General features: G+C 67.8%; 96 protein-coding genes, 2 tRNA genes, 1 other RNA gene, 1 CRISPR repeat array and 1 riboswitch (1 of these 101 running past the window's edge). Of the genes, 56 read left to right on the top strand and 43 right to left on the bottom strand.

Going from position 1 to position 115,343, the window contains the following annotated elements:
• The 6 genes from lepA to recO all read left to right on the top strand — a co-directional run.
• Window positions 1–1,466 carry the 3' portion of a translation elongation factor 4 gene (gene lepA, locus WB794_RS03060; protein WP_337334374.1) on the top strand. Its footprint begins 328 nt before the window's first position, so 1,466 of the gene's 1,794 nt are visible here — the last part of the coding sequence; its start codon lies beyond the left edge, outside the window; it ends in the stop codon at window positions 1,464–1,466.
• An 18-nt stretch (window positions 1,467–1,484) separates the two neighbouring features.
• Window positions 1,485–2,273 (top strand): signal peptidase I, encoded by a 789-nt coding sequence (lepB, locus tag WB794_RS03055; protein ID WP_337334373.1) that lies wholly within the window; start codon window positions 1,485–1,487, stop codon window positions 2,271–2,273.
• Window positions 2,274–2,332: 59 nt separating this feature from the next.
• On the top strand, window positions 2,333–2,713 hold the full coding sequence (locus WB794_RS03050) for a DUF4845 domain-containing protein (RefSeq protein ID WP_337334372.1): 381 nt from the start codon (window positions 2,333–2,335) through the stop codon (window positions 2,711–2,713).
• Window positions 2,706–3,359, top strand: a complete 654-nt coding sequence (rnc, locus tag WB794_RS03045; RefSeq protein ID WP_337334371.1) for a ribonuclease III — start codon at window positions 2,706–2,708, stop codon at window positions 3,357–3,359. Before WB794_RS03050 ends, rnc begins: the two co-directional genes overlap by 8 nt.
• Window positions 3,356–4,249 (top strand): GTPase Era, encoded by an 894-nt coding sequence (era, locus tag WB794_RS03040; RefSeq protein ID WP_337334370.1) that lies wholly within the window; start codon window positions 3,356–3,358, stop codon window positions 4,247–4,249. Before rnc ends, era begins: the two co-directional genes overlap by 4 nt.
• Window positions 4,250–4,349: 100 nt before the next feature.
• Window positions 4,350–5,084, top strand: a complete 735-nt coding sequence (recO, locus tag WB794_RS03035; RefSeq protein ID WP_337334369.1) for a DNA repair protein RecO — start codon at window positions 4,350–4,352, stop codon at window positions 5,082–5,084.
• Window positions 5,085–5,105: 21 nt separating this feature from the next.
• On the opposite strand, the gene greB is transcribed toward recO, so the two are convergent.
• Complete coding sequence (greB, locus tag WB794_RS03030; RefSeq protein ID WP_337334368.1) at window positions 5,106–5,627, bottom strand: transcription elongation factor GreB; 522 nt, start codon at window positions 5,625–5,627, stop codon at window positions 5,106–5,108.
• 118 nt (window positions 5,628–5,745) lie between these two features.
• On the opposite strand from greB, the gene WB794_RS03025 reads away from it, so the two are divergent.
• A complete protein-coding gene (locus WB794_RS03025) occupies window positions 5,746–7,203 on the top strand; it encodes a rhomboid family intramembrane serine protease (protein ID WP_337334367.1) in 1,458 nt (485 codons plus the stop codon).
• Between the two features lie 67 nt (window positions 7,204–7,270).
• On the opposite strand, the gene pnuC is transcribed toward WB794_RS03025, so the two are convergent.
• The 6 genes from pnuC to typA all read right to left on the bottom strand — a co-directional run bounded on the left by pnuC (window position 7,271) and on the right by typA (window position 15,469).
• The gene (gene pnuC / locus WB794_RS03020) at window positions 7,271–7,849 is read right to left on the bottom strand and encodes a nicotinamide riboside transporter PnuC (RefSeq protein WP_337334366.1); all 579 of its coding nucleotides are present in this window, start codon (window positions 7,847–7,849) and stop codon (window positions 7,271–7,273) included.
• A 2-nt stretch (window positions 7,850–7,851) separates the two neighbouring features.
• Entirely contained in the window at window positions 7,852–10,011 is a 2,160-nt protein-coding gene (locus tag WB794_RS03015; RefSeq protein WP_337334365.1) for a TonB-dependent siderophore receptor, read from the bottom strand.
• A 62-nt stretch (window positions 10,012–10,073) separates the two neighbouring features.
• Window positions 10,074–10,170: riboswitch (TPP riboswitch) on the bottom strand.
• A gap of 61 nt (window positions 10,171–10,231) precedes the next feature.
• Complete coding sequence (locus WB794_RS03010) at window positions 10,232–11,362, bottom strand: phosphotransferase enzyme family protein (RefSeq protein WP_337334364.1); 1,131 nt, start codon at window positions 11,360–11,362, stop codon at window positions 10,232–10,234.
• Entirely contained in the window at window positions 11,359–12,591 is a 1,233-nt protein-coding gene (locus tag WB794_RS03005; RefSeq protein WP_337334363.1) for a hypothetical protein, read from the bottom strand. The genes WB794_RS03010 and WB794_RS03005 overlap by 4 nt, the downstream gene beginning before the upstream one ends.
• 72 nt (window positions 12,592–12,663) lie before the next feature.
• Window positions 12,664–13,635, bottom strand: coding sequence for a serine/threonine protein kinase (locus WB794_RS03000; RefSeq protein ID WP_337334362.1), 972 nt, complete (start codon window positions 13,633–13,635; stop codon window positions 12,664–12,666).
• Window positions 13,636–13,639: 4 nt separating this feature from the next.
• Window positions 13,640–15,469, bottom strand: coding sequence for a translational GTPase TypA (typA, locus tag WB794_RS02995; protein WP_337334361.1), 1,830 nt, complete (start codon window positions 15,467–15,469; stop codon window positions 13,640–13,642).
• Between the two features lie 331 nt (window positions 15,470–15,800).
• On the opposite strand from typA, the gene ahpC reads away from it, so the two are divergent.
• Both ahpC and ahpF read left to right on the top strand, forming a co-directional pair.
• A complete protein-coding gene (gene ahpC, locus WB794_RS02990; RefSeq protein WP_337334360.1) occupies window positions 15,801–16,364 on the top strand; it encodes an alkyl hydroperoxide reductase subunit C in 564 nt (187 codons plus the stop codon).
• A 160-nt stretch (window positions 16,365–16,524) separates the two neighbouring features.
• The gene (gene ahpF, locus WB794_RS02985; RefSeq protein WP_337334359.1) at window positions 16,525–18,087 is read left to right on the top strand and encodes an alkyl hydroperoxide reductase subunit F; all 1,563 of its coding nucleotides are present in this window, start codon (window positions 16,525–16,527) and stop codon (window positions 18,085–18,087) included.
• A gap of 65 nt (window positions 18,088–18,152) precedes the next feature.
• Here the strand turns inward: ahpF and WB794_RS02980 are convergent, their stop codons facing one another.
• From WB794_RS02980 to WB794_RS02935, 10 genes are all read right to left on the bottom strand, one after another.
• Window positions 18,153–19,295, bottom strand: a complete 1,143-nt coding sequence (locus WB794_RS02980) for an oxygen-independent coproporphyrinogen III oxidase (protein WP_337334358.1) — start codon at window positions 19,293–19,295, stop codon at window positions 18,153–18,155.
• Between the two features lie 420 nt (window positions 19,296–19,715).
• A complete protein-coding gene (locus WB794_RS02975; protein ID WP_337334357.1) occupies window positions 19,716–21,671 on the bottom strand; it encodes a pyridoxal phosphate-dependent decarboxylase family protein in 1,956 nt (651 codons plus the stop codon).
• A gap of 354 nt (window positions 21,672–22,025) precedes the next feature.
• Window positions 22,026–22,922 carry a hypothetical protein gene (locus WB794_RS02970; RefSeq protein ID WP_337334356.1) on the bottom strand — a complete coding sequence of 299 codons (897 nt, stop codon included), beginning with the start codon at window positions 22,920–22,922 and terminating at the stop codon, window positions 22,026–22,028.
• A gap of 130 nt (window positions 22,923–23,052) precedes the next feature.
• On the bottom strand, window positions 23,053–23,415 hold the full coding sequence (locus tag WB794_RS02965) for a hypothetical protein (protein ID WP_337334355.1): 363 nt from the start codon (window positions 23,413–23,415) through the stop codon (window positions 23,053–23,055).
• A complete protein-coding gene (locus WB794_RS02960) occupies window positions 23,399–25,459 on the bottom strand; it encodes a hypothetical protein (protein WP_337334354.1) in 2,061 nt (686 codons plus the stop codon). The genes WB794_RS02965 and WB794_RS02960 overlap by 17 nt, the downstream gene beginning before the upstream one ends.
• 187 nt (window positions 25,460–25,646) lie before the next feature.
• A complete protein-coding gene (locus WB794_RS02955) occupies window positions 25,647–25,982 on the bottom strand; it encodes a hypothetical protein (RefSeq protein ID WP_337334353.1) in 336 nt (111 codons plus the stop codon).
• Between the two features lie 70 nt (window positions 25,983–26,052).
• Window positions 26,053–26,664, bottom strand: coding sequence for a hypothetical protein (locus tag WB794_RS02950; protein ID WP_337334352.1), 612 nt, complete (start codon window positions 26,662–26,664; stop codon window positions 26,053–26,055).
• 100 nt (window positions 26,665–26,764) lie between these two features.
• Entirely contained in the window at window positions 26,765–27,877 is a 1,113-nt protein-coding gene (locus tag WB794_RS02945) for an alkene reductase (RefSeq protein ID WP_337334351.1), read from the bottom strand.
• Window positions 27,878–27,977: 100 nt separating this feature from the next.
• The gene (locus WB794_RS02940) at window positions 27,978–30,173 is read right to left on the bottom strand and encodes a hypothetical protein (protein WP_337334350.1); all 2,196 of its coding nucleotides are present in this window, start codon (window positions 30,171–30,173) and stop codon (window positions 27,978–27,980) included.
• A 181-nt stretch (window positions 30,174–30,354) separates the two neighbouring features.
• Window positions 30,355–31,209, bottom strand: a complete 855-nt coding sequence (locus WB794_RS02935; protein ID WP_337334349.1) for a tetratricopeptide repeat protein — start codon at window positions 31,207–31,209, stop codon at window positions 30,355–30,357.
• Between the two features lie 212 nt (window positions 31,210–31,421).
• Between WB794_RS02935 and WB794_RS02930 the strand changes: the two genes are divergently transcribed.
• A complete protein-coding gene (locus tag WB794_RS02930; protein WP_337334348.1) occupies window positions 31,422–31,886 on the top strand; it encodes a phasin family protein in 465 nt (154 codons plus the stop codon).
• 81 nt (window positions 31,887–31,967) lie between these two features.
• On the opposite strand, the gene WB794_RS02925 is transcribed toward WB794_RS02930, so the two are convergent.
• From WB794_RS02925 to WB794_RS02915, 3 genes are all read right to left on the bottom strand, one after another.
• Entirely contained in the window at window positions 31,968–32,207 is a 240-nt protein-coding gene (locus tag WB794_RS02925) for a hypothetical protein (protein ID WP_337334347.1), read from the bottom strand.
• An 80-nt stretch (window positions 32,208–32,287) separates the two neighbouring features.
• Window positions 32,288–32,923, bottom strand: a complete 636-nt coding sequence (locus WB794_RS02920) for a TetR/AcrR family transcriptional regulator (protein WP_337334346.1) — start codon at window positions 32,921–32,923, stop codon at window positions 32,288–32,290.
• Between the two features lie 3 nt (window positions 32,924–32,926).
• A complete protein-coding gene (locus WB794_RS02915; protein ID WP_415926632.1) occupies window positions 32,927–33,229 on the bottom strand; it encodes an acyl-CoA-binding protein in 303 nt (100 codons plus the stop codon).
• A gap of 153 nt (window positions 33,230–33,382) precedes the next feature.
• Between WB794_RS02915 and WB794_RS02910 the strand changes: the two genes are divergently transcribed.
• Entirely contained in the window at window positions 33,383–35,377 is a 1,995-nt protein-coding gene (locus WB794_RS02910; protein ID WP_337334345.1) for an SDR family oxidoreductase, read from the top strand.
• Between the two features lie 81 nt (window positions 35,378–35,458).
• Here WB794_RS02910 and WB794_RS02905 read toward each other — a convergent pair whose 3' ends face one another.
• Together WB794_RS02905 and WB794_RS02900 are read right to left on the bottom strand one after the other, a co-directional pair.
• The gene (locus tag WB794_RS02905; protein ID WP_337334344.1) at window positions 35,459–38,353 is read right to left on the bottom strand and encodes a hypothetical protein; all 2,895 of its coding nucleotides are present in this window, start codon (window positions 38,351–38,353) and stop codon (window positions 35,459–35,461) included.
• Window positions 38,354–38,441: 88 nt separating this feature from the next.
• Complete coding sequence (locus WB794_RS02900; protein ID WP_337334343.1) at window positions 38,442–40,313, bottom strand: hypothetical protein; 1,872 nt, start codon at window positions 40,311–40,313, stop codon at window positions 38,442–38,444.
• Between the two features lie 345 nt (window positions 40,314–40,658).
• On the opposite strand from WB794_RS02900, the gene WB794_RS02895 reads away from it, so the two are divergent.
• On the top strand, window positions 40,659–41,156 hold the full coding sequence (locus WB794_RS02895; RefSeq protein WP_337334342.1) for a disulfide bond formation protein B: 498 nt from the start codon (window positions 40,659–40,661) through the stop codon (window positions 41,154–41,156).
• Window positions 41,157–41,225: 69 nt separating this feature from the next.
• On the top strand, window positions 41,226–42,614 hold the full coding sequence (locus WB794_RS02890; protein ID WP_337334341.1) for a class II 3-deoxy-7-phosphoheptulonate synthase: 1,389 nt from the start codon (window positions 41,226–41,228) through the stop codon (window positions 42,612–42,614).
• Window positions 42,615–42,642: 28 nt separating this feature from the next.
• Here WB794_RS02890 and WB794_RS02885 read toward each other — a convergent pair whose 3' ends face one another.
• Window positions 42,643–43,056, bottom strand: coding sequence for an acyl-CoA thioesterase (locus tag WB794_RS02885; protein WP_337334340.1), 414 nt, complete (start codon window positions 43,054–43,056; stop codon window positions 42,643–42,645).
• Window positions 43,053–45,893 carry an excinuclease ABC subunit UvrA gene (gene uvrA / locus WB794_RS02880; protein WP_337334339.1) on the bottom strand — a complete coding sequence of 947 codons (2,841 nt, stop codon included), beginning with the start codon at window positions 45,891–45,893 and terminating at the stop codon, window positions 43,053–43,055. Before uvrA ends, WB794_RS02885 begins: the two co-directional genes overlap by 4 nt.
• A 245-nt stretch (window positions 45,894–46,138) precedes the next feature.
• On the opposite strand from uvrA, the gene rplU reads away from it, so the two are divergent.
• From rplU to cgtA, 3 genes are all read left to right on the top strand, one after another.
• Window positions 46,139–46,450 (top strand): 50S ribosomal protein L21, encoded by a 312-nt coding sequence (rplU, locus tag WB794_RS02875; RefSeq protein WP_337334338.1) that lies wholly within the window; start codon window positions 46,139–46,141, stop codon window positions 46,448–46,450.
• A gap of 24 nt (window positions 46,451–46,474) precedes the next feature.
• Window positions 46,475–46,732 (top strand): 50S ribosomal protein L27, encoded by a 258-nt coding sequence (rpmA, locus tag WB794_RS02870; protein ID WP_337334337.1) that lies wholly within the window; start codon window positions 46,475–46,477, stop codon window positions 46,730–46,732.
• 178 nt (window positions 46,733–46,910) lie between these two features.
• Window positions 46,911–48,023: an Obg family GTPase CgtA gene (cgtA, locus tag WB794_RS02865; protein ID WP_337334336.1), complete on the top strand. Its 1,113-nt coding sequence runs from the start codon at window positions 46,911–46,913 to the stop codon at window positions 48,021–48,023.
• Window positions 48,024–48,174: 151 nt separating this feature from the next.
• Here cgtA and rpsT read toward each other — a convergent pair whose 3' ends face one another.
• Window positions 48,175–48,444: a 30S ribosomal protein S20 gene (gene rpsT / locus WB794_RS02860; RefSeq protein ID WP_337334335.1), complete on the bottom strand. Its 270-nt coding sequence runs from the start codon at window positions 48,442–48,444 to the stop codon at window positions 48,175–48,177.
• Window positions 48,445–48,536: 92 nt separating this feature from the next.
• On the opposite strand from rpsT, the gene murJ reads away from it, so the two are divergent.
• The 3 genes from murJ (at window position 48,537) to WB794_RS02845 (ending at window position 52,271) form a co-directional block, all read left to right on the top strand.
• Window positions 48,537–50,102 carry a murein biosynthesis integral membrane protein MurJ gene (gene murJ / locus WB794_RS02855; RefSeq protein WP_337334334.1) on the top strand — a complete coding sequence of 522 codons (1,566 nt, stop codon included), beginning with the start codon at window positions 48,537–48,539 and terminating at the stop codon, window positions 50,100–50,102.
• A gap of 7 nt (window positions 50,103–50,109) precedes the next feature.
• Window positions 50,110–51,192, top strand: a complete 1,083-nt coding sequence (locus WB794_RS02850) for an acyltransferase family protein (protein ID WP_337334333.1) — start codon at window positions 50,110–50,112, stop codon at window positions 51,190–51,192.
• 98 nt (window positions 51,193–51,290) lie between these two features.
• Window positions 51,291–52,271, top strand: a complete 981-nt coding sequence (locus WB794_RS02845) for a bifunctional riboflavin kinase/FAD synthetase (protein WP_337334332.1) — start codon at window positions 51,291–51,293, stop codon at window positions 52,269–52,271.
• Window positions 52,272–52,450: 179 nt separating this feature from the next.
• On the opposite strand, the gene WB794_RS02840 is transcribed toward WB794_RS02845, so the two are convergent.
• Entirely contained in the window at window positions 52,451–52,963 is a 513-nt protein-coding gene (locus tag WB794_RS02840) for a hypothetical protein (protein ID WP_337334331.1), read from the bottom strand.
• Window positions 52,964–53,526: 563 nt separating this feature from the next.
• Between WB794_RS02840 and ileS the strand changes: the two genes are divergently transcribed.
• From ileS to cas2, 18 genes are all read left to right on the top strand, one after another.
• Window positions 53,527–56,385 (top strand): isoleucine--tRNA ligase, encoded by a 2,859-nt coding sequence (gene ileS / locus WB794_RS02835; RefSeq protein ID WP_337334330.1) that lies wholly within the window; start codon window positions 53,527–53,529, stop codon window positions 56,383–56,385.
• Window positions 56,348–56,899: a signal peptidase II gene (gene lspA, locus WB794_RS02830; protein ID WP_337334329.1), complete on the top strand. Its 552-nt coding sequence runs from the start codon at window positions 56,348–56,350 to the stop codon at window positions 56,897–56,899. Before ileS ends, lspA begins: the two co-directional genes overlap by 38 nt.
• Window positions 56,900–57,059: 160 nt before the next feature.
• Entirely contained in the window at window positions 57,060–58,055 is a 996-nt protein-coding gene (gene ispH / locus WB794_RS02825; protein WP_337334328.1) for a 4-hydroxy-3-methylbut-2-enyl diphosphate reductase, read from the top strand.
• A 31-nt stretch (window positions 58,056–58,086) separates the two neighbouring features.
• A complete protein-coding gene (locus WB794_RS02820) occupies window positions 58,087–59,553 on the top strand; it encodes a transglycosylase SLT domain-containing protein (RefSeq protein ID WP_337334327.1) in 1,467 nt (488 codons plus the stop codon).
• 75 nt (window positions 59,554–59,628) lie between these two features.
• Complete coding sequence (locus WB794_RS02815) at window positions 59,629–60,309, top strand: MotA/TolQ/ExbB proton channel family protein (protein WP_337334326.1); 681 nt, start codon at window positions 59,629–59,631, stop codon at window positions 60,307–60,309.
• Entirely contained in the window at window positions 60,306–60,743 is a 438-nt protein-coding gene (locus tag WB794_RS02810) for an ExbD/TolR family protein (RefSeq protein ID WP_337334325.1), read from the top strand. Before WB794_RS02815 ends, WB794_RS02810 begins: the two co-directional genes overlap by 4 nt.
• Window positions 60,740–62,497, top strand: a complete 1,758-nt coding sequence (gene msbA / locus WB794_RS02805) for a lipid A export permease/ATP-binding protein MsbA (protein WP_337334324.1) — start codon at window positions 60,740–60,742, stop codon at window positions 62,495–62,497. Before WB794_RS02810 ends, msbA begins: the two co-directional genes overlap by 4 nt.
• A gap of 15 nt (window positions 62,498–62,512) precedes the next feature.
• Window positions 62,513–63,514 (top strand): tetraacyldisaccharide 4'-kinase, encoded by a 1,002-nt coding sequence (lpxK, locus tag WB794_RS02800; protein ID WP_337334323.1) that lies wholly within the window; start codon window positions 62,513–62,515, stop codon window positions 63,512–63,514.
• Window positions 63,511–64,284: a 3-deoxy-manno-octulosonate cytidylyltransferase gene (kdsB, locus tag WB794_RS02795; RefSeq protein ID WP_337334322.1), complete on the top strand. Its 774-nt coding sequence runs from the start codon at window positions 63,511–63,513 to the stop codon at window positions 64,282–64,284. The genes lpxK and kdsB overlap by 4 nt, the downstream gene beginning before the upstream one ends.
• Window positions 64,285–64,541: 257 nt before the next feature.
• Window positions 64,542–66,830 (top strand): CRISPR-associated endonuclease Cas3'', encoded by a 2,289-nt coding sequence (locus tag WB794_RS02790; RefSeq protein ID WP_337334321.1) that lies wholly within the window; start codon window positions 64,542–64,544, stop codon window positions 66,828–66,830.
• A 76-nt stretch (window positions 66,831–66,906) separates the two neighbouring features.
• The gene (cas5c, locus tag WB794_RS02785) at window positions 66,907–67,587 is read left to right on the top strand and encodes a type I-C CRISPR-associated protein Cas5c (RefSeq protein WP_337334320.1); all 681 of its coding nucleotides are present in this window, start codon (window positions 66,907–66,909) and stop codon (window positions 67,585–67,587) included.
• Window positions 67,584–69,371 (top strand): type I-C CRISPR-associated protein Cas8c/Csd1, encoded by a 1,788-nt coding sequence (cas8c, locus tag WB794_RS02780; protein WP_337334319.1) that lies wholly within the window; start codon window positions 67,584–67,586, stop codon window positions 69,369–69,371. Before cas5c ends, cas8c begins: the two co-directional genes overlap by 4 nt.
• Window positions 69,372–69,374: 3 nt before the next feature.
• Window positions 69,375–70,259 (top strand): type I-C CRISPR-associated protein Cas7/Csd2, encoded by an 885-nt coding sequence (cas7c, locus tag WB794_RS02775; RefSeq protein WP_337334318.1) that lies wholly within the window; start codon window positions 69,375–69,377, stop codon window positions 70,257–70,259.
• Between the two features lie 29 nt (window positions 70,260–70,288).
• Window positions 70,289–70,498 (top strand): hypothetical protein, encoded by a 210-nt coding sequence (locus WB794_RS02770; protein WP_337334317.1) that lies wholly within the window; start codon window positions 70,289–70,291, stop codon window positions 70,496–70,498.
• A complete protein-coding gene (locus tag WB794_RS02765) occupies window positions 70,495–70,725 on the top strand; it encodes a type II toxin-antitoxin system HicA family toxin (RefSeq protein ID WP_337334316.1) in 231 nt (76 codons plus the stop codon). Before WB794_RS02770 ends, WB794_RS02765 begins: the two co-directional genes overlap by 4 nt.
• A gap of 16 nt (window positions 70,726–70,741) precedes the next feature.
• Entirely contained in the window at window positions 70,742–71,365 is a 624-nt protein-coding gene (gene cas4, locus WB794_RS02760) for a CRISPR-associated protein Cas4 (RefSeq protein ID WP_337334315.1), read from the top strand.
• Window positions 71,362–72,405, top strand: a complete 1,044-nt coding sequence (gene cas1c / locus WB794_RS02755) for a type I-C CRISPR-associated endonuclease Cas1c (protein ID WP_337334314.1) — start codon at window positions 71,362–71,364, stop codon at window positions 72,403–72,405. Before cas4 ends, cas1c begins: the two co-directional genes overlap by 4 nt.
• 4 nt (window positions 72,406–72,409) lie before the next feature.
• Window positions 72,410–72,700, top strand: coding sequence for a CRISPR-associated endonuclease Cas2 (cas2, locus tag WB794_RS02750; RefSeq protein WP_337334313.1), 291 nt, complete (start codon window positions 72,410–72,412; stop codon window positions 72,698–72,700).
• A gap of 186 nt (window positions 72,701–72,886) precedes the next feature.
• Window positions 72,887–76,419: direct repeats of the CRISPR family, unit length 37 nt; unit sequence GTCGCCCGGCCTGATCAGGCCGGGCGCGGATTGAAAC.
• 108 nt (window positions 76,420–76,527) lie between these two features.
• Here cas2 and WB794_RS02745 read toward each other — a convergent pair.
• Together WB794_RS02745 and WB794_RS02740 are read right to left on the bottom strand one after the other, a co-directional pair.
• On the bottom strand, window positions 76,528–77,310 hold the full coding sequence (locus WB794_RS02745; protein ID WP_337334312.1) for a TatD family hydrolase: 783 nt from the start codon (window positions 77,308–77,310) through the stop codon (window positions 76,528–76,530).
• A complete protein-coding gene (locus tag WB794_RS02740; protein WP_337334311.1) occupies window positions 77,307–77,534 on the bottom strand; it encodes a DUF6116 family protein in 228 nt (75 codons plus the stop codon). Before WB794_RS02740 ends, WB794_RS02745 begins: the two co-directional genes overlap by 4 nt.
• A gap of 179 nt (window positions 77,535–77,713) precedes the next feature.
• Here WB794_RS02740 and WB794_RS02735 point away from each other — a divergent pair, with 179 nt between their 5' ends.
• Both WB794_RS02735 and WB794_RS02730 read left to right on the top strand, forming a co-directional pair.
• Entirely contained in the window at window positions 77,714–78,877 is a 1,164-nt protein-coding gene (locus tag WB794_RS02735) for an acyl-CoA dehydrogenase family protein (RefSeq protein WP_337334310.1), read from the top strand.
• Window positions 78,878–78,890: 13 nt separating this feature from the next.
• On the top strand, window positions 78,891–79,433 hold the full coding sequence (locus tag WB794_RS02730; RefSeq protein ID WP_337334309.1) for a GNAT family N-acetyltransferase: 543 nt from the start codon (window positions 78,891–78,893) through the stop codon (window positions 79,431–79,433).
• Between the two features lie 18 nt (window positions 79,434–79,451).
• Here WB794_RS02730 and WB794_RS02725 read toward each other — a convergent pair whose 3' ends face one another.
• The 3 genes from WB794_RS02725 to WB794_RS02715 are packed head-to-tail and all read right to left on the bottom strand — an operon-like array spanning window position 79,452 to window position 81,155.
• Complete coding sequence (locus tag WB794_RS02725; protein ID WP_337334308.1) at window positions 79,452–80,204, bottom strand: PDZ domain-containing protein; 753 nt, start codon at window positions 80,202–80,204, stop codon at window positions 79,452–79,454.
• Window positions 80,201–80,587 carry a hypothetical protein gene (locus WB794_RS02720; protein WP_337334307.1) on the bottom strand — a complete coding sequence of 129 codons (387 nt, stop codon included), beginning with the start codon at window positions 80,585–80,587 and terminating at the stop codon, window positions 80,201–80,203. The genes WB794_RS02725 and WB794_RS02720 overlap by 4 nt, the downstream gene beginning before the upstream one ends.
• A complete protein-coding gene (locus WB794_RS02715) occupies window positions 80,577–81,155 on the bottom strand; it encodes an RNA polymerase sigma factor (protein ID WP_337334306.1) in 579 nt (192 codons plus the stop codon). Before WB794_RS02715 ends, WB794_RS02720 begins: the two co-directional genes overlap by 11 nt.
• A gap of 120 nt (window positions 81,156–81,275) precedes the next feature.
• On the opposite strand from WB794_RS02715, the gene WB794_RS02710 reads away from it, so the two are divergent.
• The 5 genes from WB794_RS02710 to WB794_RS02690 all read left to right on the top strand — a co-directional run bounded on the left by WB794_RS02710 (window position 81,276) and on the right by WB794_RS02690 (window position 88,262).
• Window positions 81,276–82,433: a hypothetical protein gene (locus WB794_RS02710; protein WP_337334305.1), complete on the top strand. Its 1,158-nt coding sequence runs from the start codon at window positions 81,276–81,278 to the stop codon at window positions 82,431–82,433.
• A 129-nt stretch (window positions 82,434–82,562) separates the two neighbouring features.
• Window positions 82,563–84,821 carry a thiamine pyrophosphate-dependent enzyme gene (locus WB794_RS02705; protein WP_337334304.1) on the top strand — a complete coding sequence of 753 codons (2,259 nt, stop codon included), beginning with the start codon at window positions 82,563–82,565 and terminating at the stop codon, window positions 84,819–84,821.
• Window positions 84,822–84,865: 44 nt separating this feature from the next.
• Window positions 84,866–85,762 (top strand): adenylate/guanylate cyclase domain-containing protein, encoded by an 897-nt coding sequence (locus WB794_RS02700; RefSeq protein ID WP_337334303.1) that lies wholly within the window; start codon window positions 84,866–84,868, stop codon window positions 85,760–85,762.
• A 31-nt stretch (window positions 85,763–85,793) separates the two neighbouring features.
• Window positions 85,794–87,368 carry a calcineurin-like phosphoesterase C-terminal domain-containing protein gene (locus WB794_RS02695; protein WP_337334302.1) on the top strand — a complete coding sequence of 525 codons (1,575 nt, stop codon included), beginning with the start codon at window positions 85,794–85,796 and terminating at the stop codon, window positions 87,366–87,368.
• Complete coding sequence (locus tag WB794_RS02690) at window positions 87,369–88,262, top strand: glycerophosphodiester phosphodiesterase family protein (protein ID WP_337334301.1); 894 nt, start codon at window positions 87,369–87,371, stop codon at window positions 88,260–88,262.
• A 12-nt stretch (window positions 88,263–88,274) separates the two neighbouring features.
• Here WB794_RS02690 and WB794_RS02685 read toward each other — a convergent pair whose 3' ends face one another.
• The 3 genes from WB794_RS02685 to WB794_RS02675 all read right to left on the bottom strand — a co-directional run bounded on the left by WB794_RS02685 (window position 88,275) and on the right by WB794_RS02675 (window position 92,295).
• The gene (locus WB794_RS02685; RefSeq protein ID WP_337334300.1) at window positions 88,275–89,690 is read right to left on the bottom strand and encodes a DUF1501 domain-containing protein; all 1,416 of its coding nucleotides are present in this window, start codon (window positions 89,688–89,690) and stop codon (window positions 88,275–88,277) included.
• Between the two features lie 18 nt (window positions 89,691–89,708).
• A complete protein-coding gene (locus WB794_RS02680) occupies window positions 89,709–91,454 on the bottom strand; it encodes a DUF1800 domain-containing protein (RefSeq protein WP_337334299.1) in 1,746 nt (581 codons plus the stop codon).
• Window positions 91,455–91,584: 130 nt separating this feature from the next.
• Window positions 91,585–92,295, bottom strand: a complete 711-nt coding sequence (locus WB794_RS02675; protein ID WP_337334298.1) for a PP2C family protein-serine/threonine phosphatase — start codon at window positions 92,293–92,295, stop codon at window positions 91,585–91,587.
• Window positions 92,296–92,622: 327 nt separating this feature from the next.
• Here WB794_RS02675 and WB794_RS02670 point away from each other — a divergent pair.
• A tRNA-Ser gene (locus WB794_RS02670) sits at window positions 92,623–92,712 on the top strand.
• A gap of 389 nt (window positions 92,713–93,101) precedes the next feature.
• Window positions 93,102–93,518, top strand: coding sequence for a DUF6165 family protein (locus tag WB794_RS02665; protein ID WP_337334297.1), 417 nt, complete (start codon window positions 93,102–93,104; stop codon window positions 93,516–93,518).
• On the opposite strand, the gene WB794_RS02660 is transcribed toward WB794_RS02665, so the two are convergent.
• The gene (locus tag WB794_RS02660) at window positions 93,485–94,564 is read right to left on the bottom strand and encodes a glycosyltransferase family 9 protein (protein ID WP_337334296.1); all 1,080 of its coding nucleotides are present in this window, start codon (window positions 94,562–94,564) and stop codon (window positions 93,485–93,487) included. The two genes, WB794_RS02665 and WB794_RS02660, sit on opposite strands and share 34 nt — an antisense overlap.
• Window positions 94,565–94,602: 38 nt before the next feature.
• Between WB794_RS02660 and WB794_RS02655 the strand changes: the two genes are divergently transcribed.
• The gene (locus WB794_RS02655) at window positions 94,603–95,352 is read left to right on the top strand and encodes a 3-deoxy-D-manno-octulosonic acid kinase (protein ID WP_337334295.1); all 750 of its coding nucleotides are present in this window, start codon (window positions 94,603–94,605) and stop codon (window positions 95,350–95,352) included.
• A gap of 1 nt (window position 95,353) precedes the next feature.
• Window positions 95,354–96,106: an MBL fold metallo-hydrolase gene (locus WB794_RS02650; RefSeq protein WP_337334294.1), complete on the top strand. Its 753-nt coding sequence runs from the start codon at window positions 95,354–95,356 to the stop codon at window positions 96,104–96,106.
• A 27-nt stretch (window positions 96,107–96,133) separates the two neighbouring features.
• On the opposite strand, the gene ffs is transcribed toward WB794_RS02650, so the two are convergent.
• The 4 genes from ffs to WB794_RS02630 form a co-directional block, all read right to left on the bottom strand.
• Window positions 96,134–96,230, bottom strand: an RNA gene (gene ffs / locus WB794_RS02645) — signal recognition particle sRNA small type.
• 88 nt (window positions 96,231–96,318) lie between these two features.
• A tRNA-Ser gene (locus WB794_RS02640) sits at window positions 96,319–96,411 on the bottom strand.
• 110 nt (window positions 96,412–96,521) lie between these two features.
• Window positions 96,522–97,682 (bottom strand): 23S rRNA (uracil(747)-C(5))-methyltransferase RlmC, encoded by a 1,161-nt coding sequence (rlmC, locus tag WB794_RS02635; RefSeq protein ID WP_337334293.1) that lies wholly within the window; start codon window positions 97,680–97,682, stop codon window positions 96,522–96,524.
• The gene (locus tag WB794_RS02630; protein WP_415926631.1) at window positions 97,672–98,952 is read right to left on the bottom strand and encodes a TIGR03862 family flavoprotein; all 1,281 of its coding nucleotides are present in this window, start codon (window positions 98,950–98,952) and stop codon (window positions 97,672–97,674) included. The genes rlmC and WB794_RS02630 overlap by 11 nt, the downstream gene beginning before the upstream one ends.
• Before the next feature lie 218 nt (window positions 98,953–99,170).
• Here WB794_RS02630 and WB794_RS02625 point away from each other — a divergent pair, with 218 nt between their 5' ends.
• Window positions 99,171–99,635 carry a PA2169 family four-helix-bundle protein gene (locus WB794_RS02625; protein ID WP_337334292.1) on the top strand — a complete coding sequence of 155 codons (465 nt, stop codon included), beginning with the start codon at window positions 99,171–99,173 and terminating at the stop codon, window positions 99,633–99,635.
• 264 nt (window positions 99,636–99,899) lie between these two features.
• Entirely contained in the window at window positions 99,900–100,109 is a 210-nt protein-coding gene (locus tag WB794_RS02620; protein WP_337334291.1) for a cold-shock protein, read from the top strand.
• A 138-nt stretch (window positions 100,110–100,247) separates the two neighbouring features.
• Here the strand turns inward: WB794_RS02620 and infA are convergent, their stop codons facing one another.
• The 4 genes from infA to trxB all read right to left on the bottom strand — a co-directional run bounded on the left by infA (window position 100,248) and on the right by trxB (window position 103,428).
• A complete protein-coding gene (gene infA, locus WB794_RS02615; protein ID WP_292007105.1) occupies window positions 100,248–100,466 on the bottom strand; it encodes a translation initiation factor IF-1 in 219 nt (72 codons plus the stop codon).
• Window positions 100,467–100,598: 132 nt separating this feature from the next.
• On the bottom strand, window positions 100,599–101,321 hold the full coding sequence (aat, locus tag WB794_RS02610; protein ID WP_337334290.1) for a leucyl/phenylalanyl-tRNA--protein transferase: 723 nt from the start codon (window positions 101,319–101,321) through the stop codon (window positions 100,599–100,601).
• The gene (locus WB794_RS02605) at window positions 101,302–102,438 is read right to left on the bottom strand and encodes a GNAT family N-acetyltransferase (protein WP_337334289.1); all 1,137 of its coding nucleotides are present in this window, start codon (window positions 102,436–102,438) and stop codon (window positions 101,302–101,304) included. The genes aat and WB794_RS02605 overlap by 20 nt, the downstream gene beginning before the upstream one ends.
• Before the next feature lie 30 nt (window positions 102,439–102,468).
• Window positions 102,469–103,428: a thioredoxin-disulfide reductase gene (gene trxB, locus WB794_RS02600; RefSeq protein WP_337334288.1), complete on the bottom strand. Its 960-nt coding sequence runs from the start codon at window positions 103,426–103,428 to the stop codon at window positions 102,469–102,471.
• A gap of 209 nt (window positions 103,429–103,637) precedes the next feature.
• Between trxB and WB794_RS02595 the strand changes: the two genes are divergently transcribed.
• From WB794_RS02595 to WB794_RS02570, 6 genes are all read left to right on the top strand, one after another.
• Window positions 103,638–105,944 carry a DNA translocase FtsK gene (locus WB794_RS02595; protein ID WP_415926636.1) on the top strand — a complete coding sequence of 769 codons (2,307 nt, stop codon included), beginning with the start codon at window positions 103,638–103,640 and terminating at the stop codon, window positions 105,942–105,944.
• A gap of 89 nt (window positions 105,945–106,033) precedes the next feature.
• A complete protein-coding gene (gene lolA, locus WB794_RS02590; RefSeq protein WP_337334287.1) occupies window positions 106,034–106,699 on the top strand; it encodes an outer membrane lipoprotein periplasmic chaperone LolA in 666 nt (221 codons plus the stop codon).
• 128 nt (window positions 106,700–106,827) lie between these two features.
• Entirely contained in the window at window positions 106,828–107,397 is a 570-nt protein-coding gene (gene dcd / locus WB794_RS02585; RefSeq protein WP_337334286.1) for a dCTP deaminase, read from the top strand.
• A gap of 62 nt (window positions 107,398–107,459) precedes the next feature.
• Window positions 107,460–108,539: an efflux RND transporter periplasmic adaptor subunit gene (locus WB794_RS02580; protein ID WP_337334285.1), complete on the top strand. Its 1,080-nt coding sequence runs from the start codon at window positions 107,460–107,462 to the stop codon at window positions 108,537–108,539.
• The gene (locus WB794_RS02575) at window positions 108,536–111,589 is read left to right on the top strand and encodes an efflux RND transporter permease subunit (RefSeq protein WP_337334284.1); all 3,054 of its coding nucleotides are present in this window, start codon (window positions 108,536–108,538) and stop codon (window positions 111,587–111,589) included. The genes WB794_RS02580 and WB794_RS02575 overlap by 4 nt, the downstream gene beginning before the upstream one ends.
• A 218-nt stretch (window positions 111,590–111,807) precedes the next feature.
• A partial coding sequence (locus WB794_RS02570) for a S8 family serine peptidase (protein ID WP_337334283.1) occupies window positions 111,808–115,343 on the top strand: 3,536 nt, incomplete at its 3' end.

Here is a 115,343-nt window from a genome sequence, read left to right as displayed (position 1 = left end):
CGCAGTCGGTCGCCAACTGCTACACCGCGGTCGAGATGGGGCTGGAGGTGATTCCGGTGCTCAACAAGATCGACCTGCCCACGGCCGATCCGGCGCGGGTGCGCGAGGAGATCGAGGCGGTCATCGGCATCGAGGCGGACGACGCCATCGAAGTCAGCGCCAAGACCGGCCTGAACGTGCGCGCCGTGCTGGAAGCCATCGTGCAGCGCATTCCGCCGCCGAAGCCGCGCGATACCGACCGGCTGCAGGCGCTGATCGTCGATTCCTGGTTCGACAACTACCTGGGCGTGGTCTCGCTGGTGCGGGTGATGCAGGGCGAGATCAAGGGCGGAGACAAGATCCTGGTGATGAGCACCGGGCGCGTGCATCAGGTCGATCAGGTCGGCGTGTCCACCCCCAAGCGCAAGATCATCGCGAAGCTGGGTGCGGGCGAAGTAGGCTGGATGACCGCCAGCATCAAGGACGTGCACGGCGCGCCGGTGGGCGACACGCTGACGCTGGCGGCGGCACCCGCGCCGGGGCCGCTGCCGGGCTTCCAGGAAATGCAGCCGCGCGTGTTCGCCGGCCTGTTCCCGGTCGATGCCGACGACTATCCCGACCTGCGCGAGGCGCTGGAAAAGCTGCGCCTCAACGACGCCGCGCTGCGCTTCGAGCCGGAAAGCTCGGAGGCGATGGGCTTCGGTTTCCGCTGCGGCTTCCTCGGCATGCTGCACATGGAGATCGTGCAGGAGCGGCTGGAGCGCGAGTACGACCTCAACCTCATCACCACTGCGCCGACGGTGATCTACGAGCTGGTCGATGTCGATGGCGCGGTGTCCTCGCTCGACAACCCGGCGCGCCTGCCGTCCGCGACGCGGATCGCGGAAATCCGCGAGCCGATCATCCTGGCCAACATCCTCACCCCGCCCGACTACGTCGGCAACGTGATCAAGCTGTGCGAGGAGAAGCGCGGGATGCAAACCGGCATCCAGTACCTGGGCAGCCAGGTGCAGGTCAGCTACGAGCTGCCGATGGCCGAGGTGGTGCTGGACTTCTTCGACAGGCTCAAGTCGGTGAGTCGCGGCTACGCCTCGCTCGACTACCATTTCGTGCGCTTCGAGGCCGGACCCTTCGTGCGCCTGGATGTCCTGATCAACGGCGATCGGGTGGACGCGCTTTCGATCATCTGCCACCGCAGCCATGCCGACCGCCGCGGGCGGGAAATCTGCGAGAAGATGAAGGATCTGATTCCGCGCCAGATGTTCGACGTGGCGATCCAGGCAGCGGTCGGTGCGCAGATCATCGCGCGTTCCACCGTCAAGGCGCTGCGCAAGAACGTCCTCGCCAAGTGCTACGGCGGCGATGCCACGCGCAAGAAGAAGCTTCTGGAGAAGCAGAAGGAAGGCAAGAAGCGGATGAAGTCGGTCGGTCGCGTCGACATCCCGCAGGAAGCCTTCCTCGCCGTGCTGCAGAGTGATTCCAAATAACCCGGATCGATCCAAGGAATGCCCGTGTACTTCAATTTTTCCGCTTTTCTGGTACTGGCTACCGCGCTGACCGGCGTCATCTGGCTGATCGATCACCTGACCTTTGGCCGCAAGCGCAAGGCGGAAGGACGCAAGGAACCGCTGCTCGTCGAGTACGCGCGCTCGTTCTTTCCGGTGCTACTGATCGTGCTGGTGCTGCGATCTTTCCTGGCCGAACCGTTCCGGATCCCGTCCAATTCGATGATGCCCACGCTGCTGACCGGCGACTTCATCCTGGTCAACAAGTTCGGCTACGGAATCCGCCTGCCGGTAACCGACACCAAGATCATCCCGCTCGGTGAGCCGGAGCGCGGCGACGTGGTGGTCTTCCGCTACCCGGAAAACCCCCGCGAGGATTACATCAAGCGCGTCGTCGGGCTGCCGGGCGACGTGGTGGAGTACCGCAACAAGGTGCTCCGGGTGAACGGCGAGTTCGTTGCCGCGGTGCGGGAAGGTGCCTATGTCGGCGTCGGCTCGGGCCGGGAAATGACCGGTGCCGAGGCGTTCAGCGAGCAGCTTGGCGAGGTCAGCCACAAGATCCTGATCGATCCGCGCGTGCAGCGCGGCAGCGTCGGCGAGGGCAGCTGGACCGTGCCGGACGGGCACTACTTCGTGATGGGCGACAATCGCGACAACAGCCTGGACAGCCGTTACTGGGGCTTCGTGCCCGAGAAGAATCTCGTGGGCAAGGCCTTCTTCATCTGGATGAACTGGGACGGCAAGAACGGCGGGATCGATTTTTCCCGCCTCGGAACCGTCATACACTAGGCGCGCCGGCGGCGTGGCCGTTCGGGCACCAGACCTTTCCACTCCTTGCGGGGAACTGCATGAAGCGTATATCGACCCAGTCCGGCCTGACCCTGACGAGCTTCCTGATCGTGCTCGCGGTGGTTGGCTTCTTCATCTACATCGGCATGAAGCTGTTTCCGGTGTACACGGAGTACTACTCGGTGGTCACTGACATGAAGGGCCTGGCGGCGGAGCCGGGCATCAAGCAGAAGTCGCCCGAGGAAGTGCGCAACCTGCTGTTCCGGCGCTTCCAGATCAGCTACGTCGATTCGGTGCTGCCGCAGAACGTCAAGATCAGCCGCAAGGATGGCTACCAGATGCAGGTGGCCTACGAAGTGCGTCGCAACCTCATGTACAACCTCGACTTCGTCGCGGTGTTCGACAAGACGGTCGAACTGGGTGCCAGGGACGTTGACTGACCGTATCGGCCACCATTTTGCCGACCCGGCTCTGCGCCAGCGTGCGCTGACCCACCGCAGCGCCAGCGGCCGCAACAACGAACGGCTCGAGTTCCTCGGTGACGGGCTGGTCAACGTGATCGTGGCCGAGGCGCTCTACCTTCGCCATCCGGCTGCCGACGAAGGCTGGCTGACCCGTGCCCGCGCCCAACTCGTGCGCGAGGCCACGCTCGCGGGCATCGCGCGCGAGCTGCAGCTGGGGGAACAGCTCGAACTGGGGCCGGGTGAACTCAAGAGCGGCGGCTACCGCCGCGATTCGATCCTGGCCGATGCGCTGGAGGCGCTGATCGGTGCCATCCACCTCGATGCCGGCTTCGAGACCTGCCGGCGCATCGTGCTGGGCTGGTTCGCCTCGCGCCTGGAGAGCCTCACCGCGACGGGCACCGAGAAGGATGCCAAGACGCGCCTGCAGGAGTGGCTGCAGGGGCGCGCGCTGCCGCTTCCCGAATATGTGTTGGTGGATACGCGCGGCGAAGAGCACGACAAGGTCTTCGACGTGCTGTGCCGCCTCGCTTCACCTCAGATCGAAGCCGTGGCCGACGGCAGCTCGCGCCGCCAGGCCGAACAGCGCGCCGCCGTGCGCGTCCTTGAGCAACTCACTGCATGAATGAACCCGCATTCCGCGCCGGCCTGGTCGCGGTGATTGGTCGCCCCAACGTCGGCAAGTCGACCCTGGTCAACCGCATGGTCGGCTACAAGGTGAGCATCGTCTCGCCCAAGGCGCAGACGACGCGTCACCGCATCCTGGGTATCGACACCGGTGAGGCGGGACAAATCGTGTTCGTCGATACGCCCGGTCTGCACGCCGAGGGCAAGCGTGCGATCAACCGCTACATGAACCGCGCCGCGCGCGGCGCGCTGGCCGACGTCGAGCTGGGCGCGCTGGTGATCGAAGCCGGGCAGTGGCGCGAGGCCGACGAGGCCGCGTTCGCCACGCTGGAGAAGACCGGCCTGCCGCGCGTGCTGATCATCAACAAGGTCGACCGCATCCGCGACAAGACCGAGCTCTTGCCCTTCATCGCCAAGGTTTCCGAAGGGCGCGGCTTTGCCGCCGTATTCCCGGTGTCGGCGGAGAAGGGCGCCGGGCTGGACGACCTGCGCCGCGGGCTGCTCGACCTGTTGCCCGCCTCCGAGCCGCTGTTCGGCGAGGACGAGATCACCGACCGCAGCGAGCGCTTCCTCGTCGCCGAGCTGATCCGAGAACAGCTGATGCGCCAGCTCGGCGCCGAACTTCCCTACGCCACCGCGGTGGTGATCGACAGCTTCAAGACCGAGGGCAAACTGCTGCGGATTGCCGCCACGATCTATGTCGAACGCAGCGGCCAGAAGGCCATCGTCATCGGTGCCGGCGGCACCCGCATGCGCGCCATCGGCCAGGCCGCCCGCATCGCGATCGAGCGCCAGTTCGAGCGCAAGGTGTTCCTGGAGCTGTGGTGCAAGGTGCGCGAATCCTGGTCCGACGACGAGGCCGCGCTGCGCGGGTTCGGGTATGAGTAACGACGTGATTGGTGATTCGGGATCGGGGATTCGATGATGGCAGCGGCGCTTGGCGCTCTTCACCAATCCCGAATCCCCACTCCCCAATCCCGATCACCCAATGCACCCCGCCTACATCCTGCACGCGCGGCCCTACCGCGAGACGAGCCTCTTGCTGGAGGCGTTCACGCGTGACCACGGTCGCATCGGGGTGATTGCGCGCGGGGTGCGCGGGACGAAGGGGCAGGCGCTGCGGGCGGTGCTGCAGCCGTTCCAGCCGCTGCTGCTGGCCTGGGGCGGGCGGGGTGATCTCATGCGCATGACCGGCGCCGAACCGGCAGGTGCGGCGTTGGCGCTGGAGGGCAGCGCGCTGCTGTCGGCCTTTTATCTCAATGAGCTGGTACTGCGCCTGTTGCCGCGCGGTGAGGCGCAGATCGCGCTGTTCTGGCGCTACGCCGAGTGCCTGGGCCTGCTGGCCGAGGGCGCGCACGCGCCTGGCTGGGAGCTGCGGCGCTTCGAGCGCGACCTGCTCGCCGCCGCGGGCTACGCGCTGGAACTTGAGACGGAGGCGGACAGCGGACGGGCGCTCGATTCCGAGGTGCGCTACCGCTTCGACCCGGTGTCGGGCCCGTACCAGGTGCGCGATGCGCCGGTGCCGGGAACCATCTCGGGCGCGGCGCTGCTCGCGCTGGGCGAAGACCGCGTGCCCGATGCAGTCGGGCTGAGGGAGCTGCGTCGGCTGATGCGCGACGTGCTGCGCCATCACCTGGGCGGGCGCGAGCTGCGCTCCTGGCAGGTGCTGGCCGATCTTTCGGTCGCGGCGCGGAGCGCGGGCGGCGAGGGCGGGCAGGACTGAACCCGCAGTGCCGCGGCGGGCTCAGCCGGGTGCGGTCGGGTCGAACCGATAGCTCATGCCGATGATGCAGTAGCGGCACCTGCCTCCGGGCAGTTCGACCTCCACCTCGTCGTCCACGCGCTTGCCCAGCAGCGCGCGCGCCAGCGGCGAATCGATGCTGATCCAGCCGGCGCGCGCGTCGGTTTCGTCCGGCCCCACGAGCCGGTGGCGCGCCACTTCCCCGCTGGCGGCATCTTCCAGTTCGACCTCGGCACCGAAGTAGACGCGTTCCGGGTCGCTGGGGCGGGTTTCGACGACCTTGAGCTGCTCCAGCCGCCTGCTGAGATAGCGTACCCGCCGGTCGATCTCGCCCAGCTGCTTCTTGCGATAGATGTATTCGGCGTTTTCCGAGCGGTCGCCTTCCGCGGCGGCGGCGGCGAGCGCCTTGACCACCTCGGGGCGGCGCACGCGCCAGAGCGTATCCAGCTCGGCGCGCAGGCGTTCGAATCCGGCGCGGGTGATGATGGCGGTGGAGGCTTCCGCCGGCGGACGCCAGCGGCTCATGGGAAGGGCATTGTCTTCATGATGATCGCAAGCGTGGCGCAGTCGGAAGCGGCGGGCAAGAAGCGATGCGTGCGGACGATGTGCTACAAGTCGGGCTTTCGTTCGTCGCCTTCGATCCATGCTCATCCTGCCCCTGCACCGGCCGCTGACGCGCGCCACGTTTCCGATCGTCACCGCCCTCCTGGTCGTGCTGAACGTGGCGATCTTCGTCCTGTTCCAGGCCGGTGACTGGTCCCGGCTGGAGGCGCTGGAAGCGTGGTACGGGGAGTCGGGCCTGGCGCAGGCCGAATGGCCGGCATATCTGGACTTCGAGGCCGCGCGCGACGGGCCGCTCGCGCGCGAAGCGCTGGCGCAGGTGCCGGACGCCGATCGGGCCGGCGTGCTGTTCCATGCGCGCCTTCGCGACCTCGCGCTGGAGCGCGCGCTGGCGCAGGCCGCACGCGATGGGGCCGGCGCGCGGGAGGCGGGCCATGCCGGCGCGCTGCAGCGTGACTTCGATGCGCGCGCTTCGCGCGTCGTGACGCTGGAATATCGCCTGCGCTACGGCGAGATTGCGCCGCTCCGCTGGGTCACCGCGGCCTTCCTGCACGGTGGCGCGATGCACCTTTTGGGCAACATGTTCTTTCTCCTTGCGCTTGGCCTCCTGGTCGAGGGTGCGCTGGGGCCGTGGCGCTTCATCCTGCTGTATCTGGCCGGCGCGGTCGGCGCGAGCCTGTTCGCGCTCGCCTGGCGCTGGGGCGAGGCCGGTGCCGCCCTCGGTGCCTCGGGTGCGATTGCGGCGCTGATGGGTGCCTTTGCCCTCATCTGGGGATGGCGTCCGGTGCGCTTCTTCTGGTGGTTCTTCGTGCTGTTCGACTATGTGAAGAAACCGGCGATCTGGCTGCTTCCGGTATGGGTCGGTTGGGAGGCGCTCAACCTGGTGTTCAACCCGGAGGCAGGCGTCGGATTCGACGCCCATCTCGGTGGGCTTTTCAGCGGGGCGCTGCTGGGCTGGGCGTTCGTGCGTACCGGGCAGGTGCGTCATGAATTTCTGGACGAAACCGACGTCGCGCCGGACGTGGCGACCGAGCTGGATGCCATCCGCGCCAGGGCCGGGCGCATGGATCTGGCCGCGGCGCAGGAGGCGCTGGATGCGCTCGACGCGAGGGTGCCGGGCCGGCTCGATGTGAGCCTGGTGGGCTACCGGCTCGCCGTGCTCGGGGCGCGCCGCCCCGAGGCCGCGCGCCGCGCGCTCCAGGCGCTGGACATCCCGGCGCGCAATACCGCCGAGGTGGCACTGCAGCTCGCACTGCTGGAAGAAGCCTTTCCGCTGGATCGGCCGGTACCCGGCGGTGCCTGGCGCGAGGGCGTGAGGCGACGCTGGCTCGCGCTGGGATGCCTGGGCGAGTGCCGACGGCTGCTGGAGGCGTGGCTGGCCGACAGTGCCACCGCCGGCGACTGGTTCGAGCTGGTGCTGCGTGCGCGCGAGCGTGGCGAAGGTGATCTGCACCACGCCCTGCTGGAGGAGATCGTCGCGCGCTTTCCGGCATCTCCCGAGGCCGGCAAGGCCCATTTCATGCTGGAACACGGGCACTGAGAATCGGATGCACGGCGAGTGGCAGGTGTGCCGCGCCCTGCTGTCGTGAGCCGCTGATCCGATTCCCTTATTCCCGGGCGTCCATGCCCGACGCGCGCGCGGCGCGCTGCCACTGCCGCAGCCCGCTCGCCGCCAGCCCCAGGAACAGCGCATAGAGCATCGCCGTGACCTGCAGGTCCTTGTGCAGGTACATGCCGATGTAGATCACATCGACCCCGATCCACAGCCACCAGGCGGCGGTATGGCGACGCGCCTGCCACCACTGCGCCACCAGGCTGAAAGCGGCGAGCGCGGCATCAAGCCAGGGCAGGTCGGCGTTGGTGAAGTGCGCCATGAAGGCACCCAGCGCCAGTGCCCCCAGCGCGCCGATGACCAGGTGCAGCGCCGCGCGCGGCAGCGGCAGCGGCGCGATTCGCACCCGCCCGTCCTCGCCCAGATTCCGCAGCCAGCGCGACCAGCCGTAGACCAGCATCGCGGCGAACGCGCCTTGCAAAAGGGCGTCGGAGTACAGCCGCACCTCGATGAAGACCCAGGCGTAGATCAGCACCGACACCAGTCCGATCGGCCAGGCCCAGGGGCGGCGCCTGGCCATCAGCCAGACGCCGAGCGCGCTGAGGACCGCGGCGAGGATCTCGATCGGGTTCATGGCTACAAATCGATCGTGACGCTGAGCCGGGCCAGGCGCGGCGCGCCGGGGAACAGGTAGCTGTCGCCCTGCGAGCTGCCCACGTCGCGCCAGTAGAAGCGGTTGGACAGGTTGTCCACCGAGAGCCTCCACACCAGGTCGCGTTCGCCCCAGCGCGTGCCATAGCGCAAGCCGGCGTCGAACACCGTCCAGGCCGGCGCGTGCACCAAGCCGTCCGGGGTGGCGGGATTGCGCGCGGCGTGGCGCGCGCCGGCCGTGAGGCTCAGCGCGGGCAGGGCCGGCACGGTGTAGTCCAGATGCAGGGCGGCGCGCGCGCGCGGCACGTTGGTGAGCTGGTGGCCTTCGTAGGCGGTGTTGTCCGCGCCTTCCCCGCGCGCCCGGATCAGACTGCCGCTGGCGATCAGGCGCAGGTACTCGCCCATCCGCACGTTGGCGGAAAGCTCCAGCCCCAGGTGGTTCTCGCTGCCGCGCTCGACGAAGGTGTATCCGGCTTCGCTGGCATCCGGTTCGGCGTGCTGCCAGGGCTGGCGGATGTGGAACAGCGCGGCGCTGAAGTCGATGTCGCTGCCGCGGCCGAACTTCACTCCGGCCTCGATCTGCCGCGCCAGGCGCGGGCCGAGCAGGTCGCCCTCGTTGCTGGTCCAGAACGGCGCCTCGTGGCCCAGCGAGACGCCCTCGCTGTAGCTGGCATAGAGCGTCACGGGATCGGCGGGCGTCCACAGCGTGGCGACCTGCGGCAGGGTGTGCTGGATGCGCGCGTCGCGCTCCAGCTTCCCGCGCTTGCTCCAGGCGCGCTCGTCCAGCTCCACCCGGCGCGCGCCAACGATGACCTGCCAGCGTTCGCCCAGCTCGACGCGATCCAGCGCGAACACCGAGCGCTGCCAGCTCGCCAGCCGCCGCACGCGCGGGCCGGTTTCCTCGGGCGAGGGGGCGAAGACGGGCACCTGCGGGTCGTGGATGTTGCCGCTGCCGACGTAGTCGTTGACGTGCAGGTGACGTTCGATCTCGCGCCGGAATACGCCCACGCCCAGGCTCAGGTCGTGGCGCAGTGCGCCGGTGGCGAAGCGGCCGTCCAGGCTCGCGCGCACTTCGTCGCCGCTGCGGGTGTCGTCCGGATTGCGGTAGTCGTAGATGTCGTAGCCGCCGTCGGGCGCGAAGGTGTTGCCCGGCACCTCGCCCGTCCAGCAGGTCGGCTGGTAGTAGCAGCCGTAGGCGAAGGCCACGCTGTCGTCGATCACGCTGCGGCTGTGGCCACCGGCAAGCCCGAGCCGCCAGGTATCGGTCAGCGCGTGTCTCAGGCGCAGGCTGGTGTTGGCGGTGTGGACGCGCACCGGCTCCTGCCACGGCTGGTAGCCGAGCATGCGCGTGGCGCTGGCGTCTTCCGGAAGCACGCTGCCGCCCAGCAGCTGGTAGCCCGAGACCGAGCGCTGCGCGCTGGCGTGGTAGCTGGAATCGACTTCCAGCACGGTGCGGTCGGAGAGCCGCCAGTCGAGCGCCAGGGCGTAGAAATTGCGCCGGCCGTCGGCGTGCTCGACATGGGAATGGATGTCCTCCCAGCCGAGATTGGCGCGGATGCCGAGCGTGGGCGTGAGCCAGGTGCCGGCGTCGAGCGCGGCCAGGCGCGAGCCGTGCGAATCGGTACCCAGGGTGAGCGTGCGCACCTCTTCGGGGCGCTTGCTGACGAAGTTCACCGTGCCGCCCGGCTCCATCGCGCCGGCGCGCAGCGCCGCCGGACCCTTGAGGATCTCCACCCGCGCCTTGTCTTCGAACGCCAGAATCTGCTCGCCGGCGATCGTCAGCCCGTTGAGGCGGTAGCCGGTGCCGAGGTCCAGCGGAAAACCGCGGATGATGAGGTTCTGGTAGTAGCCCACCGGCGCGTAGTTGTCGCCCATCGCCGCGTCTTCCCGCGCCAGCTCGCTCAGGCTGCGGATGTGGCGCTCGTCGATCTGCTCGCGTCCGATCACGCTGACCGATGCGGGCGTGGATTTCAGCGGGATCGCGCCCCAGGGATTCGCGTTGACCGGCTCCGCTTCATCAGGCGCGCTGGCTTCGACCTCCACTTTCGACAGGCGCGTGGTCTGCGAGGGCGCATCGGCGGCGTGCGCGCCGTGGCACAGGAGCGCGGCCAGGGAGAGGAACAGGGTGGTGCGTGCGAGTTTCATGGTCGGCATTCGTCAGTGGAGGAGGACGAAGCGACGGCAGGACGCGCGCCGGGCAAGCCGGTCGCGTCCTGAATCAAGCTCCCTACGCCGGTCCTAACCGGGTCAGGTTCGAAGGGTCTCTCTCAGCCCGGCGTTCGCCGGGCACCCCCGCTTCAGGGCGCTATTGAACCACGGATGCCGCCCGCGTGCAGAATCGGTGCGACGCAGCCCACCGCGCCACTCAGGCCGCGCGCAGCGCGTGCAGGAACGCGCGCCCCGGCGCACGGGAAAACCAGCGCGCGTGGCCGAGCAGGAAGTCGCTCCAGGCCGCCTCGGCGTTGGCTTCCGAGCGCGTGATGCCGGCGTAGTATTCGACTTCCGACAGCGCGAAATCCAGATGCACCACGGGCAGGAGATCGGCCAGGAAGGCGATGTCGTCCGCTTTCAGCGCGCTCACCTCGCGGTAGCCTGCGATCAGCGCGCGGGCGATGGCGGCCTGTCCCCGGTCGTCGTCCGGTTCCAGCCAGGCGATGGCATTGCGTTCGATCGCGGTGGCGAGGTCGAACAGCGCGAAGGTGCGCGCGCACAGGCCGAAATCGACCACCGCACTCACGCCTGCGTTCGCATCGGCCCGGCTCCAGAACAGGTTGGAGGCGTGCCAGTCGCCGTGCGTCCACAGGCGCGGCTGCGCGGCGGCGCGCGCCTGCACGCGCGCGTGCAGGGGGGCGATCGCCTCGCCCAGATCCGCGTCCCAGCGGCGGCCATCGAGCCAGCGCGCCAGCGCCGGGCGTTCGGGCAGCTGGGCACGCAGTGCGGCAATGGCGTCCCCGGCCTCGATCAGCTCCGTGCGCGCGACCAGCAGATGGGTGCCGCGCTGCGCGGCCTCGAATCCCTGCGCGGCGGCGTGCAGGCGTGCCAGCATCGCGCCGGCGGCGCGCGCGTGCGCGAGATCGTCCAGCGGCGTCCAGGATGGCGCGTCGCGGTAGAGGTCCTGGCCCGCGGCCGGCGCGTGCAGGTCCCAGGTCCAGTCGCCCAGGGCGACTGCGGTGCGGCCATCCGCGTCGGCGTGGATCGGCGGCACCGGAATCGCGTTCGCGCGCAGGTGGGCCGCGAACGCGTGTTCCTCGGCCAGCGTCGCGGCGCTGCGCACGCTGGCGTGGTGGCGTTTGGCGAACACCGGACCGGCCGCCGTCTCGACCCGCGCTGCGGCCGCCAGCGGGCGCGGGCTGTGCCAGCCGATCGCCTGCGGCGCGCTCAGCTCCGGATAGCGCGCGAACAGTGGCTCAAGCTCGTCCAGCGTCAGCGGCGGCCAGTCCGGCGGCACCTCGTCGCCGGTCAGGCCATGTACGCGGTGCGCGGGGCTGGCGCTCACGCGGCGGGCAGCCTGGCCAGCGCCTCCTGGATGCGCGCCGCAGGCTCGGGATCAAGGCCGCGCGCGGCATACTCCAGCACCTGTCGCGCCAGCGTCAGCCGGTCGCGCTGGACGAGCAGGTCGGCGGCCCCGAGCGCCCAGTCGCCCCGCACCGGATCGCGCGGCCAGCGTTTGATCATGGCCAGCCACAGGTCGATGGCCAGCTGCGCCTGGCCGCTGTCGCGTGCGCGCAGCGCCAGGCGATGGCCGTCCTCGGGCTGGTGCGGGGTGAAATCGCGGCTGGCGTCGAGCGATTCGCGCGCCAACCCGAGAGCGCGCCGGTCCTGCTTTTCCAGCAACAGCCGGTCGAGATAGGGCGGCGCATGCGCGAGCAGCGCGGCACCGTCGCCCTTGGCGCGCAGCAGCTTGCGGTAAAGCTCGTGCGCGTCGAGCGGCAGGGCGCGCTCGCGCATTTCTCCGGTCAGGCGGGCGAGCGCCGCCTCGGTCTGGCCGTCGGCCACCAGCGCCTGTGCTTCGTCCATCAGGTCGGTGTCGCGGTTGCGCAGCGCGGGCTTGCCGAAGCCGTCGCCCGGCTCGAAGCCCAGTGCCTCGCGGTACTGGAACACCAGGTAGCCCATCAGGTGGAAGGCCGCGAAGATGCCCCACACCGCCGCGGCGGTGGACAGCGGCAGCGAAAGCACGGGCGCGTGTTGCGACAGCCAGTATTCCGCCGTGGCGGCGCTGGTCTGGATCACGAACAGGAGGCCGAAGGCGGCGAAGTAGGGTGCGCCGATGCGCGACATGATCGCGAACGACGTGGCCGGATTGATCGCGTGCCCAAGCGTCCCGTCGATGGCCAGCGAGATGATCGCACCCGGCAGCAGCAGGGTGAGCACCAGCATTGCCAGGATCGCGCCGACCAGGCCGGCGATCAGGCCCGCCGCAAGGAAGAGCGCAAAATAGATCACCCACAGGCCGAGGAAGCGCCAGGCCACGCCGGCGTCGGTATGGGCGGTGATTTCGGGGGCCTCCATCTGCCCGTGCGCCGTGCGCAGCAGGATTTCGAAGGCGTAGCGGTAGGTCGCCAGCCAGATCACAATGCGCAGGATCCAGCCGATGCCGGGCAGAAGCCCGAGCAGGCTGCCCAGGCTGAACACGATCAGGCTGATCAGGGCCGCGCCGCGGAAGGGATAGCGTGCGATCTCGGGAAGGCGATTCCAGAACGGAACCGGTGCGTGGGTCGGGGACATCTGGGCCGCAGGTCGGGGAAAGGAGCGAAGCATGGCGCAGGCGCGCGCCGCCTGCCAGCGCGGCGCGGGGCCTCAGGCGGCTTCGTCCAGCACCGCGAGCTGTTCCTGCACCTGGCGCAGCACCTCTTCCCAGTGGCGCGGCTCGGCAAATCCGGGAAAGGCACGGGGAAAGGCCGGATCGTGCCAGCGGCGTGCGATCCAGGCGTGGTAGTGGATCAGGCGCAGGGCGCGCAGCGGTTCGATCAGATGGCGCTCGCGCCAGTCGAAGTCGCGGAACTCGGCGTAGCCTTCGGTCAGCCGTTCGAGCTGGGCCTGCTGTTCGTCGCGGCTGCCGGAAAGGAACATCCACAGGTCCTGAATCGCCGGGCCGGTGAGACAATCGTCCAGATCGACGAAGTGGGCGACGCCGTCGCGCCACAGGATGTTGCCGGGATGGCAGTCACCGTGCAGGCGCAGCGTGGCGAGGGGCTGCGCGCGCGCAAAGGCGGCATCGACCTGCGCCAGCAGCGCGGTGCCGAGGCGCCGGAAGCTGATGCGCAGATCGGCGGGAATCCGGCCCGAGTCGAGCAGAAAGCGCAGCGGCTCGTGGCCGAACCGTGCGGCATCCAGGGTCTGGCGGTGGCGAAAGTGCCGCCGCGCGCCGACGGTATGCAGGCGCGCCAGGGTCCGGCCCAGCTGCCGCAGCGTGTCGGCATCGTCCAACTCCGGCGCGTGGCCGCCCTGGCAGGCAAACAGGGCGAAGCGGAAACCGGCGTGGTGGAACAGGGTCGCGCCGTCGAAGGCGAGCGGTGCGACCACCGAAAGGTCGGCATCGGCCAGTTCGCGCGCGAAGGCGTGCTCCTCCTCGATGGCCGCGTCGCTCCAGCGCGCCGGACGATAGAACTTGGCGACCAGCGGCGCGGCGTCTTCGATGCCCACGCGATAGACGCGATTCTCGTAGCTGTTGAGCGCCAACAGGCGCCCGTCGCACTGCAGTCCGAGCGATTCGACCGCGTCGACCACCGCGTCGGGCGTCAAGCGCGCGTAGGGCACCTCGCCGGGCACGGGATCAGGCCGCGCGGCTGGCCCGCTTGCGATCGTTCTCGGTCAGGTGCTTCTTGCGCAGGCGGATTTCCTTGGGCGTGATTTCCACCAGCTCGTCGTCGTCGATGAAATCCAGCGCCTGCTCCAGCGAAAACTTGATCGCCGGCGAGAGCTGGATCGTGTCGTCCTTGCCCGCGGCGCGGATGTTGGTCATCGGCTTGGGCTTGATGGCGTTGACGGTGAGATCGTTGTCCTTGGAATGGATACCCACGAGCTGACCCTCGTAGACGCTGTCGCCTTCGGCGGCGAACAGCTTGCCGCGCTCCTGCAGCGGGCCGAGCGAATAGGCCGGCGTGGTGCCGGCGGCATTGGCGATCATCACGCCGTTGATGCGCTTGGCGATGGGGCCCTGCTCCTTGGGACCGTAGTGGTCGAAAACGTGGAACAGCAGGCCCGAGCCCTGGGTGAGGGTCTTGAATTCGTTCTGGAAACCGATCAGGCCGCGCGCCGGGATCTGGTATTCCAGCCGCACCCGGCCCTTGCCGTCCGGCTCCATGCCCTTGAGCTGGCCCTTGCGCGCGCCGAGCTTCTCCATCACGCCGCCCTGATGGATGTCCTCCACGTCGACGACGAGCTGCTCGATCGGCTCCATCGGCTGACCATCGATTTCCTTGATGATCACTTCCGGGCGCGAGACCGCCAGCTCGAAGCCTTCGCGGCGCATGTTCTCGATCAGTACCGACAGGTGCAGTTCGCCGCGGCCCGACACGAGGAACTTGTCGGCGTCCTCGAGCTGCTCGACCTTGAGCGCGACGTTGTGGACGGTCTCGCGCTCCAGACGTTCCTTCAGCTGGCGGCTGGTCAGGAACTTGCCGCCGGAAAGATCCTTGTTGCCGGCGAACGGGGAATTGTTGACCTGGAAGGTCATCGAGATCGTCGGCTCGTCCACCGTCAGCGCCGGCAGCGCCTCGGGGCAGTCCAGCGCGCAGACGGTGTCGGAGATGGTCAGCTCCTGGATGCCGGAAATGGCCACGATGTCGCCGGCCTCGGCGCTGTCCTGCTCGATCCGCTCCAGCCCCAGGAAGCCGAGTACCTGCAGCACCTTGCCCTGGCGCTTCTTGCCGTGCCGGTCGATCACCGCCACCGGCATGTTCTTCTTCAGCGTGCCGCGCTGGATGCGGCCGATGCCGATCACGCCGACGAAGTTGCTGTAGTCGAGCTGGCTGATGCGCATCTGGAAGGGACCGTCCGGATCGACCGGCGGGGCGGGTACGTGCTGCATGATCGCCTCGTACAGCGGCGTCATGTCGCCCGAGCGCACGTCGTCGGTCAGGCCGGCGTAGCCGTTGAGGCCGGAGGCGTAGATGATCGGGAAGTCCATCTGTTCGGCGGTCGCGCCGAGTCGATCGAACAGATCCCAGACCTGTTCCACCACCCATTCGGGCCGCGCGCCGGGGCGATCGACCTTGTTGATGACGACGATCGGCTTGAAGCCCATCGCGAACGCCTTCTGCGTCACGAAGCGGGTCTGCGGCATCGGGCCGTCCATCGCATCGACCAGCAGCAGCACCGAGTCGACCATCGACAGCACGCGCTCCACCTCGCCACCGAAGTCGGCGTGGCCGGGAGTGTCGACGATGTTGATGCGGTTGCCGCGCCAGTTGATCGCGGTGTTCTTGGCCAGGATGGTGATGCCGCGCTCCTTTTCCTGATCGTTGGAGTCCATTACGCGCTCGGCCAGCACGGTGCGTTCGTTCAGCGTCCCGGAGTTTTTCAGCAGGCTGTCGACGAGGGTGGTCTTGCCGTGGTCGACGTGGGCGACGATGGCGATGTTGCGCAGGCTCTGGATGGTCATGGTCGGAATCGGCAGTTCTGTGGCAGTCGGCGTTCGGCGGCAGCACCCGCAGTCCGGGCGCGCGCTTTTTCACGGGAACACGAAAACGCAGACGATCGTGGATCGTCTGCGCCCGGGCATCTCATGGTGCGGCGCATTATACGACAGGGCGGTGAACTGCGGGCATCCGCAGCGCCGATGCGCCGGCCCGACGTCTTTGGTAATAGGTTGTAACTATCATATTCATTGTAACAATCAATTTTACCTATTGTCTTGTGATCCCTACAATGGCCGGTGTCGGAGTCCAATGGCTCCGCCGATGTCACCCCCACACAGACCCAAGGAGAACGCGATGTCCCTCATCAACACCCAGATCCAGCCGTTTCAGGCCGATGCCTTCCACAACGGCAAGTTCGTCAAGGTCAGCGACCAGAGCATGAAGGGCAAGTGGTCGGTCGTGATCTTCATGCCGGCCGCTTTCACCTTCAACTGCCCGACCGAAGTCGAGGACGCGGCCGAGCACTACGCCGAGTTCCAGAAGGCCGGTGCCGAGGTCTACATCGTGACCACCGACACCCACTTCTCGCACAAGGTGTGGCACGAGACCTCGCCGGCCGTGGGCAAGGCGAAGTTCCCGCTGGTGGGCGATCCCACCCACGCGCTCACCAATGCCTTCGGCGTGCATATCCCGGAAGAAGGCCTGGCCCTGCGCGGCACTTTCGTGATCAACCCGGAAGGCGTGATCAAGACCATGGAAGTGCATTCCAACGAGATCGCACGCGACGTCGGCGAGACCCTGCGCAAGCTCAAGGCGGCGCAGTACACCGCCGCGCACCCGGGCGAGGTCTGCCCGGCCAAGTGGAAGGAAGGTGCCAAGACCATCGCGCCGTCGCTGGACCTGGTCGGCAAGATTTGATCCACGCCCCATCGCTGTTCCCATCCCCGCCGGCGCGGGGGTGGGAGCAGATCCCGGCCGCTGCACGCGGCGGTCGGGATCTGCTTCCACGACCAGGCCACAGTGCCCTGCACGGCGGGGCACTGCGCTGCAACTCACCTGAAACCCAAGGAGACGCACCATGCTCGATGACGGTCTGAAGGCCCAGCTCGCCGCCTACCTGGAGCGCCTCGTGCGCCCGGTGCACATCGTGGCCGCGCTGGATGATGGCGAGCCTTCGCGCGAGGTACGCGCGCTGCTCGACGACATCGCTGCGGCCTCGCCCAAGGTCACCCTGGAGCTGCGCGCGGAAGACGGCGTGCACGTCCCGTCCTTCGCCCTGACCAGCCCCGGCCAGGACATCCACCTGCGCTTTGCCGGCCTGCCGATGGGGCACGAGTTCACCTCGCTGGTACTGGCGCTGCTGCAGACCGGTGGCTATCCGCCCAAGGTCGAGGACGAACTGGTCGAACAGATCAAGGCGCTCGATGGCGAGTTCCGCTTCGAGACCTATTTCTCCCAGTCCTGCCAGAGCTGCCCGGACGTGGTGCAGGCGCTCAACCTGATGAGCGTGCTGAACCCGAAGATCCACCACGTCGCCATCGACGGTGCCTACTTCCCCGAGGAAGTGGAGGCGCGCGAGGTGATGACCGTGCCGACGATCTTCCTCAACGGCGAGCGCTTCGGCCAGGGCCGCATGGGCATCGAAGAGATCGTGGCGAAGATCGACAGCGGTGCCGAGGCACGCGAGGCCGCGAAGCTCAAGGACACGGCCCCGTTCGACGTGCTGGTGATCGGCGGCGGCCCCGCGGGTGCGGCGGCGGCGGTCTACGCCGCGCGCAAGGGCATCCGCACCGGACTGGCGGCCGAGCGCTTCGGCGGGCAGGTGCTGGACACCAACAGCATCGAGAACTTCATTTCGGTGAAGGAAACCGACGGGCCCAAACTGGCCGGCGCACTGGAAGCCCACGTGCGCGAGTACGAGGTGGACCTCATGAACCGGTTGCGCGCGCAAAAGCTGGTTCCCGGCCCCGAAGGCATCACCGTCGAGTTCGAGAACGGCGTTTCGCTGGTCGGCAAGACCGTGGTATTGGCCACCGGCGCACGTTGGCGCGACATCAATGTGCCGGGTGAAGCCGAGTACCGTACCCGCGGGGTGGCCTACTGCCCGCACTGTGACGGCCCGCTGTTCAAGGGCAAGAACGTCGCGGTGATCGGCGGCGGAAATTCGGGCGTGGAGGCGGCCATCGATCTGGCCGGCGTGGTCGAGCACGTCACGCTGATCGAATTCCTGCCCGAGCTCAAGGCCGATGGCGTGCTGGTGCGCAAGCTCTACAGCCTGCCCAACGTCACCGTGGTGAAGAATGCGCAGACCACCGAGATTCTGGGCGACGGCAGTCGCGTGACCGGTCTGACCTACGCCGACCGCGCCAGCGGCACCTCGCATCAGGTCGACGTGGCCGGTGTGTTCATCCAGATCGGCCTGGTGCCGGTTACCGACTGGCTCAAGGACAGCGGTGTGGAGCTGACGCGCCATGGCGAAATCGCGGTGGATGCGCGCGGTCAGACCAGCGTACCCGGCGTCTTCGCCGCGGGCGATGCGACCACCTCACCCTACAAGCAGATCGTCATCGCCATGGGCAGCGGTGCGACTGCGGCACTCTCTGCCTTCGACCATCTGATCCGCAGCAGCGCACCGGCCTGATTGGCGCGGCGGCCGGAGCGTCGTCGCCGCTCCTGCCGTCCGTGGGGGGGCCACGCGCAGCTTCGTCAGGGGAAGCGCGCGAGATGCGGTGAAGGCGTTCCGATCGCGTCTCCGTGGCGCTCGTCGAAGCATGCGGTCAGCAGGTGCAGGTGGCGTTCGCCTGCGGACGTGGCGCGGATGCCGTGCGGAAGGAATTCTGCCAGGCCGCGCGTCACCAGCGGCTGCAGCCGCTCCAGCGCCCGGGAAAAATGCTCGCGGAAAACGATGCCGTGGTAGCGCGCGACTTCCTCGAAGTCGATCTCGCCCCGGCACACCAGCTGCTGGACCACATCGGCGCGCGCCAGGTCTTCCGCGCCGAGCCGGGCGGCGCGCCAGACCGGCAGGCGGCCGGCGTCGATGGACGCCTCCCAGGACGCCGGATCGCGCGGATTCTGGAACAGGGTCGCGCCAACGTGGCTGTTGCCGCCGACGCCGATGCCGACCAGGTCGGAACCGGGGTGCGCGCTGTAGCCCAGCAGGTCGCAGTGCAGCGCGCGGTGCCGGCGCGCCTCGAGCAGTTCGTCGTGCGGCAAGGCGAAGCAGCACAGGCCGACGTGCCGGTATCCGCCTTCCAGCAGGCGCGCAAAGAGCGCTTCGCGGCGACCTGGCGCAAAGGTGGACGCGCCGGTGTCTGCGCCCGCCTCGGGTTCACGCAGCGCGTGGTGCAGGCTGATGCGATCGACACGCGCCGCCATCACCGATTCGATCGCGCGGATCGGGGTTTCCGCGACAGGGCCATCGCCCGCGGAAAGATGGACATGGACGTGGACGATGCCGTGCTGGCGACAGGTTTCGATCAGGGTGCGGGCGGCGCGGATCGCCGGATCGTCCGGTGCATTCGAGGCGGCCACGCCGATGAAGATCGCCGCGTGGTTGATACCGATTGCCGCCAGAGCTGCGACGTCGCCAGTCGTCGTGGCGAGTGGGTCCAGTTCCACCAGGCGCAGCGCGGCCCCGGTCACGGCGAACGAGAAATGGTGCGCCAGCGTGTCCAGCAGGTCGCGGATCCGCGTCGCCGCCAGGTGCGCCAGGGGTTGATTGATCAGGTGCACCTGTTCGACCTGACGATCGCGGTCGAACAGGGGAGAGAGCAGCGCGAGCTCCCCGCGCAGGCGCGCGAGATAGGCCTCGCCATGCGGTTCGTCGGCGGCGGCCTCGCCCGGGCGCATTCGGCTCGGGAAATGCACCGCAATGGAGAGCGGCCGGGGGATGGGATCGCCGTTCGTTCCCGCCGCCGCGTCCCGCAGCGCCTGCTCGGCACCCCGGATCGAGAACGGTCTGCCCGAACGATGGCACAGGCAGCCCGGGTGGGGCTGGTCGCGACAGGAGATGTGGATGGGCGTCGGAGAGGCTGGAAGCACGGGTCGGTTCACGCTGGCCTGTCGGGAGTGCGCGGTCGCGACCGGGTGGCGACACTGTCCACCGGATTCCGGAGCGCGCGCCCCGGAATCCACCATCGTTCCGGCCTGCCGCAATGGCGCGACGCGAGATGCGCGGGCGATGGATTCACCCTAGGGCCCGCCGGCCGGCGGCGTCATTGACTTGCGTCAACCCCGCGCGGGTTTGCCGCGGGCGTCAGGCGAGGCGCATCAGCAGTTTCCGATGCAGGCTTCGAGGTAACCGAAATAGCGGTCGATGTAGCTGATCCGGTTCTCGTGGTCGATCAGATAGGGGTTCATCAGGGTGTGGCGCAGGAGGATGAGGCGGTCGGCGTCACCGTCATCCGGGTCGAGCGTGGCCGGATCGATTCCCAAGGCCTCCAGGATGCGCTGCATGTCCCGTGCGCCCACGACCGCCGGGCGGATCGTGGTGGTCGAGGCGAAGAACTGCTTGACCTGGATGGGCTGGTCCGGATCGCTGTTGAGCTGGGCGTGGAGCCGCTGCAGGAAAGCGTTGGCGCGCGACAGCTTGCGGTTGCCCTGCGGGTTGAGCGCCAGGCACACCAGGTTGCTGTCGGGCGGGAACGGCACCAGGGCGTGGATGCGCCCGCTCATGTCGCGCACGAATCGTTCGGCGCGCTCGCGGAACGCCTCCGCCGCCTGCACGGTATGGCGCGGGATCAGGCCGAAGTGGGCGTGGTCGAGCGGCAGCACGCGGTGCGCAACGTAGACCGCCGCCGCCATCGCGCCGGGTTTGGAGCCTTCCGGGATGAACTGGCCGAAGTGGCGGTGGTCGAGCGCGTCGCCCGCGCTGTCGGCGCTGTCGAACACGTAGTCGGCCTGTTCGGTCAGCAGCGACATGGCGCGGTGGTCGCGACACACGAAGGCGCCCGCGCCGTAGGGCAGATAGGCGAGCTTGTGCGGGTCGATCGTGACCGAATCCACCTGTTCGAGCGCGGCGAAGGCGGCGTGGACCTCGGGCATCGGGAACTGGCGATAGTCCTGCCGCACTTCGTCAAGCGTGCGCAGGCGGCCGTCGGGATGGCGGAACAGGGTGGTCAGGTAGCCGCCCCAGGCCGCATCCACATGGATCGAGAACCCCAGGCCGCGCGCGCCGAAACGCGCGCGCGCATCGACCACGGCCGCGATCGGATCGATCGTGCCGTACTCGGTGGTGCCCAGCACGCCGACGGCCATCAGCACCGGCAGGCGCTCGCGCTCGCAGTCCGCGAGCGCCTGCTCCAGCGCCTCCGGGCACAGGCGCATGCCGCGTGCGGCGATCAGCTGGAGCTGGTCGCGGCCCAAGCCGATCATCTTGACACCCTTGCTCCAGGAGTAATGCGCGGTGATGGGGGCCAGCACCACGGGCGGTCGCAGCGTGGGATGACGTTCGAAGAAGGCATGCAGGCCCAGGTGCTCGATGCGCCGGGCCTGCACGCGCGCGCGCCAGCGCGTACGGTCCTCGGGGGACTGCGCGGCCAGCCAGTGTCGCCATTTTCCGAGCAGCTCGATCCCGGCCGCCGGGCCGAGGTTGAACGCCTGCCAGTCGTCGGCCGGAAGCCCCAGATCGGGCACGCCGGCCGCGAGCAGCGCCACCGGAAAGCCCTTGAGCGCCAGCGCCAGACGCAGCGACTGGAAATTGGCCAGGGTGCCGCCCGAAGTCAGGTGCCCGATCGCGCAGTCCGGACGCTTGGGGTCATCGGGCCAGCCCAGCATCCGCGCCAGCTGCAGACCGGCCTGCATCTCCAGCCGCAGCGTGACCGGCGCGGCGTCCTCGGTGACGTTGTTGGGGTTGTAGGGCAGGGTGAGGATCTGCGCGGCCAGACCCGGCAGCAGGAGGTCGGACACCATGTGGCCGAGGTAGCGCGGACTGTGGAAGGGCACCGAGCGCTTGAGCGCCGCCGAGAGCTGGTGCAGCTCGTTGCGCATCCGCGCTTCGAAGGCCTGATAGGCCGGATGCTGCGAGGCGCGCGTGGGAATGGCCGGCGGGTCTTCCGGATGGAAGTTGCGCCGCCAGTGCACGTGGTCGCGCAAGAACTCGACGACCAGGCGTTCGAGCAGGGCGTCGTTCTCGCCATAGGGGCCGAGGAAGCAGGCATCGAGCGTGCGCTGCTCGGCGTCGGGGATCGGCGCGGTGAGGCCGGGAGGAAGGTCGGGCGTGGTCATGCGCTCAGGTTAAGGCACCAAGCCCTGTCGCCGCCTGATTCAGGTCAACCGCGCGCCTCTCAATGCCTTGGGAGGGTCTGATTGTCGCTCACCATCCGGCGGAATGGTGCTGCGCGGGGGCTGCGACCAGGTACGTTTTTTTGTATTGCATTTTGCATACACTTTGACTTTAGTGGGCGCACAAGCGGCACCTGGCAAGCATCTCGCGATGCATACTGGAATAATGATACGTCTCATTCTAAATCTACTTCGATCAGATTTGATTATAAGGAAACATCACTTTCAAATACTCGCCGTCATACACCTTCGTAACAGAGTGGTCAAATGATCGCTATAAATCCGAATGGCTCGAAACTACTCCATTACAATATTCAATTCCTGTCCTTCTATGCGACTGCACAACTTCTCAATAATCGTCATCTGCTTCGCATTCGAGGCATCCAGGCTATCCGAATCAAGCATTATTGAGAGATATTGATAAAATATTGCAAGCCCAAATTGGGAGCGCAGTACTGGCGTCCCTATGTTAGGCGGAACTTGGACCATCAGAACACCTGCACTAATCCGTACCCGATCTTTCCAAGAAGGCTTGACATACCAGCGAATAATCATTTTTTTACCAGAAGCCAAGGCAAATCTGAATTTCGAACAATATCCCCAGGCATGTGCGTTGACCTCTTCTATCAAGCTATCGACTTCGAAGCGCCCGAATTGAGAAACATGATACAATTCATGGCTTAGCACATTGACAAATTCAGCGACTCCGTCGATGGCCGGCTTGTCACTGCTGAAATCTGAAGCAAAGGTCAAATCAAGTGTGTGGGATGGATCAATAATGGATTCACCATGGTGCTTAAAAGATGCCCCTTGTGGGAGAATCCAGAAATCGATGGATAATTTAGGGAGGCGCAATTTCGAACCTTCGCGCATGCCACCCATTCTACCCCAGATCTTTTGTATGTTATCCAGCGCGAGATCAATGAGCGCGGGATCGGGCGAGTAATCTTGGCTGGTGGTCAAAACGTTTATCACAATTTCATCTGTCTGCGATGCGCCCAATTTAATCCGGCGTAAATATTCATTTTCATGCGTCGCCCTCCCGTTGCCTACTTGAGCGGTGTTGATTGCAACGGCAGCACCACGCTTCGTCTTGAAATGAATTGTGTTAACAACCGTGTAACTATTTGCAGTGCAGGCTGTCATTATCACCAACAAGAGTGGTATGGGAAATGATCTTATTAAATGTTTCATGGCCAAAAATCCACTTGCTTTCGTGAGGGCGCTCGTTAGAAAAATCAGCCGGCATCACATGATGCCGTGGGAAATCGGGAGCCTCCCCGGCCCGGTGAAAATTGACGACACGACAAGATTGAACAAGGAATCAACCCGCCGAGAGGCGAGATGCTTCTATTTCTTTATCAACCGAAGCAGCGCGGAACGTGCCGTGGAGGGCGTGCCCATGCCAGGCTGAAATATTTCTCCCGTGGTCACCACGAGGTATTCCCCGCTCGGAGACATCGCTGTAACCCACATCGAAGGCCAATCCAGAATCTGCCCCAGCTTCCTCGGCGGCGAGGCGTTCGATTGCACCACGCTCATCCAATCCGTTCAGCGCCATCACCTGTGCCAGCACGCTCTTATCTACACTGCCAGGCTCGCCCGCCTGCGCGCTCAACGACGCACAGGCCGCCATGACGGCAACAGCCAAAGCCTGCTTCACGCAGCAGCTATTCACTGATTTCATGTCGCATTACTCCTTGCGGCTGATGAAAGGCACCTCCCGATGTCTTGGGAATCAGGCGGAGCACTCCCGCCCGATATTGCTGCAAACTTCCCCGAGGGGGTGTCGTGTACCCCGAAAACAGGATCCTGGTGCCGTCCGAAGAGACATCTACGATGCTCCTGTTCCAGCGATCCGTTAACTGGAATTCGCCTTCGCCTTCAAGGATGTCCCTCAGCGAGACAGCGCCGGTGTCCTGGGTCCAGAGCCATCCATCCGTGAGGTGCTTGGACAAACTCTCTTCCCAAACCACCTGATCCCCGACGATCAGGCTGCCGTCGCTGCTCATGACCGTTGCGCTGCTGGCGGTTGCTCCTTCCGGCATGCTCAGGTCCAGATAGGTGACAGCGCCGGAATGGTCCCGATACCAACTCAGGGGCGAGTGGGGAACTGGGTTGCCCATATAGCGGCCAGACCCGACTATCAGGCTGCAGTCGGCATTGCACGTTCTGGCAATCCCGAGCTGGACACCATCGTTGTCGAAAATGAACTGCATGGCATTGTCAATCCATATCGCCGCCCTGCTGGAAAACACGAGAATCGCACCAACAACGGTATCGCCATCATCCGATATTCCCAGAGGGGTTGCGAAATAGTCTTCGAGCAGGATTTGCCCGGTCTCTTCGCTCCATTTCCACGGGGGGGCATACCCTTCATGATTGACGAAACGGCCAGCCCCCGTCAGCCACTTTCCGTTCTGCGACATTCCATAGGTCACGTTGGTGGCGTAAACCGTGCCAGGCAAGGGCTGCCAGCCGGTCGCTTCCCGCCACATCACCAACTGATCATATGTGCTGCGACCCGTTTCTTCCGGGGGTGAGGGAATGACCTGGTAGGCGTAGACCGTTGCACCATCCGGGGTAACGAATGGCTGCCCGCCGCCTTCCAGCAGTTTTTCCCACTCCGTTCCTCCCGGGCGCAGGCGCACAACGCCGGCCCAGCCATCCCAGCGGCCGCCGCCGAGCACGGTGCCGTCATCCGCGATCGAGTTCATCTCGAAATGCACGGGGCTGAGCGGCGTGGTGTACGCGGGGACTGGCAGCTCCGTCCATTCCAGGTCATACAACTCCGTCAGCGTCGGCTTCACCCACGGGCAGGCCGGCTTCGCCAGCCGCGCCAGCACGTCCAGATCGAAGCGGCCCGAACCGAAGCCCGTGGCCGTGGCCGCGTACTCCGCCGCGCCGCTGTCGCAGGCGAGGTCCAGCTCCACCCGGCCCCACGGCGTGTGCTCCACCTGTGCCGGATCGAACGCCTCCCCGAAGCGCCCGCCGCGCGCCGAATACAGCGCCGGGAACACCAGCCGCCCGTTCTCCAGCGCGCCCGTGCCCACCATCCAGTACGGGTTTCCTTCCGGGTCGTAGGTGAACCAGCCCAGCGCGGCGCTGCCGTTCGCCAGCCAGGTCAATACGTAGCCCTGTCCGCCGTAGGCCGGGTCGTACCAGCCCCCGCTCTGGCCCGCCTCGGCGCGCACCGGCTCGCCCGGCGTGCCGTGGATCGGCGCGCAGCCTGCGGCCATCGTGCGCGTCAGCCGGGTCAGCGGAAAATCGCCGCTCTTGCCGAAGGCGGAAAACGCCACCCGGCCGTGCTGGCAGTCGGAAAACGAGATCACCGCGCTGCCCTTCACCTCGCGCACCACCTGGGCCGGGTCGTAGTCCGGGCCGAAGCGCCCGCCGCGCGGGGCGATCAGTTCGGAAAATACGATGGAATCGCCGCCCGGATCGCGCACGATGCGGCCCACGCCTTCCAGCCAGCGCGGCTCGCCCGCGTCGTCGAAGGTGAACCAGTACAGCGCCGCGGATTCCTCCGACAAAATCCCGACGATCCAGCCCTCGCCGGCGCGCGCCGGATCGAACCACATCGCGCTGTGGCCCGGCTGGATCGGAACGTAGGGGGCTTCGGCGCGGGCCGCGGCCGGAAGCGCGGCGAGCAGCAGGGCGCAGAGAAAAGCGGGGAAAAATCGGGAGAAAATGCTGCGCAGCGGCAGCCGGGGCGAAAGAATCAGGACCATGGAAAATACCTCCGCAAGCGGCAAAGAAACTCCCCCGTCCCGGGAGGCTAGCCCACGTGCGCCGGTCCGTCCATTCCCCGGATGGGATAGTGCTCCGAACTTCAGCTGGAATCTCGGCTTCGCCGGGATGAGGGATCAATTCTTGTTCAGAGCTTCCCTTGCGGCTGACCCGCGCCGGGGATGCTCCTCAGCCGCTGCAGCTGCCGCAGCACACCGACGGCAGGCGGACGACCTCGACCGTATCGGCGGGGTGGCCGGCGCGCTCGAGCGCGCCGAACAGCTCGCGGTCGAGCATGTTGGCCGCGACGCGCAGGCCCTGGCCGCGCGGGTCGAGGTCCACGATCGCGGCCGGGTCGATGTCTTCCAGCGCGTCGCGGACCCGATCGACGTCTACCGGTGCGGCGCTCAGGTTAATGGTGTATTCCATGAGATGACTCGCGGAAACGGAGCGGAAGCGGCGCGCCGGCGGCAAACCCGCCGGCGCGCCGCGATCATGATCGCGCTGCGGCACGATGTTTTCCACTCCGCGCCGCGCGCACGCGGCCGCGAGTGGATGGCCGCCGCGTCTCGGGGCCAGGTGCGCCGCCGCGACCTTACTGTGCGTCCTGCAGCCACTGCGGGTCGTCGAACATCTGCGGATAGAGCGCCAGCGCCTCGCGCATCTGCGCAATGGCCTGGGCCGGCGGCTCGGCTTCCGTGCGCACCGCCTTGGCACCGACCATGAACGTGGCCAGGAGGCCGTGCAGGGCGGCGTCGGCCTCGGCTTCCAGCTTGCATTCGGCGAACATGGTGTTGACGGCGTTCTGGATGTCCGTGCCCAGCGTCGCCGCCTGCGCTGCATCGATATGGCCGTGCTCGTAGTGTTCGAGCGTATCGACCGCGCTCCGGATGAGGCGCATGTTCGCGCGCAGCGGCGGATCGGTCGCCCAGGGCGTGTCCGGCAGCGCCACGGGCTCGCTCATGGCGTGACCGTCGTGGTGGTCATGCTCGCTCGCGTCGGCGGGAGCCGCGTGGTCGGCATGATCGGCGGAGTCGGCGGGGGGGGCATGGTCGGCGTGGTCGACCGCCGGTGCGCGATCTTCCGGCGTGGCTTGGGCCTGTTGCTGCGCCGCTTCCTGATTTTGCGGGGCCGACGGCGAGCAGGCCGGCAGCGTCAGCGCGGCTGCGGCGAGTGTGAGAAACGGGACAAGGATTCGCATCGACATGGGAGTACTCCGTGAGGGAATCAGGGGTCAGGATGAAGTCAGGATGGCAGGCGCTGACCCGTTGCGCCATGACAAGGATCAAACTCTCCCGGCGGATCGCTCAGGCAAGGCCGGGGTAGTCGGTGTAGCCGCGCTCGTCGCCGCCGTAGAACGTGGTGCGGTCGGGCAGGTTGAGCGGCGCACCCTCGCGCAGCCGCCTGACCAGATCCGGGTTGGCGATGAAGGCGCGGCCGAAGGCCACCGCGTCGGCGCGGCCGGAAGCGACCGCGGCGGCGGCGAGTTCGCCGTCGTAGCCATTGTTGAGGATCCATGCGCCGCGCCCGCCGGCTTCGCGCCAGGTGCGCCTGAGCGCGTCGTAGTCGAACGGCGTTTCGCCCTGCTGGAAATCGCGAGCGGCACCGGTCGCTCCCTCGATCACATGCACGAACGCGAGGTCGTGTACGGCCAGCGCGCGCACGGCGGCCTCGAAGAGCGGCTGGGGATGCGTATCGTTGGCATCGTTGGCGGCGGTGACGGGCGAAAGGCGGACACCGGTGCGGTCCGCACCGATGGCGCGCACCACGGCTGCGGCCACCGCATCGAGGAAGCGCACGCGGTTCCCGATCGATCCGCCCCAGGCATCGTCGCGGTGATTGCTGCCGGCGCGCAGGAACTGGTCGATGAGGTAACCGTTGGCACCGTGGATCTCCACGCCGTCGAATCCGGCCTCGCGGGCCGCCGTGGCGGCGCGCGCGAAGTCGTCCACGACGCCGGGGATTTCGCTGGCCTCCAGAGCGCGCGGGGCCGACACCGGCACGAAGTCGCCGCCGCCGCGTGGGTCGATCAGGTAGGTGTTCGTCCTGGCCATCAGCGCCGACGGCGCTACCGGCGCCGCGCCGCCCGGCTGCAGGGCCACATGCGAGATGCGTCCGACGTGCCACAGCTGCGCCACGATGCGCCCGCCGGCGGCGTGAACCGCCTCGGTCACCTCGCGCCAGGCATGGCGCTGCGCGGGCGTGTAGAGCCCCGGCACGTTGGCGTAGCCCTGCGCCTGCGGGCTGATGGCCACCCCTTCGCTGATGATCAGGCCGGCGCTGGCGCGCTGGACGTAGTAGGTGGCGGTGTGCGGCCCGGGAATGCCGCCCCGCGAGCGGCTGCGGGTCAGCGGAGCCATCACGATGCGGTTGGGCAGGTGCAGCGCGCCCATCGGCAGGGGATCGAACAAGGTTGTCATGGGGTGTGTCTGCGGGACATGGCATGACAACATGGGGACGCGGCGGCGCTTCGCCAAGCGCCGGGTGCGTTGCCAGCGTCGCTGCGGCGGCATCCGCCGTTCAGGGTCGGCGTTTCTCCAGCCGCAGCAGCAGGGTGTGGATCGTCGACCCGTCGCCGCGCGCCGGTCCGTTGCGGATCGGGTCGCTGGCCAGCAGCAGGTATTCGCCGCTGGGCGAGATGCCGCGGACGTGGATCTGGGGCCAGTCCGGCTGCAGGCCGGCGCTTTTCAGAACCTCCGAAAGCCGGACCAGGCCGATGTCCTGGCCCCAGAGCAGGGCACCGCGCACGGGCGGATCGTCGTGACTTGCGTATTCGCCGGCGGCCAGGCTGCCGTCGGCCGAGACGTGCTGGATGACATAGGGCCAGCCTCGCGGATCCTCCGCGCTGGCTTCGAGCGGGCCGGTGGGCGCGCTGCGGCCGTCGCGGGTCCAGAATCCCGCCACTTTGTTGTCGGCATCGATGTCGCTGGCGCGCCACTGGCCGTAGACGATGCCGGCATCGCGGCTGCAGGCTGTCGGCAAAATCAGGGTTCGGCCGGCGGCGTTGCGCAGTTCGGCAGGCAGACGCGGGCCGTCCCACTGCACCGCGACTGAATGGTCGGCGGACTCGGGAGCCGCGCCCGCCGGCCAAGCCGCGCCGATGATCCGGCTTCCGTCGTCCGAAATGCACAGCGGCTTGGTGCGGGCGTAGATCGCGCGGCCTGCCGGCAGTGCCTCCTGACCACCGTCGATGCTCCATTTCCACGGATAGGCGTCGCTTTCGCCGATGCCCGACTCGCCGGACTTCACCCGTCCGGCCTCGCCCACCGCGTAGCGCAGGTCGCGCGAGGCGGCGATGGCCTGGTTCCAGTACGGCTCAGGGAAACGGCCGTCGATAAAGGTGATGTCGACGAAGCCCGGGCCGCTGAGGTCCGCGTGAATCGGGGTCAGGCCGGTCTGGATGCCGTACGGCGTGAAGACCGCATGGTTGTAGAGGAGCGTCCCGGCATGGGCCATGATCGGGACCACGCCGTCGCTGCGCGAACCCGTGCGTTCCCACCTCGTCGCGCCCGGCGCGAGGATGATCGGCTGGAAGCGCGCGCGGTAGGCCGGGTCGATGAAGCCGGGATGCTCGCCGGGCAGCAGCGAGATGTAGTCCACCGCCTCCTGGCGCGCGTAGCCATGCGCGGTGCCGTCGTCGGCCACGGTGGTGGCGAGCACCAGATCCTGCCAGCCGTACTGCCAGGGCGGCGGCTCCGTGCCGGGCGGCGGCGTGATGGCCAGGCGTGGCGGCCCCACCGTGGCCGGAAGCTCGGTGAGGCTGATCGCGTACAGGTCGGTCAGCGCGGGCTTGACCCACGGGCAGGCCGGTGCCGCAAGTGCAGTCAGCCGGCGCAGCTGCATCGTGCCGGCGGCAAAGCCGGGCTCGGTTGGCGTGTAGGCGGCGTCGCCCGTCGTGCAGTCCAGGCGCAGTTCGAGCCGGCCCCACGTGCGACGCTCGACGCCCGCGGGCGAAAACGGATCGACGAATCGCCCGCCGCGCGCCGACTGAAGTCGGGGGAACACCAGGCGGTCTGCTTCCAGGTGCCCGGTGCCGGTGAGCCAGTAAGGCCGCCCCTGCGGATCGAAGGTGAACCACACCACGCCGACGCTGCCATCGGCCAACCACGCCAGCGAAAATCCCTGACCACTCGTGGCCTGCTCGTACCAGCTTCCGCTTTGTCCGGCGTGATTCAGCACCGGCTGGCCCGGCACGCCGTGGGCGGGGCGACAGCCCGAACCCATGGTGCGGGTGAGGCGGGTCAGCGCGAACTCGCCCTGTCGTCCGTAGGCATCGAATGCGATCGTGCCGCGGTCGCAGTCGCGGAATCGCAGGGTGGCGCGGCCCTGGCGCTCGCGCACCAGGTCGGCCGGATCGAACTGCGGCCCGAAGCGCGGACCGTGGACGGCGTAGAGGTCGTCGAAGACCACGGTGTCACCGTCCTCCCCGCGCTCGATGCGACCGGCACCGCCGAGCCAGCGCGGATTGCCGTCGTCGTCGAAGGTGAACCAGTAGAGCACCGCGCCGTCGCCGGGCAGCACTTCAAGCACCCAGCCCTCGCCGCTGCGCGAGACGTCGAACCACATGGCGCTGTGGCCCGGTTCGACCTTGGCCCACTCGGCCGGCACGGCGGCCACGAGCCCTGGAAGGCAGAGAAGTACGGCCATCAGTGCGGCAAGCATCGATGCGGCAGGCCGCGCGAGGCGCGGTGCGTGGCGGCGTTTGAGACGGAACATGGGCGTGGCCTTGGCAGCGTCCTGACAGCGGGACGGAGGATTCGAAAGCCGGCTTCGCATGGCTGTACTGCGGCGTGCGAAAACCTCCGCGTCAGCGGCGCGCCCGGGCGTGCCGCGCATCCCTGTATCCCGGATGCTCACGGGAGACAGGATCGATGTCAAACCAGACGCCGCGTCCGGGTCAATCCTCGATCTGCGAAGCGGCGAATTCGGCGTCGAGTTTTTCCATCGCATCCAGCGGTTTCAGTTTTGCGGCCTTCTCGTATTCACCGGCGGCCTGGTCTTCCTTCTTGCTGCCGTACAGCAGCATCAGGCCGTTGCCGTATTCGATGTGGGCGATGGGGGAATTGGGGGTCAGTTCGATCGCTCGCTTGAGGAGGCTTTCGCCGGTCGCAGCCTTGGCCCCGTAGGTGAGGCCGGCGATCAGCCCGCCCACCTTCGACACGACCTCGGCGTGGTAGAGGCCCAGCGCGGTGTGCGCTTCGGCGTGGTCGGGCGCGCGTTCCAGGGTGCGCTGCAGCGCGTCGCGGACCTTGCCCGCCAAGCCCTGGGTCAAGGCCTTGGCGATCGAGATCGACTGGCTGTAGCGGCCCAGCGCGAAGGCGTAGCGGTAGTGCGAGTTGGCCTCGTCCGGCAGCGCGGCCATTGCGGCCTCGGCCAGGGTGACCAGCTCGGTGTAGCGCTTCTCGCGCACCGCATCGTCGTCGGCGAGGTGGGTGGCGTGGATGCCTGCGGCCTTGATCGCCACGGACGCGCCGAGCGGACCGAGCCCGGTTCCGGCCTCGAACGCCTGCTGGAAGTCGCCGCGGTGGAACGCGCGCCAGGCCTCGGCCAGCGCCTCGGCAAGTTCGCCCGCCTGCGCCACCTTCCCGAGCTTCGGGTGCTGCTTCAGCAGCGCGGCGACGCGGGCCTCGTCGGGAAACGGCTCCAGATCGCCGGCGTGCAGCTTGGGCCACGCCTTGGCGAGCTTGGCTCCGGCGTAGTCGAACTTCGGGTCGGGATGGGGAAACGGAGCCCAGCGGGTTTTCTTGGACATGACGGCAGCTCGTGGCGAAGTGCGGCCAGCATTGCAATCGCGGTGGCGCTTGGCAAGGCGGCAGCCCCGGATGCGGCGGTGCGGCCGCGCGGTGCGCAATCGAAGTCCGTCGCGCCGGCGCGGATAGTGTGTTTGCTCGACCCGCGCTGCCTAGCCTGCGACTGGCAGAACCGTTCCCGGCCGCGTGGCCGACCCTTCAGGAGATGAAAGCAATGGTCAAGCAAGCGAAGAATCCCGGCGTCGATCCGCGCGACCTGTGGCTGGCCGGCCTGGGTGTGGTATCCCTGACCCGCAAGCAGGCGACGAGCACCTACGGCACCCTGGTGCAGGAAGGCACCCAGTTCCGCGATGCCGCCGCCAAGCGCATCGATGCGCTGAACAAGCAGGCGCGCGCGAATCTGGACGAGGTGAAGGCCAGGGTCGAGGCGGGCATCGACCCGCTGCTGGCACGCGCCACCGAGGCTTACGGTGCGGTCAAGAGCGGGATCGAGGCGCGCCTGTCGCCGGTCGTGGCGGCGATCTCGAAGAAGCCGGCCAAGGCCAAGTCGGCGCGCAAGGCCGCCCCGGCAAAGAAGGCCAGCGCCGGCAAGGCCGTCGCGAGCAGGTCCACCGCGGCGAAGAAGTCCGTCAAGAAGGCCGGCAGCGCGGCGCGCGGCACGGTGAAGAAAGCCGCCTGATCCGCTGCCGGCAAGTGCGGCAACGACAGGCTCCGGTTTCGGAGCCTGTCGCGTTTTGGGGAAGGAAAGTCGCGGCGTGCTTCAGTCGCGGCGTGCGACGAGAGGCATGAAACGGCACCAGGCCCAGGTCAGCGGCAGGGCGATGGCGACAAAGCAGATCGTCAGCGAGAGGGGCCAGTGCCGCGCCGTCGATCCGAACAGCATGAAGTCGAGTACCAAGACCGCAGGCACCATGAGTGCCGACAGCGCGAGCATCGCCATGGCCGGAAGCCACGCCGCGCTGATCGGCTTGCCGCAGGCCGGGCAGGGAATGCGCCGCATCGGCCCCAACCCGAGTTTCTTCCAGCACGGGATGACGGCTTGGCCGCAGTGCGGACACGCCGAACGCGCCGCCGTCATCCTCAGCGCCGATCCGGCAGGTAGGCCTCGGCCAGCTGGTTGAGGTGCAGACGCTCGGCGTCGCGCAGGAACGGGGCCAGCAGCATGAAGACCTGGTGGATGCCCAGGCGAATGGCCTCCTGCTCGTCGCGCTCGCCGCGCACCGCGCTGAAGTTCAGCCAGAACGTGGCGATGACGAGGATGTTGTCGGCGGTGGCGCGGATCTCGTCGGCCGAGGCGCGCATCACGCCGGCGCGCACCATGGCGCGCATCACCCCGGTGGCGTTGTCCGAGGCGCGTTTCAGGATGCGGGAAAAGTGCAGGCGCAGCTTGCGGTTGCGGGTCAGGATGTCGACCAGATCGCGGAACAGGAAGCGGTAGTCCCAGATGCACTCGTAGACCGCGTGCAGCTGCATCCAGAGGTCTTCCAGCCCGGGCAGGCGGTCGTCGGGCACGATCAGCACCCGGTCGATGCGCTCTTCGTAGCGCGCGAACAGGTGCGCGACGATGTCGTCCTTGTTGCGGAAGTGGTAGTAGAGATTGCCGGGGCTGATTTCCAGCTCGTCGGCGATGTGGTTGGTGGTGACGTTGGGTTCGCCCAGCGTGTTGAACATCACCAGGCTGGTGTCGAGGATGCGCTCGCGCGTGCCGCGTGCCATGGATCAGCCGACGAGCTTTCGCACCAGCGCGACGTACTTCTTCATCGCCTCCTCCCGCGAGGTGCCGGCCAGTTTTCCCCAGGCGTCGTACTTGGCGGTGCCCACGAAGTCGAAGAAGCCGGGCTTGGGGCCGTTGACGTCGCCCTCCGATCCCTGCTTGTAGAGGGCGTAGAGCTTGAGCAGGGTGTTTTCATCGGGGCGCTCGACAAGGCTTTTCACGTCCTTGGCGGCCTGTTCGAACTGGGCGGAAAGATCGGGCACGGCAGGTTCCTTGTGGTCGAGCGCATCGCGCGTGGGCAGTGTCATAACATGCGCCCGGGAATGCGTCAAAGGCGGGCCCGATATCCGGGTGACAGTGCGGGGCTATCTGGTTATCGTTGCGCGAACGATCAGTCACGCGGTGCGGGGGCGCGCAGGGCGCAGACGCGGACGCGGGCCGATGCACGAGGAGAGGGGAGCATGAGCTATTTCGTCACCGGTGCCACCGGTTTCATCGGGCGCCACCTGGTCGCCAACCTGCTAAAGCGCAAGGGCACGGTGTATGTGCTGGTGCGCCGAGGGTCGCAGAAGAAACTCGACGCGCTGGTCGAACGCATGGGCTGGGACGCGCGGCGCATCGTCGCGGTGCCGGGCGATCTGGCCAAGCCACGCCTGGGCGTGAGCGCCGACAAGGTGGACGAGCTCAAGGGCAAGGTCCGGCACTTCTTCCACCTGGCCGCGATCTACGACCTGGCGGCCGATGGACCGAGCCAGGTACTGGCCAACGTCGAGGGGACGCGCAACGCCGTGGCGCTGGCCGAAGCCATCAGCGCCGGCTGCTTCCACCACGCCAGCTCGATCGCGGTCGCGGGGCTGTATCCGGGCACCTTCCGCGAGGACATGTTCGACGAGGCCGAGGACCTCGATCACCCCTATTTCCGCACCAAGCACGATTCGGAAAAAGTGGTGCGCGAGGAATGCAGCCGGCCGTACCGCATCTACCGTCCCGGCATGGTGGTGGGGCACTCGAAGACCGGCGAGATCGACAAGATCGATGGGCCCTACTATTTCTTCGGCGCACTCAAGAAGCTGCGCGAGATGATGCCGCCGTGGATGCCGATGATCGGCATCGAGGGCGGGCGGGTGAACCTGGTGCCGGTGGATTACGTGGCCGACGCGATGGACCACATCGCGCACAAGCCCGGCCTCAACGGCGGCTGCTTCCACCTGACCGATCCGAACCCGCGCCGCATTGGCGAGGTGCTGAACCTGTTTGCCCGCGCCGGCCACGCGCCGCAGATGACCATGCGGCTGGATGCGCGGATGTTCTCGTTCGTGCCGTTCCCGATCAAGGCGACGCTGGGCAACCTGCCGCCGGTCAAGCGCTTCACCGGCATGCTGCTGCGCGACCTCGGGATTCCGAAGGAGGTGATCGGGCTGATCACCTATTCCACCCGTTTCGATTCACGCGAGACCGAGCGCGCGCTCAAGGGCAGCGGAATCAGGCTTCCCGACCTGGACGACTACGCCTGGCGCCTGTGGGACTACTGGGAACGCCATCTGGACCCGGCGCTGTTCGTCGACCGCAGCCTCAAGGGCAAGGTCAAGGGCAAGGTGGTGCTGATCACCGGCGGCTCCTCGGGCATCGGCAAGGCCACCGCGCTGAAGGTCGCCGCGGCCGGGGCCACGACGATCATCGTGGCGCGCGGCGAGGAGGAGCTCTTTGCCACCCGCGACGAGATCCTCGCGGCGGGCGGCACCTGCCACGCCTACACCTGCGATCTGGCCGACATGGTCTCGTGCGATGCGCTGGTGGACAAGGTCGTCGCCGAGCACGGCGGCGTGGATGTGCTGGTGAACAACGCCGGACGCTCGATCCGGCGCTCGATCGAGCTGTCCTACGACCGCTTCCACGACTTCGAACGCACCATGCAGCTCAACTACTTCGGTTCGCTGCGGCTCATCATGGGCTTCCTGCCGAAGATGACCGAGCGCCGGCGCGGGCACATCATCAACATCAGCTCCATCGGCGTGTTGGCCAACTCGCCGCGCTTCTCGGCCTATGTGGCCTCCAAGGCGGCGCTGGACGCCTTCAGTCGCTGTGCGCAGGGCGAGCTTTCGGGCAAGGGCATCGTGTTCACCACGATCAACATGCCGCTGGTGAAGACGCCGATGATCGCCCCGACGAAAATGTACGACAGCGTGCCCACGCTCACGCCGGACGAGGCGGCGGATCTCGTCGTGCAGGGCATCATCGAGCGGCCCAGCCGTATCGCCACGCGCCTTGGCATCTTCGCCAGCGTGGTCAACGCGTTGGCTCCGAAGGCTTACGAAGTGGTGATGAGCACCGCGTTCGAGCTGTTCCCCGACTCGGCCGCTGCCAAGGGCCTCCCGGGCGCGCGTGAGGGCGATGCGCCGCAGGCCACCAGCGAGCAGATCGCCTTTGCGGCGCTGATGCGCGGGGTGCACTGGTAGGCGCAGGGCGGGTTCCCGCAGCAGAAAAAATCGGGCCCGCCATGTGCGGGCCCGATGCGTATGGCGCTGCGGCAGCCGCCGTCAGCGCAGCGGAGCGGATTCGAATCCGTCGGAGAAGATGGCTTCGGCCACCGCTGCGCAGTCCACGTCCACGTTGGTGACATTCGCCGCGCCCACGATGCCGTTCGGGTTGGACACCGTGCACGCCTGCCCGGTTGGCTGGGTGTGGACGGTGACCGCATAGGCGTCGCCCGAGGGCAGGCCGGGGGCGAAGGCGTAGAGGCCGTTGCTGCTGCGCGACAGGGTCAGGTTGCCGTTGAGCTGGAGCACCAGGGTGCCCGCCGTCATCCCGCGGATCCGCCCACCGATGCTGTAGCTCTGCGGCGGGATGTCGGCACAGTTCACCGCGACGTTGGTGACGTTGGCTCCGGCGATGGTGCCGCTGCCGTGGGCGATCGAACAGGTCTGCCCGCCGGGCGCGCTGTTCAGCGTCACGGCGTAGGGCGTCCCGTTGGCGAGCGGGGTGGGGAAGGTGAAGACACCGTCCGTTGGAACCGCCAGCGCCGCGCCGCCGTTGAGCCGCAGGCTCAGGCCGCTGCCGGAGGTGCCGCTGGCCGCACCGCCCACGGAATAGGATGCCACGGGGTTCACGGTGAGCGAGACGGGAACCTCGAACGCCGGGTTGACGGGATCGCTGCTGTCGACGCACAGCCTGGCACCGTAGCTGCCGGCCGCCAGCAGCGCGGCGTCGGCGGTCACCGTGATCTGCGTCGAACCGCCGCTCGACACGCTGCCGCTGGCGGGCGTCGCGTCGAGCCAGGCCACCGCGCCGGGGCTGGCGCAGCTGGCGGGAGCGGTGGTGACCAGATAGTCCAGCGTGCTGCCCGGGCCGCCACCGTTGCCGAGGGTCAGCGCGGCGCTGGCCGAGCTGCCGGCATTGGCGCTGAGGCTGATCGACGCGGGCGTGAGGCTGGCGACCGGATCGGGAATGGTGCCGGCGATGGGGGCCAGCGTCTGCAGCGTGTAGCCTGCCGGCGATCCGGATTCGGCCACGCGCAGCTCGCTGATCGAGGCGACAGGCGGGCGGTTCGCGGTGATCGAAAAAGCATAGAGGGTGCCCCAGTCGAGCGTTGCGCCGGCGGGTGCGGTCCACGAAAGCTGGCCGCCGGTGCTGCTGGCGATCCAGTCGTTGCCGGCGTCCAGGTCGCCGTCGCTGAACCACAGATCGGTGATCGTGGCGTCGCTCGGCACCGGCAGGCTGAAGCGGTCGAAGCCGGTGCTGCTCAGCACCCGCAGGTTGGGCTCGCTGCCCTGCATGACGGCGCGCGAGAAGTCGAGGTTGTGCAGGGCGTAGTCGTAGCGCCAGGTGCCGTTGCCCAGATCGGTGGCGCGCACCGCGAGTTTGGCGCGGCCCTCGGGCGTATCCAGCTCGACGTTGGCCACCTGGGTGCCGGCCGGCACGCTTTCACTCACCCATCGGTCCGTGACCGAGCCGAGCTTGAAGTCGGAATAGCCCAGGTTCCAGGCCGATCCGCTCCAGGTCGGCGTGGCCACGACCGAGGCCTGCGAGTTGTAGATGTTGATATCGTCGCGCGCGATGTACCAGGAGTCGAACAGATAGGTCGCGCCGGGGTTCTTGGTGGCGCTGATCTGCGGCTCGTGGACGACCATGCGGCGAACGTAGCCGTCATTGGCAGGTTGCGGGTTGGTGTTGCTGCCGACGCAGCCGGGATCGAACAGCGAGCCGCAGCGGCCCCACAGGCCCCGGGCCGGGACGATCTCGCTGCGGAAGGACAGATCGCCGTTGGTGTCGTTGTTGCCGTCGCTGTAGGTGTCCGAGCAGCCGCGTCCGAGGATGTGGCTGTCGTGGTTCTCACCCGGTTCACAGCTGCTGTTGGTGGTGAGCCAGGCGTGCTTGACCCCGGAGCGGGCGATCTGCTCGATGCGGCCGTTGGCGTTGATGCGGTACAGGTTCCAGATCAGGTAGGGGTGCTGGTCGTTGCCGTGTGGCGCGTAGTTGCCGGTGAACTTCTGGCGCCAGGGAATATCGGCGCCCCACAGCGCCGTGCTGGTGCCCAGCGCGCCCTGGCTGGGGATGGTGACCTGGCTGGTGCCGTTGTTGCGGTTGTTGCGCAGGGTGGAGCTGGGTGCGAACACCATGCGCCCGCTGCCGTCCGGCCCGGTCGTGCCGCTCTGGCGCTTGCGCACCAGGGACATCGATTGCATGAAGAGGTCGGCCTGGTAGATGGTGCCGGCCGGCTGGCCCGGTACCGGATCGCCGTGCCAGTGGCTGGGCACCGGATCGGCGGCCGGGATCAAGGCGCCGTTGGGGCCGTCCGCCACCAGCAGTTCGGTGAGGATTTCCAGGTCCGCCACCGACTGGTGCGCCATCCAGGGCGCGCTCATGCGCTCGGCGAGCTGCCAGGAAATGCGCATGTCGGCGGTGTAGATGGCCAGCACGCGGCCCTGGCCGACGATCTCGTACATCAGCCGGTCGATGTAGAACCAGGCCTTGCCGTCCTGGCTGACGACGTCCAGGAACATCGGGTTGAGCGGACTGGGCTGGAGGCGAAAATCGGTGAGGTCGATCGTGCCGGCGTCGTTGGGCAGGGTGATGAGGTAGCCGCCTTCCACCTGCAGCGAGCCGCCGGTGAATCCGTCGAACTGGTGCTGGTGGGTGCGGAACTGGATGCTGCCGCTGCGGCGCATGGAGAAGAGGTCGCCCACTGCGGCCTGGCGCAACCCGATGCCGTTGTCGGTCAGGCGCGGTGAGTCGAGCGGCAGGCTGCGTTCCGGGGTGCCGATGACGGCACCTTCGTCCTGCAGGTACTGGCTCCAGCGCAGCACCACCGAGCCGCCCCAGGCCGCCCATTGGGTTTGCGCGGCGGTGGCTTTCGACGTGGGCGACGCCTTGGCGTCGGCGGCATGTCCCGCAGCCGATGCCAGCGCCAGGGAAAATGCAAGGGGAATCAACATGATGTATTTCATCGGGTCACTGCCTGCTGGGAACAAGTGGCGTATCCGTCCGGCTTGCGGAACTCCGGGCGGTGCGCATTCGGGGGGGCTATTCAAAGCCGTCGCGGAAGATTTCCGTCGGAACCGCAAGATGGATGCTTTGGATCAGTTCGGGCGGTGACTTGCCGTACGTTTCCCACAGCGCGTGCATGAACTGGCCGCGCGTCTGGTCCTTGGGGCCGACCACGGCGGGGCGGTTGGGGCCGCCGGCGCACAGGAGATTTTCGCCGGCAAAGCCGCGTTCGACCGCCTGGTTGCGCAGGAACTCGATGTATTCCCGGCTCGAGGTCTGATAGTAGAGCCGCGCCGTGACGGTGAACGGGGCCTGCGCGCCGGCCGGCAGCGTGACGACGTAGTCAGCCTGATCGTGGTTCACCAGCACGCCGCTGCCGGGCGTGGTTTCCGGGTAGACGTGCGCGACCGGCCGCAGCTGATAGCCGTTCGGATCGACGGCGGTGGCGGGGCGAAAGCCCAGCGGCGGAATGCGGTTGTCCTTGACCACGCAGTCGTTGAGGGCGAAGTGGAAGATGGGGCGACCCTGGTCGTCCTTCACGTCGCAGGTGCCGGTGCCGTTGCGGTTCCAGATGCCCTGCAGCACCTCGTAGACGCGCGCCTGCGGATCCTGGTCGAGCGTGGCACTGGCGATGTCGTAGGCGGCGCTTTCGAACACCAGCGCACTGGCGGCATCCTTCACCTGCAGGTTCAGCCACATGCGCCGCCCTTCGCCGTAGCCGCTGGGGAGCTTGTGGCCGGAGCGGTTGGTGACCGTGATGCGCGCGCCCAGACTGCCGGGCGTGGTGGCGCTCGGCGCGGTGTAGGCCGTGAGCGTGGCTTCCAGTGCGGCGGCCGAGGCGAGCATCTGGCGCGCCCATTCGACGGTGTTGGTCAGCTCGGCCTGGCGGCCGATGCCGCCGCTGCTGCCGGGAATGGCGGAGGTGTCAGAGTACTCGCCGCGGATGATCTGCGGGATCCAGGTATTGCCGCCCGCGAAGGCGTGCACCGGCAGGTTGCCGCTGCGGTTGGGGCCGCCGACGGCGGCGCTGGCGTTGGGGTCCTGGCTGTCGGGCATGTGGCAGCCCTGGCAGGCGCGCGCGTTCGGGTCGCCGGATTGGGCGTAGGCGCTCTGCTCCCACTCGCTGTAGGTGCGTTCGATCGGGAAGGGCTGCCCGGTGTCGGTGCCGTCGTCGAGCTTCAGGGTCTTGAACGGCCCCGTGCCGAGGTCGGGCGAGGAGACGTCGTGGCAGCCGCCGCAGACCGCGCCGTCGGCATGGAAGGCCGATTGCGACCAGGGGTGCGGCGGGCCGAAGCCGCCCGGCGCATAGCTGTACGGCCCGCGCCGGCACGGCTCGCCGTCGCTGCCGTTGCATTCGGTGTCGTCGACCCAGGCATCGCCGTTGCCGATCCGGACCGGTTCGCCGTTGGGCCCTTCGGGCGAGAGGCGGTGGCAGTAGTGGCACGCCACGCCTTCGTAGTCGCTGTTGAAGTCGGTCGCATCGAGCGTACCTTCCAGCAGGCAGCCGGCCGCGCCCTTGGCCAGATCGGAGACCTGTCCGCCGCCGCCGGTCTTGGAGACCCGGCCGCCGTACCAGCCGGCCGGCGTATGGCAGCGCAGGCAGAAGTCACCGACGCCTGGAACATCCGCGTTGGCCACATCGAGTGCCGCCCAGAACAGCGGGTCGCGCATGGCCTGGGCCATCATCGATCCACCCCAGGTGGATGCAGGCCGGTACTGCTGCTGGCTGCTGTTCGCCGCGCCGTGGCAACCGCCACACGATCCGGCAGGCTGCAGCGGAAACAGCAGCCCCGGCTGGGTGCCGTGCGGGGTGAAGTCCGTGCCGCCGACGGGCGACAGCAGGTTCGCGACCGACCACCAGTTCGGTGCGGGTTCGGCCCGGGCCGTGAGCGTCCCGAGTGCGAGCATCAGCACAATTGAAACAGGCAGGAACCTTGGATCAGGCATCAATGGCGTCACACGGCAGCCCCGGTGGGCGGACGACCCCTGTTGGACGCCTCCGGGGGAAACGGCGTCGCATCGTGAACGCGGCCGAGTCTAGTGGCAACTGGATCGCATCGTCATGTGCAGTCGCGCAAAGGCAGGCACCTTGAGTGGAATGGCGCACGGACGGTTACACTGCCGCCCTGCGTGCGTCCTGACGCTGCGGTCCGGCCGATCCGGCCCGGCCCGGTTCGCGACGAACCCGCGGCCCGCGTTGCGGTCTGACGCCCGGGCGCACGCCGACTCCCCCGATCTGATCCGGATACCGCAATGAATCCCTTTACCTGGCCGTTTCGAGCGCAATTCGCCTTTGGTGCCCTCGCCTGCGCGGCACTCCTGGGCTATGCGATCTACTCCCAGTACCAGCTTTTCCTCGATCCCTGCCCGCTGTGCATCTTCCAGCGCGTGGTGTTCATCGCCATGGGCATCGTCTTCCTGCTGGGCTTCCTGCACGGTCCCAAGGGCTGGGGGCGCAAGGTCTACGGCACGCTGGTGTTCTTCATCGGCATGGTCGGCGTCGGCATCGCGGGTCGCCACGTCTGGCTGCAGCACCTGCCGCCGGATCAGGTGCCGGCCTGCGGTCCGGGCCTGGAGTACATGCTGCAGGCGTTCCCGATGCAGAAGGCCCTGTCCATGGTGTTCACGGGATCGGGCGAATGTGCCAAGGCGGACTGGTTTTTCCTGGGCCTGTCGATGCCGGCCTGGACCCTGATCTGGTTCGCCTTCCTGGCCCTGGGCGCGCTCTGGGCCGGGTTCCGCCGGCGCTGAGCGCCGCGCGGGCGCGCCGTGGCGCGCTGTGGCATGATGGCGCACCGCAACATTTTTCCGGAAACCGCCATGAGCGCTGCCGAGAATCGCCCCGAACCCGTCCGTGACGCCGAGCGCTGGTCGCCGGAGTCGTGGCAGGGTTTCCCGGCGCTGCAGCAGCCGGTCTATCGCGATGCGGAGGCGCTGGCCGCGGCCAAGGCCGAGCTGTCCCGGCTGCCGCCGCTGGTGACCTCGTGGGAAGTCTTCGAGCTCAAGCGCCAGCTCGCCGAGGCGCAGGAAGGCAAGCGCTTCCTGCTGCAGGGCGGCGATTGCGCCGAAAGCTTTTCCGACTGCGATTCGACCATCATCTCCAACCGCCTCAAGGTGCTGCTGCAGATGAGCGTGGCCCTGGTCTACGGCCTGCGGCTGCCGATCATCCGGGTCGGTCGCTTCGCCGGCCAGTACGCCAAGCCGCGCTCGGCCGACACCGAAACCCGCGACGGGGTGACCTTGCCCTGCTATCGTGGCGAACTGGTGAATGACGCCGCGTTCACCGCGCAGGCGCGCGAACCCGAGCCGCGCCGCATGATCAAGGCCCACGCGCGTTCGGCGATGACGATGAACTTCGTGCGTGCGCTGATCGAGGGTGGTTTCGCCGATCTGCACCACCCCGAATACTGGGATCTGGACTGGATGCGGCATTCGCCGCGCGCGGCCGACTACCAGCACATGATCAACGCCATCGGCAGCGGCGTGCGCTTCATGGAAACGCTGTCGGGCACGCGCATCCACAACGTCAACCGCGTCGATTTCTTCACCTCGCACGAGGCGCTGCTGCTGCCTTACGAGGAATGCCTCACCCGCCAGGTGCCGCGCCAGTGGGGCTGGTTCAACCTCGCCACGCACTTCCCGTGGATCGGCCTGCGTACCGCCGACATCGACGGAGCGCACGTGGAATACATGCGCGGCCTGCGCAATCCGATCGCGGTCAAGGTGGGCGCATCCGGCTCGCCGGACGACCTGATCCGCCTGATCGATCGCCTCAACCCGGAAAACGAACCGGGCCGCCTGACCCTGATCCACCGCATGGGTCGTGCCGGCATCGCGCGCGGCCTGCCGCCATTGCTGGACGTGGTCAGGCGCGAAGGCCGGCGGGTGCTGTGGGTGGCCGATCCCATGCACGGCAATACCGAGAACACCACGGTCGGCGTCAAGACCCGCCGCTTCGAGAACATCTTCGGCGAGCTGGAGCTGGCCTTCGACCTGCACGCGGCCGAAGGCACGCGCCTGGGCGGCGTGCACCTGGAGCTGACCGGCGAGAATGTCACCGAATGCCTGGGCGGTGCGCGCGACCTCACCGAAGCCGACCTGGCCCGGGCCTACCGCTCCACCGTCGATCCGCGCCTCAACTACGAGCAGTCGCTGGAGCTGGCGATGCTGATCGTGCGCAAGCGCGGCGTGGTGCCGGTTCCGCTTTGAGCCCCCGACGAAGATTTCGTGGGCGGGATCAACAAGGTGCCGGGGGGCGGAAGAAGTCGGGCAAGGGCACGGACTGGCCGCTCGTGCGGTCGATCCAAACCAGCACCACGTGGCCATCGGCGTGCAGGACCCGGCCATCGGCGGACTCGATGCGGTGCTCGATGGTCAGGCTGGTGTTGCCGATGCGGCTGATTTTCTGGGTGACGACGAGTTCGGCCGGCCAGCCGATCGGTGCCCGGTAGTTGAGCTGCACCGCAGCCATCACCGGCGCCGCGCCCATCGCGTCCCAGTCGCTGGTGAAGGTGTGCAGCCACTGCACCCTGGTTTCCTCCAGATAGCGCAGATAGCTGGCGTTGTTGACGTGGTTGTAGGCGTCCAGATCACCCCAGCGAACCGCGATGCGGAACTGGAACTCGGACTGCGCGGGCGCGGTGTCGGTCATGCGGATTTCCTCGTTGCAGCGAGCAGCGGGGCAAGGAACTGCCCGGTATGCGAAGCGGGCGTCGCGGCGATGGTTTCTGGCGTGCCGGCGGCCAGGATGGTGCCGCCGCGATGTCCGCCTTCCGGGCCGAGATCCACGACCCAGTCGGCGGTCTTGATGACATCCAGGTTGTGCTCGATCACCACCACGGTATTGCCGTCGTCGCGCAGGCGATGCAGCACGGTCAGCAGCTGCTCGATGTCGTGGAAGTGCAGGCCCGTGGTGGGCTCGTCCAGCAGGTAGAGGGTGCGCCCGGTGTCGCGGCGCGACAGCTCCTTGGACAGCTTCACCCGCTGCGCCTCGCCGCCCGAGAGCGTCGTCGCCGGCTGGCCGAGCGTGATGTACGAAAGCCCGACCTGCACCAGGGTTTCGAGCTTGCGCGCCAACGCAGGCACGGGCTGGAACAGCGCCAGCGCGTCTTCCACCGTCATCTCCAGCACGTCGTGGATGGTGTGGCCCTTGTAGGTGATGTCGAGGGTTTCGCGGTTGTAGCGTTTGCCGTGGCACAGGTCGCAGGGCACGTAGACATCGGGCAGGAAGTGCATTTCGACCTTGATCAGCCCGTCGCCCTGACAGGCTTCGCAGCGCCCGCCCCGGACGTTGAAGCTGAAGCGCCCCGGCCCGTAGCCGCGTGCGCGCGCCTCGGGCACCTGGGCGAACAGTTCGCGCAGCGGGGTGAACAGCCCGGTGTAGGTGGCCGGGTTGGAGCGCGGCGTGCGGCCGATCGGGGCCTGGTTGATGTCCACCACTTTGTCGAACTGTTCGAGCCCGTCGATCCGGTCGAACGCTGCCGCGGTCTGGGTCGAAGCACCGTTGAGCGCGGTGGCCGCGAGCGGATGCAGGGTGTCGTTGACGAGCGTCGACTTGCCCGAGCCGGACACGCCGGTGATGCAGGTGAAGCGCCCGACCGGGATTTCCAGATCGACCGACTTGAGGTTGTTGCCGCGCGCGCCGGTGAGGCGCAGCCACGCATCGGGTTCCGGCGGATGGCGCGCCGGCACGGCGATGGCGCGCTGTCCGGAGAGGAACTGGCCGGTGATCGAGCGCGGGCTGGCGAGGATGTCCGCGAGTCGGCCCTGCGCCACCACCTCGCCGCCGTGGATGCCGGCACCCGGACCGATGTCGACGATGTGGTCGGCCAGCCGGATGGCGTCTTCGTCGTGCTCCACCACGATCACCGTGTTGCCCAAGTCGCGCAGACGCTCCAGCGTGCCCAGGAGGCGCGCATTGTCGCGCTGGTGCAGGCCGATGGAGGGTTCATCCAGTACGTACATCACGCCGACCAGTCCCGCGCCGATCTGGCTCGCCAGCCGGATGCGCTGGGCCTCGCCGCCGGAGAGCGAGTCGGCCTGGCGGTCGAGGGTCAGGTAGTCCAATCCCACGTCGACCAGGAAGCGCAGGCGCTCGCGGATTTCCTTGACGATGCGCCGCGCGATCTCACCGCGCCAGCCGTCCAGCGCGAGGTCGGCGAAGAAGGCGCTGGCCTCGTCGATCGGCAGCGCGGTGAGCGAGGGCAGGGTGCGGTCGGCCACGAACACGCTGCGCGCGGAGCGGTTGAGGCGCTGGCCATCGCAGTCCGGGCAGGGGCGGTTGCTGATGTACTTGGACAGCTCCTCGCGCACCAGCGAGGATTCGGTTTCGCGGTAGCGCCGCTCCAGGTTCGGAACGATGCCCTCGAAGCGGTGCCTGCGCTGGCTGCGCGATCCGGCTTCGGTGACATAGGTGAAGCTGATCTGCTCCTCGCCGCTGCCGTGCAGCACGACGTTGCGCACCTTTTCCGGCAGTGCGCGCCAGGGCGTGTCGAAATCGAAGTCGTAGTGCCTGGCCAGCGCGGCGATGAGCTGGAAATAATAATGGTTGCGCCGATCCCAGCCGCGCACCGCGCCGGCGGCCAGACTCAGCTCGGGATGGGTGACCACGCGCGCCGGGTCGAAGTACTGGGTCACGCCCAGCCCGTCGCAGCCGGGGCAGGCTCCCATCGGCGCATTGAAGGAAAACAGGCGCGGCTCCAGTTCGGGCAGGGCGTAGTCGCACACCGGGCAGGAATAGCGCGAGGAGAAGAGCTGCTCGGGTGCCGATGCATCGTCCATGTCCGCCACCCGCGCCAGGCCGTCGCCCAGGCGCAGCGCGGTCTCGAAGGATTCGGCCAGGCGCTGCTTGATGTCCTCGCGCGGGCGGAAGCGGTCGATCACCGCCTCGATGGTGTGCTTGACCCGCAGCGCGAGCTTGGGCGGGTCGTCCAGCTCGATCACCTCGCCGTCCACCCGCGCGCGCACCAGTCCCTGCGCACGCAGCTGCTCGAACACCTGCACGTGCTCGCCCTTGCGCTCGCGCACCACCGGGGCCAGCAGCATCCAGCGCTTTTCCGGATCGAGCGCCAGCGTGGCATCGACCATCTGGCTGACGGTCTGCGCCTCCAGCGGGAAGCCGTGGTCGGGGCAGCGCGGCGTGCCGACGCGCGCATACAGCAGGCGCAGGTAGTCGTAGACCTCGGTGATCGTGCCCACGGTCGAGCGCGGGTTGTGCGAGGTCGACTTCTGCTCGATCGAAATGGCCGGCGACAGGCCCTCGATGTGGTCGATGTCGGGCTTGTCCATCACCGAGAGGAACTGGCGCGCGTAGGACGACAGCGATTCCACGTAGCGGCGCTGGCCCTCGGCATAGATCGTGTCGAAGGCGAGCGAACTCTTGCCCGAGCCGGACAGCCCGGTGATGACGATCAGGCGGTTGCGCGGCAGGTCGAGGTCGATGTTCTTGAGGTTGTGCGTGCGCGCACCGCGCAGGCGGATGGTGTCCATGCCGGGTAGGAAGCCTGAGGCGACCAGGCAGTCTAGCAGTCGCGATGCGTTGCAATCTGGGGACGGAAGCGCACCTGATCAACACCGCCGCCCGAAGCGCGCAGGCCGATTGTCGGAGCGGGCGGGTTTGACGCGGCGACCGGCGGCAGCGATAATTCACGGCTCCCTGCGCGTTTGCGTGTCGTGCGCGGGAGGCTACCCTTCCGGGCGTTCGTCCGGTTCGAGAATAACTACAGAGGTAAAGTATGTCGTATGCAGTCATTGTGACGGGCGGCAAGCAATACCGCGTGATGCCGGGCGAGACCCTGCGCGTGGAGAAGCTGGATGCCGAGGTCGGTGCCACGGTCGATTTCGACCAGGTGCTGCTCGTGGGTACGGGTGAGGACGTCCGCATCGGTGATGCGGTGAACGGGGCCAAGGTCACGGCCACGATCAAGAGCCATGGCCGCGCGGACAAGATCCGCATCATCAAGTTCCGCCGCCGCAAGCACCATCGCAAGCAGATGGGCCACCGTCAGCACTACACCGAGATCCAGATCACCGGCATCGCCGGCTGATCCCAGGCACAGGAGACACGAGCCATGGCACACAAAAAGGCAGGCGGCAGCACCCGCAACGGCCGCGATTCCAATCCCAAGTACCTGGGCGTGAAGGTGTTCGGTGGCCAGGCCATCGACGCCGGCAACATCATCGTGCGCCAGCGCGGGACGCAGTTCCATCCGGGTCCGGGCGTTGGCCTCGGGCGCGACCACACCCTGTTCGCCCTGGTCGACGGCACCGTCGAGTTCTCGGTCAAGGGTCCGAACAGCCGCCGCACGGTCAGCGTCGTTTCGGCCTGACCGCCCCCTGCGGCACCACGGAAAACCCCGCTGCGGCGGGGTTTTTTGTGGGGGTGAGAGTGAGTAATCGGGAATCGAAACGACGTCGGGTTTCCCGCGTCGTCGCGCCCGCACCACTTCCGCACCCCGTCACGCTACGCTTCACCAATCCCGAATCCCCAATCCCGGCTCCTACCCCATGAAACTCGTCGACGAAGCAGACATCCTGGTCAAGGCCGGTGACGGCGGGAACGGTTGCGTCAGCTTCCGCCGCGAGAAGTTCATTCCCAAGGGCGGGCCGGACGGTGGTGACGGCGGCAGCGGCGGCAGCGTCTGGCTGGTGGCCGACGAGAACCTCAACACCCTGGTCGACTTCCGCCACCAGCGCCGCTTCCAGGCGCAGCGCGGCGAGGACGGCATGGGCCGGCAGATGTACGGCCGCGGCGGCGAAGACATCGAGATCCGCGTGCCGGTCGGCACCGTGGTCATGAACCTGGCCACCGATGAGGAGATCGGCGACCTGGTGCGGCACGGCCAGCGGCTCAAGGTGGCCGAGGGCGGCCGTGGCGGGCTGGGGAACATGCACTTCAAGAGTTCCACCAACCGCGCGCCGCGCCAGTCCACGCCCGGAACCCCCGGCGACGAGCGGGATCTGCGGCTGGAGCTGAAGCTGCTGGCCGACGTCGGCCTGCTGGGCTTTCCCAACGCCGGCAAGAGCACTTTCATCCGCGCCGTGTCGGCGGCCACCCCGCGCGTGGCGGACTATCCCTTCACCACCCTCTATCCGAACCTGGGCGTGGTCAGCATCGCGCGCGACCAGAGCTTCGTGGTGGCCGACATTCCCGGCCTGATCGAGGGTGCGGCCGAAGGCGCGGGCCTGGGCATCACCTTCCTCAAGCACGTGCAGCGCACCCGCATCCTGCTGCACCTGGTCGACGTGGCCCCGTTCGAGCTGGATCGGGACCCGGTCGAGGTGATCACCGGGGAAGTGCGGACGATCGAGTCCGAGCTGGCGCGCTTCGATCCGGCGCTGCTGGAGAAGCCGCGCTGGCTGCTGCTCAACAAGATCGACCTTCTGCCCGAAGACGAACGCGCGGCGCGCGTCGACGCGGTGCTCGCGGCGCTGGGCTGGACCGCGCCGGCGTTCGCCATTTCGGCCATCGCCAAGGACGGTACCTGGAGCGTCTGCCAGCGACTCATGGAAGCCCTGGATGCGCTGCGCGCGCAGGAGCGCGAGGCCGTCGCTGACCGGGCGCAGGACCGGGAGGCGGACGCGGAAGGGCCGATTGGCACCGTCGGCGATGGTGACTGACAGCCGCATCGCGCGTGCCGCGGGCGTATCCGCAGGCGCGGGCGTCCGCGCGATGCCCCGGATCGGCCACCGTTTCGCCATGCGCGCGAGGCAAAAAACAAGGCCGGCGAATGCCGGCCTTGCAGGATTTTCCGAGTCTGCCGGGTGCCGGTCAGGCGGCGTTGATCGCGCGGATGCGCGCGGTCAGGCGGCTCTTGTGACGGGCAGCCTTGTTCTTGTGGATCAGGCCGCGGGAAGCGTAGCGATCAAGGATGGGCTCGGCCGCCTTGTAGGCGTCCTGGGCACCGGTCGCGTCGTTGGCCTGGATGGCCTTGAGCACCTTCTTCACATAGGTGCGCAGCATCGAGCGCTGGCTGGCATTGCGGGCATTGCGGTCGACGGCCTGGCGGGCGCGCTTCTTCGAGGATTTGATGTTGGCCAAGGGAGTGCTCCTGGGGATTCGGGTGGCAGATTCGGGAAAAGACCGCTAATTATGGTGATTTCCAGCGCTTTCGTCAATTCATCGGGGGTGTCGTGAGCCGCGGCGGGGGGCTGTTCCGTTCAACCGCCGTGTTCGGCGCGATGACGCTGCTCTCGCGCCTGGCGGGCTTTGCCCGCGACGTGATCCAGGCGCGCCTGTTCGGTGCCGGCAGCCTGGTGGATGCCTTCACCGTGGCTTATCAGGTGCCCAACTATCTGCGCCGCATCTTCGCGGAAGGCTCGTTCGCCTCGGCCTTTGTGCCCGTCCTGTCCGAACTGCGCCAGAAGGGCGATGCGGCGGCGCTGAAGTCCTTCGCCGATCACGTGGCCGGCGCGCTGTGCGCGGTGCTGCTGGTGGTGACCGGCCTGGGAATGCTCGCCGCTCCCTGGATCGCGACGCCGATGGCACCGGGCTTTGCCGCCGAGCCGGGCAAGCTGGAACTCACCACCGAGATGCTGCGCATCGTCTTTCCGTACATTTTCTTCATCTCGATGACGGCGCTCGCCGGCGGCGTGCTCAACAGCTTCCAGCGTTTCGCGCTGCCGGCGCTGACGCCGGTGCTGCACAACCTCACGCTGATTGCCGCGATGCTGTGGCTGGCCTCGCGCCTGGATCGCCCGATCATGGCGCTGGCCTGGGGCGTGCTGGCCGCCGGCGCGCTTCAGATGGCGCTGCTGTGGCCAGCGCTGCGCCGCTACGGGCTGTTTCCGCGCCTGCGGCTGGATTTCCGCCATCCGGGCGTGCGCCGCGTGTTCTCGCTGATGCTGCCGACCCTGTTTTCCTCCTCGGTGGCGCAGCTCAACCTGATCGTGGGGACGATCTTTGCCTCGCTCCTGGCCGAGGGCAGCCGCGCCTACCTTTATTATTCGGATCGGCTGGTGGAGCTTCCGCTGGGGCTGTTCGGGGTGGCGCTGGGTACGGTGATCCTGCCGCACCTCTCGCGCCGCCATGCCGATACCGATGCCGCCGGCTTCAGCGCCTCGCTTGACTGGGGCCTGCGCACCGTCCTGCTGGGCGCGGTGCCGGCCGCGCTCGGCCTGCTGTTCCTGGCCGAGCCGCTGGTGGCCACGATCTACCAGCGCGGCGAGTTCAGCGCCGAAGCCGCGCGGATGACCGCGATGAGCCTGTCCGCGATGAGCCTGGCGATCCCGGCCTTCATGCTGTCCAAGGTGCTGGCACCGGCGTTCTACTCGCGCCAGGACACGAAGACCCCAATGCGCGCGGCGATCATCACGGTGGTGCTGAACATTTCGCTGATGACCGCCATCGTCACGCCGCTGTGGCGCTACGGGGTGTACGGGGCGCACGCGGGAATCGCGCTGGCGACGGCGCTGGCGGGTATCGGCAATGCCTTCCTGCTGTGGCGCTACCTGCGCCGCGACGGCGTGTGGACGGCGGCACCGGGCTGGGGCAGGGTGCTGCTGCGCATCGCCGTGGCCGGCGTGGCCATGGTGGCGGTGCTCATCGCGCTGCGGATTGGGCCGTGGGACTGGCGCGCGCTGCACGGCGCGACGCGCTGGCTGTGGCTGGCGCTGGTCATCGCCGCAGGTGCCGGAACCTACGCCGTGGCGCTGCTGGCGTTCGGCTGGCGGCCGCGCGAACTGCGGCATTCGGATTGAGGACGCAATGAGCGCGTTTCCCTCGCTGGTCGACGCCGCCGAACGGCGCATCGACAATTTCCTGCCGCTGCGCCATCTGGCTGCGTGGCTGGTGATCTACGGGCACAGCTATCCGCTGGGCAACAACGTCCTGGAACAGAAGGACGTGCTTCACGCCTGGCTGCCGGGGTTTTCGATCAGCCGCTGCGCCGTGTTCCTGTTCTTTGCGATCAGCGGCTACCTGCTGACCTCCAGCCTGCTGCGCCATCCTTCGGTGCTGCGCTACGCCTGGCATCGGGTGCTGCGCATCTATCCCGCGTATCTGGTATGCCTGCTGCTGTGCGTGCTGGCGCTGGGCGCGTGCTTCACGAGCTGGCCGCTGGCCGACTATTTCCTTGCACCGGAAACCCGGGAACATCTGCGCCACAACCTGATGCCGACAAGCTTCGTCTGGACCCTGCCGGGCGTGTTCGAGAGCAATCCCTATCCGGGCGTGGTGAATGGTTCGCTCTGGTCGCTGGGGCTGGAGGTGCGCTGGTACTTCTGGCTCGGCCTGCTGCTGGCCCTGGGCATGGTGCGCCGCCGGCGCGCATTCACCGTCGTGGTGGGGGCATGGCTGCTGCACGCCGCATGGCAATCGATCCAGGGTGTGCCCGATCCGCTCGGCTATCGCGCGCTGGCGCAGACCTTCCTGCTGGCGGCGCTCGCGGCGCAGTGGGGGCGGTACCTGCGGCCCTCGCATCGGTGGGCGATGACGGCGCTGGTGCTGCTGTGGCTGGCCCGCGCAGGCGACTGGATCGCCCTGGCGATGCCGCTGGTGGCGGTACTGTTCACGCTCTGGGTGGCCTACCGCCTGCCGCGGCTGTGCTGGCCGGGAAACCGCGACTACTCCTACGGCATCTTTCTCTATGGATTCCCGGTGCAGCAGGCGGTGATGGCGACCTGGCCGTCGCTTTCACCAACGGCACTGTGCGTGGTCTCCACGGTGCTGGTGCTGCCGCTTGCGCTGGCGTCCTGGCATCTGGTCGAGCGGCCGGCGCTGCGCTGGGGCACGTCGCGGCGGCCAGTGCGGCAGGCCGCGATCCGCGCTGCCGGCGCCGAAGGCGGCTGAAGCCGTCCGAACGGACGAATCGGCGAAGGTATACTTGCGCATTTTCCACCCGGCCGACGCGTTGCACGCGCGCGGCGCGCCCACCTGCGAGTGAATCTGTGACCGCCCCCGGCGTTGACTTCCGCCTGTTCCGCGACATCGACGGCGTCCCTCTGTGTCCTTCAGGCAGCGTGGTGTGCATCGGTGCGTTCGACGGATTGCACCTGGGGCACCGCGCCCTGATCGAGGCGGCGCGCGCGTCGGCGCGGGCGCGCGGTCTGCCGCTGGTGGTACTGAGCTTCGAACCGCTGCCGCGCGAGTTTTTCGCGCAGGGTGCCAAGCCGCCGCGGCTGGTGCTGCCGCGCACCAAGATCGACGGGCTGGCGCGCCTCGGCGCGGACGTGGTGGGCCTGCTGCGTTTCAATGCGGCGATGACGCGGATGACGCCGGAGCAGTTCGTCGCGCGCGCCGTGATGGCGCGACTGGCGGCGCGCGAGGTCTGGGTCGGGCGCGACTTCCGCTTCGGCCACGGCCGCGCGGGTGACGTGGGCGCGCTGCGGACGATGGGCGCGCGGGCGGGCTTCAGCGTCCATGCCATCGAGGACGTGACGATCAACGGCGAGCGCGTGTCCAGCTCGCGCATCCGCCAGGCGCTGGTGGCGGGTGAACTGGACCACGCGGCGCGGCTGCTGGGCCGGCGCTATGCGATCGACGGGCGCGTGGTGCGCGGCGCGCAGCTCGGCCGGCGGCTCGGCTATCCTACGGCAAACCTTCGATTCGGCGGAAAAACTCCAGCGTTGTCAGGAATCTACGCGACATTCGTGCATGGCGTTGGAGATTCGCCGCGCGCCAGCGTTTCCAGCCTCGGCACGCGGCCCACGGTCAATGGACGCGAGCCGCTGCTGGAGGCGCACCTGTTCGATTTCGACGGCGATCTGTACGGTCGTCGCATCGAGGTGGAGTTCGTCGCCAAGCTGCGCGAGGAGCTGAAGTTCGACGATCTGGATGCGATGGTCGAGCAGATCCATCGCGATGCCGATGATGCCCGCCGCGTGCTGGGTGCGGCAGCGGCAACAGCCTTGCGGCAGCCCGTATTCTGAGCCGGCCCGGATCGCCGGGCTGCAAGGCGGAAGGATGTGCGGCAGGCGTTACGTGTCAGGACCGCACCGTGCGGTCACCGGATCGGGCGCGCGGGGTGTGACCGAGCCACCGCCGCCCGGGAAGCGGCGGCGGAGTGCTGACGCCAGAGCCGGTACCGCCGGGCGTCACGAGGCGTGCGTCACTGATTGTCCTCGATCTGCGGCACCTTTCCGCCGCCCACGCGCATGTCCTGCATGGTGCGCTCGGCGGCGGCGTTCACCATCGCCCATTCGCGCACGGTCAGGCAGTTCTTGGTCTTCATGCGGGTGCCGACCTTGGCCTCCAGCTTGCAGATGATGCGATCCGCATCGTTGTCGATCAGGATGGCGTTGATGCGCTCCTGCGCATTCACCAGTTCCACCTGATCGCTTTGGGCGAGCTTGGAGCGTTGGTCACGCTTGGTCAGCAGGCGGTTCACGCGATTCAGGTCCGTATCCACCGCCAGGCGATCGCGCTCGGCGAGGTGGGAATACTTCCCGGCCTCCATTTCCTGCCGGATCTCGGCCGCCATGGGTTCGAATTCGGCAGCGGAATCGACCGCGAACTCCCACTTTTTCTGGGTTTTCATCTCGGAGGCCAGACCAATCGATGGCACGACGAGGGTCAGGACGATGGCCGCGGCGAGACGCTGGATGAAGGTGTGGAACTTCATGGTTCTGGCTTCCTGTTTGAACGACGGGGGCGGATGTGATCCGGTTGCCTCCTGGGTTCATCCTTGACCGGTTGCCGGTTGTTTGCAGCAGAAGGATGACCACGCGTGATCGATGGTACCGAAGCGTTACCGTGAATTCCACGCGCGCCAGTGCGGCTTCCGGCTGCGGCACGTCCGCTTGATCGGGCGTCCGGCTGAGGGGCCTTGGCCGGCGTGTCGCACGATGCCTTGGCCATGCGGTGCGCAAGTGCCCCGGCTGATGGGCGTCGCGCGACCGGTTGCCGCTGCGGAAACCGCGGCGGCATGGCTATAATCCGGCGTTCCTTTCAGTCCGCGATCCGGATGTGCCGGCCTGCTTCCGTGTCATCCGACGTCGTGATCCAGTCCGTCATCCGCCTGCGCCCGTCCCGCGATAGCCGGTCCAGTGCCTTTGGCTGGCTGCCAGCGCGATGCGTCCCGATGCCATCAATGGCCCGTACTCCGGGCCGGGCAGTGCCGCCGCGGTGCGGGGCGTGGCGGTGGTTTTCCTTATCCTAGAACCCGCATTCCGAGCAGACCCGTCCGTGAGCCGCGACTACAAAGCCACCATCCACCTTCCCGCCACCGACTTCCCGATGCGCGGCGACCTGCCCAGGCGCGAACCGGCCACGCTGGAGCGCTGGTACCGGATCGACATCCACGCGCGCCTGCGCACCGAGCGCGCCGGTGCGCCGCGCTTCGTGCTGCACGACGGCCCGCCCTACGCCAACGGCGCGATCCACCTGGGCCACGCGGTCAACAAGATCCTCAAGGACATCATCGTCAAGTCGCGCTCGCTCGATGGCATGGACGCGCCCTATGTGCCCGGCTGGGACTGCCACGGTCTGCCGATCGAGCTGGCGGTGGAGAAGAAGCACGGCAAGGTCGGGGTCAAGCTCGACGCCGCCGCCTTCCGCGAGAAGTGCCGCGAGTACGCGCTGGCGCAGATCGACCTGCAGCGCGCCGACTTCAAGCGCCTGGGCGTGATCGGCGACTGGGACCACCCCTACCAGACCCTCGATCGCAGCTTCGAGGCCGGCGAGCTGCGCGCGCTGGCGAAGATCGTCGGCAACGGCCACCTCGCACGCGGCGTGAAGCCGGTGCACTGGTGCTTCGACTGCGGTTCGGCCTTGGCCGAGGCGGAAATCGAATACGCCGACAAGACCTCCAGCGCGGTGGACGTGGCCTATGACGCCATCGACCCTGACGCGATGGCGGCGGCGTTCGGCGTCACCCGTGCGGATGCGGCGATCATCGCCGTGCCGATCTGGACCACCACGCCCTGGACGCTGCCGGCTTCGCTCGCGGTATCGCTCGGCCCTGAACTTTCCTACGCGCTGGTGCGCGGCGCGGATCGCGGCGGGCACCCGCTCTGGCTGGTGCTGGCCGAGGCGCTGGTGGAGGCGGCCGCAGCGCGCTACGGCATCGGCGCGCCGGAGGTCCTCGGCCGCGCGCCGGGCAGCGCGCTGGAAAACCTGCGCCTGCGCCATCCCTTCTACCCCGAGCGCGAAATCCCGATCCTGGTCGGCGACCACGTCTCGGCCGAAGACGGCACCGGCGCGGTGCACACCGCGCCCGGCCACGGCCAGGAAGACTTCGCGGTGGCGCGGAAGTACGACCTGCTCGTGCACTACAGCGCCGCGCAGATCAACCCGGTGGGCGGCAACGGCGTGTATCTGCCGGGCACGCCGATCTTCGAGGGCCAGTTCATCTGGAAGGCCAACGACGCGGTAGTGGAACTGCTGCGCGGGAACGGCCACCTGCTGGCGTTCGAGAAGATCCGGCACAGCTACCCGCACTGCTGGCGTCACCGCACCCCGGTGGCGTTCCGCGCCACCCCGCAGTGGTTCATCTCGATGGATCAGGCCGGATTGCGCAGCGATGCGCTCGACGCGATTTCCGCCATCGGGCGCGAACGCGGCTGGTTCCCGGAGTGGGGCGAGGCGCGCATTCGTTCGATGGTGGAAGGTCGGCCGGACTGGTGCATCAGCCGCCAGCGCACCTGGGGCGTGCCGATAGCGCTGTTCGCCCACCGCCTCAGCGGCGAGCCGCACCCCGATACCGTCGCGCTGATGCGGCGCGCCGCGGATCTCGTGGAGGCCGGTGGCATCGACGCCTGGCACGCGCTTGATCCGCGCGACTGGCTGGGCGATGACGCCGAGCACTACGAGAAGGTCACCGACATCCTCGACGTGTGGTTCGATTCGGGCGTCACCCACGAGGGCGTGCTGGTGCCGCGCGGCCTGGGCAAGCCGGCCGACCTTTACCTCGAAGGCTCCGACCAGCACCGTGGCTGGTTCCAGAGCTCGCTGCTCACTGCCGTCGCCATGGACCGCGCCGCGCCCTTCCGGCAGGTGCTCACCCACGGCTTCACCGTGGACGAACACGGCCGCAAGATGTCCAAGTCGCTGGGCAACGGCATCGAGCCGCAGGAGATCCTCAAGACCCTCGGTGCCGACATCCTGCGCCTGTGGATCGCCAGCACCGACTATCGCAACGAGATGTCGCTGTCGCAGGAAATCCTCAAGCGCACGGCCGACGCCTACCGGCGCATCCGCAACACCCTGCGCTTCCTGCTCGGCAACCTGCACGGGTTCGATCCGGCGCGGCACCTGCTGCCCAACGCCGAACTGCTGCTGCTCGACCAGTGGGCGGTGCAGCGTGCCGCCGACCTGCAGCGCGAGATCAAGGCGGCCTACGGGCGCTACGACTTCCCCGCCATCGTGCAGGCGCTCAACAACTTCTGCACCGTGGACATGGGCTCGATCTACCTGGATGTCACCAAGGACCGGCTCTACACCATGCAGGAGGATTCGCGCGGGCGGCGCAGCGCACAGAGCGCGATGTTCCGCATCGCCGATGCCGTGACGCGCCTCCTCGCGCCGATCCTGAGTTTCACCGCCGAAGAGATCTGGGGTTACCTGCCCGGCGCGCGCGAGGACAGCGTGCTGCTGGCAACCTGGCGCGAGGATCTGGATCGCATGCCGCCGGATGCCGCGCTCGGCCAGAGCGGGTTCGAGCAGCTGCTCGCGCTGCGCGAGGCGGTGACGGCAGTGCTGGAGCCGATGCGCGCCGATGGCGTCATCGGCGCTTCGCTCGCGGCCGAGGTCACGCTGTATCTCGATGATGGCCTGCTGGCGCGGCTGGCTCCGGTGGCCGACGAACTGCGCTTCTTCTTCATCACCTCGCAGCTGGTCCTGAAACCGGCCGGCGAGCGCCCGGCCGATGCGGTGAAGGCCGATGGGCTGGAGGCCTGGATCGTGGCGCGCGCCACCGAGGCCGCCAAGTGCGTGCGCTGCTGGCACTACCGCGCGGACGTGGGCCGGCACGCCGACCACCCCGAGCTGTGCGGACGCTGCGTCGAGAATGTCGAAGGTGCCGGCGAGGACCGCCGCCATTTCTGAGGCGCACGGAAAAGCAGACGAGGGCGCAGCCCCGCGTGCGCCCAATGCGCTGGCGTGGCTGGTGCTCTCGGGCCTGGTGATCTGGCTCGACGCCGTCACCAAGGGCCTGGCGCTGGAACACCTGCGCCTGGGCGAACCGGTGGCGGTGATCGACGGGCTGCTGAACTGGACCCTGGTCTACAACCCGGGCGCGGCCTTCAGCTTCCTCTCCGACGCGTCGGGCTGGCAGCGCTGGTTCTTCGCCGCGTTGGCGGTAGGCATGAGCGCGTTGCTGACCGTCTGGCTGGCCCGAACCGACCGCCGCGACTGGCGTCAGGCCGCGCCGTTCGCGCTGGTGATCGGCGGCGCGCTCGGCAACCTCGTCGATCGTCTCGTCCACGGCCACGTCATCGACTTCATCGACGCCTACTGGGGCACCGCGCACTGGCCCGCCTTCAACATTGCCGACTCCGCCATCGTCATCGGCGCGATCGGGATTGCGCTTTTCGGCCTTCTGGCGAAGGCCGGGGATTAGTGATTCGGGATTCGGGATTGGTGAGAGCGGCGCGCGGCGGGTCTTCAGTGCGTGCGCTGTATGATGGGTGATTCAACAGTCGGCACCCTCCGCAACCACATCGCGCAGCTTCCGCCTTGGCTCTTGCAAATCCCCAATCCCCAATCCCCAATCCCCGCCCATGGACATCCTCCTAGCCAATCCCCGCGGCTTCTGCGCCGGTGTCGATCGCGCCATCGAGATCGTCAAGCGCGCGCTCGAACTGTTCGGCGCGCCGATCTATGTGCGTCACGAAGTCGTCCACAACCGCTTCGTGGTCGATGACCTCAAGGCGCGCGGGGCGGTGTTCGTCGAGGAACTGGATGAAGTGCCGAACGGGGCCACGGTGATCTTCAGCGCGCACGGCGTCTCGCAGGCGGTGCGCGTCGAAGCCGAGCGGCGCGGGCTCAAGGTGTTCGATGCGACCTGTCCGCTGGTCACCAAGGTGCACCTGGAAGTCGCGCGGCAGAATCGGCGCGGGCGCGACATGGTGCTGATCGGCCACGCCGGCCATCCCGAGGTGGAAGGCACGATGGGGCAGTGGACCGCGCGCGGCGAAACCGGGCATATCCACCTGGTCGAGGGCATCGACGACGTGGCCTCGCTCATCCTGGGCCAGCCGGACAACTGCGCCTACACCACCCAGACCACGCTCAGCGTCGATGACACCCGCGACATCATCGCCGCGCTCAGGGTGCGCTTCCCCGCGATCCAGGGGCCGCGTCACGACGACATCTGCTATGCCACGCAGAACCGGCAGGACGCGGTGCGCGAGCTGGTGCGCGGTGGCTGCGATGCGGTGCTGGTGGTCGGTTCGCCCAACAGTTCCAACTCCAACCGCCTGCGCGAACTGGCCGAGCGCGAGGGTGCGGTGGCCTGGCTGATCGACAGTGCCGACGAGATCGATCCGGCCTGGGTGGCCTCGCGCCGCCGCATCGGCGTCACCGCCGGGGCGTCGGCCCCGGAAGTGCTGGTGCAGGGCGTCCTCACGCGCCTGCGTGAGCTGGGCGCACCGGTGGTGCGCGAGGTTTCGGGCGCGCGCGAGAGCATGATCTTCGCTCTGCCCAAGGAACTGCGCGAAGAGGTTCCGGGCGATTCTGCGAACCCGTCGCTTGTCGCACCGAGCGAGCTTGACTAGGCTCCGCGCACGTCTGTTCCGGAACGCTTCCATGCGCGCTTGCCTGTTGCTTTTGATCCTGCTGCTGGGCGCATGCGCCGCGACGCCCGGAAGGCCGCCGACCGCAGTGCCGGTGTCCGATGCCGGGCTCAACGCGATTCATGCGCGCATCGATGCCGCCACGGCGCGCTTCGATGACGCGCTGTCGCTCTACAAGAGCGGCGACGCGGCGGGTGCCGCTTCCGAATTCGGGACGGCTCGCGCCGAACTCGGGATGCTTGCCGATGAGTGCCTGGCGCTTGCGGGTTGCGACGTGCGCCGCGTGCTTGCGGCGCAGGATGCCCTGCTGGAGCGCCAGGGTCGCCATCTGGCCGGTGCGACCGAGGACGCGGAGCCGATCGACGCCGCGGACGCCACCCTCGCAGGCGAAGGCGATTCACCGGTGCTGCTGGTGATGCCCGAAGCCGCGCGTACCGTGGCCATTCTCAACGGCCGCGATCTGGCGCGGGTCATCGAGGTCAACGAGCCGGTCAAGGCGGCGCTGGAAGAATGGCTGACCTGGATGCGCCCGCAGCTCCTGGACAGCTGGGAGAACTACCAGTACATGCGCCACCTGATGTTTCCGGCCTATGAAAAGACCGGCTTGCCCGAGGCGCTGCTGTTCGGCATCCTGGCCAAGGAGTCGGGCGGGCGCGTGCACGCGGTGTCGCGCGCCGGTGCCGCGGGGCCGCTGCAGTTCATGCCGGCGACCGGGGCGCGCTTCGGGCTCAACCGCGGCGGGCGCTTCGACCTGCGCTTCGATCCGGCCCAATCGGCGCGCGCCAGCGCCGAATACCTCAACGAACGCTTCGCCGAACTCAACGGCAGCCTGACCCTTGCACTGGCCGCCTACAACGGCGGCGAAGGGCGCATCGCGCGGCTGTCGGGCAAGGGCGCGCGCGACTTCTGGAGCAGCCAGGTGTTCAACGCACTGCCGGCGGAGACGCGCGAGTACGTCCCGATGGTGATGGCGGCGGCGTGGCTGTTCCTGCACCCGGAGCGTTACAACCTGAGTCTGCCGCAGCTCGATCCATCGCCCCTGCCGGTGACCCTGGAACGGGAGATGTCGATCAACGAACTGGCCGTGTGCCTGGGGCAGAGCGGCAATCCGCGCGGCTGGTTCAGGCATTTGCGCAACCTCAACCCGCGCTGGGAGGCTGGCCAGCGGCTGCCGGCGGGCACGGAGCTGGAGCTGCCGGGCGCGGCGCGCGAAGCCTACCTGCGGCAGTGCCAGGACGGCCCCTTGCTGGCCCTCAGCCGCGAACTGCACGATGCCCGCCCGCCGGTGGCACCGGCGATTGCGCGCGGTGGGACCGTTGGGGGCAGCCATGTGGTGAAGAAGGGTGACTCGCTGCATTCCATCGCGCGCAAGCACGGTTGCAAGGTGGCCACCATCGCCCGCGCCAACGCGGTGCACGGTCCCAAATACCTGATCCGACCCGGCCAGCGGCTGGAGTTGGCGGGATGTGCCAGAGGCTGATCGGCGGAACGCCCCGGTCTGAAGATACTATGGTGCGGCGGCCCCGGAGCCGCCCGAGCTGCAAGGAGCTGATGCGTGCTGGAACTGTTCAAGGCCGGTGGTTGGGTGATGTGGCCGATCGCCTTCATCTCGATACTGGCGCTGGCCATCGTGCTGGAAAGGCTCTGGACCCTGCGCCGCAAGAGCGTGCTGCCGCCCGGGCTGGGTGCGGAGGTGCGCGACTGGGCGCGACACGCGCACCTGGACCCCAAGCATATCGACGCGCTGCGCAGCAATTCCCCACTGGGCGAGGTGCTGGCGGCGGGGCTCGACGTGCGGCGGCGTCCGCGCGAGGTGATCCGCGAGCGCATCGAGGATACCGGCCGTCACGTGATGCATCGGCTCGAACGCTTCCTCAACACCCTTGGAACCATCGCCAGCGCGGCACCGCTGCTGGGTCTGCTGGGCACGGTGATCGGCATGATGCATCTGTTCCTCGGCATCCTGGACCACGGCGTGGGCGATGTGGCGCAGCTGGCCGGTGGTATCGGCCAGGCGCTGGTGACCACCGCGTCGGGCATGTGCGTCGCCATTCCCGCGCTGGTGTTCCACCGCTACTTCCGTGGGCTGGTGGGTGCGTATGTGATCGAAATGGAGCGCGAGGCCATCGCGCTGGTCGACACGCTCGACGGCATCGCGGCACCCAAGCCCGCACCGGCCCCGACGCCGGCATCGGCCCCAGGCGCGCCCGCGCGGCGCCGGAGTTCGGCCGGATGAGGATCGGCACGCCAAGCCAGGGCTCGGACGATCTCGAAACCAGCCTGGTGCCGCTGATCGACGTGGTGCTGACGCTGATCATCTTCTTCGTCGTCACGACCACCTTCCAGGACCGGGCCGCGATGAAGGTCGCGCTGCCGGAAGCCGCCGGGCAGACGGCCGAGACGCCGAAGGATCCGCTGGTCGTGGTGGTGGATGCCGAGGGACGCTATTTCGTCGGCGGCGCGGAAGTGCTGCGCCGCGACGTGGCCTCCGTGCGCGAGGCCATCGGCAAGGTCGCGGGAGACGACAAGAACCGCACCGTGGTCCTGCGTGCCGATGCCAAGACGCCGCACCAGGCCGTGGTGACGGCGATGGACGCGATCGGCCAGCTCGGGTTCTCCCGGCTCTCGATCGCCACCGTCCCGGCACCCGACACCAGCTCCGCCCAATGAGCCCTGGCCCGAAGGTGCCAGGCACCCGTCGCCGGCTGCTTGGCCTGGTGCGGCCGTACTGGCCGCTGTGGATCGTCGCGGGCATCGGCATGGTGTTCGATGCCGCCGCCTCGGGTGCCTTCGTCCGGCTGATCAAGCCGATGCTCGACGATCTGTTCGTGCTGCGCGATCCGGACGTGATCTTCTGGATGCCCGTGGCGCTGGTCGGGCTGTTCGTGCTGCGCGGCCTTGCCACCTTCGCCAGCGACTACGGCATGGCGCGCATCGGCCGTAGCGTGGTGCGCGATCTTCGCAACCTGGTGTTCGGACAGTACCAGCGCCTGCCGGCGGCCTACTTCGACCGCGAACCGGGCGGGCAGGTGGTCTCGCGGGTGATCTACGGTGCCGAGCAGGTTTCCCAGGCCAGCGCCGATGCGATCAAGACGATGGTGGTGGACGGCCTCACCGTGGTCGCGATGGTCGCGGTGATGCTCTGGACCAGCCCCAGCCTCACGCTCTACCTGTTCGTGATGGTGCCGCTCACCGGCCTGGTGTGGCGCTTCGTCGGGCGGCGCTACCGCCGCATCAACCGCACCATCCAGTCGTCGATGGGCGACGTCACCGGCATCGTCGAAGATGCGGTGGAAGGCCATCGCGAGATCCGCATCTACGGTGGCCAGGCGCGCGAAGCCGAACGCTTCTCCGCCGCCGCCAACGACAACCTTCGCCTGAACCTGAAGGTCGCCACCACCAACGCGCTGAGTACCTCGACCATCCAGCTGGTGGCGGCGGGCGCGCTGGCGGCGATCGTGTGGCGCGCGACCCGCCCGGACCTGCTCGAAACCCTGAGCGCCGGCGCGTTCATGTCGCTCATCACCGCCATGCTGGTGATGCTGCCCTCGATCAAGCGCCTGACCACGGTGCAGTCCGTGGTGCAGCGCGGCGTGGCGGCGGCGGACGAACTGTTCGACGTGCTCGATACCCCACCCGAGCGCGACGAGGGCACCCGCACGCTGGCACGCGCGCGCGGCGAGATCGTGCTGGAATCGGTCACGCTGCGCTACCCGGGGCGCGAGCAGGCGGCGCTGGAGGCGGTCAGCCTGCGCTGCGCCCCCGGCTCGGTCACCGCGCTGGTCGGACCTTCGGGCAGCGGCAAGAGCAGCCTGGTGAGTCTCTTGCCGCGCTTCTACGAACCCGGCGAAGGGCGCATCCTGCTCGATGGCCATCCGCTCGACGAATACCGCCTGGCCGACCTGCGCGCCCAGATCGCCCTGGTCAGCCAGCGCGTGGTGCTGTTCAACGGCAGCGTCGCCGACAACATCGCCTACGGCGGGCTCGCCGGTGCCAGCCGCGCCCGGATCGAGGCGGCGGCCGAAGCGGCCAACGCCATGGAGTTCATCCGCACGCTGCCCGATGGCCTCGACAGCGCCGTGGGCGAGCAGGGCGCGCTGTTGTCCGGCGGTCAGCGCCAGCGCATCGCGATCGCACGCGCGCTGCTCAAGGATGCCCCGATCCTGATCCTGGACGAAGCCACCAGCGCCCTGGACACCCAGTCCGAGCGCCTGATCCAGGACGCGCTCGCGCGGCTGATGGCCGACCGCACCACGCTGGTCATCGCCCATCGCCTGAGCACCATCGAGCACGCCGACCAGATCGCGGTGATGGATCGCGGCCGCCTGGTGGAGCTGGGCCGGCACCGGGATCTGCTGGCCCGCGACGGCATGTACGCGGCGCTGCATCGCCTGCAGTTCCGCGATCAGCCGGCCGACGGATGAGGGCATGCGTGCCCCATGACCTCGCTCCGTGCCCGCCTCACGCAATGGTTCGAGCGCCGCTGGTTCGGCGATGCCCATCCGGGCGTCGCGCTGCGCGCCCTTGCCGCGCTGTTCGGACGCGTCGCGCGGGCGCGGCGCGCGGCCTTCGTGTCCGGGCGCAGGCCGGGTGAACGCGCCGGCGTTCCGGTGATTGTTGTGGGCAACCTCGCCGTGGGCGGTGCCGGCAAGACGCCGCTGACCGTGGCCCTGGTCGAAGCCCTGCGCCGGCGCGGCTTTCGCCCCGGCGTGATCTCGCGCGGCTACGGGCGGCAGGACGCCGGAGCACGCCGCGTCGACGCGGATGACCTTCCCGCCGCTGTCGGCGACGAACCTCTGCTGATCATGCGCCGCACCGGCGCGCCGGTCGCTGTCGCGGCGCGGCGCATCGAGGCGGCGCGCCTCCTCGTGGCGTCGGGCGAGGTGGACGTGCTGGTGGCCGATGACGGCCTGCAGCACTACGCCCTGGCGCGCGATATCGAAGTGCTGGTGATCGACGGACGCCGACGGCTGGGAAACGGCCTGCTTTTGCCCGCCGGCCCGCTGCGAGAGCCGGTGCAGCGCGCCGCAGCCTGCGACTTCATCGTCGTCAATGGCGGCGAGGCGGGTGCCGGAGAAGTTCCGATGCGGCTGGCGCTGGCGAATGCGATACCGTTCGATGGCGCGGAGCCCCGGGCGCTGTCGTCCTTCCAGGGGGAGCCGGTCCACGCCGTGGCCGGGATTGCCGATCCCGAGCGCTTCTTTCGGGCGCTCCGCGCCGCCGGGCTCGATCCGATTCCGCATCCGTTTCCCGACCACCATCCCTTTGCCGCATCCGACCTGCGCTTCGGCGATGCGCTGCCGGTGCTGATGACCGAGAAGGATGCGGTCAAGTGCGCCCGAATCGCGCCATCGAACGCCTGGGCGGTGCCGGTGTCCGCCGTCCTTCCCGACGAGTTTCTTGACGCCGTGGCCGCGCGCCTGAGAGAGCTTTCCCCATGACCGACACCGCACCTCCCGATTTCGTCGTCGCCATTCCCGCGCGCTACGCCTCCACGCGCCTGCCGGGCAAGCCGCTGCGCCTGATCGCGGGCGAGCCCATGATCGTGCACGTCGCCCGCCGCGCGCGCGAGGCCGGCGCGCGCGAGGTCGTCGTCGCCACCGACGACGCGCGCATCGCCGATGCGCTCGCGCCCCTGGGCGTGACCGTGTGCATGACCTCGTCCGATCACGCCTCGGGCACCGACCGCCTGGCCGAAACCGCAGCGCAGCGCGGCTGGAGCGATGACACCCTCGTGGTGAACCTGCAGGGCGACGAGCCGCTGGCCCCGCCCGCCGCGATCCGCGCCGCCGTGGACGCGCTCATCGCCAGCGGCGCGCCGATTGCCACCCTCGCCCAGCCGATCAGCGGCACCGACGAACTGTTCGACCCCAACTGCGTCAAGCTGGTGCGCGACGCGCAGGGAATCGCGCTGTATTTCAGCCGCGCCCCGATCCCCTGGCACCGCGACGCCTTCGCCCGCGACCGCGTCACCCTGCCGGCCGGCCCGTGGCTGCGCCACATCGGCCTCTACGTCTACCGCGTCGGCGCGCTGCGCCAGTTCGCGCAGATGCGCGCAGGAGCATTGGAGCAGATCGAATCCCTGGAACAGCTCCGCGCCCTGGAAGCCGGCTGGCGCATCGCCGTCGCCCTCAGCCCCGAACCTTTCCCCGCCGGCGTCGATACGGAGGAAGACCTGGCGCGGGTGGAGCGGGTGATGCGCGATGGTTGAACATCGAACCCGGCGCGACTGCTGCCGATCCTGACGTGGTCATCGAGAGCAACGAACTGCCGGACGACCTCCGCGCCTAACCCTGGCGACGCGAGACAAATCAATCCACGATTGCGCCAATGCCGGCCATGCCAATGCGCTGCGGATGTGCCTTGCCATGGCTGGCCTCTTTCCGACGAGCGGCAGGATGCGTCTCAGCTGGTGAGACGCAGGCGTGTTGTCCTCAGCGCGAGGATGGCTGATCAGGGGGGGCGGCGGTGGATACGAAATACTGGGCACACGTGGATGGCGAAGGCGAGACACTTCGTTCGCACGCATTGGTCGAGCATCTGCGCGATGTGGGGCGACTAGCGGAAGACTTCGCCAGCGTGTTTGGCAGCGGGGGATGGGCTGAAGCGGCGGGGCGTTGGCATGATCTAGGCAAGTTCCGAGCGGGCTTTCAGCACAAGTTGCGCGTCGCCGGTGGCGTAGATGCACATATCGAAAACGTCGGCTTGCGCGTCACCCATTCGACTGCGGGTGCGATTCATGCGGTGCAGGCGTTGGGCAAGGCACAGGGCAGTGTGCTGGCCTTCCTGATTGCGGGCCACCATGCGGGCCTGCCGGACATGCACAGCAGCGATGGCGGTGCCGGCTCTCTGGCGGAACGACTGGCCGGTGAGATCGGGCAGGTCGAAGTTCGTGAGGCGCTGTCGGAGGCAATTCCGCCGGAGGTTCTTGCAGCACCCGCCAATTTGTCCGAACCGCTGGGCGGAAAGGAAGGTTTCGCACTGTGGATTCGGATGCTGTTTTCCTGCCTGGTCGATGCGGACTTTCTCGATACCGAGGCCTTTTTTGACACGACTCGTGCGCGTGCGCGGGAAAGTTATCCGAATCTGCTCGAGATCAAGCAGCAGCTGGATGCTTCGCTCGCCATCAAGTCGGATCGCGCGCGCCAGGGCGGTATCTCCGAGGTCAACGGCCTGCGCGCGCAGGTGTTGACACAATGTCGCGACAAGGGTGCCGACCACAACCTGAAGCCGGGATTCTTCAGCCTGACCGTGCCCACCGGCGGAGGCAAGACACTTTCCTCGCTGGCCTTCGCGCTGGAACACGCCATCGCGCACGGCCACCGTCGAATCATCTATGCGATCCCGTTCACCAGCATCATCGAGCAGACCGCGCAGGTATTCCGTGAAGCCTTGTCCAGCCTGGGTGCCGATGTGGTGATTGAGCACCACAGCAACCTCGACGTGCGCGAGGGCAGCGAGAACCACGCTTCCCGCCTGGCCAGCGAAAACTGGGATGCGCCGCTGATCGTCACCACCAACGTGCAGCTGTTCGAATCCCTGCACGCCTCGCGCACCAGCCGTTGTCGCAAGCTGCATAACCTGGCCAACAGCGTGATCGTGCTCGATGAGGCGCAGCAGCTGCCGCGCGAATTTCTGGCTCCTGTGCTGCGCGTTCTCAAGCAACTGGTCGAACACTACGGCGTCAGCGTCGTGTTTTGCACCGCCACGCAGCCAGCCCTGCAGCCGCGGCTTGGTCCGTTCGGTCGCCGCGTGCTTGATGGCATTCCTGATGAACAGGTCCGCTCAATCATCGAGGATTCCGCGCCCCTGTTCGACGCCATGCGACGCGTCGATGTGCATTTCCCGGAGAGCCTGAAGGTGACTACGCCATGGGATGAGGTGGCGCGACGCATCGAGCAACACGAGTGCGTGCTTGCCATCGTCAACACGCGTCGTCACGCCCGTGATCTGGCGGCGATGCTGCCCGCGGAGGGCACCGAGCACCTGTCCGCGCTGATGTGCGCGCAGCATCGAAGCGACGTGATTGCACGAATTCGAAAGCGCTTGGCGGTCCGTGCGGAAGGTCGTGACACCACGCCGTTGCGCGTGATTTCAACACAGCTCGTAGAGGCGGGAGTCGATCTGGATTTTCCCGTGGTGTACCGCGCGCTCGCCGGCTTGGACGCCATCGCCCAAGCGGCAGGGCGGTGCAATCGTGAAGGCAGTCTGCCAGGCCGGGGAGAAGTGCATGTCTTTGTGCCGGAAGGCGGCGTGCCGCCCGGTTTGATGGGGCAGGGTGCGGAAGCCGCGCGGGAAATGGCCGCGCTTGGGCTGTTGGATGACCCCTTGGCACCAGAAACCTTCCGCGCCTACTTCGACCGCTACTACGCCCGTGAATCCTCGGGATTCGATAAGCACGCCATCCTCGAAATGCTCTCACCGCAGCGTCTGGCGTTCCGCACCGCGGCTGAGGCATTCCGTCTGATCGATGAGGCGGGCGAAACCATCGTTGTCCCGTATTGCCAGCCGGGACAAGAAGAAAGCCCGGTCGAGATGTGGCTGAACACCTTGCGGACTGATCCGGCAGCGACATGGGCGCGGCGCAAACTGCAGCGCTACACGGTCACCGTGCCGCAGGGTGTGTTCAAGCGGCTGCATGACCAGAAGGACGTGGAGGAGCGCACCGGGCTGTGGGTGGCGTCGCCATCGCGCTATGACGATGAGAGATACGGCCTGCTATTGCCTGAGGATCATGGCGGATGGCTGGGGGTATGACACTTCGCGTAGGCTGTTCTCGCAGTGGCTTTCTGGCCACACCGCAGGCAGGCTTTTGTATCGGGAGGGGGTTTTCATGAGCCAAGGATTTTGCATTGAGGTTTTCGGCCCGTTTGCCTGCTTCACCCGGCCGGAAATGAAGGTGGAGCGCGTTTCTTACGACGCCATTACGCCCTCCGCCGCACGAGCGATCTTCGACGCCATCCTGTGGAAGCCGGCCATCGCTTGGCAGGTGCGGCGCATCGAGGTCTGCGAGCCGATCCGCTGGATCTCCGTGCGCCGCAACGAAGTGGGCGCGGTGGCTCCGGTGGGAGCGGTACGCAGCGCGATGAACGGCAACGCGCTGCTGGCGCTGAACATCGAGGAGAACCGCCAGCAGCGCGCCGGCCTGCTCCTGCGCGATGTGCGCTATCGCCTGCATGGGCGCTTCGAGTTGACCGACAAGGCCGGCGAGGGTGATACCGCCGCCAAGTTCGCGGCCATGTTCGAGCGGCGTGCTCGCAACGGCCAGTGCTTCAACCAGCCGTACCTGGGCACCCGGGAGTTTTCCTGCGGCTTTCGCCTCGTTGATCCCCCGGCGGAGCCTTTCCAGCCAGCCTCTGAGCTGATGGGCGAGCGCGATCTGGGCTGGATGCTGTATGACTTGGACTATGGCCTGCCACCGCATGAAGCACCCAGCCCGTTGTTCTTTCGTGCCGTGATGCGCGATGGCGTGATCGCCGTGCCGGCGCGCGACAGCGAGGAGGTGCGCGGATGATCCTGCAATCCCTCAACCGCTGCTACGAACGCCTGAACGCGCGCGGCGAGATCGCGCCGGAAGGGTTCGAGTCTAAGGAGATTCCGTTTGTGCTGGTGATCGACGCCCAGGGGAACCTGGTGCAGATCGACGATACCCGTTCGGGTGCCGGCAAACAGAGGATTGTCGGCGCGTATCTGGTGCCCAGTGCGGTCAAGCGCTCGGTAGGTATCGCCGCCAACCTGCTTTGGGACACGGCGGAATACGTGGTCGGGCTGGTGCGCGAAGGCGGCAATCCTGTGCGTGTGGCGGATCAGCATGCCGCGTTCAGGGCCAGGATCGCCGAACTGCTGTCGCGCACTCAAGATGAGGGACTGCTGGCCGTCCAGCGTTTTCTCGACGCCGATCCGCTGGTGCAGGTAGAGGCTGATCCCAAAGCGCCCGAACTGCGCCAGGGCAATCCGAACCTGACGTTCCGCTATGTGGAAGATGTGGCGTCCGTACCGGTTTGTCTGCGCCCCGCGGTTATCGAGGCATTGTCGCAGACCGCCCCCACCGATACCGAAGTCCAGGCTTTTTGTCTGGTGCGGGGAGAGTCCGATACGACGGCGCGTCTTCATCCGCCCATCAAGGGTGTTTGGGGTGCTCGGACTTCGGGAGCGAACGTCGTCTCATTCAATCTGGATGCCTTCAACTCCTACGGAAAGACACAGAGCTACAACGCCCCGGTAGGAGAGAGGGCCGCCTTTGCCTACACCACGGCACTGAATCACCTGCTGCGCAAGGGGTCCCGCCACCGCCTGCAGGTGGGGGACGCCTCGACGGTGTTCTGGGCCGAAGAAGGCTCGCCGTTCGAAGACATCTTTGCTGCACTGCTCGGCGGCAGCGAGCCGGATGACCCCAAGCGCGGCATCGACGTGGTGCGTGACTGGCTTTCGGCACCGGTTACGGGTGCCTATCGCGATGTCGAAGACGATACCCGCTTCCACGTACTGGGCCTGGCCCCCAATGCGGCGCGCATCGCCGTGCGCTTCTGGCAGGTTGGCCCGGTACGCGAGTTTTCTGGCCACATTCGACAGCACCTCGCGGATATCGCCATCGCCGCGCCTTCATTCGAGTCGCCTTATCTGCCTCTTTGGCGGCTGCTTGCGTCGACCGCGCTCAAGGGCGAATCCAAGAACGTCGTGCCGAATCTGGCCGGCGACACCATGCGCGCGATTATCGCGGGCACGGAGTATCCCGCCGCGTTGCTCCAGGCCGCGATCCGGCGCGCTCGGGCAGAGCAGGCACGCAAAGATCAGAACGGCAAGTCAGTTTCGAATGTGAGCTATCCACGTGCAGCCCTTATCAAAGCCTGCCTCAACCGGCAGGCGCGTCTTCGTTCCACTTCGGACAAGGAATTGCTTATGAGCCTCGATCTTGAAAATCGCGACCCGGCCTATCGGCTCGGCCGCCTGTTCTCGGCGCTGGAGCGCATCCAGTCCGCCGCCCAGCCTGGCATCAGTGCCACCATCCGCGAGCGCTACTACGGTGCTGCCAGCAGCTCGCCGGCCAGCGTGTTTCCGATCCTGCTTCGCCTCAAGAACCACCACTTGGCCAAGCTGGACAGCGCCGCACTGAAAGCCTGGTACGAAAAGCTGCTTGGCGAGATTTTCCTGGGCATCGGCCCCGACTTTCCGCGCCATCTGGACCTGCCGGCACAGGGGCGATTCGCTATCGGCTACTACCACCAGACCCAGGATTTCTTCACCCGCAAGAGTCCGACAGATTCTGCAGCTGCCAACGATTCCACACAGGGAGACTGAACCATGAGCCTTCAATCGCGTTACGACTTCATGCTGCTGTTCGACGTCAAGGACGGCAACCCCAATGGTGACCCGGATGCGGGCAACCTGCCGCGGCTGGATGCCGAAACCGGACATGGTCTGGTCACCGATGTCTGCCTGAAGCGCAAGGTTCGCAATTACGTCGGGCTGGCGCGCGGCGAGCAGCCGCCGTACGAAATCTACGTCAAGGAAAAGGCCGTGCTGAACAAGCAGCACGAGCGCGCCTACATTGCCATCGGGGCCGAGGAGGAGCTCAAGGATGGCGACAAAAAGAAGTCACGGAAGGGCGGTGACAAGGTAAACGAGGCGCGCGCCTGGATGTGCCAGAACTTTTTCGACGTGCGCACCTTCGGTGCCGTGATGTCCACGGGCACCAACTGTGGGCAGGTGCGTGGGCCTGTGCAGCTGACCTTTGCACGTTCCGTGGCTCCGATTGTCGCGCTGGAGCACTCGATCACCCGCATGGCGGTTACCACCGAGGCCGAAGCCGAGAAGCAGGACGGCGACAACCGCACCATGGGGCGCAAGTTCACGGTGCCATATGGCTTGTACATGGCGCATGGTTTTGTGTCGGCACCACTGGCCGCACAAACAGGCTTCTCCGCTGATGATCTGGATCTGTTCTGGGAGGCGTTGCTCAACATGTTCGATCATGATCATTCGGCGGCACGCGGGCTGATGTCCACACGAGGCATCTATGTATTCGAACATTCCACGGCGCTCGGAAACGCGCCGGCTCATGCACTTTTTGAGCGGATCCAGGTAAAGCCGCTCTCGGATGCCCCGCGTGCATTTTCCGACTTTGAAGTCAGGATTGATGACGGAAATCTCCCGGATGGCGTGCGTTTGCTGCGCAAGGTGGGATGATGGACTGGTTCCGGAAGCAGGAACACACCATGACCACCGAAATCCCCTTCATCATCGAAGACGCACCGGAAGGCGGCTACATCGCCCGTGCCGTAACGGCCTCGATTTTCACCGAGGCCGACAGCCTGCCGCAGTTGCGCGAGAACGTCCGCGAAGCGGTGGCCTGTCACTTCGAGGAAGGCGAGCAGCCACGCTTGATCCGTCTGCACTACGTGCGCGATGAGGTCATCGCGGCGTGAAGTTGCCGCACGATCTGGATGGCGATGCGCTGATCCGCACCTTGGCGCGGATCGGCTACGGCAAGGCACGTCAGGTGGGCAGCCATGTGCGCTTGACCTTGCGCGATCACCCCGAGCATCACCTCGCCGTGTCGCTTCATTCGTCGCTGCGGGTCGGCACCCTGGCCGCTGTGCCCGACGATGTAGCGGCGCGATTGGGTGTGGGCCGGGCAGACTTGCTGGAATGATTGTTCGGATGGAACCGTGGACGAGGATATCGCTCCCATAGCCATTTCCGCGCTCCAGCACTGGAGCTACTGTCCGCGCCAGTGCGCCCTGATCCACATGGAGCAAGTGTTCTCTGAAAATGTATACACCTCGCGTGGCCGTGCCGTCCACGCACTCGTGGACCAGCCCGGGGCCGAGCGCGATGGCACGGTGCGGATCGAGCGCGCCATGCCGCTGTGGAGCGATCGGCTGGGCTTGGTCGGAAAGGCGGATCTGGTCGAGTTCGGATCTGATGGCTCGCCGTATCCTGTCGAATACAAGCACGGCCCGCGCCGTACCCAGCGTCATGATGAGCTGCAGCTCGCGGCGCAGGCCATGTGTCTGGAGGAGATGACCGGCCATGTCGTGCCCGTCGGTGCGCTGTTTCATTTCAGCTCGCGGCGTCGGCGCGAAGTGAAGATCGACACGGCGCTTCGTGCCGACGTGGTTTCTGCCATCGCAGCCATTCGGGACATGCTTGCTTCTCCGGTTCTGCCGCCGCCGGTGAACGACAAGCGCTGCCGCAACTGTTCGCTCAAGGAGCTGTGCCAACCGGCCATCGTCGATGATCAAGTGCGCTACGCGCGCCACCTGGCGGAATTGTTCGGAGGTGAACCGTGAGCGACGCCTGGCAGGTGCTCAATACGTTGTACGTGATGACCGGCGGCAGCTACCTGCATCTGGACAATGACACCGTGCGCATCGAAATCGAGCGCGAGACGAGACTGCGGGTACCGCTGCATCACATTGGCGGCATTGTGGTTTTTGGCGATGTGCTGGTCTCTCCTGCCTTGATCGCGCGCTGCGCCGCGCAGGGCATCACGATCACGCTGCTGGATCGCAATGGCCGCTTCACCGCCCGGGTGGAAGGACCGGTATCGGGCAACATCCTGCTGCGGCGCGCCCAGCACGATGCCCTGCTCGACGATGCGAAAGCCCTCAGTCTGGCGCGATCCTTTGTCGCCGGCAAGCTGCGCAACAGCCGCACCCTGCTGCAGCGCGGCGCGCGTGAATCCACGGACGAGGAGGACAGGCAGGCGTTGAGCGCCGCCGTCCAGAAATTCGACGCGTCGCTGCGCACGGCGGCGGTGGTCGGGAACATGGACGCGCTGCGCGGCGTGGAGGGCGAAGCCGCACGAACCTACTTCTCGGCGCTCAACGCAGTGCTCAAACCGGCCACACGCGAGCATTTCGGCCTCGCGGGGCGGCACCGGCGGCCACCCAGAGATCGCATGAATGCACTGCTTTCCTATCTTTACACTCTGCTCACCCACGATTGCCGCAGCGCGCTGGAAAGCGTCGGGCTGGACCCACAGGCAGGTTATCTGCATGTGCTCCGTCCAGGGCGCCCAGCGCTGGCGCTGGATGTGGTGGAAGAATTCCGCAGCGTGCTGGCCGACCGCATGGCGCTGACGCTGGTCAATCGCGGCCAGCTCAAACACGGCGACTTTCGTATCACCGAGGGTGGCGGAGTGCTGCTGGCAGACGATGCCCGCCGTGCCATCAGCGTCGCCTGGCAGGAGCGCAAGAAAGACACGCTTACCCACCCCCTGCTGGATACGCAGGTTCCCATCGGCATCTTGCCGATGATCCAGGCGCGGCTGCTTGCCCGCACCCTGCGCGGTGATGTTCCTGCATACCTTCCGTTCGTTTCGAGGTAGCGCAATGCTGGTGATCGTCTGCTATGACGTGGCTACCGAATCGCGTGAAGGAAGACGCCGGCTGCGAAGGGTGGCCAAAGCGTGTGAAGCGATTGGCCAGCGCGTGCAGAAGTCCGTGTTCGAGTGTCAGGTGGACAGCCGGCAGTTCGAAGAGTTGGAGCGACAGTTGCTGGCCATCATCAATGCCGATGAGGACTGCCTGCGGTTCTATCGGCTTACTGAGCCGGTGGAACTGCACGTCCGCGAACACGGCCGCTTCCGCGCGATAGACTTCGATGGGCCGCTCGTTGTGTGATGGTGCGCGCGAACCCCCAGCGACCGGGAATTTCCCGTCAGACTCGCGCATCGTCGCAAGATATTGTTTTCAAAGGAACATGAATGTGCCACCGTACCGCCTGCCGGCACAATCCCTCCACATTTTTGCAAGGTTCGCGGATACTTGTCAGCATCCCCAGCCCGATCAGTAACTTGGGATGGTGGAGTCGCCCGGCCTGATCAGGCCGGGCGCGGATTGAAACCGTGTCCTCGAAGTCATCAGCAGCCGGCTCTGGCTGTCGCCCGGCCTGATCAGGCCGGGCGCGGATTGAAACCTGAGCAATGCCAGCCGCCGCCGCTGCGCTGTAGGTCGCCCGGCCTGATCAGGCCGGGCGCGGATTGAAACCAGCCGGCAATCAGCGCTTCGGCGCGGCCCGGCGTCGCCCGGCCTGATCAGGCCGGGCGCGGATTGAAACTCCGGGCAAGTCTTGGTCATAGACAGCCTTGGGGACGTCGCCCGGCCTGATCAGGCCGGGCGCGGATTGAAACTTGACGAACCGCAGGATGTACTCGCCCCACATTGGTCGCCCGGCCTGATCAGGCCGGGCGCGGATTGAAACGCGGCCTCGGTCTTGATGACGGAGCACGCGCCCCGTCGCCCGGCCTGATCAGGCCGGGCGCGGATTGAAACACCTGGAGCTCTCGCGCCTTGGCGCGCGCATCACGCGTCGCCCGGCCTGATCAGGCCGGGCGCGGATTGAAACCTTATTAACAATGTCTGCCGACATGACCCCACGAAAGTCGCCCGGCCTGATCAGGCCGGGCGCGGATTGAAACATCCGCCACCCCGGCGCCTGGGACGGCGACAGCGGGGTCGCCCGGCCTGATCAGGCCGGGCGCGGATTGAAACGCGCCCGGCCTGTACCGCCTGCATGCCCTCCCAAAGTCGCCCGGCCTGATCAGGCCGGGCGCGGATTGAAACTGATGTTTGATACTACGGATGTTCTGACCGCCATGTCGCCCGGCCTGATCAGGCCGGGCGCGGATTGAAACCTTTCCGCGCATCGTTGCGCGCGCGCGCCTCGTGTCGCCCGGCCTGATCAGGCCGGGCGCGGATTGAAACACGCTTGTGAGTGGCGGCCTCGGCCAAGCGGTTTGTCGCCCGGCCTGATCAGGCCGGGCGCGGATTGAAACTGGTCAATTTGTGCGCAATGTGCGGCATAGCGTGTGTCGCCCGGCCTGATCAGGCCGGGCGCGGATTGAAACATCAATATGGTCACGCGCAGCAAGGTCATGGTGGTCGCCCGGCCTGATCAGGCCGGGCGCGGATTGAAACCAGGGTGATGATGCGCGGTGCGAGGCCGACTTTGGGTCGCCCGGCCTGATCAGGCCGGGCGCGGATTGAAACACCTTGTCGATGCTCGCGCCAAGATCGACGGCAGTCGTCGCCCGGCCTGATCAGGCCGGGCGCGGATTGAAACAAGATCGGGATGATGGCGCGCCAGTGCGGAAAGGTCGCCCGGCCTGATCAGGCCGGGCGCGGATTGAAACCGCGACATGCCGTTTCCCGCCGCCGGTGGCTCGGTCGCCCGGCCTGATCAGGCCGGGCGCGGATTGAAACTCGTAAACGCAAAGCTCCTTGTGGCCCTTGGCCCCGTCGCCCGGCCTGATCAGGCCGGGCGCGGATTGAAACATCACTCAAAAAGCGATGCTTGGGCGGCCTGCCGGTCGCCCGGCCTGATCAGGCCGGGCGCGGATTGAAACCGCGTGTTGATGGGGGGGGGATGACGATGGCATTGTCGCCCGGCCTGATCAGGCCGGGCGCGGATTGAAACTTCGCGAGTGCCGACGCGGTCCTTGTTGAGCAGGTCGCCCGGCCTGATCAGGCCGGGCGCGGATTGAAACTTGTCGAGCATCAGCCCCATGTCCTTGCCGAAGGTGTCGCCCGGCCTGATCAGGCCGGGCGCGGATTGAAACGAGCCTATTACAAAAAATGTTACGGCTGACCTTGTCGCCCGGCCTGATCAGGCCGGGCGCGGATTGAAACTCGCTTTCGCAATACGGCGACCTGACGCTCTCGCGGTCGCCCGGCCTGATCAGGCCGGGCGCGGATTGAAACATCCAGTTGGAGACGGATGAAGCGCGTGAGTACCAGTCGCCCGGCCTGATCAGGCCGGGCGCGGATTGAAACCGGAGAGAACCACGGATACTGCGGTTTGCTTTCAGTCGCCCGGCCTGATCAGGCCGGGCGCGGATTGAAACACGATGATGCAAGCGCGCTGCACACCGGCTGGAAGGTCGCCCGGCCTGATCAGGCCGGGCGCGGATTGAAACAGGCGCTGCCGCCATCAATATGGCGTTGGCTCTGGTCGCCCGGCCTGATCAGGCCGGGCGCGGATTGAAACCAGACGCCGCGCTGAATCTTTCGGCCCGGCAGCGTCGCCCGGCCTGATCAGGCCGGGCGCGGATTGAAACTGGTCGGCCGTCACCACCGCCAACCTGCGCGAGTGTCGCCCGGCCTGATCAGGCCGGGCGCGGATTGAAACGATCAGACCAGCGTCGTCATCCACCACCGCATCGGTCGCCCGGCCTGATCAGGCCGGGCGCGGATTGAAACCGGATCCTGCGGCTGCAGGCTGACCGCACCCGGGTCGCCCGGCCTGATCAGGCCGGGCGCGGATTGAAACGTCACCCCCAAGGGGCTCACCGCGCTGTCCGCGCGGTCGCCCGGCCTGATCAGGCCGGGCGCGGATTGAAACACACCCTCCAGCACGCGCACAGCGGCGCGGTCGCAAGTCGCCCGGCCTGATCAGGCCGGGCGCGGATTGAAACAACGTCCATGCTTTCGTCCAGCCCGAGCGTCCCGTGTCGCCCGGCCTGATCAGGCCGGGCGCGGATTGAAACGCCAGCCAGGTGCAGCGCACGCTGCCCGGCTCGAGTCGCCCGGCCTGATCAGGCCGGGCGCGGATTGAAACCTGCGCGCGCAGCCAGCAAGGGCCGAAGTCCTCAACGTCGCCCGGCCTGATCAGGCCGGGCGCGGATTGAAACTTGTGGTCGGCGTGGAACAGCGCCTTGCCGTCGCTCGTCGCCCGGCCTGATCAGGCCGGGCGCGGATTGAAACCTCGGGCGCGACATGTACGCGCACCGCTGGGTGGTCGCCCGGCCTGATCAGGCCGGGCGCGGATTGAAACAAGCCTTCGCCGATAGCTTCACCCGCCGGCGCGGGTCGCCCGGCCTGATCAGGCCGGGCGCGGATTGAAACGCCCGGTCGTCGTCGGTGACGTACTGCGGTCGGGTCGCCCGGCCTGATCAGGCCGGGCGCGGATTGAAACGCGGAAGTCTGGCGAGGACAGGCGCGCTCCTACAGTCGCCCGGCCTGATCAGGCCGGGCGCGGATTGAAACCAAACCTGCCGGCCGGTGTAGATGGGATTGCATGTCGCCCGGCCTGATCAGGCCGGGCGCGGATTGAAACCGGGTGGCCGACTGATGGCCGGCATCGAATCCCTGGTCGCCCGGCCTGATCAGGCCGGGCGCGGATTGAAACGGTGAGGATTTCGCGGCGGCGGGCGGGGGTCATGTCGCCCGGCCTGATCAGGCCGGGCGCGGATTGAAACGACTGCGCCCAGCGCCACACCGGCATCGACTGGGCGTCGCCCGGCCTGATCAGGCCGGGCGCGGATTGAAACACCTTCGAGCTGCCGGCCGCGCTCGAGGGCCTCCTGTCGCCCGGCCTGATCAGGCCGGGCGCGGATTTAATCGGGTCGCTCACGGTCACGGCCGTCGCGGGTTCAGGGCGTGGCGCGTGACTGATCGATCGTGCGGGTCCGCTCTGCAACGGCGGCGCTGCGTCTTGCGGAGCGGAGGAATTACACCTGCGATGCAGTACCCGGCAGGTTGAACAGGGCCGCGGCATTGGTGGCCGTCTGGCGCACCACGTGCTCGACGGTTTCCCCGCGCAGTTCGGCAATCGCCTCGGCGATCGCGCGCAGGCGCGCCGGTTCGTTGCGCTGGCCGCGGATGGCCGAATCCGGTTGGTCCGGGGCGTCGGTTTCGAGCAGGAGATGGGAGATCGGGAGCGTGGCCGCGAGGCTGCGCAGGCGGTTGGCGCGGTCGTAGGTGACGGGGCCGCCAATGCCGAGAAGGAAGCCCATCCCGCACAGGGTCTCGGCCTGCTGGCGGCTGCCGGAAAAGCTGTGCACCACGCCGCGCAGTCCGCCGATGCGGCGCAGGAGCGCGGTGACTTCGTCCACGGCGCGGCGGGCGTGGAGGATGACCGGCAGGTCGAACTCGCGCGCCAGCCGAAGTTGTCCGATGAGGAACTCGCGCTGGGTGTCGGGATCGAGCCCTTCGACGAAGAAGTCCAGGCCGCACTCGCCGATGGCGACGGGGCGTTCGCGTTCGACCCATTCGCGCAGGTGCGCGATGTGCTCGGGCCGGTGCTCGGCCAGATACATCGGGTGCAGGCCCCAGGCCGGCGCGACCTGCGGGAAGGCGCGGGCGATTTCCCGCAGCCTGGGCCAGCCTGCGGCGCTGATTGCCGGCGCGATGATGCGGGTGACGCCGGCGGCCGCGGCGCGCGCGAGGAGTTCGGCGCGGTCGGCGTCGAACTCGGGCGCGTCGATGTGGCAGTGGCTGTCGGTGAGGCTCACGAGGGGCGCACGGTCTTCTCTTCGCCGGCCGCCGCGTCGCGCCGGTCCTTGCGCCGGCCGCCCAGCCACAGCGTCAGGGAGGCGAGCAGGATTTCGTCCACGAAAGGAACGACATCCGGCACCACGATGTCGACCAGGAACAGCGCGCCGGCGACAAGGAAGAGCTGCGGGTGGCGCAGGCGTCCGAGCCAGCCGAGGACGGGAGCGAGCAGTGGATTGGCCATCGAAGCCTCCGGCAGCGGGGGATGCCATCCACAGTGGGGAAGGGCGCGCGTCGATGCAAGCGGGCGGGGCTTTTTCGTTCATGCGCTGCGGACCTTCGGCGCGTGCGCTGGTAGAATGAGCGGCTTTCCATGGCCCGCGCGGGCCGGAAAATCCCATCCACTCCCACGAGTTGAACGCCATGGCCCTGGACCGCACCGACCTTTTCGATATCCGTTCCCTGCTCAGCGAGGAGGAGCGTGCGGTCAAGGACAGCGTGGCCCGCTTCACGGACGAGAAGGTGCTGCCGATCATCGGTGCCTGTTTCGATGAAGGCCGCTTCCCGAAGGAGCTGATCCCGGAGATCGCGGGTCTGGGCCTTCTGGGCGCAACCCTGCCGGAAGAGTACGGCGGCGCGGGCCTCAACGCGGTGAGCTACGGCCTCATCTGCCAGGAGCTGGAGCGCGGCGATTCGGGCCTGCGCAGCTTCGCCTCGGTGCAAAGCTCGCTGTGCATGTATCCGATCTTCGCCTACGGCACCGAGGAGCAGAAGCGCCAGTGGCTGCCGCGCATGGCCGCGGGCGAAGTCATCGGCTGCTTCGGCCTGACTGAACCGCACGGTGGCTCCGACCCGGCGAACATGAAGACGCACGCGAGGAAGGACGGCGGCGACTGGGTCATCAACGGCTCCAAGATGTGGATCACCAACGGCAACCTGGCCCATATCGCCATCGTCTGGGCGCAGACCGAAGACGGCATCCAGGGCTTCATCGTGCCGACCGACACGGCCGGGTTCACCGCGCAGGAAATCAAGCACAAGATGAGCCTGCGCGCCTCGGTGACGTCGGCGCTGTACTTCGACAACGTGCGCATCCCCGACGCCAACCGCCTGCCCAACGTGAAGGGGCTGAAAGGCCCGCTCGGCTGCCTGACGCAGGCGCGCTACGGCATTACCTGGGGGCCGATCGGCGCGGCAATTGCCTGCCTCACCGAGGCCACGGACTACACCAAGGAACGCGTGCTGTTCGGTCGCCCGATTGCCGCCACCCAGGCGGTGCAGCTGCGCCTGGCCGACATGGCGCGGCGCATCACCCTGGCGCAGCTGCTGAGCCTGCAGCTGGGCCGGCTCAAGGATGCGGGTGCGATGCAGCCGCAGCAGGTGTCGCTGGCGAAGTGGAACAACGTGCGCATGGCCATCGACATCGCGCGCGATGCGCGCGACCTTCTGGGTGGTGCCGGCATCACCACCGAGCATTGCCCGATCCGCCACGCGCTGAATCTGGAGTCGGTCATCACCTACGAGGGCACGGAAACCGTGCACCAGCTGGTGATCGGGCGCGAGCTGACCGGCATCAGCGCGTTCTGATCAGGATGCCTCGATGAGCGTCTTCGACCTGCGCGTCGAGACCGGACGCCTGCTGCTGCGTCCGCCGCGCATCGAAGACTTCGATGGCTATGCGGAGTTGCTCGGCGACGAGGATGCCGCGCGCCATATCGGCGGGCAGGCATCGCGCCCGGCGGCATGGCGCAAGTTCCTGCAGCAGCCCGGTGCCTGGGCGGTGCAGGGCTTCGGGATGTTCTCGGTGCTGGACAAGGCCAGTGGCGAATGGCTCGGCCAGTGCGGGCCGTGGCGGCCGGAAGGCTGGCCGGGCAACGAGATCGGCTGGTCGTTCCGGCGCGTGGTCTGGGGCCGGGGTTTCGCCACCGAGGCGGCCCGTGCGGCGATCGACTGGGCGCTGGGGAACCTTGGCTGGAGCGACTTCGTGCACTGCATCGTGCCGGAAAACGTCGCCTCCCGGCGCGTGGCGCAGCGTCTGGGTTCGACGCTGCTGCGCCAGTCGTCGCTGCCGTCGCCTTACGAGAATCATCTCGTGGATGTCTGGGGCCAGGGCCGCGCCGACTGGCTCGCGCGGCGGCCCTGAAGCAAAACCCCGGCCGCGTCAGCGGCACTCCTGCGCGCGTTCCTTGAACACCACCGGCTCCCAGTAGGCGTTGGCACGCATCGCGTCGTTGTCCATGGCGTTTCGATCGAGCTTTGCGCCGATCGAATAGCGCATGTTCGGTTCCACCGTGACCACGATGGCCTTGTAGGCGCGTGCGAGGGTGCGGCGCTGCATCAGGTTGCGCTGGCGCAGCTGGCCGCGGGTGAAGTATTGGAGGCCGATCTTCTCGCTGACCACCAGCACGTGTTCGCCGGCCGGGAGGCGGTGACGGTTCTGCGGGTCCAGCGGCGTGCTGTCGCCGTCGATGGAGGTGATTTCCGCTGCGTGGATGTCATCGGAAACCACCGGCGTCGGGTCGCGGTCGCTGACATAGCCGCAGCCGCGTGAGGGTTCCCGTGCGGCAGGCTGCAGCATGCCGGAGAAGCTCAGCGGCTCGCCGTCGCGCAGCACGTCCAGGCGCACGGTCTGGCCCTGTACGCCCAGCGCGTGATCCAGGCGCGCGGCGAGGTTGCCCTCATCGCGCAGGGAAATGCCGTTGATCGACTGCACGCGGTCGCCCGGCAGAAGGCCCATGGCCTGCGCCGCGCCGCCGGGCGTGACGGCCAGCACTTCGGGCCCGCGGGCATGGGAATGGCGGGTGTCGATGACGGCTCCCAGTTCATGTGCGGGAGCGGATTGCGCCTGCGCGGCCGCCGGGGCCAGAAGCAGCAGGCCGACCAGCGCAAAGCCGGCAAAGCGAAGGATGTTCACAGGATGTCTCCTTGTGCGGAATGTCGAAGGGATGTGTCGGCGACCGCCAGCCGGTGGCGGATGTCCCAGAGCGGTTCCAGCTCCGCGTCGGAGGCCCCGCGCGCGTAGGCAGCCTGCAGCGCGCGGTCGACGGCGTGGAGGCGCGCAACGGAATCGACCGGGGTTCGGGCCTGCACCGTCCTCGTTTCGACCGGCTGCAGCGGGGCATGCGCGAAGAGCAGCAGGCCGGCGGTCAGGCCCAGCGCCAGCACGCCGCCGCCGGCGAGGATTTTGCGGCGGACCGTGCGCCGGCGCTGCGCGCGCCGGAGCTTCGGCCAGAGCGTGTCGGGAAGCGGCGGGTCGGGCAGCCTCTGGAGCTGCTCGCGAAGCGGGTCAGTGTTCATGCGTCGGGGTTCCTGGATGATCTGCGATGTCGCGCAGCTGCGCCAGCGCGCGCGATACGATGGACTTGGACCAGCTTTCGCTGCGCCCGAAGCGCTGGCCCAGCGCCTGATGCGACCAGCCTTCCACCTGGTTGAGCCAGACCAGGGCGCGGGCCTGCGGCGTGAGGTGGCGCAGCAGGCCAGAAGCCTCGGCATGATCGGCGGGTTCGCGCGCGGGGGCTTCGCGCAGCACCGATCCCTCGTCTTCGATCATGCGCCAGTCGCGGCGCAGCCGGTCGATCGCGAGATTGGCCACGACCTGCCGCAGCCAGGGCCCGATCGGGCGCTCGGGATCGATCCGTGTGAATCCGCCCAGCAGCCGCATGAAAGCGTCCTGCACGATGTCCTCGGCCGCCTGTGGGCTGCCCACCAATCGCCAGGCGAGGCTGTGCAGGGCACGGGCGTGGCGTTGGTAGATCCACGCCAGGGCCGCCTCGTCGCCGCGCCGGGCGCGGCGCAGGCACAGGACCTCGTCGCGGTCGACGGGTCGGTGGGCAAGGGTGATGGACAGCGGCGTGTCGGTGCTCATGGTTATCCATACGGACCAGCGCGGCGAACCGTCGCAGACGGCCTGCGATGCGGGTCACGAAGCGGAGCCTGCATCGAACGACAGCGATCGCCCGGCGCGCGTTGGCCTTACCCTAGGCGCATGAAGTTCCGTATACCACTCTTTTTCCTTGCGGCCCTCGGGGTGCTGGTGGCCAGTGGCGCATCGGCCCGGACTGCGCCGGGCGATGTGCTGTTTGCCAACGGCTTCGAGGTGCCCGTGCCGGCCACCGCCGGCGGTGGCGGGGTCAACTACCTGTGGTTTGGCGACGACGGCCAGTGTCGCGACGATTCGCGCGATGCCTACGGCTTGCTCAAACGCTACCACGAGACCGATGCAGAACTTGGCCCGGTGCGTGCCCTCGCGCAGTCGCAGCTTGCCACCATGCGCGCACGAGGCATGCGGCGACTGAGCCTGGGCGTCTACTTCATGCACCAGCCGGCCGCCGGCGGCACGCTGGTCGATTCCAGCGATCCGGCGGCGGTGGCGCAGGCGGCGTCCAACCTGGCCCTGCTGCTGGCCGATGCGAAGGCGGCGGGCTTCGTGACCGTGCTGTTCCGCTTCTTTCCGACCAACAACATCAATCCCTCCCAGCCGGAGTTTCCCGGCGAGGGCAGCCCCGACTACAGCCCGCGCGTGGACGAGTACTGGCGTCTGATCGAAGCGCTGCGGCCGGTGCTGGCGGCTTCCGGGATCGGCTACCGCATCGATCTCATGGTCGAGGGCGCGCCGCGCGACAGCAACAACACGCTGTATCCGGAAAACCAGCGCTACAAGTATCCGGCCAACAGCACGTGGAGCCGCACTGTGCGCACCCTGTGGCAGCGCTATGTCGCGGCCTGGGGACGCAGCGGCACCGTGGGCTTCTCGTTCCTGGCCGATCAGGACAACAACCGGCTGCGCTCGCGCGTGCGCCACATGCGCTATGTGTACGAGGGCGTGTACCCGCAGGTGTTCGCGATGGATTTCTACGCCGGCAGCGCGTGGGACGAGTACGACAAGTTCCTCAAGATGGACGAGCACATGCGCGACCAGAATCCGTCCGGTGCCAGCTGGGACAGCACCGGCTGGATCATTGCCGAGGCGTACTACGAGGATCCGCTGGCGGCCGATGCGCTGGCGCGCGCGATCCGCCACACCGGGCGCACGGTCTTCTACCTGACCCAGTGGCCGCTGGACCGCGCCGGGCAGTGCCGGAATCCGCACGTCAACGTGGTGCCGCCCTACGAGTGGATGGTCTGGCCCGGCTTCGGCTTCTGAACGCGCGCCATCGGGAATGGCTGCCCGGATCGGCGTCTCCTTGGGGCCGCCCGATGCGAGTCGGTAGAATTGGTGGTTTCATGCGACGCGGCGTCATGCCGCGTGCCCACCTCCCAGTACGGAAACCCCATGTCCACCATTCCTGCCCGCCAGCGCGGCCTCAATCGCGCGGAGATCTGCGACCGCAACTTCATCGAGTTCGTCGAGAGCTGGGACGGCGCGATCCGCCCGGCCGCTGGCGCGGATGCGCCGGTGCTGCCGGGCAGCGCCTGCACCGTGGCAGACTTCCTCGACCTGTTCGAATCGCAACTGGTGTCGCGGCATCTGGACCTCATGGCGCGCGTGCTGCGGGTGAAGAACAAGGTGTTCTACACCATCGGTTCTTCCGGCCATGAAGGCAATGCGATGGTGGCGCGTGCCACGCGCCATACCGATCCGGCCTTCCTGCACTACCGCTCCGGCGGCTTCATGGCCGAACGCTTCCGCAAGCTGCCGGGCATGGATCCGGTGATGGATTCGGCCCTGAGCTTTGCCGCCAGCGCGGAAGACCCGGCCTCGGGCGGACGCCACAAGGTGTGGGGTTCCAAACCGCTCTGGGTGATCCCGCAGACCTCCACCATCGCCTCGCACCTGCCCAAGGCGCTGGGCACCGCGGTGGCGATCGAGCAGGCGCGCCGCATCGGCCATGCGCTGCCGGTGCCGGCTGATTCCATCGCGATTTGCTCCTTCGGCGATGCCAGCTCCAACCACGCCACCGCGCAGACCGCCTTCAACGCGGCGGGCTGGACTGCCTACCAGAAGCTGCCCGCGCCGGTGCTGTTCGTGTGCGAGGACAACGGCATCGGCATTTCGGTGAAAACGCCGGCCGGCTGGATCGCCCGCAACTTCTCGCAGCGTCCGGATCTGGACTATTTCCATGCCGATGGCCTGGATCTCGCCAGCGGCTACGCCGACGTGCGGCGCGCGGTCGAGCACTGCCGCACGACGCGCCGCCCGACCTTCCTGCACCTGCGCACCACGCGCATCATGGGCCACGCCGGCACCGACTTCGAGATCGAATGGCGCGCACTGGAGGAACTGGTTGCGGTGGAGGCGACCGACCCGCTGCTGCGCTCAGCCGCGATCGCGCTGGAAGCTGGCCTGTTCACCCGGGAATCGCTGCTGGCCGCCTACGAGGCCATGCGCGCGCGCTGCTTCGAGGCCGCCAGGGCGGCGGACGCGCGCCCGCGCATCGAGGCGCTCGAACAGGTGATGGCACCGCTGGCGCCGTACACGCCCGACGCGGTGCAGGCCGAGGCCGGTCGCGCGGATTACGCCGAAGCCCGGCTCAAGGTGTTCGGCGGCGAAGAAAACCTGCCGGAGAACCACCCGCCGCGGCATCTGGCGATCCAGATCAACCAGGCGCTGCACGAGCTGATGGCCAAGTATCCGCATACGCTGCTGTTCGGCGAGGACGTGGCACAAAAGGGCGGCGTCTACACCGTCACCAAGGGCCTCTACAAGACATTCAAGGGAACCCGCGTGTTCAACACCCTGCTGGACGAGACGATGATCCTCGGCCTGGCCCAGGGCTACGCCAACATGGGGATGCTGCCGATCCCGGAGATCCAGTACCTGGCCTATTTCCACAACGCCTGCGACCAGATCCGCGGCGAGGCGGCCAGCCTGCAGTTCTTCTCCAACGGCCAGTACCGCAATCCGATGCTGGTGCGCATGGCCGGGTTGGGTTACCAGCGCGGCTTCGGCGGGCACTTCCACAACGACAACTCGATCACCGCGCTGCGCGACATTCCCGGGCTTGTCGTGGGTTGCCCCAGCCGCGGCGACGATGCCGCCACGATGCTGCGTACCCTCGCCGCGCTCGCCCAGGTGGACGGTCGCGTGAGCATTTTCCTGGAGCCGATCGCGCTCTACATGACCAAGGATCTGCACGAGGCGGGCGACGGCCGGTGGCTGTTCCCGTATCCGGCACCGGGCGAGGCCATGGCGCTGGGCGAGGGCCGCGTGTATGCGCCGGAAGCCGAGGATCTGGTCGTCATCACCTACGGCAACGGCGTGCCGATGGCGCTGCGCGCCGCGCGCGCCATCGAGGCGGAGCTGGGCTGGAAGACGCGCGTGGTGGACCTGCGCTGGCTGGTGCCCTTGAACGAGGCGTTCATCGTGCAGCAGGCGAAAAGCGCCGGTCGCATCATTGTGCTTGACGAAGGCCGCCGCAGCGCCGGGGTCGGCGAAGGCGTCATCACCGCGCTGACCGAGGCCGGACTGGGCGCGGTACCGATGCGGCGCGTCGTGGGGGCCGATACCTACACCCCGCTGGCGAGCGCGGCCTTTCTGGTGCTGCCGGGCGACGCCGACGTGGTGGCGGCGGCGCGCGCGCTCGCGGGCTGATTTGCGGTGGAGCCGGTGCGGCGATTGGCCTATGATTCGCTCGCATGACGCACACTCAGCCACTTGCCATAGTCTTTGCCGACGTCAGCGGCAGCACGCGGCTGTTCGAGCAGCTGGGCGACGTGGACGCGCGCCGCATCGTTGCGGCCGTGCTCGATGCGCTCACGGTGGTGGTGCAGCGCAACGGCGGTACGGTCATCAAGACCATCGGCGACGAGATCATGTGCACCTTCCCGAGCGCACTCGATGGTATCCGCGCGGCCTGCGAGATGCAGCGCAAAGTCACCGGCGACCCGGTGTTCGCGCGCGATTCGATCGGCATCCGCATCGGCCTGCATCATGGCGAAGTGCTGGCGGAGGAGGGCGATGTCTATGGTGACGCGGTCAACACCGCGGCGCGCATGGCCTCGCTGGCCAAGCGCGACCAGATCGTGACCACGGCCACAACCTTCCACGGGGTCACCAGCATCGGTGGCTACCGCTCGCGCGGCCTCGGGCGCACCCGGGTTTCGGGCAAATTGTTGCCGATCGAGATCATCGACGTGATCTGGCAGGAGGACACCTCCAACATCACCATGGTGCAGCGCGCGATCCGGGTCGATGACGGTACCGAGCAGGGTCAGAAACTGATCCTGCGCTTTCGCGGCCAGGTCATCGAGCTGGTCCCCAACTCGCCGCCGTTTGCCATGGGGCGCGATCAGGCCAACGCGCTGGTGGTGGATGCCGAATGGGTCAGCCGCATCCATGCCTCGATCGAGTACAAGAACGGCCACTATGTGCTGGCCGATCGCAGCACCAACGCCACCTTCGTCCGGTTTGGCGATGACGACGAGCTGCGCGTGCACCGCGACGAGATCCCGTTGCGCAAGGCCGGCGCGGTCAGCCTGGGCCAGTCGCTGGCGCTGGGCCAGGCCGACATTCTCTATTTCCAGTGCGGCTGAACCGCGCCAACCATCCAGTCGCGGGGAACTGATGCACGCCGTTCGCCACCTCCTGTGGATCCTCCTGCTGCTGTCGCCGCTGGCCGCCTGGGCCGATAGCCCCGCCAGCGGGCGGGTGTATCTCGATGCCAACGGCAACGGCCGTCGCGATGCGGGCGAGGCCGGCGTGGCGGGGGTGAAGGTTTCCAACGGTCGCGACATCGCGCTGACCGATGCCGCCGGGCGATACCGCATCACGCTGCGCGACGGCGACACGCTGTTCGTCATCAAGCCGCCCGGCTACCGTTTCCCCACCAGCGCAGCAGGCCTTCCGGCGTTCTGGGTGCATCATTTCCCCAAGGGTTCGCAGACGCTGCGCTACGGTCGCATCGCGCCCGGCAGCGCGCGGCGCGCGCAGTTCGCGCTGCATGTCGATGCCGGCGAAGACGGCTCGCCGTTCGAAGCCCTGGTGATCACCGATCCGCAGACGAAGAACGCGCGGGAGCTGGACTACTACGCGCGCTCCATCGTCGCGCCGGCCGCGCGCCATGCCGGCATCGCGCTCGGAATGACCCTCGGTGACCTGGTGGACGATGCGCTGGATCTGCACGCCGGATTCAACGAGGCCAACAAGGCCCTGAATCTTCCGTGGCTGCACGCGCCGGGCAACCACGACATCGACTTCGACGCGCAGGACGACGCCGACTCGCTCACCAACTATCGCCGCAGCTTCGGCCCCGATACCGTGGCCTGGGAGCGCCCCGGTCACGCCTTCATCGCGCTGGACGACGTGATCTACCGGCCCGGACAGAAGCCGGCCTATGTCGGCGGGTTTCGCGAGAACCAGTTCCGATTTCTGGAAAACTACCTGGCAACCCTGACGCCGGAGACGCGGGTCGTGGTGAGCCTGCACATTCCGCTGTTCGACGATCCGGGCGAAACCTTCCGCCATGCCGACCGCGCGCGCCTGTTCGCGCTGCTGGAGCGCTTTCGCGAGCCGCTGATCCTGAGCAGCCATACCCACAGCCAGCGCCACCACTTCCACGGCCCGGAATCGGGCTGGATCGGTGCGCTGCCGCTGCACGAATACAACGTGGGCGCGGCCTGCGGCGGTTACTGGAGCGGGCTGCGCGATGCCGAGGGGCTGCCCGATGCGCGGATGGAGGACGGCACGCCCAACGGCTACGCCATCGTGCGCTTCGGCGAATCGGTCACCACGCGCTACCACGCCTCGCGCGCGCGCGACGACCTGCGCATCGGCCTGAGCTCGCCCGGTCCGCTGCGCCGCGGTGCCTATCCGGCCTATCCGGTCGTGGCGAACGTGTACGGGGCCGAGCCCGATGCCGTGGTGGAAATGCGCATCGACGGGAGCGACTGGCGACCGATGGCGCGGGTCGATGAGCCCGACCCCCAGCTTGCCGCGATCAACATCGACGACGCGCGCGCGCAGGGCCTGCGCGCCTTCGATCGCGCCGTGCTGGCGCGCTCCGGCAAGCATCTGTGGGCGGCCAATGTTCCCACCGATCTGGAGGCCGGCGAACACCAGGTCGAGGTGCGGGCACGCAGCCGGTTCGAGGGCGAAACGACGGCCCGCACGAGCTATCGCCTGATCGACTGGATCGAGTGAATGGACTGGCCGACGCTCGACGGCGCGCCGCCGCGGATCATCGCCCATCGCGGTGCCAGCGGGCCGATGCCCGAGCACACCCTGGAAGGCTATGCGTTGGCGCTGGAGCAGGGTGCCGACGTGATCGAGCCGGACCTGGTGTCGTCGCGCGACGCGCAGCTCGTCATCCGCCATGATCGCGACCTCACCCGCAGCACCGACATCGCCACGCGCCCGGAGTTTGCCGCGCGCCGGCGCAACGGCGACTGGTGGATCGAGGACCTGGATCTGGCCGAGATCGCCCGGCTCCGGGCGGTGCAGCCGTTTCCTTCGCGCGACCATGCCTACGACGGCCGCTTCCGCATTCCGACCTTCGCCGCCGCCCTGCTGTGGGCGGAAACCGAGGCGCGCCGCAGCGGCAGGCCCGTCACGCTGTATCCGGAACTCAAGTCGCCGGGCTTCTTCACCGCCAAGGGCAAGGATCCGTGCGGGCGCTTCCTGTCGCTGGTGCGCCAGCGCAACCCGGTGCGCGTGGCCCTGTGGCTGCAGTGCTTCGAGCTGGAGCCACTGCTGACCCTGCGCGAAAGCGCGGAAGTGCCGGTGTTCCTGCTGCTGGGGCGCGGTGCCCCCTGGCGTCGCCTGATCGCCCGCCACGCCGGGCAGGTGGACGGCTTCGGCGTCCACAAGAGCCTGCTTCAGGATGTGGACGGCTCCAGCAGCGGCCTGGTCGACCTGGCGCACGAGCGCGGCTGTGTGGTGCACGCCTGGACCTACCGCGACGACGACCTGCCGGCCGGCTACGCCAGCCCGTCTGAAGAGCTTGAAGTGGCGTTCGCAATGGGCGTGGACGCACTGTTCTGCGATTTTCCGCAGACCGCGGTGCGCCTGCGCGATGGTTTCGCGGAGCGCTTCTGATCCGGCCGCGGCTCAACCGGGATTGAACACGTTGGGCGCGCTGCCGCCGCTGGCGTAGCTGAAGCCGGGGAACACCTGCCCCAGCGCGTTCGGTGCCAGCCCCATCCGGTCCACCAGCGCCTCGGAAAGCACCTGCCGGTAGTCGGTGGTGACCGCGACGTCCTGGCCTTCGTACAGGGAGAGGTCGTCCAGGCCGGGGAAGGTGCCGTGCATCTGTCCGCCGCGCACCCTGTTGCCCAGCGCGAACATGATGTTGCCGTAGCCGTGGTCGGTGCCGGCCGAGGCGTTGGGCAGAAAGCGACGCCCGAATTCGCTCTGCACGATCACCGTGACCTGGTCCATCAGGGTGCCGACGCCGGCGATCGGGGTCGCGTTGAGGTCGGCGTAGAAGGCGTCCAGCGCCTGGCCCAGTTCCTCCACCAGGTTGCCGTACCAGTCCCAGTGCCCCGCCACGCCCGGGTTGGGCATGCCCTGGCCCTCGTGCGTATCCCAGAAGCCGTGGTCGACCGCAGCGGCGACGAGGCCGGCCTTGAGCGGCGATTTGAGCATCTGCGCCAGGTTGCGCAGCTGGGTGCCGAAGTTCCCGGAAGGGTAGACCGCGCCGCCGCCGGGCTGGTAGCCGCCCGGATTGTTGGTGGCGTGGTAGGGGGTGAAGTTGAAGGTGCGCATCCACTCGAGCGCGTCCGCCGCATCGCGCCCGGCGCGCTCCAGCGAGGAGCTTCCACTCCACAGGGGATACAGGTGGGTGTGCGCCGGCTGGTAATTGGCGATGGACGACGCATCGTCGTTCCAGCCCCAGTGGAAGCCGTCCACGCGAAACTGCGAGGCATCGCTGAATCCGACCGCCTCGTCCAGCCCCACCAGGCTGGTCTGCAGGTTGCTGCCGAAGCCGTAGGCCGGCGCGATGACCGGGGTCGGCAGGCCGCTGGCGGCCATCAGATAGCGAGCCAGCCAGCCATTGCTGGTGCCGGTGGCCCCCGGCGTGCCCAGCTCCATCATCGCCTGCGCCTCGAAGTGGCTGCGGTTGGGCGTGGGCATGCCGGTGGCGTGCACGATGCCGAGCCGATTGCTGCTGTACAGCTTTTGCAGCCATTTCGCCGGCGTGCCCACCGCGTCGCCGGTGCCGCCGCCGGCGCGCGGGTGCCAGGCCCACTCGGTCGTGCCGATGCGGCGCAGGCGCGAGGTCGGAATGGCCATCGAGCCGCGCTTGGCCTCGTAGCTGACCCGGTTCGGGCCGCTCCAGGGCACCACCATGTGCAGGCCGTCCATGGCGCCGCGCAGGAACACGTAGACCAGCACGTCACCCGTGGCGGCGCTCTTGCCGCCGGCAAGGCCGGTGGGATCGAAGAAGGCCATGGCGCGACCGGTGCCGGCACCGATGGCGGCGGCACAGCAGCCCTTGAGGAAATCCCGGCGATTGGCGGACATGGTCGTCGCTCCGGCAGCTTATCGTTGGTAGAACTCGGGAGACATCGCGATCAGCGCCACGGTCGCGCGCAGGCGCGGGATCGTGTAGTGCCGGCCGAGATTGCCCGCGTTCCAGGCGTTGTCCCAGGTCAGCTGGACGCCCGCCGCCTGTACCGGGTCGGTCTTCTGCCCGAGGAAGCAGACGATCTCATTGCGCCGCTCCGGCAGGATCGGCTGGCCATGCAGGCGGGCGATCCAGAAGTCCACCACCGCACCCGCCGTGGCCGCGGCCGGCGTGGGAAACTGCGCGCGGCTGACTTCCTCGATCCGCAGGAAGTAGGCCGCGGGCGAGTTCTCGTCCCCACCCGGCACCCGCAGCTCCGGCAGGCGCGAGAGTACGCGCCAGGTCTGCGACAGCGGGCTGACCGCCTGCCACTTGCGGCTGTGGTCGGGGTAGCCATCGGGCGTGGGCCAGCGGAACGGGCCGTGCCCGGTCTGCTGGAACAGGCTGGTCAGCTCGCTGTAGCTGTTCCAGGTGCCGGTGCGCGGCCTGGGCGTGATGACGGCCGAAGTGGCGCGGAACGCCTGCATCAGCACCTCCCACGGGCGCTTGGTCTTCTCGCCCCAGGTGGTCTTGAAGGCGCTGGAGTTGAGGATGTGGCGCAGCACCTGGGCGATCTGGTCGGGTGCCTGCCACTGCGCCTTCCAGAGCTGCGCGGCCGATTCGACCAGGGCCTCGGGCGGATCGTCGGAAATGAAGCGCCGGCACAGTTTGCGGCAAATGTTGCGCGCGGTGCCGACGTGCCGGCAGAGCAGGTCGAACAGGGTTCGTCCATCGGCCATCGCCGGGCGGTTGGCGATGATGTAGGAGCCCAGGATGTACTTGCCTGCCTTGTCGTGCCAGGGCGCGTGGTAGAGGAACTCGCCGGTGTCGTATTCGGGCAGATCGGGGAACTCCCAGTGGTCGTCGCGCATGGTCCAGCCGGTGAGCGCGCGCGCGGCCTCGTACACGTCGTTGTCGCAGTAGCCCAGCGGCACGCCGCTGCCGTCGCGCGGCACCTCGTTGGGGTCGATCGTGGGGTAGTAGTGCGCCGCGCCCAGGGTGTGCAGCTCGCACAGCTCGCGCGCGAAGTTTTCGTTGAAGCCGGCACCGCGGCTGGACTTGTTGTCCAGGAACATCAGCATCGCGGGCGCCTTCGCCACTTCTTCCAGCAGGGCGCGGAAGTTGCCCAGCGCATAGCGCTTGCCGCTGGTCGGATGGGTGCCGCGCATCACGTCGCGGTCGTAGTGCATGAAGACCGGCGCGATGGAGTATTCCCAGCCGGTGACGTTGAAATGGTTGTGCCAGAAGTCGACCATCACCTCGTACAGCTGGCGCTCGCTGTACACCGCGCGCACCAGCTTGAGGCAGGCCGCCTCGTCGCAGGGCCAGTAGCGCTCGTTGCCGCCCGATTGGCCGCCGCGTACGTACGTGGCCCACATCTGCGCCAGCGTCAGGTTGGCGGTGGCGTAGCCCGCCGCCGCGATGCGACTGTCGCAGACGCTGTCGCCGATGGCGTCGGGGTCGAGCTGGCGGTTCACCCAAGCCGTCAGGCGCGCATCGTCGGAAGCACCGAGGGCATTGAACGCGGCCACGTCGTTCGGGCGCGGCCCGTAGGCGCACCTGGTGAGCACCCGCATTCCAAACGGCGGCAGCTGCACCTGCGGCGGCGGGGATTCGAGGCCGTCGGCAAAGATCAGATCGCCCGGCTGGCCGGACGGAACGGGGGTGGGCTGCGTCTCCATCGATCCAGCTTCCGGAAGGCGTGTCACATTTTGTAACACTACCTTGCCAGGATGCGCCACTGTGCGGAAGCGGTCACGGATCGACCGGCTGGCCGGAGGCCGCCGGAGTCACCGTTTCGCGACGGGCCGCTCAGGCCAGGGCGTCGTTGCGCAGCAGAATCGCCGTGATGTTGTCCGAGCCGCCGCCGTCCAGCGCCGCCAGCACCAGCTGATCGACGCATTCCTGCGCGGAGATGTCGGTCTTGGCGAGGATGCGGGCGATTTGCGCATCGTCCACCTCTTCGGTCAGCCCGTCGCTGCACAGCAGGAGCTGCATGCCGGGGCGAAGCTCGCCCTGCAGGATCTCGACCTTCAGCGCCTGCGGATCAGTGACGCCCAGCGCCTGGGTGATGACGTTGCGGTGCGGGTGGCTGCGCGCCTGTTCCGGGGTGATCGCGCCCTGGTCGATCAGCTCCTGCACGTAGGAATGATCCTGCGACAGCTGGTGCAGGGTGTCGTCCCACAGGTAGATGCGGCTGTCGCCGACCCAGGCGATTTCGAAGCGCGCGCCGCGCAGCTGCGCCGCCACCACGGTGGTGCCCATGGGCAGGGTTTCCGAGCGGCGACGTGACTGGCGGATGATTTCCTGGTCGGCGGCGCGGATCGCATCGGCCAGGCTGTGGCCGGCCCGGACCTCGCCCACGATGGTGTCGCGCGCCAGGGCGCTGGCCACCTCGCCGAACTCGTGTCCGCCCATGCCGTCTGCCACCAGCCACAACCCAAGCTGCGCGTCACCGTAATAGGTGTCCTCGTTGTGTTCGCGTCGCAAACCGACGTGGGTGAGGTGGCCGAATTCGATCATCGGTGGGTAAGCATCCGGCCGTGCCCGGTGGGGACATGACGCTGAGGTGACGGGTCTGTTTGGAGTATAGCGGTGGCGGCGATGCTGGCGCGTGGATCGAAGCGACGCCTGCGATCATGCCGCCGCCGGCGAAATCGGCGCAAGTCTCGGCAAATACGGACGAAAGAATCAAAAGCGGACGCGTTATGGGCCTCCGCGGCCCGCGGCGTGCGATCCGCCCGTCACGGCGGGCAGGGGATGGCCTGTCGGCAATGGCGCGCATCTTGTCGAACATGCCCATCCCCCGTATGATGGCCGGCCCTTCCCGCGCCACCTGGGAAGGTTCACGGAGAGGTGGCAGAGTGGTCGATTGTACCTGACTCGAAATCAGGCGTACGTGTAAGCGTACCGAGGGTTCGAATCCCTCCCTCTCCGCCAGATTTCAGCGAGAACGCCCCCTTGCCGGGGCGTTTTTGCTTTGTGTCGGGGTGCCGTGGTTCCGCCGTGAGTGATTCCCGGCCAGCCGACTTGCATGTCGGCTGGCGTTCGCAGGCTCGCGACGGCAACGATCAAGGGCGTATTCGGTGCGCCCCATCGCGACCAAGGTCGCTCCTACATCGCAACATCAGAGCTTTTTGCAGGAGCGAGCTTGCTCGCGATCCAGGCAGCGGGGGAGTCGCGGAACGCCTCCGGTACCCGAAAACGCCCGATTGGATCCACGCTGATCCGCGAAGACCCTCTTTTGTCGGGCGCGCATGCTGAATCCGTTCAGCCGCCGGCGGGCGACTTCTGGCAGTCTGGCACGCCCTTTGCTTCCGGCTGCCACCATGTCCGAAATCCTCGTCCCCGTCTCGTTCGGCGAACTGCTCGACAAGATCGCCATCCTGCAGATCAAGTCCGAGCGCATGAGCGATCCGGTCAAGCTGGTGAACGTGCGCAACGAGCTGGCGGTGCTGGATCGTACCTGGGCGGCGCACGCCGCATCGAAGACCGACATCACCGACCTGCGCGCCCGGCTCAAGGCGGTGAACGAGCGGCTGTGGGTGATCGAGGACGACATCCGCGACAAGGAGGCGGCGCAGGCGTTCGATGCGCGCTTCATCGAACTGGCGCGCTCGGTGTATTTCCAGAATGACGAGCGCGCCCGGCTCAAGAAGGAAATCAACCTCGCGCTGGGCTCGAGCTACGTCGAGGAAAAATCCTACGCCGACTATCGCGCCAAGGGCGCGTCCGACCCCGCCTGACCGCGTAATTCGGCGGTGCAGCGGTCGATGCAGTCGATCACCTCGTCCACGCCGATCAGGGCCATCACTCCCGGGAACTCGACCCGCTTGCCCCAGCGCAGCGCGCTTGCGGGCTTCTTCAGGAATCGGCGCGCGGCTTCGTCGTAGCGGTTCACGGTGAAGCGCCGGTCCGAGTACGGCCCGCTGCGCTCGGCGTCGGTGCAGGCGTGCAGTCCGACGACCTTGGTTCCAAGAGCGTTGGCGATGTGTACCGGCCCTGCGTCGGGTCCGAGCAGGATGTCGGCGCGTTCCAGCAGCGCCATGAGCTGCTTGAGCGTGTCGCGGCCGACCAGATCGATGGCCGGCTCCTTCATCGCGGCCAGGATGGCGTCGGCGGTCTGGCGTTCCAGCGCGCTGCGCCCGCCGCAGATCGCGATGCGATAGCCGTGCCGGCGCGCGGCGTGGTCGGCGGCGGCGGCGTAGCGTTCGGGCAGCCAGTTGCGCAGCGCGTGACTGGAGCAGGGCGAGACGATCAGGGTGGGAACGTCGCCGGGGAGCTGCTCGTCGGCCCAGTCGCGCGCGGCCTGCGGCACCGGCAGGCGCCATTCGACGCGGGTCTGCTCCAGCCCCAGCGGTACGGCGAATTGGCCCAGCACGTCGAGGACGTGGGTGCCAGCCCCGGGAATGCGCCGGTTCACCACCAGACCGTGCCCCTCCTTGCTGCGCCGGCGGTCGTAGCCGATCCGCAGGGGCGCGTCGATGCCCAGCGCCAGCACGTTGGCACGCGCCGCAAGCTGCATCTGCAGCAGGGCATCGAAGCGCTGGGCGGCCAGCTGCTGCCACAGCGCGCGCATCCCGGAGAGCCCGGTCTTTTTGTCATAGACCGCGAACTCGACGCCTTCCAGGCCATCGAGCAGCATCCGCTCGCCGCGGCCGATGATCCAGGTCAGGCGGGTCTTCGGCCAGGCGCGCTGGATCGTGCGCACCAGTGGTACGACGTGGGTGGCGTCGCCGAGGGCGGAGAGTCGCAGCAGGGCGATGTGCCCGGGCGGGTCGATCAGGCTCATCTTGCTACACTCGCACCGAAACCAATCCTGTTCGCGTCATGCCCAATGCCCCAGCCAGCGTCGTGGATGTGCGTCGCGCGCAGTTTGCGCAGGCGGTGATTCTGTTCGACGGCCGCAGTCTTCCACAAGCCACCCCCGAGTTGCTCGATCCGGCCGGTTGGCCCGAATCCGAGCTGCTGAGCGGTCGCGGCGGGCGCGGCATGGCGACCCTGGTGCGCGGCGACTTCGGCGAGGGAATCCTGCGGCACTACCGCCGCGGCGGGCTGGTCGGGCGCTTCATTTCCGACCGGTATCTTTTTCTTGGCGAATCGCGCGTGCGCTGCGTGCGCGAATTCCGGCTGCTGGCCGAGCTGTATCGCCGCGGCTTGCCCGCGCCGCGGCCGGTGCTCGCCGGCTGGCGTCGTTCCGGCCTGTTCTATCGGGCCGAGCTCCTGACCCGGCGGGTTCCCGATTCCCGGACGCTTGCCGAATGCGTGGCTGCCGGTGCGGTCGGGCACCTGTGGCGGGCCATCGGCCTGACGATCGCGCGCTTTCATCGCGCCGGCGCGTTCCACGCCGACCTCAATGCGCACAACGTGCTGATCGACGGGCGCGAGCAGATCTGGCTGATCGATTTCGATCGCGGCGGTCTGCGCGTGCCCTCGCAGGACTGGCAGCGTGCCAACCTGCGCCGGCTGAAGCGTTCGCTCGACAAGCTGGGTGGCGTGAGCGATGCGGCCTGGGACGATCTGTCGCGCGGGTACGATGCCGGGATGGCCGGTGCTTCGCCGGACGAGGAAAGAGGCTGAGGTGTCGCGCTGGAACCTGCATATCCTTGGCGTTGGCAATGCCAGCGCGGTCGAACTGGGTTCGGCCAGCGTGGTGCTCGAGCGCGACGGCGCGCCGATGCTCATGATCGACTGCGGGCAGGAAGCGCTGAGCGCCTACCTCGCCCGCTATCGCGAACCACCGCGCGCGCTGTTCCTCACCCATACCCACCTGGACCATGTCGCGGGCATGGAGCGCCTGTTCGTCCAGCTCTATTTCGATCCCGCGCGGCGGGGAAGCTGCCGGCTGTACCTCCCGGCGGCGCTGGTGCCCTGGGTGCAGCACCGGATCGCCGACTATCCCGGCGTGCTGGCCGAAGGCGGCGCGAACTACTGGGATGCGTTCCGGGTGATTCCGCATTCGCGCGGCTTCTGGCACGAAGGCCTGTGGTTCGATGTCTTTCCCGCGCGCCACCACGCGCCCGGGACCGCCTTCGGTCTGGCGCTGGCGGGCAGCTTCATTTTTACCGGCGACACCCGTCCGATCGGGGAGCAACTCGCCGCGCTGGGCGAGGGCCGCGAGCCCATCGCGCACGACTGCGGGCTGGTGGGCAATCCTTCCCACAGCGGCATCGAGGATCTGGAGCGCGAATATCCGCCCGCGTTGCTGGCGCGCCTGCACCTTTATCACTACGGCGCGGCCGCCGATGGCGAGGCGCTGCGCGCGCGCGGCTGCAGGGTGCTGGTGCCCGGGCAGGATCTGGCGCTGGACGCTCCGGTCGCGCGGCGCGGCTGACAAAATCGCGACGCCGAAAAGGTGGCAGCCCGCCAGCCTGACCTCGGCACCCGAGTCGACCGATACCGTTGCTTCCTTCCGGACCTGGCGGGGTTTTCGATCTATCGTCGCGAGGGGACCGACGGGCCGCCATAGCGCACTCCGGCGAGGGCTGGTCTGGCTGTTGAATGCGCCAGAAAACCAGCGGCAAATCCCGGATTTCATTGAATAGATGGCGGAGAGAGCGGGATTCGAACCCGCGAAGCGGGGTTTAGCCGCTTACACACTTTCCAGGCGTGCTCCTTCAACCACTCGGACACCTCTCCGCAGATGCCTTTGCCGCGCGTCTGGGCGTCGGCAAGAAGGCCGCGCATCATAGCGGTCCGCGCGGTCCGGAACAAGGCCACGGCGTCGGCGGATTCGACGCCGGATCAGGTCACGCGCCGCCGCTTCCCGTCGGATTCTGCGCCGCATGGCGCTCCAGCAGGCAGGCCACTTCGAAGTGGTCGGTGTGCGGGAACATGTCGAACAGGCGCGCCTGGCGAACCCGGAAATCGGCGAGGTCGGCAAGGTCGCGGGCGAGTGACTCCACGTTGCAGCTGGAATAGATGATCCAGCGCGCCTCGCTTTCGCGCAGGCGCTGGCACAGCGCGCTGCCGATGCCGCGACGCGGCGGGTTGACGATCACCAGCGGCGGCAGCCGGATCGCTGCGCGCGCGAAGGCAGCGGCATCGCCCGCCTGGAAGCGCACGCCGGCAAGGCCCAGTTCGTCCCGGCTGCGGCAGGCGCTGGCGATGGCCTCCTCGGAAAGTTCGATGCCGGTGACCTCGCGCCGCCCGTCCGCACAGTGCAGCGCAAAGCCGCCGACGCCGCAGTAGAGATCCCAGAGCGCCGGCGGATCGAGCGCGGCAACCCAGTCGCGCGCCTGCCGGTACAGCGCCGCGGCCACGTCGGTGTTGGTCTGGAAGAAACTCTGCGGGCGCAGGTGGATCGGCAGGTCGTTGAGGCGCATGGTCAACGCCGCTTCGTCCGTCAGCAGGATTTCGCGTTCGCCTTCGAGCACGGCCTTGTGCTCGGGCTGGAGATTGGCCGACACCACGCGCAGGCCGGGCAGGGCGGCACGCAGCGCCGGCAGGTGCTTGCGGATGCGGGCGATGGATTCCTGCGAGCGCAGCACGAAGCGCAGCATCAGTTCGCCGGAGTGTTCGGCCACGGTCACCAGCAGGTATTTCAGCTCGCCGTGTCGGCCCGGGACGTCGTAAGGCGCGATCCGCGCCTGGCGGATGAAGGCCGCGAGCGCGGGAAATATCCCGCTGATGGCGGCCGGATAGAGCGGGCAATCGGTGAGGTCGACGCCGTGGCCGCTGGCATCGAGGATGCCGAGGGTCGGTTGATCCACGCTGCCGGCCACGACCATCTTGGCCTTGTTGCGAAAGCCGGCCTCGCGGCTGCGTACCGGCGCGTGCCAGTGGATCGGGCCGAACGCTGCGAGGCGCTGCGCTGCATCGGCCTGCTTGCGTGCGACCTGCGCATCGAGCGGCTCGCGGATGCGCGCGCAGGACGCACAGCGGCCGCTCTCGAAGGCATCACAGTGCATCGGCGTGTGCCTCCAGCCACGCCGATGCGCCGTGCGCGGCGACCATCGCGCTGGCGAGCGATGCGGTCAGCAGGTAGCCGCCGGTCGGCGCTTCCCAGTCGAGCATTTCACCCGCGACGAAGACGCCCGGGCGGGCGCGCAGCATCAGGTGCTCGTCCACGGCGTCGAGCGTGACGCCGCCGGCGGTACTGATCGCCTCGTCGATCGGCCGGGTGCGCGTGAGCACAAGGGGAAGCGACTTGATCCGCGGGGCCAGCGCATCCGCGTCGTCCCAGTGCTCGCGTGTCGTGCACGCATGCACGAGCGCCGCCTTGAGGCCGGTCAGCCCGAGCCTGCGGCGCCAATGCTCGCTGCGCGACCGCGATCCGCGGGGTGCCGCCAGCGCCGCGTGCACGGCCGCCTGACTGTGGTCGGGCAGGAGGTCGAGTTCGAGGATCGCCCGGCCGTCGCGTTCCAGCGCATCGCGCAGGCCGGCGGACAGCGCGTAGACGAGGCTGCCTTCGATACCGGTCGCGGTGACAAGCAGTTCGCCGCGTCGCCACTCCGGCGTGCCGGACCGGCGCGCGGCGACGGTCTTGAGCGGCTGGCCCTGCCAGCGCGCGGCGAAACGCGGTTCCCAGTCGCAATCGAACCCGCAGTTGGCCGGACGCAGTGCGGCCACGGACACGCCGGCCGCGCGCAGCGGCTCGACCCAGGCACCATCCGAGCCGAGCCTGGACCAGCTGCCGCCGCCCAGCGCCAGCACGGTTGCATCGGCGCGGGCGTGAACCTCGCCGTCCGGCGTCTGGAAGCGCAACGCGCCGTCGGACGTCCAGCCCAGGAACCGGTGCCGCACCCGAAAGGCCACTCCCGCCTCGCGCAGGTCGCGGACCCAGGCCCGCATCATCGGGCCGGCCTTCATGTCGAGCGGGAAGACCCGTCCGGAGCTTCCGACGAAGGTGTCGAAGCCCAACTCCCGCGCAAGGCCGCGCACCGCGTCGGGGCCGAAGCGATCAAGCCAGGCCGCGACGCGGGGCGCGGCATCGCCGTAGCGTGCGGTGAAGGCGGGCAGGGGTTCGGCGTGGGTCAGGTTGAGCCCGCCCTTGCCGGCGAGCAGGAACTTGCGCCCGACCGAGGCCATGGCGTCGAACACGGTCACGCGCGCGCCGGCGGCCGCCAGCCGCCGGGCAGCGTGCAGCCCGGCGGCCCCGCCGCCCACCACGAAAGCACTCGGCGCGGCTTGGCCGGGTTCGTTGCCCGGCGACTGCTCATTCTTGATGTTGTTTGTCAACTATCAACCCCAACTGTATGATAAAAATCAGATAAAGAATTCTCCGGTTCGGGGCCTCCGTCACGAATAACGAACTCTTTACGGGCGCTAGAGTAAACTCTCGGCTGTCGGATGGTGCGGAACCCGATGGGCCGGCCATCCACTGTTCCCTTGCAGGATCGCTGTTTCCGCGGACACGCGGGATGGCGATGTCTGCTTCAGCCATACAGGAGCCTGTCATGAGCGAGTCGCTGAACATTCTCCCCGAGTTGATCGAAGCCACGCGCGAGGGCGTCGATTTCTACGCCGAGGCGGCCGATGCGGTGACCGACAGCGAATTGAGCAAACTGTTCCGCCGCATGGCCCAGGCCAAGTCCACGCTGGTGGAAGAACTCAGCCACGAGGTCAAGCCCGCCAGGACGCCCAAGGTGCGCAGCAGCAAGCGCGTCGCCAAGCCGGCGGAATGGGTCGCCCACATCAATTCCACCTACACCACGCTTCGCACCGGGCTCAAGGCCATCAAGCAGGATCAGGTGACCCAGATCGAGCAGGCCGAGTCCGACCTGCTGGGCCGGGTGCAGCGCATCCGCCACGACCGCGACCACAGCTACGTGGTGCGGGTGCTGGCGATGCAGTACGAAGCCAAGGCCCGCGCCGTGCATGAGGGGCTGCGCGCACGCAAGCGCCGCCTCGCCGCGGGCTGATCAACCGCCCGGATAAGCCACCGGGCCAACGCGGAAAATCCCCGCACGGACACCGCCAGCCGGTGTCCGTGCGCTCGCGTTGGCGACTGAACGAAAAGCGTGTATAAGGAAAGCGCTGTGTTTGCAAGGGTCACAAGGCACCGTGGCCCGGTGCGGCAGGTCCGATTCGGTTCGGTCTGTCCATCGCTTCACGTCGCGTACTCCCTGCAGCCAGTCCCGCACCGCGGGTTTACATGTCCAGCCAATGTTTCGGGAGTTATCGTCATGTCCGATCGTCAGACCGGCACAGTCAAATGGTTCAACGACGCCAAGGGCTTCGGCTTCATCAGTCGCGAAGGCGGTGAAGATCTTTTCGTCCACTTCCGCGCCATCCAGGGCGCTGGTTTCAAGTCGCTGAAGGAAGGGCAGAAGGTGTCCTTCATCGTGACCCAGGGCCCGAAGGGCTACCAGGCCGATGAGGTCCAGGCGCTCTGACGGCAGATCAGATGCCGGTTCGATGAAAACCGCCCGGTGACCCCGGGCGGTTTTTTCATGTGGATGCAACGAAGAAGGCGGAGCTGCGGCCCCGCCTTCCAGAGGTTGCTTCCCGGAGTCGCCGGTGCCTCCGGAGGCTCACTTCATGCGGTAGGTGATGCGGCCCTTGGTCAGGTCGTAGGGCGTCATCTCGACCTTGACCTTGTCGCCGGTCAGGATGCGGATGTAGTTCTTGCGCATGCGGCCGGAAATGTGGGCTGTCACGACGTGGCCGTTTTCCAGCTTCACGCGGAACATGGTGTTGGGCAGGGTCTCGAGGACCGAGCCTTCCATTTCGATGGAGTCGTCTTTGGACATTCGGGGCCGTGAGTTGGGGGTTTTGGCGAAAAACGCCCGCCATTATGCCACGATTCGATACCGTTGACGAACGCGTCCCCGACATGCGCCCCGGCGCGCCATCCGCCAGGCCGTCCGATGCCGCGCAGGCGTTCAGCCGAAGTCGGCAGCGACCCGGTTGCGGCAATGCTCCGGCCAATCGGTGCTGGAACTCGACGGCTCCCGGTCCGCAAGGCAGGACAGATATTCGCTGCGGCGGATCTGGCGCGCGCCCAGCGCGGCCAGGTGCGGGGTGTGCATCTGCGCATCGAGCCAGCGCACGCCGCGCTCGGCCAGCAGCCGGCACAAGGCCGCAAGCGCCAGGCGTGAGGCACCGCTCTGGCGGCTGAACATCGATTCCCCGCAGAAGACCGGGCCGGCGTCAACGCCGTAGATGCCGCCGACGAGCCGCTCGCCGGCGTATACCTCGACGCTGTGCGCGTGGCCGAGGCGGTGCAGTTCAACATAGGCGCGCGCCATCTCAGGCAGGATCCAGGTGCCGTCCTGGCCGCGGCGCGGCGTGCTTGCACAGGCCTCGACGACGCCGGCGAAATCGCGGTCGGCATGGATCGTCCAGTCGCTGTGCCGCAGGCTGCGACGGAATCGACGCGACAGGTGCAGGTCGGCCGTGTCGAATACCGTGCGCGGGTCCGGTGACCACCACAGGATCGGGTCGCCCTGCGAATACCAGGGGAAGATTCCGCTGCGGTACGCGCGCATCAGGCGCGTGGGGGAGAGATCGCCGCCCCAGGCCAGCAGGCCGTCGGGCTGACGCCGGGCGCTCTCGGGCGGCGGGAACGGGGTCGTCGGATCGGGATCAAGGCGCGGCAGGTGCATGGCGAAACGGCGAGTGCTCCAGCAGCAGGTCGCGATAGCGTCGCACGCCTTCGCGTTCCTGCGCACACCAGGGCCGCAGCGCGGCGTCCAGGTGAGGGTTGGTCACCAGGTGGCGGCTGTGGGTGAGTACCGGCAGAAAGCCGCGCGCCAGCTTGTGTTCGCCCTGCGCGCCCGGCTCGAAGCGGCGCAATCCCTCGCGCAGGCAGTATTCGATGCCCTGGTAGTAGCAGGTCTCGAAGTGCAGCCCCGGGCTGTCCTCGACGCTGCCCCAGTAGCGTCCGTAGAGCGTGTCGCCGCCGCGCAGGCACAGCGCGCCGGCGACGGTGCGGCCCTCGCGTTCGGCCAGCACCAGCACCAGCGCACGCGGCATCGTGCGGGCCAGATGGGCGAAGAAGCCGCGCGTCAGCACCGCCACGTTGCCCTTCTGCGCGAAGGTGATGCGATAGAAGTCGTGCATCGCGGCGAGATCTTCGTCGCTGGCCTCGTCGCCGTGTGCGATGCGGAAGCGATAGCCCGCCTGTGCGACCTTCGTCCGTTCCTGCCGGATCGCCTTGCGGCGGCGGCTGGTCATGGCGGCAAGATAGTCGGCAAAGTCGCGCCAGCCGGGGTTTTCCCAGTGGAACTGCAGCTCGTGGCGGGCCAGCCAGCGCGGGTCGAACACGTAAGTTTCCGATTCGGGCAGGAAGTTGACGTGCAGCGAGGACCAGCCCGCGGCCCGGGTGTGCGCGGCGAGGGCCTGCGCCAGCGCCTGCCGCGCCGGCTCGTCGCGCGCCATGAGTCGCGGCCCGGGCACCGGCGACCACGGCACTCCGACCAGCCACTTGGGGTAATACGCGATGCCGGCTTCTTCGCAGGCCGCGGCCCAGGCGAAGTCGAACACATACTCGCCGCGCGAGTTGTCCTTGCGCCATGCCGGTGCCGCCGCAATCAGGCGGGGGCCGTCGTGCAGCAGCGCGTGGCGCGGTGCCCAGCCGTAGCGGGGCGGCAGGCAGCCGGTGGTTTCCAGCCCGAAGAGGAAGGCGTGCGCGACGAAGGGGTTGGTGCCATCGTGCAGCGCGTCCCACGCCTCGGCCGGCACCGAGGCGAGGGAGTCGACGAGGGTGAGGACTGCGGGCATCCGCCGGCTGTCGGCCACGCCGCCGTCCGGTCAGGCCGGCCCGACCTTTTCCAGAAAGCGCTCGGCATCCAGCGCCGCCATGCAGCCGAAGCCGGCCGAGGTGATGGCCTGGCGGTACACGCTGTCGGCCACGTCGCCTGCGGCAAAGACGCCGGGGACACTCGTTTCCGTGGCACCGCCGTCCTGACCCGAGTGGACCTTCAGGTAACCATCGCGCATGGCGAGCTGACCCTCGAAGATGCCGGTGTTCGGGTGGTGGCCGATGGCCACGAAGAAGCCATGCACCGCGATGTCGCGGGTGCTGCCGTCGGCGGTCGAGGCCAGACGCATGCCGGTCACGCCGCTGTCGTCACCCAGGACTTCTTCCACGGTGTGGTTCCAGACCAGTTCGATCTTGCCGCTGGCGGCCTTTTCGAACAGCTTGTCCTGCATGATCTTCTCCGCCCGCAGGCTGTCGCGGCGGTGGACGAGATAGACCTTGCGCGCGAGGTTGGACAGGTACAGCGCTTCCTCCACCGCGGTATTGCCGCCGCCGATCACGGCCACGTCCTGTTCGCGGAAGAAGAAGCCGTCGCAGGTGGCGCAGGCCGAAACGCCGCGACCCTTGAACTTCTCCTCCGATTCCAGGCCCAGGTACTTGGCGGTCGCGCCGGTGGCGATGATGAGGCTGTCGCAGGTGTAGGTGCCGCTGTCGCCGGTCAGGCGGAACGGACGCCGGGACAGATCGGCGGTGTGGATGTGGTCGAACACCAGTTCGGTTTCGAAGCGCTCGGCGTGGGCCTGCATGCGCGCCATCAGTTCCGGCCCCTGCACGCCCTGTGCGTCGCCCGGCCAGTTGTCCACGTCTGTGGTGGTGGTGAGCTGGCCGCCCTGTTCCAGACCGGTGATCAGCAGGGGCTTGAGGTTGGCGCGGGCGGCGTAGACGGCGGCGGTGTAGCCGGCCGGACCGGAGCCGAGGATCAGGACGCGGGCGTGGCGGGATTCGCTCATGGGACGGACTCTGCGGGAAACGCAATGGGGGCAAGGCCAGTCAGGATGGGGGCCGCAGGGCGCGGTTACAAGCCGCGCCGCGCCGCCTCGGGCGTGGAAACCGCATTTGGCCTGCGGTCGCAAGGTCCGGGCGGGCACGCTGATACAATCCGGCGTTCTGTCCCGATCATGCAGGATGACCAGGTCCGGTGAGCCGAACACAGCAGGCAATGGAAGACGAGGGTGGCGCGCGACGCAGGATCTGGCGGGAAAGCCTGGTTCTGCTGGCGGTGCCGGTCCTGCTGTACCTGCTGGCCTGCCTGGTCAGCTACCACCCGGACGATCCAGGCTGGTCGCACTCGGGCAGCGTCACCGGGCCGATCCACAATTTCGGCGGCATGGCCGGGGCGTATTTCGCCGACATCGTGCTCTCGTTCTTCGGCATTGGTGCCTATGCGCTGCCGATCCTGCTGGGGGGCCTGATCTGGCTGGTGCTGCGCGGGCGCGATGGTCTCGACGGGACGGCGCTCACCCCGGCGCTGCGCCTGATCGGTGTATTTGCGTTCCTGGTGGGCGTGGCCGCGCTGGCGCACCTGAATCCGCCGCGTTCGGCCGCCGGCCTGCCGGTGGGGGCGGGCGGGCTGCTGGGCCAGCTCGTGGGCATGGCCCTGCAGCGTGGATTCGGCTACTTCGGCGCCGCACTTTTTACCCTGGCGCTGCTGCTGGTGGGCATCACTCTGGCGACCGGGTTGTCCTGGTTTGCCCTGATGGACCGCATCGGCCGCGGCGTCTTGTCACTGGGTGGACTCCTCGGGCGGCGGATGCAGGAGCAGGTCTCCAACGAGAAGCGGCAGGCGCGCGCCGCGCGCGCCCAGCGCGAGGAAACCCGGCGCGAGGAAACGGTCAAACGCGCCAGGCGCGAGCCGATCCGCATCGAACCGCCGCCGCTGCCGGTGGAAAAGAGCGATCGCGCCCAGCGCGAGCAGCAGATTCCGCTGTTCGGCGGCGTGCCCAGCAGCGAAGGCGGCCTGCCGCCGCTGTCGGTGCTCGATGATCCCAAGCCGCAGCCCAAGGGCTATTCCGAAGAGGCGCTGGAAACCCTGTCGCGCCAGATCGAGTTCAAGCTCAAGGACTTCCGCATCGAGGCGCAGGTCGTCGGCGTATTTCCCGGCCCGGTCATCACCCGCTTCGAGATGGAGCCGGCACCGGGCGTGAAGGGCAGCCAGGTGTCGAGCCTGGACAAGGATATCGCCCGCGGCCTCTCGGTGAAATCCGTGCGCGTGGTCGACGTGATCCCCGGAAAGTCCGTGATCGGCCTGGAAATCCCCAACGCCAACCGCGAGATCATCTACCTGTCGGAAATCCTGCGCTCGAAGGAATACGACAAGTCCACCAGCCCGCTGACGCTGGCATTGGGCAAGGACATATCCGGGCGGCCCACGGTTGCGGATCTGGCGAAGATGCCGCATCTGCTGGTGGCCGGCACCACCGGCTCGGGCAAGTCGGTCGCGGTCAACGCCATGGTGCTGAGCCTCCTTTACAAATCCAGCGCGCGCGACGTGCGGATGCTGATGATCGATCCGAAGATGCTGGAGCTTTCGGTCTACGAAGGCATCCCGCACCTGCTCGCGCCGGTGGTCACCGACATGAAGGAGGCCGCCAACGGCCTGCGCTGGTGCGTGGCCGAAATGGAGCGCCGCTACAAGCTGATGAGCGCGGTGGGCGTGCGCAACCTGGCCGGTTTCAACAAGAAGGTGAGGGACGCCATCGAGGCAGGCCAGCCGCTGATGGACCCGCTTTTCAAACCCAATCCGGAGCTGGGCGAAGCACCGCGCGCGCTGGAAACGCTGCCCTACATCGTGGTCATCATCGACGAGTTCGCCGACATGATGATGATCGTCGGCAAGAAGGTGGAAGAGCTGATCGCCCGCCTGGCGCAGAAGGCGCGCGCCGCCGGCATCCACCTCATCCTGGCGACGCAGCGCCCGTCGGTGGACGTGATCACCGGCCTGATCAAGGCCAATATCCCGACCCGCATCGCCTTCCAGGTTTCCAGCAAGATCGACTCGCGCACCATCCTCGACCAGTCCGGCGCGGAAACCCTGCTGGGCCACGGCGACATGCTGTATCTCCCGCCCGGCACCGCCATGCCCGAGCGCCTGCACGGTGCCTTCGTCAGCGACGAGGAAGTCCACCGCGTGGTGCAGTTCCTCAAGGAAAGCTCCGGCGGGGCGGACTACCTCGAAGGCGTGCTGGAGGAAACCCAGACCCTGGGCGACGGCCAGGTGATCGGCCCGACCGGGCTGCCGGAGGCGGCTGCCAGCGACGATCCGGAGGCCGACGCGCTGTTCGACCAGGCCGTGCGCATCGTCACCGAGACCCGCCGCGCCAGCATCTCCAGCGTGCAGCGCCACCTGCGCATCGGCTACAACCGCGCCGCGCGCCTGGTCGAGGCCATGGAAGCGGCCGGCATCGTTTCGCCGCCCGAACACAACGGCGACCGCAGCGTGCTGGCTCCGCCGCCGCCGAGGGATTGATCGGCAGGAGGGGCCGGCGCATGAGCGCGCACGGCCTGCGTTCATGCGTCTGCCGGCACGCTATCCGCCTCTGCATCCGGAGTTCTCCCATGCGCCTTGCCGCCGCTTTCGGCCTGGTACTGATTCCTTGTTTCGCGCTCCATGCGAGTGCCGCGCGCGCCGCCGACCCACACGCCGTGCTGGCGGCGTTCTCGCAGGGCCTGGAGGGGCTGAAAGGCCAGTTCGTCCAGCGCGTGTTCGACGGCACCGGCCGCCTCACCGAAGACAGCCACGGGACGCTGGCACTGGCGGTTCCGCGCCAGTTCCGCTGGGAGTATGAAGCGCCGTTTCCACAGCTGATCGTGGCCGACGGCAGCAAGGTGTGGATTTTCGACCCGGATCTGGAGCAGGTGCAGGTGCGCCCTCAGGGTGTGGAAGAGCAGCAGAGTCCGCTGATGGTGCTGGTGGATCCGGCTGAACTTGATCGCCAGTTTGCCGTGGCCGACGGCGGGCAGGCCGACGGGCTGGCCTGGGTGGAACTGACGCCACGCGGCGACGATCCGCCGTTTTCGAAAGCCCGGCTCGGATTCGCGGATGGGGCGCTGGCGCGCATGGACATGACCGATTCCCTGGGGCAGCGTACCCGGATCGCGTTCTCCGGCTGGCAGCGCAATCCCGCGTTCGACGTCGGCACCTTCCGCTTCGTGCCGCCTCCCGGCGTGGACGTGATCGGCGAGGTGGACGAGGCCGCACAGGCGTTTCCGCTGGGGGACTGAGTCAGGGTCGCGACAGCGTCGAGCCTGTGCGGCGCGATCCATCGCCGGGACTGCCAATGACGCAGCGTGTTCGGCCGTCGGGTGCATTAAACTGCCGGGCTTGGAACCTCACGGGGCACGCAACGGGCATGAGCATCAAGAGCGACGCATGGATCCGCCGCATGGCGTGCGAGCACGGCATGATCGAGCCGTTCGAGCCGGGCCAGATCAGACACAACGCCTCCGGTGGGCGCATCGTTTCCTACGGCACCTCGAGCTATGGCTACGACGTGCGCTGCGCCAGCGAGTTCAAGGTGTTCACCAACATCAACTCGACGGTGATCGATCCCAAGGAATTCGATTCGCGCAACTTCGTCGACTTCAGCGGCGAGGTCTGCATCATCCCACCCAATTCCTTCGCGCTGGCGCGCACGGTCGAATACTTCCGCATCCCGCGCTCGACCCTGGTGATATGCCTGGGCAAGAGCACCTATGCGCGCTGCGGGATCATCGTGAACGTCACCCCGCTGGAACCGGAGTGGGAGGGGCACGTGACCCTGGAGTTCTCCAACACCACGCCGCTGCCGGCCCGGATCTACGCCAACGAGGGCGTGGCGCAGATGTTGTTCTTCGAATCCGACGAGGTGTGCGAAACCAGCTACCGCGACCGCGGCGGCAAGTACCAGGGCCAGCGCGGCGTGACCTTGCCGCGCACCTGAGCGCTGCGCTGCTCCCCTCATTCCGCTGCCGGCCGCGCCGGCGGCACGCCCCGGCCCGAGCCATGCCACGATCGCTTCGCCTCCTGACCCTCGTTCTGGCCGTTGCGCTGTCGGCCTGCGGCGGCGCTTCCGATCCGACAGGCGAAGACGCGGCCGCCAATGCGCTCGCGGTGGCGCTGGTGCCGGTACAGCGCGAGGTGCTGGCGCACGAGGTGGTGGCGTCGGGGCAGGTGGCCGCGTGGGAGGAGACGCCGCTGGGCGTCGAAGTGGCTGGACTGCGCGTCATCGAGGTGCGGGTCGAGGTGGGGCAGGCGGTGGCGGCGGGCGAGGTGCTGTTGCGGCTGGATGATCGCGCCGCGCGCAGCGATGTGGCTCAGGCGCGCGCCGCATGCGCCGAGGCGGAAGCGTCCCTGGCGCTGGCGACCGCCAACCTGGAGCGGGGGCGCGCGCTTTCCGGGCGCGGCCTGATGAGTGCGGCGGATTTCGACCAGCTTGGCGCGCTCCGGGCGCAGGCCGATGCGCGCCGCGCGACGGCGGAGGCCGCCCTCGATGCCGCCGGGCTGCGGCTGTCGTGGACCACTCTGGTGGCACCGGATGCGGGCGTGATTTCGCGTCGTGCGGTGCAGCCGGGCGAGGTGGTGTCGCCGGCCGCGCCGCTGTTTCACCTGATCCGGCAGAACCGGTTGGAGTGGCGCGCGCAGATCGCCGAGGGCGACCTGTCCCGCGTGGCCGTCGGCCAGGCCGTACGGCTGCGCGGTGCGGAGGGAAGCATCGTCGAAGGTCGCGTGCGTGCGGTCGCTCCGGGACTGGATGCGGCCACGCGTACCGCCCTGCTGCAGGCCGACCTTCCCGCGCCGGGCGCGCTGCGCGCCGGCATGGTGGCCGAGGGCCGCATCGAAACCGCCCAGGCACCCGTGCTGACGGTGCCGCTGGCTGCAGTGGTGCGGCGCGACGGTTTTGCCTACGTCTTTGGCGTGGATCAGTCGCAGCGCGTGGTGCGTCACCGCATCGATACCGGGCGCGTTTTCGCCGGGCGCATCGAGGTGCTTGCCGGCTTGGAAGAAGGCCAGCCCGTCGTCGGGAGCGGGGCCGGATTCCTGGGCGAGGGCGACCGCGTGCGCGTGGTGGCTGACGCGCCATGAACTTTTCGGCCTGGTCGATCCATCGGCCGCTGCCCGCGATTCTTCTCTTCATCGCGCTGTGCGTGGCCGGGCTGTTCGCGTTTCGCCAGCTTCCCGTCTCGCGCTTTCCGGATATCGCCTTCCCGATGGTGACGGTGACTGTGAGCCTCCCCGGCGCCGCGCCGGCACAGCTTGAAACCGAGGTCACGCGCCGGGTCGAGAACGCGGTGGCGACGCTGGAGGGGGTCAAGCGCACGATTTCCTCGGTGACCGAAGGCCAGTCGGTCACCTTCGTCGAGTTCCACCTGGCAACTCCGCTGGAGCCGGCGCTGGACGAGGTGCGCGATGCCATCACCCGCATCCGCATCGACCTGCCGCGCGACATCCAGGAGCCGGTGATCGCCAAGGTGTCGATCACCGGCGGCACACTCTTGTCCTATGCCGTGCGTGCTCCGGGCTGGCGGGCCGATGAACTCAGCTGGTTCGTCGATGACACCGTGTCACGCGCCCTGTTCGGCGTGCGCGGCGTCGCCCAGGTGACGCGGACCGGCGGGGTGCAGCGCGAGGTGCGCGTGGATCTGGATCCGTCGACGCTGCTTGGCTATGGCATCACCGCCGGCGAAGTATCCCGGCAGCTGGCGCAAATCCAGGTCGAGCGCCCGTCCGGACAGGCCGAGTGGGGCGGCCAGCGGCAGGTGATCCGTACCGTGGCGACGGTCGCGGCCACCGACGACCTGCGCGAGTTCCCGATCGCACTGCGTGACGGACGGGCGGTGCGCCTGTCGGCGCTGGCACGGGTGAGCGATGGTGCCGCCGATCCGGTGGAAACGGCCCTGCTCGATGGCGAACCGGTGGTCGGCTTTTCGCTGATGCGCGCGCGCGGTTCGAGTGAAGTGGAGGTCGCCCGCGGCGTGCGGCACGCGCTGGCCGAACTGGAGCGCACCCATCCCGGCGTCGAGTTCGACGTGGTGTTTTCCACCGTGGAGGAAGCCGAGCGTTCCTACAGTTCCTCCATGGCGATGCTGTGGGAGGGCGGCGCGCTGGCGGTGCTGGTGGTGTTCCTGTTCCTGCGTGACTGGCGTGCGACCTGGATCTCGGCGCTGGCGCTGCCGCTGTCGATCATCCCGACCTTCGCGGTGATCCACTGGCTCGGCTTCAGCCTCAACATGATCACGCTGCTGGCGCTGGCCGTGGTGGTTGGCATTCTGGTGGACGATGCCATCGTCGAAGTCGAGAACATCGTGCGCCACCTGGGCATGGGCAAGACGCCCAAGCAGGCGGCGCTGGATGCGGCGCAGGAGATCGGCCTGGCGGTCATCGCCACTTCGATGACCCTGGCCGCGGTATTCGTGCCGGTCGCCTTCATGCCCGGCATCGCCGGCAAGTTCTTCCGCGAATTCGGCTGGACCGCGGCCACGGCGGTGCTGTTCTCACTGATGGTGGCGCGCCTGCTCACGCCGATGATCGCGGCCTACCGGCTCAAGCCCCGGCCCGAACATGAGGCCGAGGGGCCGCTGATGCGCGGGTATCTGGGATGGGTGGACGCGGCCTTGCGCCACCGCGCCCGCACCCTGTGGATCGCGTTCGGCCTGTTCCTGGCTTCGCTGGCGCTGCTGCCGCTGATTCCGGCCACTTTCATCCCCGTTTCGGATCTGGGGCGCAGCAATCTCGGCATCGAGCTGGCACCGGGCACCTCGATCGAGGAAACCACCGCGCTGGCCGAAACCGCGCGCGGCCTTCTGGCTGATATTCCCGAACTGCGTCGGGTCTACACCATGATCGGTGGCGCGCTGGACCTCGGCGATCCCGGCAAGACCGGCGTGGGGGAGACGCGCAAGGCGACGCTGATCCTGGATTGGGGTGAGCCGGACGGCCGCAGCCGCCATCAGAAAACGCTGGAGCGCGAAACCCGTGCGCGCCTGCATGACCTTCCCGGCGTGCGGGTGAGCTTCCTCAGCAGCGAGCCGGGCGAACAGATGCAGCTCGTGCTCGCCGGAGATGATGCGCTCCGCCTGTCGGAGGCGGCGCAGGCGGTCGAGCGCGAACTGCGGACCCTGCCGGGCCTGGGCAGCATTTCTTCCACGGCCTCGCTGCTGCGCCCGGAAGTGGTGATCGCGCCCGATCCGGTGCGCGCGGCCGAACGCGGCGTCACTACTGAAGCCATTGCGGAAGCCGCGCGCATCGCCACCGCCGGCGACTATATGCAGTATCTGGCCAAGCTCAACCTGCCGGAGCGCCAGATTCCGATCCGGGTGGGCTTTGCGCGCGCCGCGCTGGCCGAGCCGGCGCTGATCGGCCAGCTCCAGGTGGCCGGGCGCGACGGCCCGGTGCCGCTCGATTCGGTGGCCGACATCCGTCTGGATGCCGGCCCGGTGCAGATCGCGCGCTACCAGCGCCAGCGCAACGTCACCTTGACCGCCGAGCTCAACGGTCGCGCCCTGGGCGAGGTGATGGCGGAAGTGGAACGCCTGCCGAGCGTGCAGCAGCTGCCGGCGGGCGTGAGCTTCCTCAACGCCGGTGACGCCGAGGTGTTCGTGGAACTGTTCACCGGCTTCGTGCTGGCCATGCTGGCCGGCATCGCGTGTATCTACGCGGTGTTGCTTCTGCTGTTCAACAACGCCTTCCAGCCCGTCACCATCCTCACCGCGGTGCCGCTGTGCGCGGGCGGTGCCTTCGGGGCGCTGCTGGTCACCCGGAACATGCTGTCGCTGCCGGCCCTGATCGGCCTCTTGATGCTGATCGGCATCGCCACCAAGAACTCCATCCTGCTGGTGGATTACGCGGTGATCGCGGAAGAGGAGCACGGCCTGTCCCGGCACGACGCCCTGGTCGATGCCTGCCGCAAGCGCGCCCGCCCGGTGATCATGACCACGCTCGCGATGAGCGCGGGCATGGCACCGGTGGCGCTCGGGCTGTCGGCCGAATCCAGCTTCCGCGCGCCCATGGCCATCGCGGTGATCGGCGGACTGGTGACCTCCACCGTGCTCAGCCTGATCGTTGTTCCTGCGGCCTATACCGTGATGGACGATCTGCGCCGCTGGCGCGCCCGGCCCGCGCCGGCAGGGACTTGAGCCAAGGGGCGGGCGCGGAGGGCAGGTGCGTCTGCGGCCTTGTGCGGCGCGTCGGGTGGATTTGTCCCGGTTGACGTATCACAATGCGGCGTCGTTCCGATGCCCGGCGGGCACCGTTCACTTTTTGGGGAAGTGATGCGAGGCGGCGGCGGCCTGATGCCGCAGCGTGGATTCATCTCGAATCCGCTATTCAGAAATCAACTGTTCGTGGGGAAAATATGCGTAATCTTCTGTCGCTGGCGATCATGCTGGCTCTGCCTGCGGGCGCTCTGGCCAATGACGATTCGGTCAATTACCAGGAACGCTGCCTGATCTCGTTCTCCGGCGCGCAGCAGGATGTGTGCGAAAGCCGCGTCTTTGCCGAGCCGGCCGATCTTGCCAGTCTGATGTCGCCCGATGCGGTGAAGCAGTCGACCCTGCGCATCGTCAAGTTCGATGGACCGATCCTCGACGAACAGCGCCAGGCGGTGGAACTGGCGGGCGCACGGATCATCGGCTATGCGCCGTACCACGCCTACATCGTGCGCATGGAGCCGGCGCTGGATGCCGAAATGAAGCGTATCGCGGGCGTGGTCTGGGCGGGGCCGATGCTGCCGGCGCTGAAGGTGGATCCGAACATCTTTGCCGAGCTGCGCCAGGGCAATCTGACCAGCCAGCTGGGCATCGAGACCCTTTCGATGTCCCTGGACAGTCCTCAGGACGGAGCCAGCCTGCGCCTTGCGCTGGGCTCGATCGCGGGGCTTTCCGATCTCAAGGTTCAGGAAGTGGGCGGCGAACTGCGCGCCAGCGCGCGCTTCGACCGCAGCCCGGCCGGTCGCAACGATCTGGTCCACGCATTGGAAACGCTGGCGCTGCGCGATGACGTGCTCTCGGTGAGCTTCCGCAAGCCGCTGACCTCGCGCAATTCGCAGGGCCACTGGCTGCACCAGGGCAACGTCAGCGCGCAGTATCCGATCTGGGATCGCGGCATCTACGGCTGCGGGCAGATCGTGGGCGAGCTGGATACCGGCCTGCATATGGACAACATCGCGTTCAAGGACGCGACCCAGACGCTGCCCATCAGCGTCTGCACCACCGGTGCCACATGCGCCGCCATCGCGGCAAACAATGATCATCGCAAGGTGGTGGCCTACTACAAATGGTCGGGCCTGGCCGGCACCGGCTGGGAAGACAACCACGGCCACGGAACCCACGTCGCCGGCTCCATCATGGGCAACGACAACGGCGTGAACCCCGGCCAGAACTGCGCCACGCTCACCGCGCCCAGCGGCACCAGCAACCTGGTCGGCATGGCACCCTACGCCAAGCTGGTGATGCAGGAAAGCGGTGCCAACCTGGCCTACCTCAACACCATGGGCGGCACTCCTTACCACGCCGTGGACATCGCCTACCAGAACGGCGCGCGTATCCACAGCAACTCCTGGGGCGGTGGCTGCACCAACCAGTTCGGAACCTGCGTTTCCGGCTGTTCCGTGACCTATGACGACTCCGCGCGCGACGCCGACCGCGTGGCCAAGGATCGCAGCGACGCGCTGGTAGTGTTCGCCGCCGGCAACGACGCCACCGCCTGCCCGAACGGCAACAACGTCGGCAGCCCGGGCAACGCCAAGAACGTGCTGACCATTGCTGCCACCGGCCGTGGCACGTCCGGCAACAACATGGCGAGCTTCTCCTCGCGCGGCCCGGCGCTGGATGCGCGCACCAAACCCGATCTCGGCGCGCAGGGCAGCAGCATTGTCTCCGCCGGCCGCAGCGCCAGCGGCACCACCACCATGAGCGGCACCTCGATGGCCACGCCGACGGCCTCGGGCCTGGCCGCGCTGGTGCGCGACTACCTCGCCCAGGGCTATTACCCCAGCGGCGTGAAGACGCCGAGCGACGCGATCACCGCGCCCTCGGGTGCGCTGCTGAAGGCCATCCTCACCGCCGGTGCCTTCCAGATGACCGGTACCGGGGCCGGCCCGAATCCGGGCCAGGCGCAGGGCTTCGGCCGCATCCTGCTGGAGGACTCGCTGTATTTCGGCGGCGACGCCAGCCACTTGTTCCTGCACGACGAGGACAGCGGCGTGGGCACCGGCGATGTCCAGACCCACAGCCTGACAGTGTCCGCCGGAACCCCGCTCACCGTCGTCCTGACCTGGTCGGACGCGGCGGCCGCCATCAATGCCAGTCCCGCCACCGTGAACGCGCTGCGGCTCGAAGTGCAGGCACCCAACGGCGATGTGTGGACCCAGAAGCTGCCGGCCGGCTACAGCGTCAACGACGCCAATCCGACCCAGAGCACGACCACCTCGAACTACGACAACCTCAACAACCTGCATCGCATCCGACTGGCGACGCCGGAGGCCGGCACCTACCAGATCCGCGTCCGCGGCATCGCCGTGCCGCAGGGTCCGCAGACCTATGCGCTGGCGGCGGTGGGCGGCTTCACCATCAGCATGGATCCGACCTTCAACCTGTCGGCAACGCCGGGCGAGGTGGCGTTCTGCGCCGGCTCCACGGCGCAGTTCGATGTCGGCGTGCGCAGCCGCTACGGTTTCACCGATCCGGTGGCACTGAGCCACAGCGGGCTGCCCGGCGCGGCCACCGGCAGCTTCAGCCTCACGCCGGTCACGCCGGCTGATCCCGCAGCCACCAGCCAGCTCACGGTGGCCAATACCGCCGGGCTCGCGCGCGGCACCTATGCGTTCCAGATCCTGGGCAACAGCAGCGGCACCATGCCGCTGTCGCAGGCCATCTCGGCCACGCTCAAGGTGTCGAGCGGCGTGCCGCTGCAGCCGGGCCTGACGGCACCTGCGGATGCGGCCGCCGACGTGCCGCGCACGCCCACCTTCACCTGGGCGGCGGATGTCGCGGCCGAGAGCTACACGATCGAGGTCGCCACCGACGCCGCGTTCACCACCATCGTGGCGAACGGCACGGTCGACACCAACACCTGGGTGCCGGCCGCGCCGCTGGCCCCGGCGACCCTGCACTACTGGCGGGTGAAGGCCAACAGCACCTGCGGCGACAGCGGGTATTCGGCCACCTTCAGCTTCACCACCGGCGTGACCTTCCCCGAGCCGTACTGCACGGTGACCTTCCCGAGTGCCGTGGAGCCGATCACCAAGGTCATCTTCACCGGCATCAACAACCCGAGCTCGGCCGTGGTCAACGGCAGTCCGGCGCTGGAAGACTTCCTTGGCGTCAGCGGCGGCCTGGTGCAGGCCAGCCAGAGCTACCAGATCGCGGTGGAAGGCAACACGGCGGGCAGTTTCACCACCCACGTGAACGCGTTCTTCGACTGGAACCGCAATGGCACCTTCGATGCGGGCGAGTCCTACACCATCGGCACGATCACCAATTCCACCGGTGCCGACGGCAAGCAGGCGGTGGCATCGATCGCGGTGCCCGCGTCGGCAACGCCCGGTCCGGTGCGGATGCGCGTCATGAAGAAGTACAACGCCGCCGGAACGGCCTGCAACAATTCAGGCTACGGGCAGGCCGAGGACTACACCGTGATGGTGCAGGGCGGCGGTCCGACCTACACCATCGGCGGCACGGTAAGCGGCACCAGCGGCGCGGGCCTGGCGCTCAAGCTCAACGGCGGCGCGGACTTCGCCATCGCCGGCGACGGGACCTACACCTTCCCGGGCAGCCTGCCGAGCGGTACGGCCTATGCGGTGACGGTGAGCGCTGCGCCCGCCGGCCAGAGCTGCACCGTCGCCAACGGCAGCGGCACGGTGGCCAGCGCCAACGTGACCAATGTCGATGT

Source organism: Denitratimonas tolerans, from assembly GCF_037203605.1.
GTDB classification, from domain to species: domain Bacteria; phylum Pseudomonadota; class Gammaproteobacteria; order Xanthomonadales; family Xanthomonadaceae; genus Denitratimonas; species Denitratimonas tolerans.
The sequence above is the reverse complement of the archived record's forward strand: the minus strand, read 5'-3'. Positions and strand labels throughout refer to the sequence as shown.

Coding starts and splice junctions, on each gene's coding strand:
- lpxK (WP_337334323.1), top strand. CDS start 62,513: ATGACCTCGCTCCGTGCCCGCCTCACGCAATGGTTCGAGCGCCGCTGG.
- WB794_RS02910 (WP_337334345.1), top strand. CDS start 33,383: ATGAGCTATTTCGTCACCGGTGCCACCGGTTTCATCGGGCGCCACCTG.
- cas5c (WP_337334320.1), top strand. CDS start 66,907: ATGAGCCAAGGATTTTGCATTGAGGTTTTCGGCCCGTTTGCCTGCTTC.
- rplU (WP_337334338.1), top strand. CDS start 46,139: ATGTCGTATGCAGTCATTGTGACGGGCGGCAAGCAATACCGCGTGATG.
- msbA (WP_337334324.1), top strand. CDS start 60,740: ATGAGCCCTGGCCCGAAGGTGCCAGGCACCCGTCGCCGGCTGCTTGGC.
- rpmA (WP_337334337.1), top strand. CDS start 46,475: ATGGCACACAAAAAGGCAGGCGGCAGCACCCGCAACGGCCGCGATTCC.
- aat (WP_337334290.1), bottom strand. CDS start 101,321: ATGCACCTGCCGCGCCTTGATCCCGATCCGACGACCCCGTTCCCGCCG.
- WB794_RS02890 (WP_337334341.1), top strand. CDS start 41,226: ATGAGCGCTGCCGAGAATCGCCCCGAACCCGTCCGTGACGCCGAGCGC.
- WB794_RS02960 (WP_337334354.1), bottom strand. CDS start 25,459: ATGGTCCTGATTCTTTCGCCCCGGCTGCCGCTGCGCAGCATTTTCTCC.
- WB794_RS02850 (WP_337334333.1), top strand. CDS start 50,110: ATGAGCGCGTTTCCCTCGCTGGTCGACGCCGCCGAACGGCGCATCGAC.
- WB794_RS02970 (WP_337334356.1), bottom strand. CDS start 22,922: ATGAAACATTTAATAAGATCATTTCCCATACCACTCTTGTTGGTGATA.
- WB794_RS02810 (WP_337334325.1), top strand. CDS start 60,306: ATGAGGATCGGCACGCCAAGCCAGGGCTCGGACGATCTCGAAACCAGC.
- WB794_RS02595 (WP_415926636.1), top strand. CDS start 103,638: ATGGAAGACGAGGGTGGCGCGCGACGCAGGATCTGGCGGGAAAGCCTG.
- WB794_RS02700 (WP_337334303.1), top strand. CDS start 84,866: ATGACGCACACTCAGCCACTTGCCATAGTCTTTGCCGACGTCAGCGGC.
- WB794_RS02900 (WP_337334343.1), bottom strand. CDS start 40,313: ATGCTCGCACTCGGGACGCTCACGGCCCGGGCCGAACCCGCACCGAAC.
- WB794_RS02905 (WP_337334344.1), bottom strand. CDS start 38,353: ATGTTGATTCCCCTTGCATTTTCCCTGGCGCTGGCATCGGCTGCGGGA.
- trxB (WP_337334288.1), bottom strand. CDS start 103,428: ATGAGCGAATCCCGCCACGCCCGCGTCCTGATCCTCGGCTCCGGTCCG.
- pnuC (WP_337334366.1), bottom strand. CDS start 7,849: ATGAACCCGATCGAGATCCTCGCCGCGGTCCTCAGCGCGCTCGGCGTC.
- rlmC (WP_337334293.1), bottom strand. CDS start 97,682: ATGCACTGTGATGCCTTCGAGAGCGGCCGCTGTGCGTCCTGCGCGCGC.
- WB794_RS02695 (WP_337334302.1), top strand. CDS start 85,794: ATGCACGCCGTTCGCCACCTCCTGTGGATCCTCCTGCTGCTGTCGCCG.
- lepB (WP_337334373.1), top strand. CDS start 1,485: ATGCCCGTGTACTTCAATTTTTCCGCTTTTCTGGTACTGGCTACCGCG.
- WB794_RS02685 (WP_337334300.1), bottom strand. CDS start 89,690: ATGTCCGCCAATCGCCGGGATTTCCTCAAGGGCTGCTGTGCCGCCGCC.
- WB794_RS02980 (WP_337334358.1), bottom strand. CDS start 19,295: ATGCGCCCGGGCGAGGCCGCCGCCGACGAACCGCATGGCGAGGCCTAT.
- typA (WP_337334361.1), bottom strand. CDS start 15,469: ATGACCATCCAGAGCCTGCGCAACATCGCCATCGTCGCCCACGTCGAC.
- WB794_RS02965 (WP_337334355.1), bottom strand. CDS start 23,415: ATGAAATCAGTGAATAGCTGCTGCGTGAAGCAGGCTTTGGCTGTTGCC.
- WB794_RS02735 (WP_337334310.1), top strand. CDS start 77,714: ATGGCCCTGGACCGCACCGACCTTTTCGATATCCGTTCCCTGCTCAGC.
- kdsB (WP_337334322.1), top strand. CDS start 63,511: ATGACCGACACCGCACCTCCCGATTTCGTCGTCGCCATTCCCGCGCGC.
- WB794_RS02625 (WP_337334292.1), top strand. CDS start 99,171: ATGAGCGAGTCGCTGAACATTCTCCCCGAGTTGATCGAAGCCACGCGC.
- WB794_RS02605 (WP_337334289.1), bottom strand. CDS start 102,438: ATGCCCGCAGTCCTCACCCTCGTCGACTCCCTCGCCTCGGTGCCGGCC.
- WB794_RS02820 (WP_337334327.1), top strand. CDS start 58,087: ATGCGCGCTTGCCTGTTGCTTTTGATCCTGCTGCTGGGCGCATGCGCC.
- WB794_RS02580 (WP_337334285.1), top strand. CDS start 107,460: ATGCCACGATCGCTTCGCCTCCTGACCCTCGTTCTGGCCGTTGCGCTG.
- WB794_RS02720 (WP_337334307.1), bottom strand. CDS start 80,587: ATGAACACTGACCCGCTTCGCGAGCAGCTCCAGAGGCTGCCCGACCCG.
- WB794_RS02740 (WP_337334311.1), bottom strand. CDS start 77,534: ATGGCCAATCCACTGCTCGCTCCCGTCCTCGGCTGGCTCGGACGCCTG.
- WB794_RS02935 (WP_337334349.1), bottom strand. CDS start 31,209: ATGTCCAAGAAAACCCGCTGGGCTCCGTTTCCCCATCCCGACCCGAAG.
- WB794_RS02945 (WP_337334351.1), bottom strand. CDS start 27,877: ATGACAACCTTGTTCGATCCCCTGCCGATGGGCGCGCTGCACCTGCCC.
- greB (WP_337334368.1), bottom strand. CDS start 5,627: ATGAGCCGCTGGCGTCCGCCGGCGGAAGCCTCCACCGCCATCATCACC.
- WB794_RS02730 (WP_337334309.1), top strand. CDS start 78,891: ATGAGCGTCTTCGACCTGCGCGTCGAGACCGGACGCCTGCTGCTGCGT.
- cgtA (WP_337334336.1), top strand. CDS start 46,911: ATGAAACTCGTCGACGAAGCAGACATCCTGGTCAAGGCCGGTGACGGC.
- recO (WP_337334369.1), top strand. CDS start 4,350: ATGCACCCCGCCTACATCCTGCACGCGCGGCCCTACCGCGAGACGAGC.
- era (WP_337334370.1), top strand. CDS start 3,356: ATGAATGAACCCGCATTCCGCGCCGGCCTGGTCGCGGTGATTGGTCGC.
- cas7c (WP_337334318.1), top strand. CDS start 69,375: ATGAGCCTTCAATCGCGTTACGACTTCATGCTGCTGTTCGACGTCAAG.
- WB794_RS03015 (WP_337334365.1), bottom strand. CDS start 10,011: ATGAAACTCGCACGCACCACCCTGTTCCTCTCCCTGGCCGCGCTCCTG.
- WB794_RS02920 (WP_337334346.1), bottom strand. CDS start 32,923: ATGGCACGCGGCACGCGCGAGCGCATCCTCGACACCAGCCTGGTGATG.
- WB794_RS02915 (WP_415926632.1), bottom strand. CDS start 33,229: ATGACACTGCCCACGCGCGATGCGCTCGACCACAAGGAACCTGCCGTG.
- WB794_RS02680 (WP_337334299.1), bottom strand. CDS start 91,454: ATGGAGACGCAGCCCACCCCCGTTCCGTCCGGCCAGCCGGGCGATCTG.
- WB794_RS02895 (WP_337334342.1), top strand. CDS start 40,659: ATGAATCCCTTTACCTGGCCGTTTCGAGCGCAATTCGCCTTTGGTGCC.
- WB794_RS02885 (WP_337334340.1), bottom strand. CDS start 43,056: ATGACCGACACCGCGCCCGCGCAGTCCGAGTTCCAGTTCCGCATCGCG.
- WB794_RS02575 (WP_337334284.1), top strand. CDS start 108,536: ATGAACTTTTCGGCCTGGTCGATCCATCGGCCGCTGCCCGCGATTCTT.
- WB794_RS02770 (WP_337334317.1), top strand. CDS start 70,289: ATGACCACCGAAATCCCCTTCATCATCGAAGACGCACCGGAAGGCGGC.
- dcd (WP_337334286.1), top strand. CDS start 106,828: ATGAGCATCAAGAGCGACGCATGGATCCGCCGCATGGCGTGCGAGCAC.
- WB794_RS02840 (WP_337334331.1), bottom strand. CDS start 52,963: ATGAAGTTCCACACCTTCATCCAGCGTCTCGCCGCGGCCATCGTCCTG.
- WB794_RS02655 (WP_337334295.1), top strand. CDS start 94,603: ATGCCCAATGCCCCAGCCAGCGTCGTGGATGTGCGTCGCGCGCAGTTT.
- WB794_RS02930 (WP_337334348.1), top strand. CDS start 31,422: ATGGTCAAGCAAGCGAAGAATCCCGGCGTCGATCCGCGCGACCTGTGG.
- WB794_RS02940 (WP_337334350.1), bottom strand. CDS start 30,173: ATGTTCCGTCTCAAACGCCGCCACGCACCGCGCCTCGCGCGGCCTGCC.
- WB794_RS02925 (WP_337334347.1), bottom strand. CDS start 32,207: ATGCGGCGCATTCCCTGCCCGGCCTGCGGCAAGCCGATCAGCGCGGCG.
- cas8c (WP_337334319.1), top strand. CDS start 67,584: ATGATCCTGCAATCCCTCAACCGCTGCTACGAACGCCTGAACGCGCGC.
- cas2 (WP_337334313.1), top strand. CDS start 72,410: ATGCTGGTGATCGTCTGCTATGACGTGGCTACCGAATCGCGTGAAGGA.
- WB794_RS02660 (WP_337334296.1), bottom strand. CDS start 94,564: ATGAGCCTGATCGACCCGCCCGGGCACATCGCCCTGCTGCGACTCTCC.
- WB794_RS02665 (WP_337334297.1), top strand. CDS start 93,102: ATGTCCGAAATCCTCGTCCCCGTCTCGTTCGGCGAACTGCTCGACAAG.
- WB794_RS02710 (WP_337334305.1), top strand. CDS start 81,276: ATGAAGTTCCGTATACCACTCTTTTTCCTTGCGGCCCTCGGGGTGCTG.
- WB794_RS02705 (WP_337334304.1), top strand. CDS start 82,563: ATGTCCACCATTCCTGCCCGCCAGCGCGGCCTCAATCGCGCGGAGATC.
- uvrA (WP_337334339.1), bottom strand. CDS start 45,893: ATGGACACCATCCGCCTGCGCGGTGCGCGCACGCACAACCTCAAGAAC.
- WB794_RS02950 (WP_337334352.1), bottom strand. CDS start 26,664: ATGTCGATGCGAATCCTTGTCCCGTTTCTCACACTCGCCGCAGCCGCG.
- infA (WP_292007105.1), bottom strand. CDS start 100,466: ATGTCCAAAGACGACTCCATCGAAATGGAAGGCTCGGTCCTCGAGACC.
- ahpF (WP_337334359.1), top strand. CDS start 16,525: ATGCTCGATGACGGTCTGAAGGCCCAGCTCGCCGCCTACCTGGAGCGC.
- lolA (WP_337334287.1), top strand. CDS start 106,034: ATGCGCCTTGCCGCCGCTTTCGGCCTGGTACTGATTCCTTGTTTCGCG.
- WB794_RS02715 (WP_337334306.1), bottom strand. CDS start 81,155: ATGAGCACCGACACGCCGCTGTCCATCACCCTTGCCCACCGACCCGTC.
- lspA (WP_337334329.1), top strand. CDS start 56,348: ATGTCGAAGGTGCCGGCGAGGACCGCCGCCATTTCTGAGGCGCACGGA.
- WB794_RS03050 (WP_337334372.1), top strand. CDS start 2,333: ATGAAGCGTATATCGACCCAGTCCGGCCTGACCCTGACGAGCTTCCTG.
- WB794_RS03025 (WP_337334367.1), top strand. CDS start 5,746: ATGCTCATCCTGCCCCTGCACCGGCCGCTGACGCGCGCCACGTTTCCG.
- WB794_RS02690 (WP_337334301.1), top strand. CDS start 87,369: ATGGACTGGCCGACGCTCGACGGCGCGCCGCCGCGGATCATCGCCCAT.
- WB794_RS02675 (WP_337334298.1), bottom strand. CDS start 92,295: ATGATCGAATTCGGCCACCTCACCCACGTCGGTTTGCGACGCGAACAC.
- WB794_RS02620 (WP_337334291.1), top strand. CDS start 99,900: ATGTCCGATCGTCAGACCGGCACAGTCAAATGGTTCAACGACGCCAAG.
- WB794_RS03005 (WP_337334363.1), bottom strand. CDS start 12,591: ATGTCCCCGACCCACGCACCGGTTCCGTTCTGGAATCGCCTTCCCGAG.
- WB794_RS02975 (WP_337334357.1), bottom strand. CDS start 21,671: ATGACCACGCCCGACCTTCCTCCCGGCCTCACCGCGCCGATCCCCGAC.
- ispH (WP_337334328.1), top strand. CDS start 57,060: ATGGACATCCTCCTAGCCAATCCCCGCGGCTTCTGCGCCGGTGTCGAT.
- ahpC (WP_337334360.1), top strand. CDS start 15,801: ATGTCCCTCATCAACACCCAGATCCAGCCGTTTCAGGCCGATGCCTTC.